We start from the raw sequence: 102,859 nt of genomic DNA, 5'->3' as shown, positions 1-102,859 counted from the left end.
TCAGTTTGGCTAAGGTGTTGATAGGTCATGGCTACTTTGACTTGCAGGTCTAGAAGCTTTGGATACTAAAACATCCTTAGCCTCCTTAACTAGTTGTTCAAAGTTGCACTTCGTAGTTGAATCCACCAATCGTTTCATCTTCATGAACACCCGTTAATTAGTGATACTTAATTAACGTTTGAGGGTGCTTAGGTGTTTACAAAAACAGGGAGATTATTGGGGGTTTTTACACAGCCTCGGCCGAAAGCAGACATTGAAAAATACTATTTCACCCTAGTATCGTTTTATCCGATTTGATTGCTTGCAATACTGTTGTAGCAATTTCCTCAATGGATTTGCTTGTAGTGAGCACCCAAGGAATAGATTGTTTTTTCATCATCGCCGTCGCTTCGTTAATTTCATAACGGCAGTTTTCGAGCTTGGCGTAGTTACTACCAGGTCTGCGCTCATTACGAATCTCCGAGAGTCGTTCTGCATCAATCATTAAGCCAAAGATTTTTTGACGGTAAGGCACCAGATCTTTTGGGAGCTGTCCTCGTTCAAAGTCTTCTGGAATGAGTGGGTAGTTAGCTGCTTTGAGCCCATACTGCATGGCCAGGTAAAGACTGGTTGGCGTCTTGCCAACCCGGGAGATGCCAATCAGAATGACATCGGCTTCAGCCAGGTTTTGATTGGATTGACCATCATCATGGGCCAAGGAATAGTTAATGGCCTCAATCCGGTTCTTATAGGCCTCGGTATCGGCATTATGGTGAAGGCGGTTCATGGCATGGGTGGATTTCATGCCTAAAGCCTCCTCTAGAGGGGCTACGAAGGTCTGAAACATGTCCAAAATAAGGCCATTTGCCTTGGCCACGATTGCATTGAGCTCGGAGTTCACCAAAGTGGTGAAAACGATGGGTTGCACCCCATATTTAGTAGCCGCTTGATTGACGCTGCTAACGGCATCGTAGGCCTTATCGACGCTATCCACAAAAGGCACTCGAATATGCTTAAAAGTAGCCTCAAATTGGGCCAAAATCGACTGGCTGAAGTTCTCGGCAGTAATGCCGGTGCCGTCAGAGACAATAAAAACAATGCGGGTTTCGTTGGACATGGATTTGGCTTAAAAGTCAGGGTCAGCACTACAATAGAGTCATATTAAAGCACGCCCCCTTTAGGGTGGCCGCTACACCAGTTTCCTTATCTTTTGAGAGTATTTTATGTCCAACCAACAGCAACAAAATAGCAGTATGGCTGATGCCTACGTTTTGCCTTTTGAACAACTCCGCATGACTGATGTTGAATCGGTTGGTGGTAAGAATGCGTCATTAGGAGAGATGATTTCTCAGTTGGCGTCTACTGGGGTTCGTGTTCCTACGGGTTTTGCAACGACTTCGTTAGCATTCCGTGACTTTCTAAAGCACAACAATCTGACTGAGCGTATTCAGCAGCGTTTAGAAGGTTTGAATATTGATGATGTGCGTGCATTGGCGCAAGCTGGTGCGGAAATTCGCAGCTGGATCGAAACGGCACCATTTCAGCCAAAGCTGGATGAAGAGATTCGTAAAGCATTTGCAGTATTGGATGATTCTGGTAGAGGCTCATTTGCGGTACGTTCATCAGCCACTGCCGAAGACTTGCCAGATGCTTCTTTTGCTGGTCAGCAAGAAACTTTCTTGAACGTCGAAGGTATTGACGATGTTCTGAAGAAGATTCGTGAAGTATTTGCTTCTTTGTATAACGATCGTGCGATCTCCTACCGTGTTCACAAGGGCTTTGCCCACGCTGAAGTAGCCTTATCTGCTGGTATTCAACGCATGGTTCGTTCTGACTTGGGCGCTGCTGGCGTGATGTTTACTCTGGACACCGAGTCAGGATTTGAGGATGTAGTTTTCATTACCTCAAGCTATGGCTTGGGCGAGACCGTTGTACAGGGCGCAGTAAATCCAGACGAGTTTTATGTTTTTAAAACCACTTTGGCTCAAGATAAGAAGGCAATCATTCGCCGCTCCTTAGGCTCTAAGTTGATTCAGATGCAATTTGCCCCTAAAGGCTCTGCAGAAAAAGTACAAACTGTTGATGTCACTCCAGAAAAGCGTAACCGCTTCTCTTTGGAGGATGTGGATATCACTGAGTTGGCTAAGTACGCAGTGATCATTGAGAAACACTACGGTCGTCCAATGGACATCGAGTGGGGTAAAGATGGTCAAGATGGCCGTATCTATATCTTGCAAGCGCGCCCTGAGACTGTAAAGAGTCAAGCTGCTGGTCAAGTGGAGATGCGCTACAAATTAAAAGGTAGCTCAAAGGTATTGGCAAAAGGTCGTGCGATTGGTCAAAAGATTGGCGCAGGTCCAGTACGCATTATTCGTGACCCAAGCGAGATGGATCGTGTTCAGCCAGGAGATGTCTTGGTTGCCGATATGACTGACCCGAACTGGGAACCAGTCATGAAGCGTGCTTCAGCGATTGTGACTAATCGTGGTGGACGCACATGTCACGCAGCGATCATTGCCCGTGAATTAGGCGTACCTGCGGTTGTTGGTTGCGGTGATGCCACTGAGCACTTGCAAGACGGCATGATGGTGACGGTTTCTTGTGCTGAAGGTGACGAAGGCCATATTTATGATGGCTTGATCGAAACCGAAGTGACTGAAGTATCTCGTGGCGTATTGCCAGAGATTCCAGTGAAGATCACCATGAATATCGGCAATCCTCAGTTGGCATTTGATTTCTGCCAGATCCCGAATGCTGGTGTTGGCTTGGCTCGCCTTGAGTTCATTATTAACAACTACATTGGTGTGCATCCACGTGCTGTATTGGAATATCCAAATATTGACCCTGACCTCAAGCGTGCAGTTGAGAGTGTTGCTCGTGGCTATGCAAGCCCACGTCAGTTTTACGAAGACAAGTTGGTTGAGGGTGTCGCAACTATTGCTGCTGCTTTCTATCCAAAGCCAGTGATTGTTCGTTTGTCAGACTTCAAGTCCAATGAATATAAGAAGTTAATTGGCGGATCGCGTTACGAGCCTGATGAAGAGAATCCAATGTTGGGATTCCGTGGTGCGTCACGTTACGTTTCTGAAGACTTTGGCGAAGCCTTTGCTCTCGAGTGCGCAGCAATGAAGCGTGTTCGTGAAGATATGGGCTTGGATAACGTAGAAATCATGGTTCCGTTTGTACGTACTATCAATCAGGCTAAGCGCGTGATCGACATGATGGAGAAGTTTGGCCTGAAGCGTGGTGTGAATGGTTTGCGTCTCATCATGATGTGTGAGATCCCATCTAATGCGATTTTGGCTGATCAGTTCCTGGAGTACTTTGATGGTTTCTCAATCGGCTCAAACGATATGACTCAATTAACATTGGGTCTAGATCGTGACTCCGGTATGGAATTGTTGGCTATCGACTTTGATGAGCGTGATCCAGCGGTAGAGTTCATGATTGCTCGTTCAATTGATGCTTGCCGTAAGCAAAACAAATATGTTGGTATTTGCGGTCAAGGTCCTTCAGATCACCCAGACTTTGCCCGTTGGTTGGTTGAAAAGGGAATTACCTCAATCTCATTAAATCCAGATAGCGTAGTGGCTACTTGGGAGATGTTGGGTAAGAATTTAAAAGCCTAAACCAAAGCAGATAGCGTTAACGCAAAAGGCCTAGATTTTTTCTAGGCCTTTTTGTTTGTAAATGCATCCAACACTTCATTAATGGAGGATTATTTTCTCTTTGCAGCCACCTTCTTCGGTGCCATCTTCTTTACGGGGGTAGCCTTAGTTGTTCTTGTGGCCTTTTGAGCTCTCGCCTTAGATGGTGGATGATTGATAGGAACAATCCCCATTTTTTTAGCAGGAGTGGAGATATCACTCGATTTATGAGCGCCGCTCCAACTGGGTTCCGCTATGGAGTTAAAAGCCTCGCGTAGTTTCTCGCCCCAGGCTTGATGGATCATTGCGAAATAGGGGTTTGCATCATCTAGAGTCACGAGCTTCGTGGCTTTCAGAGAATTTATTTCGTAAACCAACATATCCAGAGGTAGTCCAACCGAAATATTACTTTTCAAGGTGGAGTCCATGGAGATGAGGGCGCACTTAGTTGCCAGATTAAGCGGTGTATTGAAATTGAGTACTCGGTCTAAGATGGGCTTGCCGTACTTAGATTCACCAATCTGGAAATAGCAAGTCTCGGGTGTAGCCTCAATAAAGTTCCCAGCCGAATAAATATTAAATAGGCGCGGTTTCTCACCTTTTACTTGACCACCAAAAATCATATTGCAGTTAAATTCAAGGCCCGATTTTTCAAGTGCGGCATGATCACGTTCATACACTTGTTTAATAGCATCACCCACAACAACAGCAGCTTCATAGGAGTTTTTGGCTGTCCAGAGGTTCTTGCCCTTAAAAAGCTGTCCTTGCAGCAGGATTTCTTTAACGGATTGGGTAATGGCGAGATTGCCCGCACTCATTAAGGTAAAGAAGCGATCCTTGTTTTGAAACAAGGTCATCTTTCTAAAGGTGCCGATTTGGTCGACGCCAGCATTTGTCCGGGTATCGGATAAGAAAACAAGACCATCTTTTAGGCAAAGCCCAACGCAATACGTCATACACAGACCCTCTTCATTATTTCCTGGGATTATCTCTTAAATATCCCAGAGGGTTGCTATAGCAGCTGTTGAATCGAAATGTTAGCGCTGAGTTCTTCTCCACCGCCGCCAGAGCGGACCCCTTTAACAGGCGCGGCTGAATAATAATCTCGACCAATAGCAAGGCGAATATGACGTGAGTCAACTAAGCAGGCGTGGGTGATATCTACGCCGGTCCAGATGCCTTTATCGATATCGCTACAAAAGTCAATCCAAGCATGGCTAGCAAGATTTGGAGATTCTTCTGCAAAGAAATAACCACTGACATATCGAGCGGGAATTCCAGAGGCGCGACAGAGACTTAACATAATGTGGGCATGATCTTGGCAAACACCAGATTTCATGGCGAAGGATTGAGCTGCAGTAGTGGCAAAGTTCGTTTGGCCAGGAGAATACACAATCAAGCCTTGAACTGCCTCAGCAAGTTTAAGTATTTGATCAACTGAATTTTTCTTTGGAATGCCATAAGAGAAATATTCCAACATTTCGTCTGTAGGCTCAGTCAGATTGGTTTGTTGCAGTAAGTAGTAAGGCGAAACTGCTTTAGCATCATCTAAAAACTCATATGCATCTTGTGTATGCACTTCACCTTCAGCCTCAATCATCATTGAGGTGTAAGGGCTCTCCTGCACGAATACACTGCAAAGATTGCCAAAAGTATCTATAGAGCTAGATGCTTTAATTGGCGTGCTAATTCTCCATTTGTCGACTTGTTGGCCAGCGAGAGTAGGAGGCGTCAAGCGCAACTCTTGTATGGAATAACGCACCGGTGTTTCATAGCGATATTCCGTGCGATGGCGAATTTTAAGATGCATATAGTCTTTGTGATTTCTTAGGCAACAGCCAGTGGAATGAGATAAGCATTGCTAAACTCATCGGCTATGTAGTTAATGCGCTCTAAGAAAGCCTCAATAAATTCTTCCAGGCCTTGCTCAAATACCTCATCAATATCAGAGTAATCCAAACTTGCCTTGAGCTTTCCAAGCAAACGTTCAATTTCTTTGGATTGCTGATTCTTAACTTCGGAAATGAGGGGGATTAACTCATTGACGCAGGATACCAAGGATCGTGGCATTTGTTTATTGAAGATGAGTAGTTGTGCGACTTGTTTTGGTGTGACTTGATCAGAATAAATTTGACGATAGATCTCAAATGCTGAGACGGAGCGCAGTAACGCCGCCCAGTGATAGAAGTCAAAGAATTCACCGTCTGTACCATCTTCCGAGGATTTCTTGGCGCCAAGAACTCTCAGGGCTGCTGGGTCCTCATACTTAGTTTCCAAAATACGTGCGGTGTTGTCGGCGCGTTCTAGCAGGGTTCCCACATTGATAAAGTAAAAGGCCTCATTCTTCAGCATCGTGCCGTATAGAACACCCCTAAAGAGGTGGCAGCGGTGCTTGACCCACTCCAAAAGGCGACTAGGATCAGCTTGATGTCTTGCCTCTAGGATGCGCTGCAGCTCAAGCCACGTAGTGTTTTGGGTTTCCCAAACCTCGGAAGTAATCTTGCCGCGGATAACGCGTGCGTTCTCACGCGCTGCAAAAAGGCAAGAAACGATACTAGAGGGATTACTGGTCTCATAAATCATGAAGTCCAAAACATTCTCACGATTAACGACATCATATTTGCTGAGGAAGGCTTCTTCCAACTTAGAAATAGTGAGTAATTTTTTCCAACTCTGCTCTAAAAACTCTGCAGGCTGTGGAAGTAGTGAGGTTTGATGGTTTACATCGAGCATGCGGGCAGTATTCTCTGCGCGCTCGGTGTAACGGGCCATCCAATAAAGACAATCAGCGGTACGACTCAACATATTTTCTTATTCCCCATACTCTTCATTCACTCTTCCAATACCCAGGTATCTTTAGTTCCGCCACCTTGGGAGGAGTTCACTACTAAAGAGCCTTCTTTGAGTGCAACCCTAGTCAATCCACCAGGAACCATCTTGATAGTTTTGCCTGAGAGAACAAAGGGTCTTAAGTCGATATGTCTTGGAGCAACGCCTGATTCAACAAAGGTAGGGCAGGTGGATAGTGCCAATGTAGGTTGCGCAATATATTTATCTGGATTAGCGATGAGATGAGTTCTAAATTCTTCAATCTCCGCTTTGGTTGATGCCGGACCAACTAACATGCCATATCCACCGGCACCATGGGTCAGCTTCACCACCAACTTATCCAGATTGGCTAATGTATAAGCTAAGTCATCTGCCTTACGGCACTGGAAAGTGGGAACGTTATTAAGAATCGGTTTCTCACCAAGATAAAACTCGATCATCTCGGGTACATATGGATAGATAGATTTGTCATCAGCAATACCAGTGCCAATTGCATTTGCCAGTGTCACGTTACCAGCGCGGTGTGCAGATAAGAGTCCTGCAACACCCAGGGTGGAGTCAGAGCGAAATGCCAACGGATCCAAGAAGTCATCATCAACGCGGCGATAGATTACATCAACGCGCTCAGGCCCTTGAGTAGTTCGCATAAAGACTTGTTCATTTTTCACAAATAAGTCTTTACCCTCTACTAACTCAACACCCATCTGCTGCGCGAGGTAGCTGTGCTCAAAGTAAGCGGAGTTATACATGCCTGGAGTCAACACAACAACGTTTGGTTTTTTAACGTCATCCGGTTTAACTGACTTGAGGCATTCCAATAAAAGATCGGGGTAGTGCTCTACAGGAGCAATGCGATATTTTTGAAAGAGGTCAGGGAAGAGTCGCATCATCATCTTGCGGTCTTCAACCATATAAGACACGCCAGATGGAACTCGCAAGTTATCTTCTAAAACGTAGAACTCACCTTCGCCGGCGCGAACGATATCGATTCCAGCAATTTGTGCGTAGATGTCGCGCGGTATGCTGACGTTGCGCATTTCGGGGCGATATTGCGCATTGTTATAAATCTGTTCAGCTGGAACAATGCCTGCCTTAATAATGTCTTCATCGTGATACACGTCGTAGATAAAGCGATTAAGTGCTTTGACTCGTTGGCGTAATCCAGCTTCTAATTGCTCCCACTCTTTGGCAGTAAAGATGCGCGGTACTTGATCGAAAGGAATGGTTCTTTCTGAACCTAGGTCATCTCCATAGACGGCGAAGGTGATGCCCACTCTTCTAAAGATCAGATCTGCTTCAGCGCGTTTGAGACCCATGAGGGTGTCACTTTGCTGCTTCAGCCAGTTGTGAAAGATTTGGTAGTGGGGACGCGCTTTGCCTGCGGCGTCGAGCATTTCGTCAAAAGGCAATTTCATAGTTACCAAACTAACGCCCTTATAAAAGCTGGAATGAAGGGTTTGAAGCGGCTTGGTGCTGAATTGCACTATAAAGGTGCATAAATGCTCAAATATTCGCCCTAAGGGCAGTCTACCCCAGTTTTTATGGGCTTAGGCGAGAAATTAAGCGTTTAGATCGCCTCTAGCGATACGGCCTTTTTGGACTTCCCACTCACGTTCTTTGGTGGCTGCGCGTTTGTCATGTTGCTTCTTACCTCTGGCCAGACCAATCTCACACTTCACATTGCCTTTGGAGAAGTGCAGGTTTAGGGGTACCAGGGTATAGCCCTTTTGCTCCACTTTGCCGATGAGTTTTTTAATTTCGATGGCATTGAGCAGGAGCTTTCTAGTGCGGGTGCTATCGGGCACGATATGGGTGGAAGCTGAGAGCAGTGGGGTGATATGGCAGCCGATCAAAAATAGCTCCGCCTGGCGAATGACAACATACGCTTCTTTCACGTGCACGCGACCTGCGCGGATGGCTTTCACTTCCCAGCCTTCCAACACAAGCCCTGCCTCAAAGCGCTCCTCGATAAAATAATCAAAGAAGGCTTTTTTGTTATCGACGATACTCATATTTATTTAGCTCTCAAGAACGATTATGGCAGACGTCTACAAGACCGTTTTAATTGGCCAATCAGCCGACCGTATGTACGGCTTAGTGACCGATGTCGCCCGCTATCCTGAGTTCCTGCCTTGGTGTGGCGGGGTAGAAATTTTTGAGCAGACTGAGACCGTGCTCGACGCCAAAATTAATATTCATTTCAAGGGCATTACCCAGTATTTTCATACTCGAAATGTGAATCACCGCCCTGAAACGATTGATATGGTCTTTGTAGACGGTCCGTTTAAGCACTTCTCTGGGCAGTGGAACTTTATCCCTTTGCGGGAAGATGCTTGTAAGGTGGAGTTCAAGCTGCACTGGGAGTTCAAGAGCGTCATTCTGGACAAGATTATTGGCCCAGTATTTGGACATATAGCCGGCACTTTTGTTGACTGCTTTGTAAAGCGTGCCGAAGACCTCTATGGCTGAGCGCTCGCTTGACCTCATTCTCTGTGATGCCAGGCAGGGTAAGCCAGAACTTAAGGCGTTCAAGCTCCTTCTATCAGCCAAAGAGTCACCTACGATTGGTCTAGCCCTCATTAGAGCTGGAATCGCAGTTGGTCCAGACGACCCTGTTTTAGCCAGAAAAGGCTGCTTCGGGGTCTTTGGTAAGCGCAAGGACTGGGATAGTCCCATTTATCCTGGAGATCGTCTAGAGCTCTATTCCCCGCTATTAATCGACCCTAAGACGGTTCGGCGTAAGAAGGCTAATCAGAACCAGGATGCCAAATTCCAGGCTGCCGCAGCTAAAAGAAAGGCTAGGAGGCTATAATCTGTTTTTGCGACTAGGGGTTTTGCATGCGACTCATTCAAAAAGCACTCACTTTTGACGATGTGCTCCTCGTACCGGCTTATTCATCGGTACTCCCTCGAGATGCCAGCTTGGCAAGTAAGTTAACTCGAGATATTTCACTCAACACACCATTGGTGTCCGCAGCTATGGATACCGTCACTGAAGGTCGTTTGGCAATTGCTATGGCTAGTGAGGGTGGCATTGGTATTGTTCATAAAAACTTAAAGCCTGCTGAGCAAGCGCGTGAGGTGGCTAAAGTGAAGCGATATGAATCTGGTGTTCTGCGTGATCCAATCACGATTAGTCCAGATGTCACTTTGCGTCAAGTGATCCAACTTTCTCGTGAACATGGTTTCTCAGGATTCCCAGTGCTCGTTGGTAAAGAGGTTGTTGGCATTATTACGAATCGCGATTTGCGTTTCGAAGAAGACTTAGATGCTCCAGTAAAAACCAAGATGACTCCACGTGAGCGTTTGATTACCGTGAAAGAAGGCTGTTCATTGGATGAAGCAAAACGCTTAATGAGCCATCATCGTTTAGAGCGTGTATTGGTTGTCAATGACAAGTTTGAACTGCGTGGCCTCATTACTGTTAAAGACATCCTCAAGGCAACCGAACATCCGAATGCTTGTAAAGATAGCGAAGGTAAATTACGCGTTGGCGCAGCAGTAGGCGTTGGCCCGGATAACGATGAGCGTATTGAGTTATTGGTACGCGCTGGTGTTGATGTGATCGTAGTTGATACAGCTCACGGCCATAGCCAAGGCGTATTGGATCGCGTGAAGTGGGTTAAGAAAAACTATCCACATGTGCAAGTGATTGGCGGCAATATTGCTACTGGTGATGCTGCTAAGGCATTAGCTGATCATGGCGCTGATGGTGTCAAGGTTGGTATTGGCCCTGGCTCAATTTGTACAACACGTATTGTTGCTGGCGTAGGCGTTCCACAAATCACTGCGATTGTGAATGTGGCAACCGCCCTTAAGGGCACTGGCATTCCATTGATTGCTGATGGTGGCATACGTTACTCAGGTGACGTTGCAAAAGCATTAGCTGCTGGCGCCAGTTCAGTCATGATGGGTGGTATGTTCGCTGGAACCGAAGAAGCCCCAGGCGAAGTATTCTTATACCAAGGACGTTCTTACAAGAGCTATCGCGGTATGGGTTCTTTGGGCGCGATGGCGGATGGTTCTGCTGATCGTTACTTCCAAAGCGATATTGTTGCGAATGCAGAGAAGCTAGTGCCAGAAGGTATTGAAGGTCAGGTGCCATACAAAGGTAGCGTATTGGCAATCTTGCATCAGCTCACTGGCGGCATTCGTTCTTCTATGGGCTATCTCGGTTGCAAGACCATTGATGAGCTCCATGAAAAAGCTAACTTCGTAGAAATCACTTCAGCTGGCGTGCGCGAGTCGCATGTTCATGATGTGAAAATCACTAAAGAAGCGCCAAATTACCATATTGATTAACAACTAAAAAAAGCTGAAATAAAGGCTGATCTTTTCGTGCACGACAAAATACTGATTCTCGACTTTGGTTCACAAGTAACTCAACTTATTGCTCGACGTGTGCGCGATGGACGTGTGTATTCAGAGATCCATCCTTACGATTGCGATCCTGAATTCATTCGTAAGTTTGTTCAGGAGCAAGGTGGCAAAGGCATCATTCTTTCTGGCGGTCCAAGTTCGGTAACCGAAGATGGTAGCCCCCGTGCGCCTCAAATCGTTTTTGAGCTTGGTGTTCCTGTTTTAGGAATTTGCTACGGTATGCAAACCATGGCTACTCAGTTGGGTGGTGCAGTTGCCTCTGCAGAGTCCTTAGGTAAAGCGCGTGAGTTTGGTTACTCCGAAGTGCGCGCTCGTGGGCACACAAATTTGCTTAAAGGCATTCAGGACTTCTCCACCAGCGAAGGTCATGGGATTTTGAAGGTGTGGATGAGTCATGGCGACTCAGTCACCTCAATGCCGCCTGCGTTTAAGTTGATGGCCTCTACTGAGTCTTGTCCAATTGCTGGCATGGCGGATGAAGAGCGTCGCTTCTATGCATTTCAGTTTCATCCAGAGGTCACTCATACCCTTCAAGGCACTGCAATCATTGAGCGCTTTGTACAAGAGATTTGCCAATGCAAACCTGACTGGGTAATGGGTGACTACATTGCAGAAGCAGTTGAGAATATTCGCAAGCAAGTTGGAAATGAAGAAGTCATTCTGGGCTTGTCTGGCGGTGTCGACTCCAGTGTTGCGGCAGCTTTAATTCATCGTGCGATTGGCGATCAATTGACTTGCGTATTTGTAGATCATGGCTTGCTTCGTTTAAATGAAGGCGATATGGTGATGGAAATGTTTGCACGCAATTTGGGTGTGAAGGTTATCCGCGTTGATGCCAAAGAAAAATTCATGGGTGAGTTGGCTGGTGTTGCCGATCCAGAAGCTAAGCGGAAGATCATCGGTAAAGAATTCGTAGAAATTTTCCAGACTGAGTCTGGAAAAATCGAGAATGCTAAGTGGCTTGCCCAAGGAACGATCTACCCTGACGTCATCGAGTCTGCAGGTAAGGGCAAGAAGGGTGCACACACGATCAAGAGTCACCATAACGTTGGTGGCTTACCTGAAGACATGCATCTCAAATTGCTTGAGCCCTTGCGTGAGCTCTTCAAGGATGAGGTCCGTGAACTTGGAGTGGCCTTAGGTCTTCCTCGTGAGATGGTGTATCGCCATCCATTCCCAGGGCCAGGTCTTGGCGTGCGGATTTTGGGTGAGGTCAAAGCAGAGTTTGCGAGCTTGCTGCAACGTGCTGACGCCATTTTCATTGAAGAGTTGCGCAATACGATTGATGAAGCAAGTCAAAAATCTTGGTATGACCTTACTAGCCAAGCGTTCGCTGTTTTCTTGCCGGTGAAGTCAGTTGGTGTGATGGGTGATGGTAGAACTTACGAATATGTTGTTGCTCTCAGAGCAGTCCAAACCCAAGACTTTATGACAGCGCATTGGGCGCACTTGCCACATGAGTTGTTGGGTAAGGTTTCCAATCGTGTCATCAATGAAGTGCGCGGCATTAACCGTGTCGTATACGATATCAGTGGAAAACCACCCGCAACGATCGAGTGGGAATAAGGGGTAGGCGATTTAAGCCTGCCAATATTCATGCTTGAGTTACGCGAAGCTTCACTCGCAATCCTAGTAAGCACTGATGCACAAAACAAAGTAAGTCAGTTATTCAGTTTGTTTGGTAGCTATCACAAACAACAAATTACTCTGGATGTTGCCCATAAGATAGATGCTCAAGGCCTTTCTTTGCCTGGGCGTCCGCTAAAGCCAGAATTAGTGCTTCCTAAGCTTGTTCCTAAAAGAAGAATGGATACCCCTGAAGGAAGGGCGGGCTTATTGCACTCACTCGCCCATATTGAATTTAATGCGATGAACCTTGCGCTAGATGCAATCTGGCGTTTCCCAGATATGCCCAAGGAATACTATGAGGACTGGTTAAAGGTTGCCAAAGAAGAGGCCTATCACTTCAGTTTAGTAAATGAGTATTTGCATGCGCTGGGGTTTTCTTATGGAGATTTCCCCGCCCACAATAGTTTGTGGGAGATGGTCGAACGAACAACGGATTCTGTAATTGCCAGAATGGCCTTGGTACCCAGAACAATGGAAGCAAGAGGCTTAGATGCGGTACCAGCGATTCGGGATCGCTTCAAACAAATTAAAGAAGTTCGTGCGGTGGAGATATTGGAAATTATTCTCAATGATGAAATCGGCCATGTATTGATTGGCAATCGTTGGTTTAATTTCTTATGTACTCAAGATAATATTTCTCCAATCACTGCTTATCGAGAGTTGGCTGCCAAATATCGTGCGCCTGTTTTAAAGCCCCCATTCAATATGGAGGCCCGCAAGCAAGCTGGTTTCACATCCGAAGAGTTAAGCCTTCTCGGGGCATAGCAGATGAACATGAAGGTATTGAGCCTCATTCCACCCATGACCCAACTGAACACGCCGTATCCTTCTACGGCGTATCTCACGGGATTCTTGAGGTCTCGTGGTGTTGATGCCGTTCAAGAGGATCTTGCCTTAGCTTTAGTGCTCAGTTTCTTTACTCCAGAGGGCATGTCTGAGATTCATGCTCAAGCCCTCAATGTTCCTGAGGAGAGTCGCAGTGCCAGCGTCAATTTTTTCCTAGACTACTTTGATTCCTATCAATCTACTATTGCCCCAACGATTAGCTTCTTACAGGGGCGCGATAGCACTTTAAGTCATCGCATCAATACCCGGGATTTTTTACCGGAGGGCCCACGCTTTGCTTCTCTTGATGCATTTGATGATGAAGAGGCGGGCGATCCTTTGTCTTGGGCCTTTGGCGCTTTAGGGTCTCAAGATAGGGCGCGTCATTTAGCCACCCTTTATCTCAATGATTTATCTGATGTATTGCGTGATGCTGTTGATCACCGCTTTGAATTCGTGCGTTATGCAGAATCCTTGGCAAGTAGTCAGCCTACCTTTACACCTTTGGCTGGTGCGCTCCAGGCTAAACCAACGCTCATGGACCTGCATTTACAAGAGTTAGCCAGTAAAGCGATTGAGCGTCACCAGCCGAATGTAGTGCTCCTATCCGTACCCTTCCCCGGGGCAATGTATGCGGCCTTGCGTATAGCTCAGGTAATTAAAAAATCACATCCAGAAATCAAGATTGCTTTGGGTGGTGGTTATGTCAATACTGAGCTTCGAGCGTTATCCGACGCTCGTATCTTTGATTATGTGGATTTCATTACGCTAGATTCTGGGGAGAGGCCATTGCTTGCTTTACTTGAGCATATCAGCGGCAAACGCTCCACCGAAAGATTAGTGCGTACCTTTATTCGCAATTCTAGCAATCAAGTGCAATACCTCAATTGGCAAGAACTTGATGTGCCTTTTGAAGAGGTTGGTACTGCCACTTGGGATGGGTTACCGCTGGATTCTTATTTATCTCTTTTGGATATGCTTAATCCGATGCATCGCCTATGGAGTGACGGCCGCTGGAACAAGCTGACTGTTGCGCATGGCTGTTATTGGAAAAAGTGCAGCTTCTGCGATGTATCTCTTGATTACATCTCTCGTTATGAAACTGCGTCAGCCAGTTTATTGGTAGATCGTATTGAGCAAATTGTTCAGGAAACTGGGCAGACAGGATTTCATTTTGTCGATGAAGCTGCGCCACCTAAAATATTAAAAGCACTGGCTGAGGAGCTCATTCGCCGCAAGGTGCTAATTTCTTGGTGGGGCAATATTCGCTTTGAGAAAACCTTCACACCTGAATTGGCGGAGCTGTTAGCCAAGAGTGGATGCATTGCGATGTCTGGAGGTCTCGAAGTGGCCTCTGATCGCCTACTCAATCTCATGAAAAAGGGCGTATCGGTTGAGCAGGTTGCTCAAGTTACCAAGGGTTTCTCCGATGCCGGCATTTTGGTCCATGCTTACTTAATGTATGGCTTTCCTACACAAACCGCCCAAGAGACGGTGGATGCATTGGAATATGTGAGACAGTTATTTGAGAATGGCTGCATACAAAGCGGATTCTTTCATCGTTTTATCTGTACCGTACATTCTCCTGTAGGTCAAAATCCACAAGAGTATGGAATTGAACTCATTCCTTTGCCAGAAATCACCTTTGCCAAGAATGATGTTGCCTTTATTGATCCTACTGGAGTTGATCATGACATCCTTGGTCAGGGGCTAAAAAAGGCCATTTATAACTATATGCATGGCGTAGGATTTGAGATAAAAACTCAGTCTTGGTTTGATGGTTTGGGCGTTGCGGTACCTAAGACAACAGTTTCTAAGAGTTTTATTGAGAAGGCTTTATATCGCTAACCCACCTCTATAAATCAGACTTACAATTATTTTGTCAAGTTCTCAATTAACGCAGGAGAAATCCATGAATTTATCGCGTCGCACTTTTATTGCGTCAGCAGCATTAGCTCCAGTAGCTTGTGGCCTTCCTCTTTCCTATGAGCGCGGGACGCCAGTTACTCAACCAATCCCCCTGCCAACAGTTCGCGCTCCGCAAGTAGGTCAGGAGTGGTCTTATATCAAGCGTAATGTGTTTGATGGAAAAAACTTAGGAATTATTACTGAGCGCGTTGCTAGCGTTGGCTCTGCCATTGTGATTGAGCGTACGGACGAAACCGGTGGCAAGCTGCCAAATGAAGTGCAGGGCCCATGGGGTGTTGTGCAGACCGATCCACAATGGTCTCGAACGATTAGTTTTAATCCAGCTATCCCGTTATGGCCAACAGAGCTGACTTCCAGTTGGAATAAACAACTCAACACTAAATACAAAATTGCGGGCTATTCCGATACGGCTTATGGCTGGCAGGAATTTATGGGTGCGCATGGCTGGGAGCAGATTACTGTGCCTGCAGGAACATTCTTAACCTTGCGTTATCAAAACCTCATTAACTATGAGAGCAATGATGACAATAAGGTCAATTGCATTCGCAAAGAAACGATTTGGTTTGCGCCGAGTATTGGGCGCTGGGTAGCACGAGAGTCCTCTGGTTCGTACATGATTCAGGGGCAGTTAGGCATGCCAAATTTAGAGGATAGTTTTCAATGGCAGCTGACTTCTTACAAGTAAGCACGTTACGTCGCTTTGTCTTATTGATGCTGCCAGTCTTGCTGGCGGCATGCATCTCATCCCAGCCCTACCCCCGGGGTATTCTTGAGCCTCAGCCCATACTGGCTCCAGTTGTAAGGGCACCCAAGGTTGGTCAAGAATGGGTTTATCAAGTTCGAAATGTATTTAATCAAGAGATTGTAGATACCGTCACCGAAAGAGTAGTTTCCGTTGGTAATGAAGTACGTATTGCTCGTACGAGTCTTAAGGCGGGATCGCTTCCTGATGAAATCCAATCACCCTGGGGTTTTGTTGTGCAAGACCCCCATTGGAAGCCAGCTCAGAAATTCTCAAAGCCTATCCCGATATGGCCCCTACAATTGCAGGCCGGCTGGAATGAATTCTTTACAACCCAATATCAAGTGCCGGGATACCCTGATGGCAGTTATTACTGGGGTCTTGGCATGACTGCATCGCAATGGGAGCGCATTCAGACCCCTGCAGGGCAATTTTTGGTATTTCAGATTCATAATGAAATCCCAAATTTTGTCAGCAACGACCTATTTAGGGTCGGCAATGAGCGGCAAGAGGACTTGTGGTTTGCGCCAGAAATCGGGCGCTGGGTTATTCGGCGTTCTTCGGGCCGTTACATCACTCCCGGGGTCTATTGGGCTAATGCCTACTGGGAGGATTATCTGGAGTGGGAGTTAATCTCCTGGAAATAGGCATTGCGCTTAAAATAGGTGCACTGCTATGTATACCGTTAAAGAACTATTTCCCACACTTCAAGGCGAAGGCACCCACACTGGTAGAGCTGCCGTATTTTGTCGCTTTGCTGGATGCAATCTTTGGAGTGGACGTGAAGAAGATCGCGCCACTGCTATTTGTCAATTTTGCGATACCGATTTTGTAGGTAGCGATGGTGCTGGCGGCGGTAAGTTTGAAACTGCTGCCTCACTTGCTGATGCAATCGAGGCTTCATGGCGTAGCACTTCGGCTGGTCCGCAGCAGCGTTATGTGGTTTTCACAGGTGGAGAGCCGCTCTTGCAATTAGACGAGGAGTTGATTGCAGCACTTCATCAAAAAGGTTTCGAAGTGGCGATTGAAACGAACGGCACCATTAAAGTTCCTAAAGGAGTTGATTGGGTTTGTGTAAGTCCTAAAGCTGGTTCTGATCTGATTGTTCTTCAAGCGGATGAGTTAAAGCTAGTGATCCCGCAAAATGACCATAAGGCATTAGAAAAACTCATGGCCCGCTTTGAGGGTATGGATTATCGCAATCGTTTCTTGCAGCCCATGGATGGGCATAACCTCAAAAGTAATACTGAGTTAGCAGTAAGCTTATGTCAAAAGCGTCCCTTGTGGAGGTTGAGTCTGCAGTCTCATAAGCTGATTGGGATTCGATAGTTGACTAAGCTCAAATAGGATTAATTAAGCACTGAATGACAAATAAACAACCTGCCATCTCCATTACGCGCCGCCTTGAGTTTGACTCCGGGCATCGTATTCCCAATCATGATGGTCAATGTCGACATCTGCATGGACATCGCTATGCAATAGAAGTCACGCTGACTGGTGAAGTGGCTGATCATCCTGGCAAAGCAGATGATGGCATGGTGCTCGACTTTGGCGATATCAAACGCTTAACAAACCAATACGTAGTAGATCTTTGGGATCATGCATTTTTGGTGGCTAAAGAGGATGAAGGGCTGGTTGCATTCTTGTCAACCTTACCTGATCACAAGACGGTCATCATGGAGCATGTCCCAACTGTTGAGAACTTAGCTAACGCGGCCTTTGTAATATTGAAACCCGTTTTCAGTAAAGCTTTTAGTGGCCGCTTAGAGCTCTCTTCTATTCGTCTTTATGAGACGCCCAATTGCTGGGCTGACGTGCATGTTGTGTAAATGACGCAAACAGAGCTTGACCAGCAATATATGCGTATGGCAATTGAGCAAGCTCAGTTGGCAGCGCAATCAGGTGAGGTTCCTGTAGGCGCAGTGCTAGTTCGGGATGGCCAAGTCATATCGAGGGCATTTAACAAGCCGATTGCAAACCATGATCCTAGTGCTCATGCTGAAATGCTGGCCTTGCGAGAAGCAGCGCTAGCCGAAGAGAATTACCGTATCCCTGGCAGCACCTTATATGTCACTCTTGAGCCGTGTGCGATGTGCTCCGGTGCTATGCTCCATGCTAGGATTGATCGAGTGGTTTATGGGGCGCAAGACCCCAAAACAGGCTCTGCTGGTAGCGTGCTAGATATATTTTCTTCAAAACAGATTAATCACCAGACCAGTGTTGAAGGTGGCATCATGAGTGAAGAGTGCGGTCAATTGCTGCGTGATTTTTTTAAGGGGCGACGTTGAAATCCATTCACCTCATTGCTCCTTCTGGAGCAAGCTTAGATAGTAAAAGCCCATTGGCTGGTATTGACTGGTTTGGACATCAAGGTATTACTATCCATAACGTAGATTGCGTACATCGTGGCCATGAACGCTTCGCTGGCAATGATGATGAGCGTCTTACTGAGTTAAATGCCATATCCAAATTAGAACCTCAGACTTTAGTGATGTCTATGCGCGGCGGCTACGGTCTCCATCGCTTGCTACCCGGTATTGAGTGGCAAGCAATTGCAAAGGCTATTCAAAACGGCTTGCAAGTATGTGGTCATAGTGATTTCACTGTCTTTCAGTTGGGATTGCTAGCAAAAACTGGTGCCATTTCTTTGGCTGGTCCGATGCTGAACTATGACTTTGGAAGGTTGGGTGATGATGGTTCACCGGTAGTGCCGGATGAGTTTATGTGGAAGCATTTCCAGGCCGCAGCTCAAGACCGAAGACTAGATTGCCAAGTGTCGACCCCACAATCTTTCTTGGGTAATAAAGACGCGCACTCAATCACAGGTTTATTGTGGGGCGGTAATTTAACGGTTCTGGCTGGTTTAGTTGGCACACCATATCTTCCAAGCGCTCAGCAAACGCAAGGCGGGATCTTATTTTTGGAAGATGTGAATGAGCATCCTTATCGAATTGAAAGAATGTTGATGCAACTTTTAGATGCAGGCATTCTTGCAAATCAATTAGCCATATTGTTGGGTGGATTTTCTGCCTATCGTCTTTACGACAACGATAAGGGGTATTCGCTCGAGCGCGCTATTGAGGCGATACGCAAACGTTTGCCGGAAGCGATTCCAATTTTGACCGGGCTGCCATTCGGACATCAGGCCAATAAATTAACTTTGCCTGTTGGTGCGCAAGCCGATTTACATTTCAATTCAAATGGATTTGAACTTAAAGCACAGTGGTAATGTTTACTGAGACCAGTGTGGGAAACTCTTTTTTTAAAAGTCTTTTAGTTTTCATTGCACTCACCTTTACTGGAGCAGTCATGGCAACCGAAGAGCCAAAATATGCTGTTCTCGAAAAAGAACCACCCTTTGAAATCCGCTCTTATGCACCCATGATTGTTGCTGAGGTACAAGTTGAGGGTGATTTAGATGAGGCCTCGAGCCAAGGATTTCGCTTGATTGCTGCTTATATTTTTGGCCAGAATCAAGTGAGCGAAAAAATTGCAATGACTGCGCCAGTGACAGTCGAAGATCAAGCGGTGAAGAGCGCAAAGATTGCAATGACTGCACCGGTAGGAATTGAGTCTAAAGCCGGCAAATGGACAGTGTCGTTCGTGATGCCTGCTGAATATACGATGGAATCGATACCCAAGCCCATGAGTCCGCAAGTGCAATTGCGCCAAATTCCCGCAGTAAAAAGGGCAGTCATTAGTTTTAGTGGTTTTTATAATAGCCAGAAAGTGGCCGAGAAAACGCTAGAACTAGAGCAGTGGATGAAGTCTCGTAATTTGCAAAGTGCCGGCACTCCTAATTTCGCACGTTATAACCCGCCTTGGACTTTGCCCTTCATGCGTCGCAATGAAGTCATGATCACCTTACGTGACTAGTTCTTAGCTTCGAAGCTCTTCAATAAAAATTGGCCACCGCCATTGACGCCTAAAGCCTTTGTTAACGTAGGTAGTGCCTGCGCTAAATGTTTTTCTAGAGTCCAAGGTGGATTGAGAATAAACATCCCACTGGCTTGCAAACGGCGTTCGCCAGGCGCATTTTCAATTCGTAATTCTGTATGTAACCATGAGCGTTTATGTGCGGTAGCAATTTTTTTCAGACGGTCAGGTAGGGCTGCCGATTCTCTTCTGGAGAGTACTGGATACCAAATCGCATAGCAGCCCGTGGCAAAGCGTTGCAGCGCCTCTTCCATGGCAAGCTCAAGATAGCGATAGTCTTGCTTGTCTTCGTAAGAAGGGTCGATTAATACGAGGCCGCGACGACTGGGAGGGGGCAGTAGTCCTTTGAGTCTAGCAAAGCTATCCTCGGCATAAATATCAATCTGTTTAGACTGTTTTAGTTCGCCAATATTGTGGCGCAGAATATCGATCTCTTTGGGGTGCAGCTCAAAGAGCTTGAGTCGATCTTGTGGACGCAGCAGGCGTGCCAGAATAAAGGGGGAGCCAGGATAGGTATTTAGATGGCCCTCAATGTTCTCAGCATCAATGCACTTCAAGTACTCTTGGATGCTCTCGGGGATTGGGGTGTTTGCGTGATGGCAAGTTTCTACATATTGCTTGAGGCGAAAGATTCCGCCATCAGCTTCTTTACTCACTGTAGAAAAGCCATCTTGCAAACTATAGATGCCAGCACCTGCATGGGTATCAACAAAGGTAATGGCAACAGGCTTCTCTTGAAGGTATTGAACCAAGTGAATTAAGGTAAGGTGCTTCAGGATGTCTGCGTGACTTCCCGCATGAAATGCATGTCGATAGCTAAACATCTTGAATTATTCTGCCTTGCGAGGCGCTTGAGTAAATTGCGCCTTCACATAAAAGAGAAGTGTAGAAGCTAGAATTACGATTGAGACATATTGCAATGGCAGATTTAACTCTAGATCCATGATTTGGGTGAGGTGGGCATAAATTGCCACTACGCCTCCAAGAGCAATCAGATGCGACCAGATTTTTCTTGGTCCCAGTTGATTTTCCGGAAATCGATTAGCCGCAAAGGCCCCGAGCATTCCACACCAAATACCAACACCTGCGCCACCTAAAACGTCAGTAAGCCAATGAGCCCCTACAGCGCTGCGTGATAGACCCACTAAAGTGGCAAGCAAAAATAGCGGCAATAATAGGGTGCGCCTTTCTTTAGCTGCGGAAAAGTACAGGGCGCTTGCAATAGCAAATGCGGTCAGAGTATGTCCAGACGGAAAGGCTTTGTAAAGTAGCGCTTCACCAATACGATGAAAGCTGCCATCAGTCAAGACGCCTGCAGGTCGGGGTAAATTAAACAAACCCTTTAAGGCTGTACTTGCTAATGCAGCTAGTCCGCCAGCAAAAATTCCAGCAGTCAGCATCCTTGGTGCAAGTAACAGCAATGGAAAGGTAAGTGCAAATACTCCCCAACCATTACCTAAAAAAGTAAGCCAGGCCCAAAGGGTATCTGGCAGTAATTGCGTAAAGCGGTTAATGAATAAAAAAGTACTGCTTTGAAACTCGCCAAAGTAAATTACGCAAGCGAGCGCAATGGGAGCTAATGGAATGAACCAAGAAAATGTGGGAATTGCCTTTTTGCTCATCCAGCTTAGCGAGCCTTTGCCTTGTCAGCATCTTGCAATTGCTTGATTACTTTATCCAGGACTTGTGGAACGGTGATGGCCTGCATGCACACGTTGTCTTGACAAGGGGTTTTACGGTGATTGGCAGCACTTACGCAGGGCGAGCAAGCTAGATTGGCAGTGATCGCAATGGAATTGCCAACAGAACCATAAAGGGCTGGAGTCTCCGGTCCAAAGAGAACGACTGTTCTCAATGGCGTCACGGCTGAAAAGTGACCAGGACCAGAGTCGTTGGTAACCATGACATCTGATAGCGTGTACAACGGTGGCAGCTCAGCAAAGCCGACCTGTCCAGCAAAATTTAATGCATTTTTAACATTGGCAACAGCGCGAACTTTTTCTACGTAGACAAACTCAGTAGGTGAGCCGGTAATTAAGATGAGATCGTTGGGATATTGCTGATGGATTGCTTGAATCAATTCAGAAAAACGCTGTTGTGCCCAGCGGCGTTGTGGAAGAAGATCGCTTGCATTCGGATTGATCAGAATGAGACGATCCTTCCCCGAGATGTAATTGATGCGGGCCTCTTTAGCCATTTTTTCAATACGCTCGCGCACCTTTTCGAGGGCGCTTGGATTGATGACGGCTTGCTCGAGGCGTACTTCAGAGTCCGGAATCTCAATCTTGCTAAATGGAACTTCAATTTTTTGGGCAAACGCCGCATGAATTAAAGATAGAAAATTCTTAGTAATGTGAATATGTGGGTTGTAATGTACTTTGCGGGTCAGCATGAAGCCGCGCCACAATCCTTCACCATGAAAAATGTGATAACCGACGCGACGACGAGCACCACACATGCCAGTCAGTAGGGCAGTAAATCGAGAGAACAACTCTAGGTCAATAACGGTATCAATACGGTGCTTGCGAGCAAGTATCAGAAAGCGCAGCGTATCTTTAATTAAGCCACCTAAGCTAGATGAGTCAATTGTGAAGATATTTTCTGGTTTAACGGTATTGAGTAAAGTCAGGCTGGCGCGATTGCTTTTGAAGATCAAGAAAAACAATTCTGCTCCACGAGCTTTTGCATTGCGCATTGCAGGATCTACCAGAATGGCGCTTCCCATTTCCGAGAGTTCAATAAAGAGTAATTTTTTTGGAGTCTCTGGGCCGTGATTGAATATATTTTTTATGCGATCAATCAAAGCGATAAATGGGCTAACGATTGCACAAAGAGGCACACCGACCCAATGATCAATCGCGCGCATAGTGTTGACACTAATAGTCATATTTTGGCTCTAAAAAATTATTTTCGTTTTAATAAAAAATAGGCGCCTGGCAACACCGATAAAACAGTAATTGCTCCGTAGCTAATGGAGGCTAATACTGTTAGCGAGGGGTTAACACCCCATAAGGCCAGGACCGATGAAAGGGTGGCTTCACGCAAGCCCCATCCCGAAATGCTAATTGGCAACATGAGCAACAGGCTGAGCGCGGGTAAGCCAATCATTAAGCCTCCGATGGGTGCATCTACACCGTAAGCCTTAAGACAAAAGAGTAGCGTCAAAATAGTGAGGAAATGAATGCCAATCGCCAGGCATGCTTGAGCAATATTGTTAGGCCACGCAAACGCTAGCTGGATACCAGGCATGGCGTTGTTCATATTGAAGCGTTCTAAGAGCTTTTGCAGGAGTTGCTTGCTCGGCCCCCAGGCAAGGATGAGGGCAATTGCTACGCCAGCAAGCAGCATTACCGCCATGACTGCGTAGCCCAAATCTTGACCCCAGGCTGCGAGTGTAGCGCCGCCCAATATCAAGCCAATCCCGCCTAGTAAATTGTTACCCGCTAAACCAAGAAGGCGATCTACCAACACCATCGAAAAACTTAAACGCAATTTAGGAGTGGCGTGCTCAAGGTCTACTGAGTGATGAAGTTCATCATCCAACTCTTTGGTTTCCGAGAGATTGCCGGTGCTGGTCAAATGCGTTGCAGTAATGGCGCGATAACTATCGCCACCCAAGGTGCTAGGCAGGCCTTGGTTTATGAGACCGCCGGCAAAGTAGAGGCCAATGTAAGAGCGAATACGGCGGGGAAATCCCACTCTTTGCATAAACAAGCCCCAGCGATATCCGCCACAAATAAATGCCAACATCATGCTTACTAGAGCCGCCAAGAACCATAGAGGCTGCATCTGAATATGGGTATCAAATAGTGAGCGCCAATCAATTCCACTCGTTGCTTTCCAAAGCAGAGCAACGGAGAGTAGAACGCGAATAGTAGGCCAAGCCTTCTTGAGAATGGATTTCCACCCCGATTGGGTCTTTGGGGTGGGTTGGGCTGGTGAACTCATAAGCGTAAGGATAATGCCTCGGGCGCCTAAGGTCTTGAATTTGGGGGAATTACTCCGCTTGACCAGGGCCTTGCCAGTGACTGCAAAGGCTAAAGTCAAATTTAGATAGAACTCGGCCAAATCGTACGATTTCTAGGCTATCCAAGGGCTCGCAGGCTTGAAAGGCTGCTTTCTTGCCCACCGGTATAGGGTATGGCATGCCAGACCAGCTAATCAGAAGTACATTTACCCCCTTTGGTACATCCCCAAACCAGAGATCAAACTGATCCTGTCTCTGGTCTAAAACATAAACTGGTATAGGTGAAGCATACCAAGCAGCTCGACTTCCTAAGGTCCAGTTTTGAACAGCAATGCCATCGGCTTTAGTGGCCTTAGCAAGGCCTGCTGCCTTTTGACCCGCCACTTTCCAGCCATACAAATCCGCAATTGGATTGGACTTGACTGAGGCCGAACTAATACCGCCTGACAATACGTATCCAAAGCCGATGCAACATAAAGCAATTTGAACAAAAAATAAAATACGAATCCAGTAACGATGTTGTGTAGCCCAAGCTTTTGCTAAGCCAATTCCGGCAAATGGTGCGAGACAGAACCAAGCAGGCGAAGTCCAGTGAGGAAGTCCACCTCCGCCAGAGAGGCTGACAAAAATTGCAAATGGAATCAAAAAGAATCCGAAGAGCGCAAGCAATGACAGTTTTGTAGCGTGCATGCAGTCTTTTAAAAACACAACAGATCCCAAGATGAAAAGAGGACCAAAGACTAGTATTTGAATGCCGATATAAGCGCCTAGCCTGCGCCAGAGCCATTCTCCACCGCCACCATGGGCAAGTTGATATTTGAATGAAATCCAATCGTTAGCCCAATTCCAATACACGACGGGGGTGATCAGGAGTAGAGCGCTTAGTGTGGCAATCCAAAAACCTACTTTGGTGATCCATGGTTTTCTTGGCGTACTCAAAAATACCAACAGCAACGCAAGCGCAGTAAAAGCGGCCGTGTATTTACTTAAGCCAGCTAGGCCTAACAAAACGCCAGTAATAATCCAATCGCCAATGCTAAATTGGTCTTTACTTAACCACCGTAAAGCCATCCACATCAGACCAAGACTTAATGGCGCAAGTAAAGTATCCGGTAGTAAACCGATCGCCAGAATGTGCAACATGGGTGCAGCGATAACTGTCAAGACTGCCATTAGTCCACATAAGTTTGTTGATGGCAGTGCACTGGTGAGATAGCCAGCGTTGCGCCCACGAATAAAGTGATGCACCTCAACCGTAACTTCATAAACTAAGTAACAAGAGAGAATCCACAACAACTCTGGAATGAGACGAATAATGCCTTCTGAAGAGGTGAGCGTCACTAAGGGCCACTGAATCCAACCCACCAACGGTGGGTGATCAAAATAACTCCAGGCTAAATGTTGGGCATATAGCGCATAGTGGGCCTCATCAACTGAAAACTCTATTGAAAAGCCCAGAGCCAGGTGCACTACCGCGGCAATAAGGACGCAGATTGCAGCCCAGCTGGAAGGTGATTGTTGGCGCATTCGATAATTTTAGTCTCACAAAGACCATTCTTTGGGACAATTAAGACATGCTCAAGCAAGTCCTTTCACTTTTAATCCTTGGTGCAGTCGTATTTTTGACTGGCTGTGCTGGGCTGGGCGGAGAATCTGTGCAAAACGAGGCAGGACAGGCATTTAATGTGGATCAATTGCCGGCGCAAGAAGAGCTACCCAAATTCTCTGCTGAAACTGCGCGGGCTGGTATGCCCAATGGTTGGAATTTTTACCGCATAGCACCCTTTAAAAAGAATACGGTATATCGCTTAGAAAACTATCAAGGCAAAACGGTGCTTAGCGCTAATTCCAAAACATCTGCCTCTGGCTTGGCTGTGAAGTTGCGCCCTCGTCAGGTAAATAATTTGTGGCTGCAATGGGAGTGGAAGGCCATCAACCCAATTATGAATGCTGATAATGCGGATGCCTACGCAGATGATGCTCCGCTACGTATCTTGGTTGCATTCGATGGTAATAAGTCAAAGCTACCTTTAAAAGAAAAAATGACTTTTGAAATGGCTAATCTTATTAGTGGTCAAGAAATGCCGTATGCCACACTGATGTACATCTGGTCTGGAAAGTCCCCTGTTGATACCATTATTCCAAATGCGCATACCTCTCGCATCAAAATGATTGTGGTAGATTCCGGTTGGGATGGTTTGGATCAGTGGCACAAGCATCAGCGCGATTTAGCGGCTGACTATAAGCGTGCCTACGGTGAGAGCCCTGGTCAAGTCATTGGTATCGCCTTACTCACCGATACAGACAATACCAAATCAGAAGCGCGTGCGTATTACGGTGACATTGAACTCATTCGCAAGAATCCAAAATAACTTACTTCCAAATAAGTAACAATCTGCAAGCAAGTAACGCTTTTTATGAATTAATGCGCAGGACGCCAGCGCTTGAGTAGTAGGGCGTTGCTAAGAACACAGAAGCTCGATAAGGCCATGGCGCTGCCAGCTAGCATGGGTGACAGATACCCAAGTGCTGCCAATGGAATCCCGGTGGCATTAAAGATAAAAGCCCAGAATAAATTTTGCTGAATCTTTTTCCAGGTCCGCTTAGAGATATCGATAGCATTCGCAACCAGAGTGGGATCGCCTCGCATTAAGGTAATCCCGGCAGCTTGCATGGCTACATCAGTGCCCGTAGACATTGCCATGCCCACATCTGCAGTTGCCAAAGCAGGCGCATCATTCACGCCATCTCCTATCATTGCAACAAATTGACGTTCACCATCTTTCGATTGGAGTTGGCGAATAATTTCTGCTTTATTACTAGGCATAATTTGTGCAAACACTTCTTGAATGCCAATCGTTTTGGCAACACGATTGGCGGCGGCAATATTGTCACCAGAAAGCATTACTGCGCGAATATGCAACTTATGTAGTGAAGTAACCGCCTCTTGAGCGTTATCTTTGAGTTCATCTCCAAAGGCAATGATCGCAATGGGTGAGGAAGGATTTTCATTGCTCATTAATACGGAGACAGTTTGACCGGCATCAAAACAGGCTTGTGCCTTTGTAAGTATTACGGAGTAGTGGGGATTACCTTCTAACGATGCAATGCTTTGTAGGTTCAGACTAAGGCCCAGGAAAACGCCAGTGCTTGGCCTGCCGCTAATACCAATACCGGGCACGGCTTTGCTGTCTGTTGGTGTGATGGGATTTAAGCCTCTTTGTTTAGCGGCATCTAACAGTGCTTTTGCAAGAGGGTGCTCACTACCAAGCTGTAAACCTGCTGCACTCGCGAGAATGTCATCTAGCACATATGAATCACCAAAAGGAATAATTTCTAGCAGTCTTGGTTTGCCAATAGTAAGGGTGCCTGTTTTATCGAAGGCCACTATGTTTAAGCGATGCGCCAACTCTAATACCTGTGGATCTTTAATGAGGATTCCAAAGCGCGCTGCCACGCCAGTTCCTGCCATGATGGCTGCAGGTGTTGCAAGACCCAGCGCGCATGGACATGCAATAACGAGAACTGAGACTGCACGCAGTATGGCGACAGATGCAGAGTCTAAATAAAACCAGTTCGCTAATCCAGTAATGAATGCAATCACAATCACGCTAGGGACAAAAATGGCACTCACTTGATCGACTAATTTTTGTATAGGTGCTTTTTGGGTTTGCGCATCCTCTACTAAAGAAATAATTTTTGAGAGAACGCTCTCAACGCCTACCGCCTGAGCCTCAATCACCATTAGGCCTTCACCATTAAGGGAGCCGCCAATGACCTTTTCACCAAGATGTTTTTTGACAGGATCGCTTTCTCCAGTGAGGAGGGATTCATCAACATGGCTATTGCCAAGTAAGATGATTCCATCTACCGGTATACGTTCACCTGGCAGCACTAAGATGCGATCTTTAGGGAATACCTGATCTAGAGGAAGATCTCGAAATTGGTCTAATGCAGAGTTCTCGCTGATCACAATATTTCGCTCGATGACTTTGGCATGCTCAGGCCATAGCTTTTGCAAGGAGCGTATTGCTTCACTAGTTTGTTGCTTGGCTCTGGCTTCCAGCCATTTACCAAGCATGACCATGCAGATAATGACAGCTGATCCTTCAAAATAGAGTTCATGACTTGCATGCGGTGATGCAATCATTTGATACACACTTAATCCGTAGGCTGCACTTGTGCCGAGCGCGACTAATAAATCCATATTGCCAACACCCGACATTAGAGATTTGAAGCCTGCTTTATAAAAGCGCCATCCTAAAAAGAATTGCACTGGAGTTGCAAGTAATAGTTGCCATGTCGGTGACAGTGACCAATGAATGCCAAAAGGCATGAGGAACATGGGCAGAATGAGTGGGGCTGAAAGACTGAAACCTAGAATGACACGACCCAGACCATCAGTCCCCCAGAATAATTTAGAGGGGGCTAACTCTGGAATGCCGTGGGGCGCACTGATTTTGGCTGAATAACCTGTTTTTTGTACTAAAGCGATGATGTCATCGATTTTGACCCCGGAATCAGCGTTTACGCGAATTTTGGCTTGTTCGGTTGCCAAATTCACGCTGGCTGCTTCCACTCCTGGAATCTTGTCTAGAGCCTTTTCAACCCTGCCAACACAAGAGGCGCAGGTCATCCCGCTGATATCTAGAGTAAATAGCTCTGAATTAGTGTCTTTTTGGGGATCCATATAGAAGATAATCTACTCTATACAAGCTATATTCACAGCAAAAGGCCCTATATGTTGAGTTTAAAGGTTTCCGGAATGACCTGTGGGGGCTGCATTAATGCCGTCACTCGGGCAGTGCAGACCCAAGATCCTCAGGCTAAAGTTCAGGCGGATTTGGCAAGCCAGACCGTCACTCTCGAAACAACCCTATCTGTCGCGCAGGCGAGCCAGCTCATTACAGATGCCGGCTTTCCAGTTGTTCAATAGCAATTGTTTAGAATGTCGGCAAACATAACAAAACCCGTAGTTTTTGTTCCTAAAGGATCGTGATTTATGTTCTTCAGTAAGTTAATGCCTCACGATGGTAATTTCTTCGAGCTATTTAATGAGCACGCTAGCAATATCGTTTCCGCCTCCGAATCTTTTTTGAAGTTCGTTGAGTATTACAGTGATGAAACCTTGCGCGCTAAGTACACCCAAGAGGTAGATAAAGCTGAGCATGCTTGTGATGATGTTGTGAAAGAGGTGCATCGTCGTTTGCATAAGACCTTCATCACACCTATAGATCGCGACCAAATTTTTTCACTCATCAATACGATGGATGACGTAGCTGATTTATTGCAAAACGGCACTGAAGCAATGCATTTGTATGACGTGAAGCAAATGACGCCAGAGATGTTGCAAATGGCAGAGCTTTGTAATCAGTGCTGCATCAGCATGAAGAATGCTGTTGCTACATTAAAAGATATCTCTGATCCAGAAGTAGCTAAAGCGGCGTTAAAGACTTGCGATGAAATAGATCACTTAGAGTCTGGGGCTGATCGCCTTCTATCTACTGCTATTACTAGGTTGTTCCGTGAAGACATCGAAGTGCGTGAGCTGATTAAGTGCCAGCGCATTTATGAGTTGCTCGAGGAAGTTACCGATAAATGTGAAGACGTTGCCAACTTGGTTGAAGGCATTGTTCTTGAAAACTCTTAAGGCGAATTAAGTTGCCAGCGACAGAAGTAGCCTTTTGGGTTGTAGCGCTATTAGTAGTGCTAGCTCTTGCATTTGATTTCATGAACGGCTTTCATGATGCTGCTAACTCTATTGCGACGGTGGTTTCTACTGGCGTTTTAAAACCGCAACAGGCGGTGGTGTTTGCCGCCTTCTTTAACTTTCTTGCCATCTTCATTTTCCATTTAAGTGTCGCTGCTACTGTGGGCAAGGGAATTGTGCTTCCTGCCGCAGTGGATCTCCACGTGATCTTTGGCGCATTGGTTGGCGCCATCATCTGGAACTTGGTGACTTGGTTCTATGGCATTCCATCAAGCTCTTCTCATGCTTTGATTGGCGGCTTGCTAGGAGCGGCGTTGCCTAAGGCGGGATTTGCCGGTTTAGTTTGGGCAGGTATTATCAAAACCGTTGCTTTTATCTTCATCTCCCCATTAGTTGGATTTCTTTTGGGCTCCTTGATGATGTTGCTGGTGTCATGGGTTTGCCGAAATGTCACGCTCTCTAAAACCGATCGCTGGTTCCGCCGTCTGCAATTGGTTTCTGCTGGCGCATATAGCCTTGGACACGGCGGTAATGACTCACAAAAAACGATTGGCATTATTTGGCTGCTACTCATCATTACTGGCTATACAGATGCCAGCGCAAGTATGCCGCCAATATGGACCATTGTTTGCTGCTATATCGCCATTGCGATGGGCACGATGTTTGGTGGTTGGCGGATTGTAAAAACCATGGGTCAAAAGCTGACAAAACTCAAACCAGTAGGAGGCTTCTGTGCTGAAACTGGTGGCGCCATTACTTTGTTTGCGGCAACGGCCATGGGTGTTCCTGTTTCGACTACCCACACAATTACTGGGGCTATTGTCGGTGTTGGTTCAACTCAGAGAGCCAGCGCGGTGCGCTGGGGCGTCGCCGGAAACATCGTTTGGGCCTGGATCTTCACCATCCCAGCCACAGCTTTGATGTCGATGGCAGTCTATTACCTGAGTTTGCTGATTTTCTAATGTGATAGACGGAAGGTGCTCAAGGGCGCTTTCAGCAAATATTGGCGGCTACGAGTAAGCTAGCGCTAATTAAGAAAATACTAAAAAACTTAGAAGTCCATTCTAAGGTTATCCATATTAGGAGAATGTAGTGTCGGTTACACCAGAGTTGGTACAAGCAGCGCTAAAAAACTTAGTTGATCCCAATACGAAGATTGATTTTGTCACAGCAAAGAATATTAAAAATCTCCGCGTAGAAGGCGGCGATATTTCTTTAGATATTGTGCTGGGGTATCCCGCTAAAAGCCAGTTCGATTCGATTCGTAAATCGGTAATCAATGCCTTGCGTGAATTATCAGGCGTCAAAAATGTGAGCGTCAATATCTCTAGTCAAATCGTTGCGCATGCAGTGCAGCGTGGAGTGAAGTTATTGCCCGGTGTAAAAAATATTATTGCAGTGGCCAGTGGTAAGGGCGGCGTGGGTAAATCAACAACTGCCGTGAATCTCGCTTTAGCTCTTGCTGCTGAGGGTGCACAGGTCGGCATTCTGGATGCAGACATTTATGGTCCAAGCCAGCCAATGATGTTGGGTATTACCGGTAGACCGGACTCTATTGAAGAAAATACGATTGAGCCAATGGAGGCCTATGGTTTACAGGCAAGTTCAATAGGTTTTCTGATTGATGATGATGCTCCTATGGTTTGGCGTGGACCGATGGTGACTTCAGCTCTGGAGCAGTTACTTCGCCAAACTCGTTGGCGTGATCTGGATTACCTGATCGTAGATATGCCGCCTGGCACGGGTGATATTCAGCTGACTTTGGCGCAAAAGGTTCCCGTTACAGGCTCAGTCATTGTTACTACGCCTCAAGACATCGCTTTGCTCGATGCCCGTAAAGGTCTCAAAATGTTTGAGAAGGTGGGTGTACCTATTATCGGCATTATTGAAAACATGAGCACTTATGTTTGCACTCAATGCGGACACGAAGAGCACGTGTTCGGCACTGGCGGTGGTGAAAAAATGTGTAAAGAATACGCAGTAGATTTTTTGGGCTCCTTGCCCTTAAACCTTTCGATTCGTGAGCAGGCTGATGCTGGGCGCCCAACAGTAGTGGCTGACCCAGACGGCGCGATTAGCGCAATCTATAAAGGCATTGCTAGACAGGTCGCTATCCGTGTTGCTACTCTATCTAAGGATATGAGCAGTAAATTTCCGAACATTGTGATTCAAAACACCTGAGGCTCTGAACATTTATGCGCTTTGCAGTACTAATGCGTAAACAGAATATCGATAACCCATGGGTCTCGTTTCGCTGGGTACCTCAGGAAGTGTTGCCTGATTTTGGGCAATTCAATAGTCAGCAAAGTAAATCCATTGTGGGTCAGTTTCTTGGGCGCGATGCCGATGGTGAATCCTGGTTATTTACAGGTTATGAGCTTGATCTCTTTCCGGACGAGGCTGAGGGCTACTATCTCAATGTTTCTGCTACAACTCCTGCATGGTTTGTCATGTGGCGCTTGGAAGAAGATATTGAGCGCTATATCGATGAGCAATCACTCTCCTTGGCAAAGTCTGAGACTTCGTTTGCAGTGCCCCATCGTATTTGTGTTAGTTATAACGAAGCCGCTCGCTTGCTGGATGGCGGTGAGTCGGTTGATACGATTCCGCTGAGTGAGCAGCATGCGTCATGGCTGCAAGAGTATGTCAATGACAACTATCGGCCGGAACCTAAAAAACGCCATAAGCCTGCTTCATTTAAGGGCGCTCAACGCCCTATGGAGGAATAATGGCCGATGGATTTCTGGGGCGTTGGTCTAAGCGTAAAGCTGGTAAAGAAGATGTCTCGCTAGAGAAAAAAGTAGAGATTCTTAAAGAAGCTTCTCAGACTACATCCATTGAGGGCGCTCAAGAGGCCGCACCTTCGCCAGTTACCCTAGAGGATGTAGTCAAGATCGATCGTTTTGATCCAGACTTTTCTGCTTTTATGAAGCCAGATGTAGACCCCGCTGTTCAGCAGGCTGCCCTAAAGAAAATGTTTACCGATCCCCATTTCAACATCATGGATGGATTGGATATTTATATTGATGACTACAGTAAACCGGATCCGCTGCCACCTGGAATGCTTGAGAGAATGGTGCAGAGCGATATGCTCAACCTTTTCCACAAACCAAGCGAAGAGCTTACTCAGGAATCACAACAAAGCGTGAACAAAGCGCCTAGCCCCCAACTTGAGGGCGACACAGTGACAGCCCAACAGCAAACTGATTTAACATCCACACAACAAAAATCTACAGATCAGTTGGAAGAAGTGCCCAATAAGGTCTCAATAGAGTCTGAACAGAAAAAAACCTAAGAAGATAGCGCATGAGTCAAAAATTAGTCTGCAACTGTAATGGCACCATGCCTTTGGATGCAAAAACTATCGGGGTTCCGATTCACCAATCCTTGTGCAGGCAGGAGGTCGGCTCTTTTTTAAAGGCCCTAGATGGCTCTGATTCTCTGGTGATAGCGTGTACGCAAGAGGGCGCACTTTTTAGTGAGCTAGCTGACCAAGCTGAAAAGCCATTGGTTGCGCCACTGCGTTTTGTCAATATTCGTGAAGTAGCTGGTTGGACTCAAGAAGCTAAAACATCCGGCCCTAAAATTGCGGCTCTGTTGGCCTTGGCTGATATGCCAGAGGCTGAACCTGTTCCTGTTGTGAATTACGAAAGCCAGGGTAGGTTGTTAATTATCGGCGCTGGGTCACAAGCCATTCCTTGGGCTGAAAAATTAAGCCCATCTTTGGATGTGTCTGTCTTATGTACACAGCCCGGTGACTTACCGCTGACCCGAAGCTACCCAATCTTTACCGGAGCAGTTACCAAGTTGGATGGTTATTTAGGGAACTTTTCAGTAGATTGGCAGTTGCAAAATCCGATTGACCCAGAGATGTGTACTCGCTGTGGGGCCTGTGTTGAAGTATGTCCTGAGGGAGCCATTAATCTTTCCTTCCAGATTGATTTAGGTAAATGCAAATCCCATCGCGATTGCGTTACTGCATGTGCCGGCATTGGTGCAATATCGTTTGATCGCAAAGAGCGTGAACGTAATTCAGAATTCGATTTAATTTTGGACCTACGTGTAGATCCCAAGATGCGCATGAGCCAAACGCCGCAGGGGTACTTCGCTCCCGGTGTTGATCCCCTTGAGCAGGCGCTGGCAGTTAATCAACTCTCCGAGATGGTGGGGGAGTTTGAAAAGCCCAAATATTTTGCCTATAACGAAAAAATTTGTGCTCATGGCCGCAATGGCAAAGTAGGTTGCAGCGCTTGTATTGATGTTTGTTCAACAGGCGCTATTGGTTCAATCTTTAAAAATGGCCAAGGTTCTGTAGAGGTCAATCCAAATCTTTGTATGGGTTGCGGAGCTTGTGCAACTGCATGCCCTTCCGGTGCAATGCGTTACAACTACCCAAGCGTTGCTCATCAAGGTAAAGAGCTCAAAACGGTAGCGAGCGCCTTTACCGCCGAAGCTAAAAAGATCAATCAGGCGATGGCTCCCAGCTTACTTTTGCATACCCTAAAAGCGGGTACGCAAATGATTGATGACTTGGGCAGGTCTGCGCATGTCATGCCAAAGCAATTCGAAGGTCTCCCAGCATTTGTGATTCCTTATGGCATTGAGCATATCGCCTCCACTGGCTTGGACTTATGGTTGGGTGCGCTGACGTATGGTTTTGCGGAAGTGACTTTGTTGTTAAGTGGAGACGAGGATCCCGCATATCGTGCAGTACTTGAAGAGCAGGTAGTTTTAGCAAACAGTATTCTCAATGCGTATGGGTTTGACGATCGCGTTCATTTGATCTTGGCTAGTTCTGCTGAAGATATAGCGACTGTTTCTAAGGCAATGGGCATATTGCGTCAGCGTGGATCACTCAGTCCAATCTGTACTCCTGCAAGTATTGGTTTATCAAATCAGAAACGCGAAACGCTTGAGGCAGCTTTAGAGCATTTGCAAAAACAAGCGAAGACTCCGTTGCCGGAGATGGGTGTTGTACTTCCAAAGTCCTCCCTATTGGGTGGTCTAGCAATTAACAAAGATGCTTGCACCTTGTGTATGTCTTGCGTCAGCGGTTGCCCTGAAGGCGCGCTTTTAGACAATCCCGATGAACCCATTCTTTCTTTTATTGAGAAGCAGTGTGTTCAGTGTGGCATCTGTGTGCAAACCTGTCCCGAGAAGGCTTTAACTCTTGCACCTCGTTTACAAACCGTTGAGCAGCGCAAGCAACGAACCACCCTCAATGAAACCCAGGCATTCCATTGCATCAGCTGCGGCAAGCCTTTTGGAACACTTAAGATGGTTGATTTGATGCTCAGCAAGCTTGGAGCGCATGGTGCTTTTGCTGGGGCTGCAATGGATCGATTGAAGATGTGTAGTGATTGTCGAGTGGTAGATATGGTGAAAAAAGAAACATGAGTGAAATTGCGAAAGAAGCAGCAAAAGAGAATCTATCCGCCGAAGTAGGCGATGTAGGCTTCCCTGAGGATTTGGCTAGGGCCGATTTATATGGCTTGATTGCCCGCTTTTTTCAGATGCCGCCCGATCAAGAGCTTTTGGATCAAATTGCCGCTACCGCTGATCAACAAGATGTTGCTGATGAGGCGCCTTTAGCTAAGGTTTGGATGGATGTAGTAGAGGTCGCTAAAAATAATCCCGCCAAAGCTTGGCATGATGAGTTTGATTTGAATTTCATCAGCGTTGGCAAGCCGAATGTCGTTTTGAATGGCTCCTTTTACATGGCAGGCCATCTAAATGAAAAGCCCTTGGTGAATATTCGCAAGGCTTTAGAGGGTTTTGGGCTTGAGGCCGCAGAAGATGTGACTGAAACTGAAGACCATATCTCGGCACTCAGTGAGGTCATGCGTTATCTCATTGCGGGGGATGACGTGGAGATCTCAAACCTTACAAATCAAAGGGTTTTTTTCAATGAGCATATTCGTCCCTGGTATGACGAATTTTGCGACGCAATAGAAGGCATTCCAGAAATGCACTTGTATCATCCAATCGCAGCCCTAACCAGAGAATTCCTAGCAATTGAAGGGCAGGGCTTCGACATGATTTGATGTTGCATCGCAATATAAATATTGTCGTAATAACTAATAGTTACACCAATATGTCAAAAATGCGATTTCCTATTACACTTGATGCAAATCAAGAATAATCCCATAGGAGCATGCAATGACCACCAAATCCAAGGTTGCTTTAAGCGAAGAAAACAAGCCATCGCGCCGTAAGTTCTTTATTGGTGCAGGCGCTGCAGTTGGGGCCGTTGCCGTAGCGAGCCAAACTCCAGTTGGCAAAGCAGTCATCCAAGAAATTACTGGCGCTAAAGCAGTGCAAGATGTTGGTCAAACGATGACTGCTCACATGCGCAAGTACTACGAATCCACTCTGATTTAACGACCTTCGCTTCACTATTGCTTTCACTGTTTCTAAATAAATAAAAAAACTTTCTCAGGGACATCATATGAGTCTGACTCGTAAATCCAATACCCCACAAAGCAGTCGTTCCACATCGCGCCTGATCGGTAGTCTGTCACGCGGCTTAAAAGCGGCTGTTCCAACGATGGATCGCCGTGCATTCCTCAAGCGCTCAGGCGTAGGAGTTGGCGCTGGTATCGCTGCTAGTCAATTAAGTTTTGTTCAAAAAGCATCGGCTGAGCAAAGCAAGGCAATGCTAGATGGCAAGGGCAAGATTGAGGTTAAGAGATCTATTTGTACCCACTGTTCTGTAGGCTGCGCAGTAGATGCCACCGTTGAGAATGGCGTATGGGTCCGCCAAAACCCGGTATTTGATTCCCCAATTAATATGGGTGCTCACTGCGCCAAAGGCGCCGCCTTGCGTGAGCACGGACATGGTGACTACCGTTTGCGTTACCCCATGAAGTTGGTTGATGGAAAGTACCAGCGCATTTCTTGGGATCAAGCCTTAACTGAAATTACCGCTCAGATGAAGGATATTCGCCAGAAATATTCTCCAGATGCAATGTTCTTCATTGGCTCCTCTAAGCACAATAATGAACAGTCCTACTTGCTCCGTAAATGGGTCTCTTTCTTTGGCACAAACAATACAGACCATCAAGCTCGTATTTGTCACTCCACAACAGTGGCGGGTGTTGCAAACACCTGGGGCTATGGTGCGATGACCAATAGCTACAACGACATGATGAATTCCAAGGCCGCTTTGTACATTGGTTCAAATGCTGCTGAAGCTCATCCAGTTTCAATGTTGATGTTGTTGCATGCAAAAGAAAATGGTTGCAAGGTCGTTGTAGTAGATCCGCGCTACACGCGTACTGCTGCTAAGTCAGACCAGTACATCCGCATTCGCTCGGGTACTGATATTCCTTTCTTGTTCGGCATGCTGTATCACATCTTCAAAAACGGCTGGGAAGATAAGAAGTACATCAATGACCGTGTTTATGGCATGGAAGAGATTCGTAAAGAAGTGATGGAGAAGTGGACTCCCGCCGCAGTTGAAGAGGCTTGTGGCGTGCCTGAGGCTCAGGTTTACCAAGCCGCTAAAACGATGGCGATGAATCGTCCTAGTACCGTTGTTTGGTGCATGGGTCAAACCCAGCACACGATCGGTAATGCGATTGTGCGCGCCTCTTGTATTTTGCAATTAGCTTTAGGTAACGTAGGTAAGTCTGGTGGTGGTACTAATATTTTCCGCGGTCACGATAACGTTCAGGGTGCAACTGACGTTGGTCCTAACCCAGATTCGTTGCCTGGTTACTATGGTTTGGCTGCTGGCTCATGGAAGCACTTCTCAACAGTTTGGGGTGTTGACTACGAGTGGATTAAGGGTCGTTATGCGCCTGACATGATGGAGAAATCTGGCACTACTGTGTCTCGTTGGGTTGATGCTGTTCTCGAGAAGAATGACATGATCGACCAGCAGACTAACGTAAAGGGCTTGTTCTTCTGGGGTCATGCTCCGAACTCACAAACTCGCGGCCTCGACATGAAGCGTGCGATGGATAAGTTGGATCTCTTGGTAGTAGTTGATCCATATCCAAGTGCTACTGCTGCAATGGCTGCAATGCCTGCTGCAGAGGGTCAAGCAGTTAATAAGAATCGCAATGTTTACTTATTGCCAGCTGCAACGCAGTTTGAAACATGCGGTTCGGCAACGGCTTCAAACCGTTCATTACAATGGCGCGAGAAGGTAATCGATCCATTGTTTGAATCTGTTCCTGACCACGTGATCATGCAGGCTTTTGCTGATCGCCTAGGCTTCGGCGAAGAGTTGTCTAAGAACTACAAAATGCTCAGTTCTAAATTTGCTGGTAAGCAATGGAAAGAGCCGCAAATTGAGGACATCCTGCGCGAGATTAATCGTTCTTGCTGGACTATTGGGTACACCGGTCAGACTCCTGAGCGCCTCAAGGCTCACATGAGAATGGTTGCAACCTTTGATCCAAAGACCTTGAAGTCTCGCGGTGGTGTTGATCCAGTTACTGGCTATGACACTACTGGTGATTACTATGGCTTGCCTTGGCCTTGCTACGGTACAGCAGCTATTAAGCATCCAGGCTCACCAAATTTGTATGACACAAGTAAGAGTGTTATGGAAGGTGGCGGAAACTTCCGCGCCAACTTCGGCGTTGAGCGTGAAGGCGTCAGCTTGCTTGCTGCAGATGGATCTCACTCTAAGGGCGCCGCAATTACTACTGGCTACCCAGAGTTTGACCACGTGTTTGTGAAGAAATTAGGTTGGTGGGATCAGTTAACTGAAGACGAGAAAAAACTCGCCGAAGGTAAGAACTGGAAGACTGACCTATCTGGTGGTATCCAGCGCGTAGTCATGAAGAATGGCTGTCATCCGTTTGGTAACGCCAAAGCGCGTGCAGTGGTTTGGAACTTCCCAGACCCAGTTCCAATTCACCGTGAAGCGCTCTACAGTACAAACGCTCCAATGATGCGTAAGTACCCAACAGCTGCTGATAAGAAAAACTTCTGGCGCTTGCCAACCCTCTATAAGACTGTTCAAGATCAAAACTTGAATCAGAAGTTATATGAGAAGTTCCCAATCATTTTGACTTCAGGTCGTTTGGTTGAGTATGAAGGCGGTGGTGATGAGACTCGTTCTAATCCATGGTTGGCAGAGCTCCAGCAAGAAAACTTTGTGGAGATTAATCCTAAGGCTGCAGCAGATCGTGGCATTAAGAACTGGGATTACGTTTGGGTGAAATCGCCAACGGGTGCCAAGATTAAGGTGCGCGCATTAGTGACTGAGCGTGTTGATCAAGGAACCGCATTTGTACCATTCCACTTTGCTGGCTGGTGGCAGGGCGAAAATATTCGGAAGTATTACCCAGAAGGCGCCGCCCCAGTAGTTCAGGGTGAAGCGGTTAATACTGCAACTACTTATGGTTATGACATGGTGACGATGATGCAAGAAACGAAAACCACAATGTGTCAAATCGAGAAATTTGCCTAAGTCAAAAAAATAAGGTCAGGAGAACACAATGGCAAGAATGAAATTTATTTGTGACACGGAGCGATGCATTGAGTGCAATGGTTGTGTCACAGCCTGTAAGAATGAAAACGAAGTGCCTTGGGGTGTTAACCGTCGTCGCGTTGTAACGGTGAATGACGGCATTATTGGTCAAGAAAAATCAGTTTCAGTTGCTTGTATGCACTGTAGCGATGCCCCATGTATGGCTGTATGCCCAGTAGATTGTTTCTACCGTACGGATGAGGGTGTTGTTCTGCACGATAAAGATATCTGTATCGGTTGCGGTTACTGCTCTTTTGCTTGCCCATTTGGCGCGCCACAGTTCCTCAGCAAGGGTGCTTTCGGCTCCCGCAGCAAAATGGATAAGTGCACATTCTGTAGTGGTGGCCCAGAAGAAAACGGCAGCGTTGCAGAGTTTGAAAAATATGGCCGTAATCGTTTGGCAGAAGGCAAGTTACCGCTTTGCGCTGAAATGTGTTCTACCAAGGCATTGATTGGTGGCGATAGTGATGTCATTAGCGGCATCTTTAATAATCGCGTTGCTACCCGTGAGAAGAATGGCAAGTATCCAGGATCCAAAGCCTTTGGTTGGAATACTGCTTACGGTGGACCAGATGTCCCAGCGCCTACACCAACGCCTGCTGCAAAGATTCCAGGAGCTCAATAATGAAAGTCAATTTCAAAACTCTCGGCTTGTGTTTTGCAGTAGCTGCTTTCTTGGGGGCTTGCTCTGAGCCGCCAGAAATTGCTGCTAAAGCTGCTAAGCGTCCAGATGTAGCTCCTTATATGGGCGCTAATGATGGATTTATGACTAAGAATTGGACGCCAGGCAATCTGGCTAGTTGGACCGAGTCAATTGACAAGCGCAATCAAGGTCAAAACGAATACAGTCGCGTTAAGTGATCAACTAAATAACAATAAATAAAACGAAAACGTTTAAGGACATGTGTATGAAACGATCATTTTCTAAAGTTCTACGCACTTTGGTGGTGGCTGTAGGTTTGTCACTAACTCTAGCGAGTGGTATGAGCTTTGCTGAACGTGCACCGATGGCGCCTTTGCCTTCTCCTAGTGGAGTAGACGTGCCTCCTGCATCTGTGCCGGCAAATCCAAACGCTTTGGCCAATGGCACTCAAGCGCAGGCTCAGCCAGCTAATCCATCCATTTTCACGGCGCCAAACAGTGATCCACAAAACTACGTCAGTATTCCGGATAAACAAGCAGGTGTTTTAATCCAGCGTGCTGGTCAAGAATGGCGCGTAATTCGTAACGGCATCATTACTGTATACGGAGGCTGGTTGTTGGCGATTGCCTTCTTTGGCATTATTGCTATGTTCACCATCAAAGGCTCAATCAAACTACACGAGCCATTGTCAGGCATTAAAGTAAAGCGCTTTAGTGCATTGGACCGCATCACTCACTGGGTTATGGCCTTTAGCTTCCTGGCCTTAGCGTTTACTGGTTTGATGATTTTGTATGGCAAATATTTTGCAATGCCATTGATGGGCGGTGTCGCATATGGATCCTTCTTGTTTGTTTGCAAGAATATTCATAATTTTTCCGGCCCATTATTTACCCTAAGCATTGTGATTTTCTTCTTGCTCTTTGTCGGTAAAAATATTCCAGAAAAAGGCGATCTCAATTGGCTGTTAACTTTCGGTGGAATGTTTAGCGGCAAGCATGTGCCTGCTGGCTTTTTCAATATGGGTGAGAAGTTTTGGTTCTGGTTCGGTATGACTTTCTTAGGCCTGGTAATTTCTGCCTCAGGATTTGTGCTCGATATGATTGTGCCGTTTATGCAGATTGAGTACCTGCGCGGCACTATGCAAATCGCCAACATCATTCACAGTAGCGCTGCAATCTTGATGACTACCATGGCGATGGGCCATATTTATATCGGCACCATTGGTATGCAAGGTTCAATCGATGGCATGAAGACCGGCTATGTAGATGCTACTTGGGCTAAAGAGCACCATGAGCTCTGGTATGACAAACTGAATAAATAAGGATAAGGCCATGAAAAGAATCATTGCTCTTACGTTTTGCGCATTTGCTGCCTCCTCGGTACTTGCGACTTTGCCACCATTGAGCCCAGAGGCACAAGAGGCTGCTAATTTGGCTAAAGCTAAAGCCGCTTATGGGGACAAGGTTGGCGCATATAAATTGTGTTTAGTCCAAAATAAGGTGGCAGATCAATTTAAGGTCTCTGGAACTCCAGCGCCAGCAGCGTGCACTGCACCACCACCATTTACTCCGCCTGTTGCAGCTGTTGCCAAATAATTAGGTGGAAAGTAATTCTTGCCGTAAGTAGCGTTTAGCTGCTGGAGTTTGAGGATTGCTAAAGAAGGGGCCTACGGGTCCCTTTTCCTTTATTTCCCCTTGGTCAATGAAGATAATGTACTCAGCTAGTCTTTGTACTTGGGCAAGTTGATGGGATGAAAAAATCACATCTACCCCCTGACGGTCAAATTGACGAATCAGCTCTTCAACCTGTTCGGTAGTCTTGGGGTCGAGATTGGCAGTAGGCTCATCTAGTAGAACCAAATTGGGTTTTTGAAGAATAGCTCTTCCAAGACAAACCTTTTGTCTTTCGCCTGCGGATAATTTATGTGCTGGGCTGTTGGCTAACTCGCTTAAACCTACTTGCTCAATCACAGAGTCTATATCAGCATTCGTAATGGACGCGTCCGCATCACAAACCATTGCGATATTTGTTTTTGCTGAGGCTTTGATCATCGGGGTGTGATGTAAAACCAAAGCCGTTTTTGTTTTAAACGAGTAACTCACTGTTCCGCCATCTGGCTTAACGAGCCCATCTAGAAGTTTCAGAAGAGTAGTTTTGCCAGCGCCATTGGGGCCAATACAAGCAGTAATTCTGTCTGCTGGAATGAGGGCGTGCTGGATATTCAGAATGGTTCTGCCATTGCTTTTGACGATGATGTCTTTGAGCTCAATGAACTTTTCAAAAGTTTCCATTGCATTAACCATAGCGGTGCTCCGCAATTTGGCGAACTGCAAAGGTAAATAAATTGGCCAGAAGAACAATGGCGAGCAAGACGATGCCAAGGGCAAGGGCTAAAGGTAGGTCGCCTTTGCTGGTCTCTAGCGCTATCGCAGTTGTCATCGTTCTGGTGGAATGATCAATATTGCCACCAACAATCATGACTGCTCCAACCTCGGATATGGCTCTAGCTAGACCGGCAAGCACGGCAATAGTCAGCGAGAAGCGGGAATCCCATATCAGCCATTTAAAGCGGGGGAGGGGTGGCAATTTGAGGCTCAGAAAGGAATCGCGATGTATTTTCCAAGAGTCCTCCAGGATTTGGCGGCTAAGGGCTGCGATTAAAGGGGTTGTGAGCAATGTTTGAGCCACAGTCATACCCTTTACTGTAAATAGCCAGCCCCACATGCCAAGGGGCCCTGTACGTGACAGCATGAGATATACCAATACGCCAACTATGACTGTAGGCACACCCATGAGGGTGTTCAGGATCACAATGATGGTCCTTTTGCCCGCAAAACGTTCGGTGGCCAGAAGGGCGCCAATCGGTAGACCCAAAAGCGTTCCAACCAGAAGGGCGGTAAGGCTGACCTGTAGAGAAACCCAGACGATCCCCATTACACCGCCATCGAGGTGGGCTAACAAGGAAAGGGCATCTTGAAAAGCTTTTAACATGCGCCTGATTCTATCAAGGCAATGGCAAAATGACTGTAATGAAATTGATTTCCCTATTTTTGACCTATGGCTGAAGTGGTGTGCCTCTGCAATGAGGTCCTCGACGTGGATTTGCGCGAATATTTAGATACTCACCCGATAGACTCGATTGACGAGTTGCGGGAGCGGGCATCCATTTGCAATAAATGCATGCAGTGTCAAGATTTAGTCGAGAGCGAAATCTACTTGGCGCGCGTTCGACGTCAACGTGCCGCAGGTCAGTTTTAATGAGCCCTAATAAAACTTCTCGTTTCACGGTGCTGAGTATGAATGTCCATAAGGGGGTATCTCCCTTACATAGACATTCCACGATTTACCAGCTGCGAGAAAAAATGCGTAGTCATCACCCAGATCTACTTTTCTTGCAGGAGCTGCAACAGGAGCATCGGGGTAGAGTGCGTCGCTTTAGCCAATGGCCGTTAATAGAGTTGACTCACTTTCTTTCGGAAGACTTTTGGCGCGATTGGCATTATGGGAAAAATGTCGAGTACCGCGATGGGCATCATGGTAATGCCATCCTCTCTAAGCACCCTCAACAAAAAGGAAATAACTACGATATTTCAGCATATCGTTTTGAGAGTCGTGGCCTGCTACATAGCGTTACTACTTTGGATGGCATGGATCAACCGATTCATTGTTTCTGTGTGCATTTGGCGCTTTTCGAGCGGGGCAGAGAGCGACAGTTGGAGGCTATCATTGGGCATATCCAGGAACTCACTCAAAATGGACCTACGATCGTGGCTGGAGACTTCAATGATTGGCGCAATCGTGTGAGCGCTCCCATGAAGGCTGCCGGCTTTGATGAAGTATTTGAATTGCTGACTGGCTCTCCAGCAAAAACGTTTCCTAGTATGAAGCCATTGCTTTCAATGGATAGGATTTATGTTCGAGGAATAAAAGTACATTCAGCGGAAATTTTGTATGAATGGTTAAAGCTATCAGATCACCTAGGTATTACTGCTGAATTGGAACTTGAATGAATGACTTATTAGGATTTTTTATTAATACACAATCTACATTTAATTTGAGATTGATTTTATTAATCCATTTCTCATTTGTAACGTATTTTATTTTCCTTATTATTTCTGTAAGAAGACCTGTTGGCGTAGCTTTTGCGTGGATATTTATTGTGATGACGTTCCCTCTATTGGGAATAAGTTTGTATATTTTGATTGGTGAGCGCCCGGTTGGAAGAGTCTTGACTCGAAAAATTATTCGGATGAATCGCGAATACCAGGAAACTACTGAGCTGATGAGGAAGCAATTTATTGGCGATAGAGAGAAATTGCCAATGGAAGGTAGGGCCTTGAGCCTGCTTGCAGAATCTAAGAACGGCTCACCCGTGGTTGCTGGCAATAAGATTAAATTGCACACAGAATCATTAAAAATTCTACAAAATTTCATTGATGAAATTAACTCAGCCAAGAAAAGCCTCCATTTAGAGTTCTATATCTGGGCATTGGGCGGTGATGCGGATCGGGTTTGCGAGGCTTTGATAGCCGCAGCCAAGCGTGGTGTTGCATGCCGTGTTTTGTTGGACTCACTCGGAAGTAAAGATTGGTTTAAGTCTGCTTGGCCCAAACGTTTTAAAGCGGCTGGCATTCAGGTCACTGAGGCATTGCCGATTCAGATTGGCCGCTTCCAGTTCCGCCGTGCAGATCTGCGCTTGCATCGAAAAATATTTGTGGTGGACGGATTCGTGGTGTGGACTGGCAGTATGAATATGGTCGACCCTCGTACTTTTAAGCAGGACTCTGGAGTGGGAGAGTGGGTTGATGCCATGGTGCGCATTGAAGGTCCAGTTGCATCTCAGTTTGAACTCACGTTTTCTTTTGACTGGAGTGTTGATAACCCTAAAATTACCCACTTCAATGATCGCGAGCTACCAGTATCGCCACATGAGGGTGGCGTTTTAGCTCAGGAGTTTTCATCTGGCCCGGTATACCGAGACGATATTCTTTATCAAGTGCTCTTGTCAGCCATTATGGATGCTAGAGAAGAGTTAACCATTACTACGCCATACTTTGGCCCAGATGATGGCTTACTTCAGGCATTGATGGCGGCTGCGGCCCGTGGAGTAAAGGTTACTCTGATCGTTCCTAAGTTGAATGATTCCAAATTGGTTGCCTGGAGTAGCAGAAGTTTTTATGGTGACTTAATGAATGCAGGTGTCAAAATCGCAGAGTTCCATGGAGGCCTCTTGCATACCAAGAGCTTGTTGATTGATAGGCGGATTGCAATCTTTGGTTCAGTGAATTTTGATCAACGTAGTTTGCGGCTGAACTTTGAAATTAGCTTGATTGTGTATAACGATGACTTCTGCGCCAATCTTGAGAAGCTGATTGAGTCCTACTTAGAGCAATCAGATTATGTTGATCCTAAAGCCTGGGCAAAGCGCCCGCGCTGGCATCGTTATCTCGAAAATGCGGCGCATCTTACTTCGCCACTGCTTTAAATTGCGCCGCTTGCTCTCATGCCGGCAATGTCAGACTCTCCCAACCCTAATTCTTTAAGAATGGAGTCGGTATGATCTCCAATCGCAGGGATGGGGTCCATACGATAGTCATAGCTGCTATTTAATCCTGGGGGCAGCAAGGCAGCAATCGCACCGTTGGGGGTATCCACCTGGGTCCAACGATTGCGCGCTTTAAACTGCTCATGCTTCCAAAGACCCTCCATATCATTAAGGTGGGCATTTGCAATCTGCGCTTTTTCTAGTCTTGCAATTAATTGCACGGAAGTAAGGCCGCCAAAGCAAGTGTCAATAATATCTAAAAGTTCTGCGCGCTTTTCATTGCGCTTGAAGTTACGATCAAAGCGTTCATCTTGGGCAAGTGCAGGGTTTTCTAAAACGGTTTCGCAAAACTGCACCCACTCACGTTCATTCTGTAAGCCGAGCATGACTGTCTTACCATCGCCTGCCTTAAAGGGGCCGTATGGATAGATAGTGGCGTGAGAGGCGCCATTGCGCGGTGGCGGTTCTGCACCTTTGTAGGCGTAATACAGAGGAAAGCTCATCCATTCGGTAAGAGACTCGAGCATAGAGATATCGATGACCGAGCCTTTACCTGTTTTTCCTCTTTGCAAGAGAGCGGCTAAGATATTGGTATAAGCATACATGCCGGCAGCAATGTCAGCAATGGAATTTCCAGCCTTGCTAGGGTTTTCAGGCGTTCCGGTAATCGACAAGAATCCTGCTTCACTCTGAATAAGTAAGTCGTAGGCTTTCTTATCTCGATAAGGGCCGTCACTACCATAGCCCGAGATATCGCACAAAATCAGTTTTGGATTATCTTTCTGCAAAATCTCAGCTGTGAGTCCCATACGTGCAGCAGCACCTGGCGCCAGGTTTTGCACTAAGACATCGGCGGTCTTCAACAAAGTCTTGAGTGCTGCAATTGCTGATGGCTGCTTAAGATCTAGGGTCAAACTTTCCTTAGAGCGATTGACCCATACAAAGTGAGAGCAGAGTCCATCTACTTGGGTGTCATAACCCCTCGCAAAGTCACCGCCGCCAGGCCTCTCAACTTTAATGACTCGTGCGCCTAAGTCCGCTAATTGGCGCGTACAGAAAGGTGCGGCAATAGCATGCTCTAAAGAAACAACAGTAATACCATCCAGTGGGCGAATGCTCATATCAACGTTTTCCTAGAATGATCTTGGGAGACCAAGAACATGTTCAGCAATATAGGAGTAAATTAAATTCGTTGAAATAGGCGCCACTTGGTAAAGGCGAGTTTCTCTAAATTTACGTTCAACATCGTATTCATTGGCAAAGCCAAAGCCACCATGAGTTTGCAAGCAGACATTTGCTGCTTCCCATGAGGCTTTTGCGGCTAGGTATTTCGCCATATTAGCTTCTGGGCCACAGGGTTGGTGATTGTCAAATAACTCACAAGCTTTAAAGCGCATGAGATTTGCGGCTTCGGTTTCAATATAGCTATCAGCAATCGGAAATTGAATCCCTTGGTTTTTACCTATTGGGCGATCAAAAACGACTCGGTCATTGGCATAGCGACGGGCGCGATCAATAAACCAGTACGCATCACCAATACATTCAGCAGCGATCAAGACTCGCTCGGCATTTAAGCCATCCAAAATGTATTTAAATCCTTGGCCTTCGGTACCAATCAGATTCTCTGCGGGGATTTCTAGGTTATCGAAGAACACTTCGTTAGTTTCGTGGTTCACCATGTTAGCAATGGGTCGCACTTCCATGCCTTTGCCAATGGCGTCAGCGAGATTGACGATAAAGATCGACATGCCTTCTGACTTGCGTTGTACTTCACTAAGTGGAGTAGTGCGCGCCAGCAAAATCATTAAGTCAGAGTGTTGAATTCTGGAGATCCACACCTTTTGACCATTGACTACATACTTATCACCTTTTTTAACTGCCGTCGTTTTCAGTTTAGTGGTGTCGGTACCAGTGGTTGGTTCGGTAACGGCCATGCTTTGAAGGCGAAGTTCTCCCGAAGCAATTTTGGGAAGATACATTTTTTTCTGCGCGTCTGAGCCATGGCGAAGTAGGGTACCCATGTTGTACATCTGCCCGTGACATGAGCCTGAGTTACCCCCAGAAAAATTAATCTCTTCCATAATTACTGAGGCTTCAGCAAGGCCTAAGCCGGAGCCACCATATTCTTCCGGAATTAAGGCGGCCAGCCAGCCAGCCTTAGTCATCGCATCCACAAAAGCCTCTGGATAACCTCGTTCGTGATCAATCTTTTGCCAATAGGCAGAATCAAAAGAGCCACAGAGATCTCGCAATGCTTCACGCATTTCTTGGTATTGGTCTGGCTTAGGAATGGGGTGATTCATAAAAGTCTCAATTTATAGGTTTTATGGTTTATTTGCTGATTTGGGTACTAGTTTAAGCAAGATTTGAAAATCTTGGAGATTGCTTAAAACAAGGCAAAATAGACTTCATGAGATCTAAAAAAATTCACTCGTATGGCAGCTCCCTAGAGGCCATGACTTAATGGACACGGTATTCGAGCATTTTTTTGGGTGGTTTGAAATGCCTTCTGTTGGCTTGCCGGCAGTATTTATCAGCGCGTTTATTTCCGCAACATTAATACCGGCTGGTTCCGAACCTATTCTGTTTGGCTATATCACTCTTAACCCCCACTTATTTTGGGCGGCGATTGCAGTTGCCACGGTTGGCAATACATTAGGGGGGATGCTAGATTGGTGGCTGGGGGTGATAGCACGCAATAGCTTTAAGGTAATGGATGAGCCCCGCAATACCCGCCTAAAGCGTTGGCTTGAAGGGTGGGGGCCTAAGTTGTTGTTGCTGTCTTGGTTGCCTGTATTGGGTGACCCCTTATGTCTAGCGGCGGGATGGTTAAAGCTCCCGTGGCAGCCATGTCTGATTTACATGTTTATCGGTAAGCTCTTGCGCTTTATTACGATTACCTGGTTACTTACTTTAGTCCCTGAAAGTTTTTGGCACCAGCTAGGTCACTGGCTTCATCTCATCTAAACGGCGCAATACTTCTGCTGAACCTCGTCATTGTTTAAGAGGTTCTGAGCAGTGTCATGAAAAACAATCTCGCCTTGATCAAGAATATAGGCGCGATCAGAAATTTTCAAAGCTTGTTGTACGTTTTGCTCCACCAGTAGAATGGTTAGACCTTCTTGCTTTAGTTTGGCAAAGAGCTCAAACATCTCTTCAACCAAGACCGGCATGATGCCTTCTGAGGGTTCGTCGAGCAGAATGACTTTAGGCTTACCAATCATGGCTCTGGCAATAGCCAACATTTGTTGCTCGCCACCAGACATTGATGTGCCGTCTTGATGTAAGCGCTCTTTTAGTCTGGGGAAGGTTTCAGCAATCTCATCAACTAATGCACTCATGTCACCTGAGTTCTTCTTGGCGATCACCCCAAGCTCTAAGTTTTCTTTAACAGTCAGCCCGGGAACGATGCGGCGATCCTCTGGAACATATGCCAGACCTAAATGAAAGCGCTCGTGAGCAGGTAAATCTAAAAATGAAGTGCCATCAATGGATGCTTTACCTTGGCGTTTAGATAACAGGCCCATCAGAGACCGTAGGGTAGTGGTTTTGCCGGCACCATTGCGGCCCATCAAAGTAACGATCTCACCTTTGTTCACCTCAAGTGAGATGCCTTGCAATACGTGACTACGGTCATACCAAGCGTTTAAGTTTTCTACACGCAACATAGTTTGCTTTCTGATTAACCTTGACCTAGGTACACACGACGTACCTCTGCATTATTTTGGATTTCTTCTGGAGTGCCTTCTGCCAAGAACTCGCCATGGTGCAGTACGATGATGCGCTTACAAAGGCCCATGATGAGTTTCATCTTGTGTTCAACCAAAATAACCGTGCGCTCACTAGCAAGTGTGCGAATCAATTCCATCATGACCAAAGTTTCTTCTGGAGACATGCCGGCAGTGGGTTCATCTAGCAATAGAAGGCTGGGGTTGCAGGCCAATGCCATCGCAATTTCTAGGGCGCGCTGTTGGCCATGCGCTAAGTCACCCGTCTTCTTATTGCGTAAGTGCTCTAGATTAACTCGATGCAGTAATTCATCGGCGATCTCAATTGGCTTTGGATAACTTTGCGCATTTCGGAGGAAGTTGTAACGCGCTGTTTCCATCTGTGCGGCCACCCGGACATTCTCATGAACGCTGAGTTGCTTAAACACATTAGTGATCTGAAAGCTTTTAGAGATTCCGATACGAGCAAATTCATGCTGCTGCATGCCCGTGATATCTTTGCCATTAAATAGAATTTGACCGCTCGATGGTGGGAACGCGCCACTCAAGACATTAAAGAAGGTGCTTTTACCTGCACCATTCGGGCCAATAATTGCCGTAAGTGTTCCAGGCATAAAGCTAGTGGATACGTCCTGTAATGCCTTGAACTTACCAAAGCTCTTACTGACATGACGCGCTTCAAGAATAGGGGTTGTAGTTGCACTATTCATTATTTAGAATCCTGATTAATTTGTAGCTTGCTCAGAATGGTTCCCCAGATGCCTTTAGGGAAGAACAGTACAAAGAACATGAACACTAAACCAACGACAGCCATCCAATGCTTAGTGAAGGTGGTGACCACGTCTTCCAAGTAGAGCATGACTGCTGCACCGATGAATGGGCCAAAGAAGGTGCCCATTCCACCGAGAATGCTCATCATGACTGCTTGGCCAGACTGTAGATAGTGCAAAGAATCAATTGGCACGATAGAGAGGTGGAGGGCGCGTAATGAACCTGCTAAGCCACAAATCGCTGCTGATAATACAAAAACCAATAGTTTGGTACGGGCTACGTCAAATCCACAAGCTGCTGCGCGCTTCTCATTCTCACGGATTGCTTCCATCACAGCGCCTAAGGGTGAGCTTAGGATGCGGGAAATAAGCCAAATGGCAATCACCACAAAGAAAAGAATGATGTAGTACTTCACTAATGGATTTAAGAAGTCAACTGGGATGCCTAAGATGTTGAATTCATCTACGCGGACACCTCGTAAACCATTCTCACCACCAGTAAGGCTCTCTGCCTTATAGAAGATGTAGTACACAATTTGACCAAGCGCTAAGGTCACCATGGAGAAGTAGATGCCACGAGTGCGAATGGCCAGGTAGCCCATGATGAGGCCGCCAAGAGCGGCGCCAATGACGCCAACCAGAATGGCGGCGCCCCAAGGTAAACCATAGTGAACAATGGCTATGCCGGTGATATAGCTACCAATGCCTAGGAAGGCTGCATGACCAAAAGATAGTAGGCCCATGTAACCAAACAGCAAGTTAAAGCCCATGGCGAATAAACCAAAGATCAAAATATTGATCGCCAAGGCTTCATACGGCATGATGAATGGAAAGATTGCTAAGAACAGCATGCAAGCTAGTACGCGATGACGTGCAATGAGTTGGAAAAATGAATTCATAAATATTCGGAGCCTTAGCCCATTGCTCCTGCTTTGCCAAATAAACCTTGTGGGCGAATTAACAGCACTACAGCCATCAGTACAAAAATGGAAAGTTCTGCTAAGTCGGGGAAGAAGAGGGAGGTCATGCTGTAGACCACACCCACTAACAAGCCAGCCAGCACTGCGCCGACTGGAGAGCCCATGCCGCCTACAACGGTCACCACAAAAGATTCCGCCAGAATGGGAATACCCATCTCTGGATTGACTGAGCGTGTTGGTGAGGCAAGAATTCCTGAAAGACCGGCAATTGCGCAACCCAACCCAAAAACCAAAAACCAAACCTTAGCAATATCGATGCCTAAGACCTTCACAATTTCTTGGTCGGCAGCGCCGGCTTTAATGATGAGGCCATAACGCGTCTTTTGAATGAAGAACCAAACACCCAAAATGACGACTGCAGTAGCCGCAATGAGGAAGAGGCGATATTTAGGGAAATAACCAATGCCTACATTCACTGTTCCGCCAAGACCCTCTGGGGTAACTGACGGAAGGCCTTCGATGCCAAAGGTTATACGTATAACTTCGATCAAAACATAAGAAAGACCAAAGGTAAGAAGAAGGGGGTAATCGAGACCGCGACCATAGAGCGGCCTAACTAAGAAACGCTCGGTTACAAGACCAATACAGCCTGTTATTAGGGGTGTTAGTGCCAGACTGAACCAAAAGCTTCCGGTGATACCCAGGAAGTAGACGCCTAAAAATGCGCCCACCATAAAGAAGGCGCCATGTGCAAAGTTCACCACGTTCAGCATGCCAAAAATGAGACATAGGCCAAGGGCTAGAAGTGCATAAATACTGCCTAAGGCGATACCTGTAAGCAATTGCATGCAGAGAAGTTCGAATGTAAGACCGGTCATAAATGTACTCAGAAAAAACTCCCCTCCACCAAGTGGTTTTGAGGAGTGAATCAGGGTGAATTAGAAATTCACCCTGAAGTTTTGGATTAGGCCTTGTGACCTAGCTCTGCACAAGAACGCATGTTTTTCTCTGTAGTAGGTTCAATCGTCAAAATCTTGAAGACGTCATACTTATCTTTCATATCTTTTGATTTTGACTCGATGATGATGACAGATTGAACTGCTTGATGATCGCATTTACGATAGTATTCGGGACCCTTGTACCAGTCATACTTGAGATTTTCCATTGCAGCGACCACCTTCATAGTGTCGCTAGATTTTGCAATTTTGACTGATGCAAGTACGCTTTTAACGCCTGCATAACCTAATGCACCGTAATCAGAAGGAACGGAGCCGTTGTATGCTTTTCTGTAGGCATCGTTAAATGCTTTTGCTTGCGGGATACGATCCTCCAGACCCCAATAGTAGGAGGTTCCACCAGCAATGCCTTCAAATGCTTCTGCTCCACCGGCAATGCGTGAGGTGTAGAGCAAAACAGGCGCCACAATTTTCATGCTGGATTTCAAACCAAAATCAGTACACTGCTTTGCTGAATTCACCAGGTCACGTCCAAAGTTGCATAAAACTAAAATATCTGGATTCAAGGCTTTGATACGCGGTAAGAATGCTGAATAATCTGATGTGCCCAATGGATGGCGAATATCAGCCAGGGTTGTAGCACCCATTTCTTTACCAGCACGCTCAAACGCGCGCACCATTTCATGGCCGTAAGCATAGTCAGCTGTTAAGAACACAATCTTCTTTCCAAAACGTGGAATAGAGTAACGTGCTACAGCGCCAGCAGTCATTGTTGGGTTTAGTGCTTCGTGGAATGTATAAACACTCCAGTCTTTCGCTTCGTTAATTGCATCAGATTGACTAATGGAGTTAAAGAGAACTTTACGCTCTTTGCAAACGGCGTTGATAGAAAGTTGTGTTGCCGCTGAAAGTGAGCCAACGACAAAGTTAACTTTGTCTTTTTCAATCAACTCCAAAGTACGAGTTGCGGCTTCTCCAGCGTTGAGCTTGGTGTCTCTCACTAGAAGCTCTGCCTTACGTCCGTTAAGGCCGCCTGCATCGTTAAATTCTTTGATGGCTAATTCAGCCGCCTTCACCTGATCCTGAGCTTCTGCTGAGAAGGGTCCTGTCAACGGCGTTGGAAAGCCGATCTTAATAGTGTCAGTCTGAGCATTTGCCACGTTTAACCAAAGTGGGGTGCTTGCTGCTGCGGCTCCACCAATTAACATCTTGCGTCTTGTTTGATTCGTTACTTTTTGTTTCATGGTTGTCTCCTCCATATAAAACTTTGTTAAATAAGAATACTTTTTATTGTTTTAAATCTTAACTGAATGCACCTTTTAATGCGCAGATTCAGGCACTGCTTTCCCTTGAGCTAATAGATCGCTGATATCAATCGCGGTTTCCGCCATCACAGTATCGGCATTTCTTTTTAACTTCTCGTTATCCCTATTGCCCTTACTTCCTTGGGCTTGCATATAGCGACCCAAATATTGGGCTCTAGCCACTACTTGTTGGCCTAGCTCTAAGCGCTCTTCGCTGTATGCGTTGAGCGCTGCTGGGGTAGCGCCATGTGCGGCAATATGCTTTGCAATCACTATTGCCTCATCAGCGGCCTTGGTAACACCCATACCTACGTGCGGCCTACCAACAAAAGCGGCATCGCCCATGAGTGCGATTCTGCCAAAGACAATTTGTTCGGAGCGCACGTCATAAATGGCTTGTAAAAATGGTGCGGCTGTTTTTTCTAATATTTCTGCGTATTGGGGTGCCAAGATCTCCTGCGCCACTTTTCGCATGCGAGCGATATGCTTCCAAGACACTTTGAGTGGTGGGATGCCGGTAGGGTAGTGATGACCATCATCGTCTGTAAGAAGGCTTACCAACTCCTCATGCTCTGAGGCTGGGCGATACCAAACAAAGTTATAGCGACGCTTGCCTGGACGCGTGTCATTGCCAGAACCAGCAACTGGATAACCCAGCATTTGCTCGCCATTGGGCAAACAAAAGCCAAAGCGATTGAATAGAGTCTCTAGAGTGTTCCTTGATAGGCAGGCTTCGTCACACACGCCACGCCAAGCTATATAGCCTGCATATTCAGGTTGAATCTTTGGTGCGACTTGCGCTCGCACTGCAGAGCGTATGCCATCGGATGCAATGAGTAGCTCTGCGTCATACTGACTGCCATCTTCACAAAGTACCTTTACGGCGTTCGCATCTTGCGTAACCGACTTCACTGTCTTGCCTTGAAGGTAGCGCTCGCTTGGAAAGCTTTCTTTGAGCATGTGATAAAGGCGACTCCAAGAGGTTAATACTTGAGGTAACTCCATTTCACCAAGGCTTTGACCGTCAGCACCCAAAGTGACACGCTTAGTCACGGGTACGCCGAGTGTTTCATCAACAGTCACTCCAGCAGCGCTTAGTGCTTCAGCCAAAGCATCATGGGTGACAATGCCGGCGCCACGACCGTCCAAGGATCCAATAGTCTTTTCTAGCAAAGTAACGTCATGCCCTTGGCGCAGCAAAATATTTGCCACGAATAAACCACCAAGAGAGCCGCCTACAACTAGAATTTTTGCCATCAATAACTCCTAAGCCGCTTTTGCATCCAGGGTTGCTTTTTCTTCAGCTGGGTAGTTGAGTTCAATAACTACACCATTAGGATCATCCAAAAAGATTTGGTGGAGCTTCAGGACAGGTACAGTGCGCTCGCGATAAGAAACATTGAGTTTCTTTAGGAGAGCAATTTTTTCTTCTAGGCCGGTCGCAAAAAAAGCAATGTGATCTACTGCGCCAGATCCATGGAGTGTGCTGGGGTCGCGTTCACCTAAATATTTTTTCAGTCCGTTCAGATCATTTTTGTCGATAGCAATGAGGTGCAAGACTGCATTAGCCCAACTACTCTCATCACCGTTGTATAGCCAGACGCCTGGGAAAGGAAACTCAGGTCTTGGACCAACAGTTAAGCCAAGGAGCTTGCTAAAAAATTCAGTCGTTTTTTCAATCTCTAGACTGCGGATGGAGAAGTGATTTAGGCTTAGATTAGACATAGATACCTTTTGAATTAAGCAAACAGTGATTTAGCAGAGTGAAGGTAAGACTGCACTCGGTCGCGAATGATCTCTTGTTCTGTATTGGGGCTTTCGGCGGCATAGATGGCTTGCCCGTAGATCCAACGTCTCATGCCGATATAGAAAACGCCACCATGCAATCCCATGAGAAATTCAAGTTCACGCTGGGTGGGCTTTGATGCATCAGACCTGCCGCAATACTTGCGAGTTTCGCGAATGAGTCTTGGTAATAAGCGCGTGCGCAAGAGCTCGAAGAAGCGATCGCTAATAGAGTGATCACTTAAGCCAGAAAAAATCAAAATGCGCACAAAGTCATAAGTTAAGACTGTGTTGGAGTAGTCCAAATAGAACGCATTGAATTTTTCTTCGGGAGTAAGGGAATCATCATCCAGCAGTTCTTCCCACTCTGGCTTCCAGCGAGATTCAAAGACCTCTTTATAGACTTCTTGAATCAGCGCATCTTTGGTGGGGAAGTAGTGATAGAGCAGGGTGTGAGTGATACCCAACTCTTTGGATAAATTTCTTAATTGGCCATCGATACCATTTCTGGCAAAGAACTGAATAGCGCTATCCAATATTTGGCGTTTCCGCTCGGCTGTACCCATTCTTTTTCGGATGGGCGCCAAAGAGCCCTCTGAACTTTCAGCAGTATTTGGGCTGGAAACACTATCTTCAGTAAAACGCATGGATTCTCAGGGTTTATCCGAATTTGGACTTATTGACCAAAAGTTAAATAATGGTACATTGTTGAACAATTGGTAGATAAGACTCTATTCGTACAAACCCCAAGGAGATCAAATGGAATTAAATGGCGAGCAACTCATATCCGCTCCAATCCCTGAAGTATGGAAGGGTTTGAACGATATTGACGTGTTAGCCAAGTCCATTCCTGGCTGCGAGGAGATTAGTCGCATCTCCCCAGAAGAGATTCATGCCAAGGTGATGTTCAAAATTGGGCCCGTTAGAGCCCGTTTTGCAGGGAAATTGCTCCTAAGTGACATTATCCCGGACCAGTCTTGCTCTATGGCCTTTGAAGGGTCTGGTGGGGCGGCAGGGTTTGCCAAAGGTAAGTCACGAGTGGAGCTAAAGCAAGCCGAAGGAGGTACTTTGGTCTCTTATACGACGGAAGCCTCGATTGGCGGCAAGTTAGGTCAAATTGGCGGTCGCTTAATTAGCGCATCGGCAAAAAAGATTGCAGATGATTTTTTTCAGAAATTTGCAAAAGAATTAGGCGGGGAGACAGTGGCGTTGGAGTCAGACGCTGGCGGTAAATAAAGAGCGGTAATAAAAAAGTAGCGCAAAAAAATAAAAAGCTAGAAAAGCTTAATACATTGGTGGTGGAGGAGACTTAATGAAATCTGCAGCATTCGATTATGTAAAGCCCAAAAGATTACAAGAGGCATTATCTTTGCTTGAGCAGGGCGGCGATGATGCGCAATTAATTGCGGGTGGGCAAACTTTATTGGCCACGTTGAATATGCGTTTGTCTGAGCCCAAAGTGTTAATCGATATTACTGATATCGCTGAGCTCAAAGGTATTTCGGTTGTTGGCGATAGTTTGCGTATTGGCGCTCTAGTGACCCATACTGAAATTGAAGATTCAGAATTAGTTGCAAAACATGCACCACTTTTAAAAGCTGCCGCTCCACATATTGCCCATCGCGCTATTCGTAATCTTGGCACTTGGGGAGGCTCACTGGCATACGGTGACCCAGCCGCCGAATGGCCCGCTTGTAGCTTGACTCTGCGTGCCACCATGGTGATTCATGGTCCAGCGGGCGAGCGCCGAATTTCTGCAAACGATTTTTTCATTGACTTGTATACGACCTCATTAGAGCCCGATGAAATTCTCGTGGCGACTGAGATTCCAATGGCAAGCAAGCAAGCAGTTTTCTATTTTCATGAGCTGGCTAGACGTCATGGCGACTACGCGGTTGCTGGTTTAGCTGCAGTTGCAGAGAAGCAGGGTGATGTTTTGACTCATTGCGCCTTTACATTCTTTTCTGTTGGCGCTACGCCAGTAATGGCAACTAAAGCGCAGGATTTAATCAATGGCCAAAAACTCAACGTTGAGTTAATTACCAAGGCCGTAGCCGAAGCGCGTAATGAAATCGAAGCCATTGCAGACATTACCAATAGCGCAGAAGCGAAACAACATTTAATTGGTGTATTGCTTGAGCGTGGACTCAAGCACATGATTGCTTAATACTCAAACAGCAAGCATCGGCACAAGAATTCGGAGATCAAAATGAGTTTGAAGAAAAAAATTTCAATGACCGTGAATGGTCGACTCGTCAATGCAGAGATTGAGCCACGCAGACATTTGGTGGATTTCTTACGTGAAGATTTACATTTAAAAGGCCCTCACTTGGGTTGCGAGCAGGGCGCGTGCGGAGCTTGTACCGTCAAGGTAGATGGACAAATCATTCGCGGATGCCTATTTCTGGCAGTACAGGCCGATGGCAGCCTAGTCGAGACCGTGGAAGGTCTAACTAAAAACGGTGTTTTGAATGATCTGCAAGAATCTTTCATGCGCCACAACGCTATGCAGTGTGGCTTCTGCTCCTCTGGCATGTTGTTAGCTGCAGCAGAGTTGATTGAGAAACAACCAAAAGCAACGCGCGAACAAGTGCGCGAATGGATCTCAGGTAATTATTGTCGTTGCACTGGTTACCACTCTATCGTCGATGCAATCGTCGATGTATTGGATGCTCGTGCCAAGGGCCAAAAAATTAAACCTGTCCTTGCTAACGCCTAAGGTATTAAGGAAAACGCATTATGAATAAGCCAAGTGATTTAAAAGGAATGGTGCTCGATCCCGTAACAAATGATCAGCGATATATAGGCCATAGCGAACCAAGACATGGGGCTCGTCGTCTGCTTGAAGGTCAGGGCACTTACATTGACGATATTCAATTGCCTCGTATGGCGCATGTGGTGTTCTGGCGTTCCCCGGTAGCACACATGAAAATCGGCAAAATTCATACAGAGCATGCCAGTAAGATGCCTGGTGTTCTTGCAGTTGTAGATGGCGTGCAAATGGCGAAAATTTGCAAGCCTTGGGTAGCCACTTTGGGCCACCTAGCTGGTATGAAGTCCGCCCCTCAACACGCCTTAGCAATTGATCGTGCTTGTTGGCAGGGTGAGCCGGTGGTGGCGGTAGTTGCAGAAACTAGAGCGCAGGCGGAAGATGCTCTGCAGCATATCGATGTTGAGTGGGAAGAGTTGCCGGCGGTCGTTTCCATGGAAACCGCGCTTGATGCAGATACTCCGGTTATTCATCCCGACCTTGGCGACAATTTATGCTTCACCCGTACTTTAGATGTCGGTAATGTGGAAGAAGTATTTGCAACTGCTGACGTGGTAGCAGAAGCTACTTTTGGATTTGGGCGCCATACCGGCGTAACACTTGAGCCGCGCTGTCAGATTGCAGATTACAACCCAGGCGATCGTCGCCTCACTGTGTACCATTCGCAACAAGCGCCACACATGATGCAAGATCTATATTGTCGTCAGTTTGGGCTTTCGGAATCAGATGTGCATGTCATTTGTAAGGATGTGGGCGGATCATTTGGTATTAAGGTGCATGCCTATCCAGATGACTTTGCTACCGTAGGGCTTGCCATGATGCTTGAGCGCCCGGTGAAGTTTGTTGCAGACCGTCTTGAATCATTTACCAGTGATATTCATGCGCGTGAGCATCGTATTAAAGGACGTATAGCTGCCAATAAGGCAGGCGATATATTGGCTTTTGAGATCGATGATCTGACTGCAATTGGCCCATACTCCATGTTCCCTAGAACTAGCGCTATTGAAGGCAATCAAGTCGTGAACTTGGTCGGTGGTCCTTACAAGCATCAAAACTATCGCGCTAAGCTGAATGTCGTTTTTCAGAATAAAACACCCACTTGTCAGTATCGTGGGGTAGGTCATCCGATTGCTTGTGCTGTGACCGAAGGTTTAGTGGATTTGGCTGCGCAAAAATTACAAATGGATCCGCTCGAGTTTCGTAAACGTAACGTCATTCCGGATGATGCTTATCCTTGCTCTGGAATTTCTGGAATTAAGTTGGAAGTTCTCTCACATGAGCAATGTTTGCGAACAATCGAAAAGATGATGGATTATTCTGCATTGCGTAAAGAGCAGGCTGAGTTGCGCAAAAAAGGGATCTATCGCGGCATTGGGTTTGCAACATTAATTGAGCTAACCAATCCAAGCCCTGCTTTCTATGGCGTAGGAGGTGCTCGCATTGCCTCTCAGGATGGCGCTACCGTTCGCATGGATCCTAGTGGTGTGGTTTCAGTCTTGATTGGTGTTGGTGAACAAGGTCAAGGTACTGAAGGTATCTATACCCAGATTGCGGCTGATGCTGTCGGTGTTTCAATCGACCAAGTGCGCGTTATTACTGGTGATACCGATGTGACTCCTTACGGCGGTGGCACGTGGGCTTCACGTGGAGCAGGTGTTGGCGGTGAAGCGGTTCTCTTGGCTTCTCAAGCCCTACAAGAAAATATTATTAAACTGGCGGGCGCCATTTTGAATCGGCCTGTTGCAGAACTCACTGCGCGTCGTGGATACATCTTAGATAAAGCGACTGGTGAGCAATTGTTGCCGTTTGGTGAAGTGGGTAGAGTGGGTTATTTCCGCACTGATACTTTACCGGCAGGATTTTCTGCAGATCTCATGGTGACACGTCACTACACTCAAAAGGAATACCCATTTATCTTTACGAATGGGGTCCAAGCATCTTATGTTGAGGTTGACCCAGACACAGGCTTTGTAAAGTTATTGAAGCATTGGGCGGTAGAGGATTGTGGACGCGTTATCAATCCAATGTTGGTCAATGAACAAGTGCGCGGTGCAATCGTTCAAGGTATTGGCGGCGTTCTGTTTGAAGAGTGCCTCTATGACGAAAGTGGTTTGTTGCGCAATGGCAGCATGGCAGATTACTTAGTGCCGATGGCTAATGAGATGCCGGATATTGAGGTTGCTCACGTTGAGACGCCTACCCAATCTTCCAAATTGGGTGCTAAAGGGGCGGGTGAGGCTGGTACGGCCGGAGCGCCAGGTGCAGTTCAAAACGCTATTAATGATGCCTTGGCGCCATTAAATGCATCCGTCTTTGATCAGCCCATCACCTGCGAAAAGATCCTGCGGGCTCTCAAGAAAATCTAATATTTATAGGTTCTGACTACCCCTGGTGCATCGCCTCCAGGGGTAGTTCAGCACATCCTGTAACATCAAGTTTTGGGGCCATAAAGCAGTCTGCAGCCCTTTTAATTAACTTGATACGGTAAATGATATGTCCACATTAAAAGGTAAAACAGCACTAGTTACTGGTTCCACTAGCGGTATTGGCTTAGGAATGGCTATTGCACTGGCTAAACAAGGCGTCAACATCATGGTCAATGGTTTTGGCGAGAAAGATGAAGCCATTGCTCAAATTAAAGCTTGCGGAGTAGAGGTTGATTACCATGGCGCAGACATGAGCAAGCCCGCTGAGATCGAAGATCTAATTAGGCAAACAGAGAAGCGTTTTGGTTCGCTGGATATCTTAATCAATAATGCTGGCATTCAATACACTGCAAACATTGAAGAATTTCCAACAGATAAGTGGGATGCCATCATCGCCATTAACTTAAGTTCAGCATTTCACACAACACACCATGCCTTGCCTGGTATGAAAAAACGTAACTGGGGCCGCATTATTAATATCGCCTCAGTACATGGCCTAGTAGCTTCTACTCAGAAGGCTGCCTATGTTGCTGCAAAACATGGCATTGTTGGATTAACCAAAGTGACGGCCTTGGAAAATGCTCGCACTGGTATTACTTGTAATGCAATTTGTCCGGGCTGGGTTCTTACTCCATTGGTTCAGAAACAGGTAGATGCTCGTGCAGAACGCGAAGGCATTTCCAATGAGGCCGCTAAGATTGCCTTGGTATCCGAAAAGCAGCCATCTGGAGAGTTTGTGAGCCCAGAGCAATTGGCAGCCTTGGCGGTTTTCCTATGTGGGCCAGATGCCTCTGAAGTGCGTGGAGTAGCTTGGAATATGGATGGTGGTTGGACTGCTCAATAATCCTTAGTAAACACTATTGAAATTAATGCCAGTAAGCTGCTTTACTGGCCTTTTTCTTGGATCAAACAAAAACCGCAGAATAGTCTATAGTTATCCAAAATTTGTCTATATTTGGCGTAATGTAATTAAAAGGAATACAAATGGAACATACCTTACCTCAGTTGCCATATGCACTCGATGCTTTGGCCCCATATATCTCTAAGGAAACTTTGGAGTATCACTATGGCAAACATCACCAGGCTTATGTCACTAATTTAAATAATTTGACTAAAGGGACTGAGTTTGAAAATTCATCTCTTGAAGACATCATTAAGAAATCTACAGGCGGTGTATTTAATAACGCTGCACAGGTCTGGAACCATACCTTTTATTGGTCAAGCATGAAGCCAAATGGTGGTGGAGCACCTAGCGGCCCATTGGCTGATGCTATCAATGCCAAGTGGGGCTCATTTGATAAATTCAAAGAAGAATTTACAAAGTGTGCTGTAGGAACTTTTGGCTCAGGCTGGGCATGGCTGGTTAAAAAAGCAGATGGTAGTCTTGATCTTGCTTCCACTAGTAATGCTGCAACGCCTCTCACCACAGATGCTCAGCCATTAATGACATGTGATGTTTGGGAGCATGCCTACTATATTGATACACGTAATGCACGTCCAAAATATGTAGAAAATTTTTGGAATGTAGTGAATTGGGATTTTGCTAGCCAAAATTTTGCTTAATTTAATTTATCTCATTTAGGAAAATCTAATGACATCAATCTTGACCTCTTTGGGACGCACTATTTTTGCCGGTTTTGTCCTGCTCGCCCTTATTATTTTGGCTTTAGGCGGCAACTTTAGTTCTGCTGAACTTCCGTTTGTCTTCCGCTGGTTGCACGTGATGTGCGGTGTGATGTGGATTGGTTTGCTCTGGTACTTTAACTTTGTGCAGATTCCATCAATGCCAAAGATTCCCGATGAGCAAAAGCCAGCGATTGGCAAAGTCATTGCTCCAGCAGCATTGTTCTGGTTTCGTTACGCGGCTTTGTTTACTGTGCTAACGGGTTTGATTGTGGCCGCTTTAAATGGTTACCTTCATCAAGCCTTCACATTGCAAGCCCCGTTCCGCGCAATCGGTTTAGGTATGTGGATTGCCTTGGTAATGGCTATTAACGTTTGGTTCATTATTTGGCCAAATCAAAAGCGCGCTCTTGGTATCGTTGCTGTTGAAGCTGACGTTAAGGCAAAATCTACTCGCGTTGCGATGTTGACATCCCGTTTGAATACATTGCTATCCGTACCAATGTTGTTCTTGATGGTTGCTCAATCACACAACACTACATGGTTCGTGATCGTTTCTTAATCACTACCAGCTGCATAAAGAAAAGGCCCGCAATCTGAACTGACCCACAAAAGTTGGACATCAAATCCAACTCAAAAGGGTCAGCCTCATGTCCAAATACAGCAAAGACTTTAAGCTAGAAGTCATTCATCACTATCTGTCAGGTAAAGAAGGATTTACCGCAACGGCAAAACGGTATGGCGTTAAATTTACCTATGTCCGCACATGGGTTCATGCCTTTAAAGCTCATGGTCAAAAAAGTCTAACCAAGACTTACACTCATCACCCCAGTGCCTTTAAGCTTGCCGTACTCAAGGTAATGGCGCAAGATCAGCTCTCCATTAATCAAGCGGCAGCCCACTTTAATATCGCCTCTCCCAGCACTATCTCCGTATGGCAACGCCTCTACAATGAAGGCGGTATTACAGCCCTAGAACCTAAACCCAAGGGACGGCCACCCATGTCAAAACGAAGTGAGATCCAAGCGCTCCTAGCTAAACCTTCAGAGCAGCTTACGCATGAAGAACTCTTACTGAAGTCGCACTATTTAGAGGTGGAGAACGCTTACTTAAAAAAGCTCGAAGCCTTAGCTCAGCAAAAGTACTTGGCAAACAAGAACAGGTCCAAGTCGTCACCGAGTTAAGGCAGCAGTACCCTTTGCAAACTATCCTAGGCATTGCCAATATGGCCAGGAGTGTCTACTACTACCAGCTAAGTGCTAGCGCTAAAGTCGACCCCTATCTGGATGCTAAGACTCAAATTGGCGCAATCTACCATCGCCACAAGGGCTGCTATGGCTATCGGCGAGTCCATTTAGAGCTGAGCAACCAACATCGTTACCTTGATCCCAAGACCGTACAAAAGCTGATGGGGCAACTAGGGCTTAAATCCCTTGTTAGACCTAAACGCTATCAGTCCTATAAAGGCGGTATTGGTAAGGTAGCACCCAACTTATTAGAGCGTAACTTTGCGGCCAGTAAACCCAATCAGAAGTGGGTTACTGATGTGACGGAGTTCAACATCAGGGGTGAGAAGGTATACCTCTCGCCGATCTTAGATCTTTATAACCAAGAGATCGTCTCCTATGAGATTAGCGATCGGCCACAGATTAGCTCGGTCATGCAAATGCTCCAAAGCGCATTTAAACAACTGGGACCAAAAGACAAACCTATGTTGCACTCAGATCAGGGCTGGCAATATCAAATGGGGTTTTATCAACAGGCTATAAAGAAACAAGGCATTACTCAAAGCATGTCTAGAAAAGGTAACTGCTTAGACAACGCAGTGATGGAAAACTGGTTTGGGATTATGAAAACAGAGTTCTTCTATCGGAAGAGGTTTGAAAGTATCGAATCATTTAAAACGGAGCTTAAGGAATACATCCACTACTACAACCATGATCGGATCAAACAAAAACTAAAGGGATTGAGCCCGGTTCATTACCGAACTCAATCCCTTCTGGTAACCTAATTAAACTGTCCAACTTTTGTGGGTCAGTTCACATCGCGGGCCTTTTTGTTTGATCAATCAAATAAATTCCAGAGAATTTAAGCCAGAATAGCCGGCAACTCCTTGGTGAGGGTACCACGTTGTGCGGTGGCAGTTCCCATTAATACAAAACCCAACAACTTGCCATCAGCAGATTCAAAGCGAGACTCCATGCCACCTTCAATAGGTGTTGTGGTCCATTTACCTTCGGCACCTTTAGCGGGTGGAGAAACAATTGTGGCTAGGGAGGGGGTTTTGACCATGACCGGCATCGCTGGATAGGTGAGTGCAGTAGTTTGTCCAATTAAGGTTGGCGCCAACGCTCTTGCTGCTTGCATGATGGGCATCACGTAAGGCAGGACTAAGCCGTCCACCTCTGCGCAATCTCCAATTGCGAATATGTTTTTAATGTTGGTTTCGAGTTCGCGGTTTACCTGAATGCCAGCTCCTGTATTCATGCCACTTTCTTTAGCTAATTCAATTCTGGGCTTTAGACCAACGGCCGATAAAAATACGTCGCAAGAGATTGTGTTGCCATTAGCTAGTGTGACCTGCAAAGAATCTCCGTGACGATCTAGCGCCTGCACGGTTGTGGACAGATGCCAGCACACCCCGGTCGCACTGAGCTTTCCCTGTAGCTCTAAAGCTGCAGCTTCAGGCAAGAGCCGACCAAGAGCCTGCGGGGCTAAATCAATCACATCTACCTTATAACCTCCCAGCACAAGATCATTGGCGAATTCACAGCCAATCAGGCCCGCACCCAGAATGGCAATCTTCTTTTTTCCGGTGATTGCATTACGAAAGCGTGCGTAGTCTTCCAAATCATTTACTGTGATGACTTCGTTCGCAGCGCTCCCTTGAAGTGGGAGACGAATTTGATCGGCACCCAAAGCCATTACCAGTTTTCCATAAGGTACTTCACCTTTACTAGTTTGAATGGTTTGCGCACTAGGATTAATTGAGATGACATCACACTCACCCAAGACAGTCATTTCTAGTTGCGTTGCCATGCCATCAGCTGGCGTAGAGATTAATTGCGCCGCTTCTTTCTTGCTTGCCAGAGCGGTAGAAAGCATGGGTTTGGAATAAAAATATCCAGGCTCACGCGTTACCAGCGTAATTGGAACTGCTTTATCCAATTTTCGGATTTCACGAATGACGGTGTAGCCAGCCAATCCACTGCCAATAATGACAATTGTGGATTGGAATTGAGGGGTGGTTTGATCCAAAGCTAGGCTCTCCAAATAACGAATAGGTAAACAGGGTGAGGGGGTGCTGAAGTGGCCTTAGCTTACCTGAACCATTTCAAAATCTGCTTTTGCTACACCGCAATCAGGGCATTCCCAGTCTTCTGGTACATCAGCCCAGAGTGTGCCAGCTGGAATGCCATCTTCTGGGATTCCTTTGGCTTCGTCATAAATATAGCCGCACACGATACATTGGTAAGTTTTCATTTTGATTCCTTAAATAGTCTGTTGATTTTAAATTTAATTTCTAATTATTTCTGGGCCCGTCTTATTGGGCCGCAAAACCCTTTGCTTTTTCCAAAGCCTGCTTGTAATGGTTTGCATGACGCTCTTCAACGTTTGCCAACGCAGCGAAGCGTTTTGCTGCTTTTGCCAATAACGCCTGAAATTGCTCAGCATGCTCTTTAGATTCCGCAATTTGCTCATCGATTTCTTGTATGGCCGCAGCATTGCCTTCTTCGACTGCCGTTTTCCGAAAGGATGGGTACATCTCGGTGTATTCATAGGTTTCGCCTTCAATAGCAATCTCCAAGGCACGTGCAGGAGTAATGGCGCCAGCGGGGTAGAGTAAATCTAAGTGGCCAAAGGCATGCATCACTTCTTGGTCAGCGGTAGCTTCAAAGATCTTTGCGGTTTCTTCGTCACCAGCAGCGCGAGCTAATTTTGCAAAATAACGATACTTGATATGAGCCATAGATTCGCCGGCGAAGGCGGACTCTAAGTTTTGGATAGTTTTGATTTCTGGGCGTGTCATTTTGATTCCTTTATTAAGACATACGGTTTGTTGAGTATTCTTTGCTGCTTTTTCAACCATGAATGCAGTGTGCGCCTTATTTATTGATCAGTCTAATGAATCATTATGATAGTATTTATCTAATTATTCGATAATGGAGGGAAAATGGCCTATTTACCGTCTTTAAGGCAGCTGGGGTATTTCGTTGCATTGGCAAAAGAACTCAATTTCACGCGCGCAGCACAGGCTTGTTTTGTTGGCCAGTCCACTTTAAGTGCCGGCCTGAAGGAGTTGGAGGATGCGCTGGGAATCCATTTGGTGGAGCGTGATCGACAGAATGTATCCATCACTCCAATAGGTTTGGAGGTTCTTGAGCGTGCCAAGCTCATCTTGGCGGCATCTGAGGATTTGGTGGAGTATGCAGGCGCAACCGGCAAGCCCATGACTGCCACAATTCGTTTGGGCGTCATACCCACTATTGCACCATTTCTATTGCCAACAGTGCTTCCGGAAATTCGTAGCCGTTTTCCAGAACTTAAAATCACACTCAGAGAAGATCTCACTGCCAATCTCCTTTCCAGATTAGCTGAGCATAAATTGGATTTTGCTCTGATAGCACTTCCATATGATGTTGAGGGTCTTCTCGTTCAGGAATTATTTGACGACCATTTTTGGTTGGTTGCGAAAGAAGGTGATCCCGCCTTGAAGGGAAAAGAAGTGACCTTACCTGCCAAGATGGCCGAACGCCTCTTGCTACTTGAAGAAGGGCATTGTCTACGAGAGCATAGTTTGCAAGCGTGCAAGCGCACTGACATTCGTAAGGCTGAGGGGATGGAAGCCACTAGCTTGTTGACCTTGTTGCAAATGGTGGAGTCTGGACTTGGCATTGCTTTACTTCCCGGAATGGCAGTTAAAAGTAGTCTATTAAATAACTCTGAGTTAGTGGCAAAAGAGTTGGCCTCACCAGCGCCCAAGAGAGTGATTGCCTTAGTTGCAAGACCTTCTACCGCGCACACTCAAGAATTTAATGCGCTGGCAGATTGCATACGCGAACAATTTGGAACCGCATAATCACATGCTCAGCAAAATTTGTTAATCCTTGTTACAGTCAATCCTCTTTTTACTCATTTAAAAGGCAGCAAATGTCAGGCAAAGAAATTATGTTCACCCCGGTAAATCTGGGAGCACTTCATTTAAAAAATCGTTTAGTGATGGCACCGCTCACGCGGATGCGTGCTGTTGGTGGTGATGTTCCTAACCCGTTAGCGAAAACCTATTACGCACAACGTGCGAGTGCTGGACTCATTATTACTGAGGCAACACAGATTTCTCCATTGGGTAAAGGTTACCCAGCGACGCCTGGAATTTATTCGCCCGAGCAAACCGCTGCATGGAAAGAGATTGTTGAGGCAGTTCACGCCAAGGGTGGTGCGATTGTTGCGCAGCTATGGCACGTAGGCCGCATCTCCCATTCTTCCTTGCATCCAGAGCAGGGTGCACCTGAGGCGCCTTCCGCAATTGCTGCGGCTGGTCAAACCTATGGCGCAGACTGGAAGTTGCATGATTATGAGATGCCAACCGCGATGAGTTTGGAAGATATCGCTCGCTTGCTCAAAGAGTTTGAGTTAGCGGCACAAAATGCAAAATCTGCAGGCTTTGATGGTATTGAAATTCACTCGGCTAATGGCTACTTGTTAGATCAGTACTTGCAAGACAAAACCAATCAACGTACGGATGAATATGGCGGTTCGATCGACAATCGTCTACGCCTATTGGGTCAAGTCATTGAAGTTGTAAGTAAAGTATTCCCGAGCGATAAGGTAGGAGTTCGCCTTTCACCATACGGCACTTTTAACGATATGGGTGATAGCGATCCAGTAGCGTTATTCACTGCTGCAATTAAGAAGCTCAATGGCTATAACTTAGCTTACGTGCACATGATTGAGCCACGTTCAACTAGCGCTGGTGGTGGCGATCAGGTCTTGGAAGATGCCCCGATTACTTCAGAGATGTTCCGTGCCGCTTATCAAGGACAATTTATTACTGCTGGTGGCTATGACCAGGCAATGGGTGAAAAGGTGCTAGAAGATAGCTTGGCTGATGCGGTAGCTTATGGCCGTCTCTATATTTCTAATCCAGATCTAGCAGAGAGATTTCAGCAGGGTGCCGCACTAAATCCATATAACCGCGCTACTTTTTATGGTGGCGAGGAAGTGGGCTACACAGATTACCCAACTCTGTAATAGAAGTCCCAGATTCTGGGATGGTTGCTAATAAATCCCGCTCTTAATAAAGCGGGATTATTTTTTGTCTTCAGTGTCTTTAAGAAGACCGTATTGGTTTGCTGCGAGTAAAAAGGCAATAGATGCGCAACCCATAGCAAAAAATTGCCATTGATGCAGCAATGCGGTGCCCACCACCGTCATTAGGACTGTCCAGCCTATTGCCATCTTGGCTTTTTTAGAGAGAGGTTTCATTTTAAGCATCAACTTTATTCAACATACGACGAAGTGTATCGTCCTTTACGACGTAATGTTGCCACAAGCCTGCTAAAGCATGAATGCCAATCAAAAAGTAGAGCGAGTTTCCTAGGAATTCATGGATGCCTTCAACTACTTTTTTCATCTCTGGATTAGGGGTGACTAGTTGAGGCCACACCAGGCCAAAAAAGTAGATTTCTTTGCCGCCATACTGAAAATACAGGATGCCAAAAATAGGCGATATCAAGAGCAGGGCATACAGCAGCCAATGCATGACCTTGGCTAATGAGATGAACAAAGTCTTTGGGTTTGTGGGCTCGGGAACACCATAAGTCAAACGGATGATGAGGCGAAGAGCCATAGCTATAAAAATGAGCTGTCCAATAACGCCATGAATTGATTTGCACAGCTCACGAGGCTCGCTGCCTTTGGGAAATTGTCCTTTGAGCTCAATCACTGCAAAAGCAGCGACAACTAGGAAGAAGACAAGCCAATGGAAGAATATGGAGGCTGGGTGGTATTTGGTTTTAGGCATTACATGGGAATGTTAAGTGGACTCATCACAAATGATAATGAATCTCATTAACAGCATTAATGCCAGGGGCTTTACCCCTTAAAAAGGCAATTCAAGCTCAGTTATTAAGTCTGACTTTAGCGCTAAGCTCATTTACTAAGCCGCGTTTATCTATTTGTGAGAGTCTAAGAGCTTCAACTTCGAAATCTAATTGCCCAGGATGAAATTCCTCGTCATTCTGAAGGTGGATGACATAAGTCCACACCAGTTCACGCCCCCGGTTTTTAAAAACATCCACTACTCGTTTCATCTGGACCGCCTTTAAGGTGAAGCTTATTGATTGCCGATAGATGGACTGGCAATTTTCATCTGTTGGCTTAAGTTAATTTTTAGTGCCACTAAGTTTCTAGCTTCAATCCGAATGACTCCACCTCTTGGACTATCAATATCAGCAATCAAAAAGAAAGATACCGCAATAACAAAAGGGAAGATCATGAATAGAGCGATATTCCTCTCAAAATTGCGCGCGCCAAATCCAACTAGGAGGTTGGCGCAAATAGCGATTGCTGACATCAACGCCCAGGCCGTAAGGGGGATGCGATTCCACCAAGCTGCTTGTACATAGCCTTGAGAATTTAAGACATCATTCATGCCAGAAGCTACTAAAGCCATAACTGGCGTAGCTTGGGTTCTAGCGACCGGAAGGATTTCATTCCAGAGGGCGGTTTGCAGTTGATCTGTTTTATTGCGAATCTCTTCAATCTTTTCCGGGGTCTGCTTGGAGTAAAACAAAATACGTTGATCTACATATTGAAGTAAGAGGCCCTTGGTTGCCGCCGCAGCATTTGGGGGCAGCAGATCGGCTCTTAAGAATTCGGTGCCAATGGCATTTGCCTCACCTTCCTCAAAGATCTCTCGCTGATCATGGCGATTGATAGCCATTGAGAAGGTAAAGCCAATAATTAAGGCTAGCAAGGTTAAGGTAGCCGTCTGAATAATGCCAAGATCTGCGGATGTCTCAGTATCTTTTGTGCGGTAACGACTCAGTGCGGCATATCCAAACCAAACAGAAAAGGCAAATACTATAAGTGAGATGCCAAAGACAGCAAGAGGGTGGTTGAGGATAGGGAAAATTTAAAAGGTTCCTGGATACAAAATATCTTTAGTCACATTCTGAATATCGCGATGACCTGTGAATGCCATGGTGATATCTAACTCATTGTGAATTAACTCTAAACACTTAGTGACACCAGCCTCACCCATGGCGCCTAAGCCATATAGGAAAGGGCGGCCAATCATCGTGCCGCGCGCACCCAAGGCCCATGCTTTTAAAACATCTTGACCTGAGCGAATACCACCGTCCATCCACACTTCAATATCTTTGCCAACGGCATTCACAATTCCAGGTAAAGCCTGAATACTAGAAATCGCACCATCTAATTGACGGCCACCATGGTTAGAAACAATTAAAGCATCGGCGCCAGAGTTTGCCGCTAAGCGCGCATCACCTTCATCTAGGATGCCTTTGATAATTAATTTTCCGCCCCAGAGTTTTTTAATCCATTCCACATCACCCCAATTGAGGCCCGGGTCAAATTGTTCTGCAGTCCAAGAGGACAGTGAAGACATATTACCGACACCAGTAGCGTGACCAACAATATTGCGGAAGGTTCTACGTGGTGTCATAGCCATACCCAAGCACCAGCGGGGCTTAGTCGCCATATTGATCATATTGGCAATTGTCAGCTTAGGAGGTGCGGACAGGCCATTCTTTAGGTCCTTATGGCGTTGACCTAAGATTTGCAAATCCAAAGTTAAAACCAGTGCTGAACATTTGGCTGCTTTAGCGCGCTCAATCAAACGCTCAATAAAGCCGCGATCTTTCATGACATAAAGTTGGAACCAAAAGGGTTTTGTAGTGTGCTCCGCTACATCTTCAATTGAGCAAATACTCATAGTAGATAAGCAAAATGGCACACCAAACTTTTCAGCAGCCTTGGCTGCCAAAATTTCACCATCGGCATGTTGCATGCCAGTAAGGCCTGTAGGTGCCAGTGCCACCGGCATGGCAACTTCTTGACCAACCATGGTTGTCTTAGTGGTGCGGTTAGTCATATTGACCGCTACACGCTGACGCAATTTAATCTTTTGAAAATCGGATTCATTGGCGCGGTATGTTGACTCAGTCCACGATCCTGAGTCTGCATAATCGTAGAACATCTTGGGGGTGCGCTTTTGATGGAGGACCCGCAAGTCTTCTATATTGGTAATGATTGCCACAATGTATCCTTCTTTTTGATGCTATTTTGTAGAAGCAAAAGCTTAATTTAAGCTCTATCTTAGCAATACCGGGGATTTGTTTCTACAATGTTAGGTTATCCCTTGCTTGGGGACCTCAAATAACTACTTCCCCATTAAGCCCCTCTGTATGTACCAACTGAATTTCGCCACAATTGCCTACTTGCTCATAGCCACCGCTTTATGGGCGGGTAATGCAATCGCCGGGCGAGTATTGGTTGGAAGTATCTCCCCTATTACCTTAAGTGCGGTCCGCTGGGGATTAGCCGCCTTACTTTTGCTTCCTTTGGGTTGGCGTGTGCTGATGCCGGGAAGTGCCTTATGGCAAAACAAGAAACGTTTCCTTCTCTTGGGTTTATTCGGGGTAGGTAGTTACAACGTACTGTTATATCTCGCTCTTCAAACATCTACCGCTATTAACGTCACCTTGATCGGCGCTAGCATGCCAATCTGGATGCTATTCATTGGTGCAGTGTTTTATCAAGTAAAGCCTAGCATCTTGCAGATGATTGGCGCAGTGGTGAGCTTATTAGGTGTGGGTATTGTGCTTACCCGTGGAGATCTAGCGGCCTTACTGTCTATGCAATTAGTAGTGGGCGATCTTTTAATTATGTTGGCCACAATCTTGTGGGCTTTTTATAGCTGGATGTTGAGTCGTCCGGGTTCTAGTTCAGAGCGTCAATGGCCATGGGCTGAATTTTTAATGGCGCAAGTAACAGTGGGTCTGTTGTGGACGGGATTTTTTGATGGTTTTGAAATTGCAGCTGGGCATGCTTTTCTGGATCTCAATTGGTGGACCGCCTCTTTAATTGTCTTCGTGGCAATTGGCCCGTCCTTAATTGCTTATCGTTGCTGGGGCCTAGGTGTGAATGGGGCGGGGCCTACGGTTGCCGCCTTTTTTGCTAATTTCATACCCTTATTTACTGCGCTGTTATCGGCCGCCATTCTGGGTGAACCCCCCCAACTATTTCATGGGCTCGCCTTTGGTCTGATTGTGGCGGGTATTGTTATTTCCTCGAAAAAGGAAAAGTAAAACTGCCAAAACTGGCAAAAACGCCCTTTTAAGCAGGGTTTTGGACCACAGTCCCCAAGAAAGCCTTAAATCAGTATCATTTAGGGCTAATCACAGAAATCCCTAGGAAATTACTATGCCAGGCTTACTCCCCAATGTTGATCCAGATGGTTTATTAGAGTTCTCGGTTGTTTACACCGACCGCTCCTTAAATCACATGTCTGAAGAGTTCAAGCGCGTGATGGTCGACATTTCGAGTGTCCTTAAGGATGCTTATAACGCTAGCTCTGCAGTCATCGTGCCTGGTAGCGGAACTTTTGGTATGGAGGCGGTAGCTCGCCAATTCGCTAACAATGAAAAATGCTTGGTCTTGCGTAATGGCTGGTTTAGTTACCGCTGGACGCAAATCTTTGATTTGGCCAACATCACTAAAGACGTGACTGTTATCAAAGGACACCAATTAGAAGATTCAACGCAGGGTGTATTTGCACCAGCTCCAATTGAGGAAGTGGTTGCCTATATCAAGAAGGAAAAACCAGCAGTGGTATTCGCGCCGCACGTAGAAACTTCTGCCGGCATTATTCTTCCAGATGATTACCTCAAAGCAGTCGGTGAAGCAGTACGCTCTGTAAATGGTTTGTTTGTATTAGATTGCATTGCCTCTGGCGCAATGTGGGTTGATATGAAGGCTTGTAATGTTGATGTATTAATTACTGCACCTCAAAAAGGTTGGAGCAGCTCCCCTTGCTGCGCATTGATCGCTCTAGGCGACCGAGCACGTGAGCGCATTGATGCAACCCAAAGCAGCAGCTTTTCTATGGATCTCAAAAAGTGGCTTCAGATTATGGAAGCATATGAAAAGGGTGGTCATGTGTATCACACCACCATGCCGACTGATGCCTTAAAGATTCTGCGTAATGTGATGAAAGAGACTCAGTCGCTTGGCTTCGCTGCATTGAAGGATAAGCAAGTAGAGTTGGGTGCAAAAGTGCGCAACCTATTGGTCTCTCAAGGCTATAGCTCTGTAGCCGCCAAGGGCTTTCAGGCCCCTGGCGTGGTCGTAAGCTACACCAAGGACCCTGATATTCAATCTGGTAAGAAGTTTATTGCTCTGGGTATGCAAACAGCTGCAGGCGTTCCCTTGCAGTGTGACGAGCGTGCAGATTTCCGCACCTTCCGTCTTGGATTGTTTGGTTTAGAGAAGTTGGCAAATGTTGATCGCACAGTTGGACATCTTGCTACCGCATTAGAAAAAATTACCGAGACTGAAGCGCAGCCTGCGTAATCAAGCAATATAGTTCAGCATTAAGAAATAAAGGCCATCATCTGATGGCCTTTATTACATTCTAGGGTGATAACTAATTTTATCTAGCTAAGGGATTAGGAGTGGCTTCACCGATCTTATGCAGGGTGTTGTTATCAACGTGATGAAATAACGCTGCTTGATCTTTAATCTTCATCACCGTGTCTTGTTCATAAGACCAAGTGCCATCATCGTGAATTGAAACTTGAATATGAAATTCAACTGTTCTGAAGGCGTAATCTAAAAATGGATTGGATGAGATGCCTGCGCAGCGATCATCTTCCTTTGCATGCAGTTCAAATTGCCTTGCATTTATAGCAGCATTACCAGAGGCCATCGTAATCATGCCCCGAGGAATACTCAGTGTATGAATGATGTTGCCAGTTGCAGGCTCCCATAGCCAATACCCCACTTGATCATGATAGGTCTTTACTTGATCGGGTTTGGTGATGTGGGTGTGGTATCTCAAACCATAAAACAGCTGAGGACCATTAGTTTGGGGGTCAATTGGCTGAAGCTCAATTCTTTCTACATAAGCTTGCTTCTTAGGCCCTTCTGCTTTGGGCTTTACGTCTAACCCACGAATACCTTCCCAAATCCCAGCCATGCCAGTCAAGGGCCCAAGCTGTTCTAGGGTATTGACGGAGTAGCCTTGGGGTTCGGTAAAAATGTCGTTTGGAAAATCACTCATCAGCAACCCTTAAAAAATGAAGCATTTTTCTCAAATTTTTGAGTATTATTAAATTATCCACAAACTATCTTGGAGAATTACATGATTTCTCGTATCGCGCGCTTGAGCCTGGCAACCCTGATTTCTGCTGCTATCGGTATCGCCCCTATCTCCGTGATGGCTGCTGATCCAGCTCCTGCAACTGCACCAGTAGCTGCACCTGCTGCCGCTCCAGTAGCCGCACCTGCCGCCACTCCGGCTGAGAAGTCTGCTGAGAAAAAAGCAAAGAAAAAAGCAAAGAAAGAAAAGAAAGCTGAGAAAAAAGCAAAAAAGAAATCTAAAAAGAAGGCTAAAGCAGCAGCTGACGCCGCAGCTCAGTAATACACTTAAATGAGTCCCTCTTAGTTGAGGGGCTCTGCACCATCGAAGTCATCAGATCTTTTGGGGTCTGGTGACTTTTTTCTTTGCGCATCATTGCGTACTAACAACCACATTGCAGCCATCACCAAAGTCATGCCGCTAATTTGCGTCCAAGTGATTGGTTCCGCAAGAATGAGGTATCCCATGAAGATAGTGGAGACTGGGCCAAGTATTCCAGCTTGAGCTACGAGTGGAGATCCGATGCGATTGATGGCAATCATAATCAGCAGCATTGGAATAACGGTGCATAAGCTGGCATTCAGCAGGCTAAACCAATAAATGGGTAGAGGCTGTTCAAATATAGCCATTGGGTTATGGATGGTTGATTGCGCTATGCTCAAAAATGCCGAGGCTGAACTGGCATAGACAACTAAGCGCACGCTACCAATACGCTTTACCATTTCTCCAGCACCAATCATGTAGGCCGCATAAGAGCAGGCGCTGCCGAACACGAGAGCCATGCCTAACCAGGCATCAATGCCGGTGGAACTCGCATCTTGAATAAAGACGATAAACACTCCAATGTAGCCAACGATGAGTGAGAACCACTGTACTTGAGATACGGGTTTCTTTAAAACAAAATAAGAGATTAATAAAACAATGGTTGGCGTGAGGTAAAGAACAATTCTCTCCAGGCCAACTGAGATGTATTGAAGTCCCAAGAAATCAATATAGCTTGATAAAAAGTAACCTAAAAATCCAAGAAAGAATAATTTTGCGCGATCAAGCCAAGTGATGGGGTCCATTGCCTTACGGCGGGACTCCCACCAGAATATTCCCCAGAACAAGGGAAGTGCCATGAGCATGCGTAAGGCTAGAAGCGTCTCCGCATTTGCACCATAACCAAAAGCGAGCTTGACCAAAATCGCTTTGCCAGAAAACAGCATGGAGCCTACTCCGGCCATCAAAATGCCATAGAGGTAACGTCGGTGATGATGTGCTGCGCTTACTGAATGCATAACGATTTATAACAGCTTATTGAGTAGCGCTCGCATTTCTAAAATGGTCTCGGAGGGGGTTAGGCCTATAGGCCCAATCCCTTTATTCACTAAGCTATCTGCAGCGCTAGCGTGTAATTCAACTGCAATCCCAGTAGCTTGCCATAAATCCAGTTGATGCCGAATTCCTTGGGCAGCAATGGCAGCAATGCTTCCCGTCAGAATATCCCCCATGCCTCCAGTGCCCATTCCGGGATTTCCAGCAAGGCATTGAACCGGAGGATGTTGTGGAGAGGCAATCAAAGTATGTTGTCCTTTGAGGACAACAATCGATTGAGTGAGCTCAACCAATTGTTTAATTGTGCCCACACGATCTGATTGCACAATTTCTGTTGTGGTCTTCAAAAGTTTTGCGGCCTCACCAGGGTGAGGGGTAAGTACAGCGAACTCTGGAAGTGCTTGATTGCGAACTTGTAGTTTCTCGAGTAGCTCGGTGGATTCGCTGATTAAGTTGAGGGCATCAGCATCAATTACCAATGGTATGTTTGGATATAAGAGTGACGCACGCAGACATTCAATCGCTAAAGCGGATTTGCCAAGGCCTGGGCCAATAGCAACAACATCGGGCTGAGCGGTATTCAGTGCTTGGTGAATATCGTCTGTCGCAAGGCGAATCATGAGCTCGGGGTGATCGACATCCGCACGCGCTGAAGCAGGATCTAATATTTCTAAGATAGTCCAGCCTGCGCCAAGATGAAGGCAGGCATTGCCCGCCAAAATTAGGGCGCCCGCCATTCCTGGAGCGCCGCCAATTAAAATGACTTTGCCTGCATTGCCTTTATGCTCTGCAGGCTCTCGTTTTAGGTGTACCACAAGAGGAAGGGTATTCAGTTGAGCAGGAACATTCATGAGTACAGTATCGTACTAAATTGCATGCATACACACTAATCTGCACTAACCCAATAGCTTTATTATTCAGCTACTTTTGCGCCTTGGATATTGTGACGTTTCATAGCGTCTGCCACAAACCCAGACTGCTTGAGTTCTGCGATGACATTGCTTAAATAGGTGTTTGTACTTTCATATCTAGGCCTAGCCTTCGGAATGCCAATCGCTTGATTAATCACCATGAAGCGACCAGGTAGCATGCGCAGTCCCGCATAGCGCTTAGCATCACTTTCTAACTGCTGTTTGACGCCTGCTGCAACATTGCCTGTTCCCGACATGAAGTCATCAATCACTGCCTGTGAGCTAGCAGCTCGTAATAGGGCGGCATTCTTAATCTCACGTGTAAGGTAAAGATCATAGGCGCTGCCTTTGCCTACGACAATTTCATTGCCGGCAGCATCTACTTCATCGTTAGTCTTTAATGGAGAAGAGGCTTTCACCATATAGGCACCTTCAATTTGTATATAGGCTGGGGTATAGCTGATGTCTGCGCCCCGGACTGGATCAATCGCCACAAAGACTAAGTCAATTTCTCCAGTCTTCACTGCATCTACTGTTGCACCTGCCGACTTAAAGGGGATTAATTGCACGGGCAATGAAATGCGTTTTCCAATCTCATTGGCAATATCAATCGTCACTCCGTACAAGTTTTTTGAATTTGGATCTTCATTAGCAAGAACCGGATTTCCCAAATTAATGCCAACACGCAAAACACCAGTTGGGGCGAAAGAAGATAAGGTGGGCTGATCAATGGTTTTCATGGGCTTGGATGATTGACTAATAGCAAGATGCGATATGCACAAAAGCGTCAGAGATAGGAGTGAGGAAAATATCAGCTTCATTAAAAGATGGAGATAAAAAAACCGCGGCGGGCCGCGGTTTTATCAGTAAAAGAAGGAATTACTTCTTAGCGTCAGCCGCTGGAGCAGCGGCAGGTGCTGTTGGAGCAGCGGCAGGAGCATCTTTCTTAGCCTCTTCCATATGAGCCGCTTCTGCACCATGCTTTTCGCCGCCCATATCAACGTTGCCGTCGCCTTTGAGAAGTAAGTAGGCTGTGGCACCAATTAAGACTAGTACCATGATGATGATTGAACGGTTGCTCATTGCTTTTCCTTCGATTTAGTTGAAATTCTGGCAATATTAACTCGCCTTTAGTACCAGGTAAATCCCAACAATCCCTAGAAGCCATATTCTTCGAGAGAACTAGGTATTAACACTAAGTTAATACGCGGGTTAAGATTGATCTATACATGCCCTCAAAGGTTGCAATATGAGTCCGAAGCTCCCTATTAACAACTCACAGACTATTACTGAGTTTTTAAATCTTCACAAGAGCCAAATAGCAGAAGAAGATTCCGAGGATTCTTATAAGTTTGCTTTTGGTGACGAAGCCTTTTTAGCTCGCAGAGAGACTATGGGTATTCGCTTTGAGTTGGAGTTACTCAAGCCCGATGTGCTGCTTAAAGAGCACGGTATCGAGCATACGATTACCGTCTTTGGTTCGACTCGATTCATCAGTCATGCTGAAGCGCTGGCTCAAAAGGAAAAAGCAAAGACTCCAGAGGAGATTACAGAAGCGAACAAAGCACTTTTGCACAGTAAGTACTACGAGTCAGCCCGAGAGTTTGGGTCATTAGTGGCTCATTACAACGCTACTCAAGAGAATAACTTTAATAAACTCCATATTTGCACAGGTGGTGGCCCTGGAATTATGGAGGCCGCTAATCGAGGTGCATTTGAGGCGGGCGATAAAACTATCGGCTTTAATATCAGTCTACCTCGAGAGCAGCAACCCAATCTATATGTCAGCCCGGGCTTAAGTTTTCGCTTTCATTACTTCGCGCTACGCAAGATGCACTTTATGTTGCGCGCTAGAGCAATCGTAGCTTTTCCCGGGGGGTTCGGTTCCATTGATGAGTTATTCGAGGTGTTGACACTGATCCAGACTAAAAAAGTTGTTCCTATTCCAGTAATATTGGTGGGCAAGGACTACTGGAATGAGATGATTCGTTTTAAGCAGATGGTGGAATTTGGCGTCATTGATGAGGAGGATATGCAAACTATTCACTTTTCAGAGACTGCCCAGGAGGCTTGGCAGGTGATTCGGGATTGGTATCAATTGGGTTAACAAGCGCTCGCCTGTAAAATCACTCCTATGAATCCTTCGCAAACTAGCATCGCTACATCACTAGATCTTCCAGGCTATCTTTTGGGTGCCTCCATGCTCCTGTTGATCATGGTTTTTCATGGGGTAGCGTTACTGCAGATTGCCAAGCGCTATGAAGTGAAAACTTTTCTGTATTTGGCAGAGAAAAAATACTCTGCTGTGGCTCTCTGTTTTTACGTGAGCGTCTTCTGTTTGTTCTTAACCCATATCGCTGAAATACTGATTTGGGGTATTGCTTTGTACGCATTCAAGTTACTACCCGCTCTGGGGCAAAGTATTTTATTTAGCGGCAGTACCTATACGGCAATGGGATTTATGGAGGACATTCTTCCCGATGGCTGGAAGATGCTGGCAGTGATCATCGCTTTTTCTGGAATGTTTTCCTTTGCATGGACTGCATCAGTCATGATTTCCATGACCAAGAACTTCCGCCAAGCCTATACCAAGCTCCATATGAGAAAACTTAACATCTCATCTGACATCATTGATCGTTTTGAGTAATCGATGAGTAAAACTTGGGATGCCATCATTATCGGTGGCGGGGCAGCTGGCCTATTTTGCGCAGGAATTGCTGGTCAGTTAGGAAAAAAAGTACTTGTGCTGGATCACGCAGAGGTTTTGGGCGAAAAGATTCGTATTAGCGGTGGTGGACGTTGCAACTTCACCAATCTCCATAGTAGCCCAGCTAACTTCTTATCTCTCAATCAGCATTTTGTAAAAAGTGCACTCGCTAGATACCCCTCAACAGAATTTATCAAGCTGGTGACATCTCATGGCATTAATTATCATGAGAAACACCAAGGCCAATTATTTTGCGATGATTCTGCCAAACAAATCATTGAGCTGTTGTTTGCAGAGTGCGCCAAAGGAAATGTGACCATACGTCATCCAGTCTCCGTGCAATCAATTGAGCAAGAGGATGATCGATGGCTCATCCAAACGAATGCTGGCACCGAAAAAACCAAGTCAGTAGTCATGGCAACGGGTGGTTTACCAGTGCCCGCCATTGGAGCCACTGCTTATTCCTTGGATGTTGCAAAGCAGTTTGGATTAAATGTGGTTGATCCTAGGCCTGCTTTAGTGCCACTCTCATTTACTGCAGATAACTTCGGTGATCTCAGTGAGTTGGCCGGTCTAGCTGTACCAGTCAGAATTGCCTCCGGTTCAAAGGGCCATCGATATGGCGCCTGTAGATTCAATGAGGATTTGCTTCTGACTCACAAAGGATTATCAGGACCTGCCGTTCTTCAGGCTAGCAGTTATTGGGAAGAAGGCGAATCTATTCACATCGATTGGCTTGGTGCAATTGAGCGTCCTGGAGGATTTAATTGTGATGAACTCTTTAATAACGAAGAGAATCGCTTAAAGCTTACTGAAACGATTTTGGCTTCTGTGCTTCCTCAGCGCTTAGCTAAAGCATTTGCAGAGCAGTGCAATCTAATGGGCCGCAAGTGGGCCGAAGTCTCTAAAAAAGATCGTCAAGCTCTTAAGGAGCTGCTAACGAACTGGTCTGTAAAGCCAGCGGGTACCTTAGGTTGGAAAAAAGCTGAGGTGATGTTGGGTGGTGTAGATACCAAAGAGCTCGACGGACAAACAATGATGTCGCGTAAACATCCGGGGCTATTCTTTATAGGTGAGTGCGTTGATGTCACTGGTCATTTGGGTGGGCATAATTTTCAGTGGGCTTGGGCAAGCGGCTATGCTTGTGCGCAATCCCTATAAATTTCTCATCACACCAGGGCTTACTTCAGTTTTTTCTTCTTTTCACGCGAGCGGATATTTAAAAGCTCAACCGATAAAGCAAATGCCATGGCAACATAAACATAACCTTTAGGAATGTGAACGCCCATTCCTTCTGCGATCAGTACCACGCCTACAACGGTCAGAAACGATAATGCCAATACTTTGATAGAAGGATGGCGCTGAACAAAATCCCCAATGGGCTTAGCGGCAATGAGCATGATTAGGACAGAAGCAAGGACTGCTGCGATCATCACGCTAATTTGATCCACCATACCCACTGCTGTTATCACGCTATCTAGGGAAAAAATAATATCTAGTAAGCCAATCTGTAGCACGGAGCCAATAAATAAAGAGAGCATTGACTTGGCGCGGTCTTTCCCCTGAGCGTCAGTTTGTTCATCGCCATGCTCACCCACCTCTACTTCAATATAAATTTCTTTGGAGGCCTTCCAGATTAGGAAGAAGCCACCAAGCAATAAGATTAAATCTCTGCCGCTAATCAGGTGGTCGGAGATGCTGAAGAGGGGGGTTGTGAGACCCATTACCCACGATAGACTTAGCAATAAAAGAATGCGAGTGACAAGCGCAAACAAAAGACCGAGGCGGCGAACCTTCTCCCGAATTTCAGAAGGGAGTCTGTTGGCAATAACGCTAATAAAAATGATGTTATCAATGCCGAGAATAATCTCAAGGGCAGAGAGCGTTAGAAAGGCAATCCAAGCATTGGGATCACTCAGGAGCTGCATTGTGCTTTCGATCATTTTCTACTTTACTAATGTAACTATTGATCAGAGTTTAGCGAATAACGATAAACATCCATCCCAGTTTAATGACCACATCATTAGTTGGGTTGATTCCTCATCCAATCCGCAGTGTTCAGAAAAGACTCTTCAAGTTGTTTCGCGGTATCACCGGTTATTCCGCACTCTTCCATAGCCTTATACATGCAGGCTAACCATTGATCTCGCTCTTTTAAACCAATCTTGAATGGCAGATGTCGAGCCCTTAGCATGGGATGACCATATTTGGGTGAGTAGATATCAGGACCGCCCATCCAGCCGGTGAGGAAAAATTTCAACTTTTCTCTAGATCCTGAAAGATCCTGGGGGTGCATGGACCGTAGATCCTCAAAATGGGGTTCTAGGGCCATTAAATCGTAAAAACGATCTACTAATGCGTCAATTTGGTCTATACCGCCTATAGACTCATAAATGGATATTTTTTCACTCATTTTGTCATTTTAATGCGGTAAATTCGGGGAATTGGCAGTTCGTCTATTTCGGTATAGAGTTAAATGCTAAAGCTTTATTAACCCTTGTTTATAGGAGTGTAAAAATGGATGCAAAAGAACTTCAAAAATGGCAGCGCGAAAAAGCAAAAGAATTATTTGATTACTCACATACTTTGCTTGAGGCAGCAAAAAAATTAAGTGAGCATCATATGGCTGAGATTGAGTGGGGCATGAAAAATGCCCTCGATAGCGCCAAATCAGCTGCTAAGAACGATTTAGCTAAATTAAAAGACTTGCAGGAAGAAGCTGCAAAAGAAGCTGCGAAACGTGCAGCAGCATATCAAAAGAAGGTAAAAGCAGTTTTAAAAGATCTCGGCGAAGGTGCTGCTGATGAAACTGAGAAGCATCTTGAAAAGGTTCGTAGCTCTTTGGTAACTTGGCTTGAGGACGCTGAAAATAAAATCCCAGCGCATGCTGACAAGCTATCTAAGGTAGTTCATGAAATGTCAACGACCGGTCAGAATATGTTTAAAGAAGGGCGCCGCATTGTGAACCAAGTGGCCGAGACTGCCGAAAAGAATATTGATGATCTGGTTAAAAAATCTGGTGGCAAGAAGAAGGCTGATGAATAGCCCTGATTAAACCAAACAAAAACAAAACCGCCTCAGAACTGGGGCGGTTTTTTATTTCCAGCCTTGTAGCCATAGCTCGCTATTGGTGAGATCACGCCATGCAATTTGCGTAGTTTGCTTCGAGTAGACCGCCTCAATTTCGACGAACTCAATTTTTTCGTTTGGTGGTTCTGGCAGGATTACTTTGCTCACCAAGAAATGCTTTTGTTTAGCAATCGGTTGAACTGCCGTCCATTTGGTGAGGAGTAATTTCTTGGGGCTGAGTCGATTCATCAGTAATGCATTCCGATTCTTTTTATAAGGCAGTGCACTGGAATTCTTGACCATTGGTCAAAAGCAATCCTGAGGAGGGAGAAAATACGGTCTTCGATTGACTGGTTTGACCTGAGCATTTTTCATCAAAGTAGCTTTGGGTACCCAAACTACCGCAATAATCCAGTACCGCCCCCTTAAATTCCATTTGGGCCTTTCGGAGTACCATGGAAATTTTAGACTCGGAAGGGGAGCTACAACTCCAGGTGGTGTATGTCTCTCGACCGCAGGCACTGAGCCCGAGAAGGATCGCAAGGTAGAAGGCTAGGCGAATTTGGGGAGGGATTCTCAAGGATTGCACCCCTAGAGGATAGCGATATTTCCAATATTTCGCCTAAGAAACAGGTTTGGTATTAATATTTACGGCAGATTGTTTAATAAACAACAAATAAGTCTTAATAAGACATTTAAAACAAAATATTGAAGGAGATGCTGTGGATACAAATCGGAGAGATGCGCTTAAATTGGGTGCATCTGCTGCTATTAGCGGTATGTTTATTTCTAATGCAATTGCTGCGACTGATGGTCAGCCGCCGATTGTGGTGGAGCCATTGACTGGTAAAGCAGGCCTTAGAATTGCAAACTATCTGCCTAAAATGGGTGCCACCTCAAGATTAGGTTTGGTTACCAATGACGGTATGGTGGTTGATATCCCTGCAGAAGCGGCTCGTCAAAAAGTACAGCTCTCATTTGATCCTACTTCAATGATTTCATTGGCTGCCTCTGGCAACAAAGGCTTGCTGGAGTTGGCTACATTATTTAAAGGTCGCGGAAGTAATTTGGCGAATGTGAATAATGTGATCTTGCTATCACCTATTCCTAAGCCACAAAGCAATATTTATTGTGTGGGCTGGAATTACCTAGACCATTTTGAAGAGGGCCTCAAGCATCGTGCCGATACTGCTGTGAAGGAGTATCCAAAGGTTCCTGTGCTCTTTACTAAAGGCACGCAAACCATGAATGGCCCGTTTGATAACATTCCTTATGATGCTGGCATCTCCACCATGATTGACTGGGAGGCTGAGCTAGCAGTGGTGATTGGTAAAAAGGGTAAGAATATTTCTGAAGAGAATGCAATGGACTATGTCTTTGGCTATTCTGCCTTCAACGATACTACGGCGCGTGATATTCAGCAAAAGCGTCAGTCCGGCCAATGGTTTAAAGGCAAGAGCTTGGATGGTCATGGTCCAATGGGTCCATGGGTTGTTACTGCAGGTGGTGTCAATTTAGATGACACTCGCATTATTTGCCGTGTGAATGGCGTTGAAAAGCAAAACGCTAGTTACAAGCAAATGTATTTCAAGATCCCGGCAATTATTGCTGAGCTATCGCGTGGCTTAACATTATTGCCAGGCGACATTATTGCAACTGGCACTCCTTCTGGGGTAGGCGCAGGCAGAACTCCTCAGGAGTTTATGAAGCCAGGTGATGTTATGGAAACAAACATCACTGGCATTGGCATCATCCGCAACAAGATTGCTTAACCGATTAACTCAGTAAGCTTTCAGAACAACAGCAAGGACCTAGAGAACCCAGAAGTGATGAGTTCCGTCCTTGCCCAGTTGTTCCACTAAACCAAACTCCCAATCAAGATAGGCCTGCATTGCTGCAGGATCTACACTAGTGCCTTCATAAGGGCGCTTATAGCGATCCAGGGGAGGTGAGGCTAAATGACTCGGACCTTTTTCTAGATCTAATCCTGCCCTTACCCAGGCGGCATTACCGCCTGCCAAAACGAGTACCTCAGCTTTAGTCAAGACTTGCACTTCCTGGGCAGCAAAAAGACTTAATTCAGCTGGTGCGCTGGTAATAATATAGCGATCTACCTGAGGAATTTTTTTCATTGCTTCTGCTAGTTGGGATCGAAGGGCATACCAACTTCCAGGGATGTGTCCTTTAACGTAGTTAGCATGGGTGCTGAAATCGATGGCAATGGTATTGCTATCACTCTTGAGCCAGTTGGAAACGGTCGCGGCATCCACACTTTCAATTGTTGGAAGAGTGGGTAGGGGTATCTTCCAAATACCTTTTTCTGTGAGATCGGAGGCATTGACTCCATCAAGGACATAAACATCCCAAGCCATTTGGGCCAACCATGAGGCGGGCATATTGGCACGCACTGCACCACCACTAGGGTCTACCAACACTACCCGTGCGCCACGAACCGGAGCAACCATCTCGGTTTCTTGTACAAGCTGTCCGCCTGGTGCCGATCTAAAGTCAGGAAGATGACCTGCTTCATATTCTTCCGGAGTGCGCGTATCAAAGAAATAAGTTGTTCGATCAGATTGCACTTTCCATGTCTGTACATCGCTGAGGCTAGCGCGCTTAACCCCTGCACGATCAGCAACGCTGCGAGCGCGAATTGCCGCCTCGTTTCTTGTGTCGTCACTCACTTCCTGAAACTTTCTGATTTGCCCTTTATCCAATTCTTGGCCGGCAAGCGTCCAGCCAATCGTGCCATTACGTAGCGCATTAACTTTGTTTGGAATGCCGGCATTAATCAGCGACTGAGTGCCAATAATGCTGCGAGTTCTGCCGGCGCAGTTCACAATGACCTTCGTCTTTGGGTTGGGTGCTAACTCTGGAAGGCGCAGAACCAGCTCTGCACCTGGAACGCTAATACCGGTGGGAATGCTCATCGTGTTGTATTCATCAAAGCGGCGTACATCAACAACAACGACATCTTCTTTGTCATCGATTAATTGTTTTACTTCTTGCGCTGATAAAGAGGGGGTATGGACCTTGGATTCTACAAACTCACCAAATGATTTACTGGGAACATTCACATCTTTAAATACTTCACCGCCAGCTGCTTTCCAGCCTTGAACACCTCCCTCAAAAACCGATACATCGGTGTACCCAAGATTGATTAAGCGTTGCGCAGCTAATTGAGAAAAACCTTCGCCATCATCAAGGGTGACGATAGGTACATTTTTCTTTGGTAGCTTTGCGTAAGCATCAATCTCTACTCTGGAAAGAGGCAGGTTTGCGGCAAAGAGGGGATGCTCTTGCGCATGAGGATCTTCTTCGCGCACATCTAAGAATGCAATTTCTTCTTTGTTGAGGAGTTTATTGCGAACGAATGAGTGATTTTTAGTTTGAATTGCCATACTGTCTTTTGTATTTTTAATTGAATGATTATCTTTTAGTCTAACTTGGCGCCAGATTTTTTGACTACCTCACCCCAGCGTACAACTTCTTGATTGATATAGGCAGCCAGTTCAGGACGCGTCATTTTTGGTACGCTTGCGCCCATAGATGCCCAGCGTTCCTTAATATCAGGAGAGGCAAGTGCTATTTGTGTTTCTGCGCTCATCTTGTCAACGATGTCTTTGGGTGTTCCCTTGATTGCCCACAGAGCATACCAACTTGATACAATGAAATTAGAGATCCCTAGTTCTTGAGCGGTTGGCACATTTGGAAACGCATCCACTCTTTTGGAGGTTGCAACCGCAACCGCAATAAGCTGCCCATTCTTAATGAATGGTGCTGCACCTGCCAAGGTATCAAACATCATGTCCACTTGACCGGCGACAAGGTCTTGAAGGGCTGGCCCAGTTCCACGATAAGGAATGTGGGTGATAAATAATTTGTTCTGTAACTTAAATAGCTCACCTGTTAAATGCTGCGAAGTCCCATTGCCTGTAGAGGCGTAGTTATATTTTCCTGGATGCTTACGAATCTCTTCCATGATAGATTTCAAATCATTTTTTGGAAACTTATTTGGGTTCACAACAATGACATGAGGAACGCTAGCAATCATTGCGACTGGCTCAAAATCCTTGGTAATGTCATATGAGAGGTTTGTATACATGCTTGGGGCAATGGAGTGATGCACTGCACCAAGAAGCCAGGTATAGCCATCCGGTGCCATTTTTGCTGCAACTGCGGCACCCAAGGTTCCACCTGCACCGCCCCGGTTATCAACCACGATCGCGTCATTTAGCTGTGTTGAAAGCTGCTTTGCTAAAGGGCGTCCAAAGGCATCCACAGCCCCGCCTGGTGGGAAGGGGTTAATAAAAGTAATTGGCTTGTTGGGGCTTGGCCAAGAGCTGGTTTGGGCATTTGCTGAGAGTCCAATTAGGCTGCCAATAAGCAATAGAAGGAAATTTCTAATCATTTTTTGTCTCTAGTTTATTTATAGTATTTGTAGGTCTATTTTGGCTGAAGCCGCCAATATAAGAGTTATCCCTGATTTAGGGGGCGATTTTCTATGGTTTTTATAGGGATATACTGATCCGGCTGTCGGTATAAATATTCATTTGTTAATAGGAGACGAGATGTCACAACACGATACATTGTTGGCTGCTTTTGAAACATACAAAGCTGAAAACGAAAAATTCATTGAAAAAGGTATTAAGGCATCTGCTGCTCGCGCACGCAAGGCCTTGCAAGAAATCGCCGGTGCCTGCAAAGAGCGCCGCAAAGAAATCACTGCCGCTAAAGAGGCAATGGAAGCTAAGAAGTAATTCTCACTCCGGACTGATTGATAAGCCTAGCTTTTGCGAGCTAGGCTTTTTTATTAGTGACTTGCACTTACAGTACTTTGCTTAAATAGCAATGCTAAACAAAGTTAGTTTCATTGCTTTGCTACGAATAGGAACGAGCATTTGATATTCGGGGCTATTGGCCCAAGCATGAACGTCTTGCGCGTTGGGAAACTCGAGCTCCACAAAAGATCTGAAGGACGCAATTCCTAATTCATTCCAGAATAATTCTACAACTGAGCCACGGTTCTTGATAGAGCCCTTTTAGAGCTCAACCGTTTGCCCAACTTGAGAACGGTATTGCTCAAAAGCGCTATGATCCATTAACTCCATCAGCCCAATGACCTTCACCATCATGACTCCTCATATAGATTACCTAATGCTAAGAGAGTATATCCACGCTATAGTTAGGTCATGAATACAGAGCAATTTCAACGGTTACTTGAGCAGGAAGGATTTCCTGAGCCGTTAGAGGTTGAGCAAGCCCCCAATAGTCAGCTTAGTAATCACGAGCATCTATTTGAAGTAAGGGCGCTAGTGATTCAAGGCAGTATCGACATCACTATTCATGGAAAGAGTAGGACCTACCAGGCTGGTGATGTGTTTGAGTTGGGATTTAAAGAGGTGCATTCCGAGTCATATGGGCCTGAGGGGGTGAAATACCTAGCCTCTAGAAAACAATAAACAATATTAAGAAATTGAGAGTGATATGAAAATCGGTTTTATTGGACTTGGCAATATGGGCTTACCAATGGCCCTGAACTTATTAAAAGCAGGACACCAAGTTACAGGTTTCGATTTGGTAAAGAATCAGCTTGATGTTTTTGCAGCTGCAGGAGGTAGCGTTGCAGCAAATGCAAACGACACTGCAAAAGATGTCGATGTTTTGATCAGCATGCTGCCCGCCTCTCGTCATGTGGAGGGCTTATATCTTGGTGATGCCGGTTTGTTGGCAAGCGCGAATCCTAAAACATTGCTCATTGATTGCTCAACGATTTCGCCAAAGGTAGCTCAAATAGCTGCCGCTGCCGCCAAAGCAAAAGGCTTTGCCATGATTGATGCGCCAGTCTCGGGCGGAACTGCAGGTGCGCAAGCGGGTACTTTAACGTTTATGGTCGGTGGCGAAACGAGTGCAGTGGAGTGCGCACGTCCTATATTAGAAAAGATGGGCAAGAATATCTTTCATGCTGGCGGCAATGGGGCGGGGCAGACCGTTAAAGTTTGTAACAACATGATGTTGGGCATTCAGATGCTGGGAACAAGTGAGGCGCTGCGATTAGGCATCGCAAATGGCCTAGACCCCAAAGTTCTATCTGACATCATGTCTAAGAGTTCAGGGCGAAACTGGGCTTTGGAGCTTTATAACCCATGTCCAGGCGTCATGGAAAATGTCCCATCCTCAAGAGGTTATGCTGGTGGTTTTGGTGTAGATCTCATGCTCAAAGACATGGGGCTGGCAGTTGAGAATGCGGAAGATCTGGATGCTAGTATTCCCCTTGGGAAATTAGCGCAACAGCTCTATGAGATTCACAGCAAAGCCGGTAATGGCCAACTGGATTTCTCAAGCGTCTTTAATTTAAAAAAATAAATTAAAGACGCTCCGTAGCCCAGACAGATCAACTCTGGAGGGTCTCAAAATCCTAATTGCAGCTTGGTTTAGCGGTTAAAGCTTCTTTTAGGTGGGCTACTACGCTTGGCAGGAGTCTTCTTCGCTGGAGCTCCAACTGTTCCGGCAGGTCTTGGCTTGCGAGATTGCTGGTGTTGCTGACTACGCAGCTGAATCGGTTGCGCCACGGCATTTGGATCTGGTTCAAATCCAGCAATCACTTCTTGAGGCAACTTTTGCTTAATCAGTTTTTCAATATCTCTGAGCATTTGATGCTCATCAACGCACACCAGGGAAACTGCTACGCCATTTGAACCTGCGCGACCAGTACGCCCAATACGATGGACATAATCTTCAGAAACGTTTGGAAGGTCATAGTTCACTACGTGAGGGAGTTGGTCAATATCAATACCGCGTGCAGCAATATCGGTGGCAACCAATGCGGTTAACTTACCTGCCTTGAAATCAGCTAAGGCTTTAGTACGAGCAGATTGGCTTTTATTGCCATGAATGGCCATACTGGTGATGCCATCCTTTTCCAGCTGAGTAACCAACTTATTCGCGCCATGCTTAGTGCGGGTAAAAACTAGTACTTGCTTCCAGTCGTTAGTCTTAATGAGATGGGCTAGCAGGGGATGCTTGTTGGTTCTATCTACTGGATGAATCAATTGGGCAATTGCTTCATTGGCGCTATTGCTACGAGCTACCTCAATCAACTCGGGCGAATTGAGTAAGCCATCTGCTAATTGCTTAATTTCGGTAGAGAATGTTGCTGAGAACAAAAGATTCTGGCGCTTTTTAGGTAAGGCAGCCAAGATCTTTTTAATGTCTCGTAAGAAGCCCATGTCTAACATACGATCGGCTTCATCTAATACGAGAATCTCAATATCGTTGAGTGATACGCAATTTTGTGACATGAGATCAAGCAGTCGACCTGGCGTAGCTACCAATATATCGAGACCGCCAGCAATGGCTTTGATTTGCGGATTAGCGCCAACTCCGCCAAAAATCACAGTGGATTTCAAGCCGGTATATTTTCCATAAGTCACAACAGACTCTTGGACTTGGGCGGCTAACTCGCGAGTGGGAGTCAAAATGAGAACTCGTAATAATCTTTTGCCGCTAGATTTAGGGGTGCTGCTTAAACGTTGCAGAATTGGAAGCGTAAAGCCAGCTGTTTTTCCTGTGCCGGTTTGAGCGGCAGCCAAAAGATCGCCACCTTTTAGGACGGCAGGAATCGATTTTGCTTGAATTGGGGTAGGGCTGGTGTAGCCTTCTTCAGCAATAGCGCGAAGAATGGGTTCTGATAAACCAAGATCTGTAAATAACATAGGGGCCAATAAAGTATTGACCCGTATTCAATTAAACGACTATCCCGGTCAATGGGGTGAGCTGCCACGCTGGAGCGTTTGCAGTAAGAATCTCTATTTTAAGTCATCAACCTCAAAAGCTCGGTAATTAGAGAATTACGCTGGATTCCAGAGATTTGGCACGACAGTATTGGCATAACCGGAGACGAATGACTTTTCTGCACCGGTTTCAGGGTTAAATACCGAGCGATGAATGCGGCCGATATTGCCACCATACACGTGAATGCTGATTGAAGTTTTGTCGTGCAAACTATTCTCGACCACATGAATGTCGTGAGTATCTGGTGATACGGTATCAACGTGCCCGGGCAGGCTGACACATGCATTGCCTGCTTTGAAGCTGGAATCTGCTTGGCGATAGTAGGGTGTGCCGGTTTCTTGACCGCGCAACTGACCAATCATTCCCCAAACGGTGTGATTATGCAAAGGCGTTTTTTGTCCGGGGCCCCACACAAAACTCACTACAGAGAATCGATCCAATGGGTCTGCATAGAGAAGATATTGCTGGTAGTACTGCGGGTGCGGTTTAGTGAACTCTTCTGGCAACCAATCATCCACTGCAATCAGCTTCTCTAATATTTTCTTGCCTTCAGTAAAAACGATCTCTTCACTTGGCTTTTTCTCGAGTAGCAAACTGAGTTCTTGAATAAAGGTCAGTAATTTTCCGTCAGACATTTTTTGCTCCATTACATACATCACTCATCTTGGAATACACAATCAGGCCATGCCTTAGGTTTGAGTGTGTTGGTATCAACGCAAACGATATGCAGCAAGGCGCTCGCAATAATTTGGAATTCTTCGCTGTCATGAAGCTTTCTTTGCGCAGTCTGTTTAACGCTCACCTGGGTGCGGCCGCGATGTTCAATCACTTGGTCTATGTAAAGCAAGTCATCTAGACGCCCTGGTTTATAGAAGTTCATTGTGAGTTCGCGCAACGGCATCACCATATTAAATTCATTCTCGAGTTTGGTAGGGCTTAAGCCTTTTTGAGCAAGCCACTCTGCACGGCTGCGTTCAAAAATCTCTAGATAACGTCCGTGATAGACAAAACCTGCTGCATCTGTATCTGAGTAACAGACTCGATGGGTATAGATAAAGGCGCTGGTATTTAGATTGGTGTTAGAGGTCATCGGTTATTAAATTTATTTTGACAATACGAGAATCATATTACGATGAGCAATACCAGCCTCATCATAGGTGGGCCCCTGTACCTGAAAGCCTAGTTTTTGATAGAAAGGAATGGCGGCTACTTGGGAGTGCAAAACGATAGACTCTGCCCTTTGAGATTTAGCGAGGTCAATCAGCTTTTCCAGGATCTTCCTTCCAATTCCCTGATTTCTAAATTGCGTCAAGACAGCCATACGTCCAATTTGGGATCGCCCGCCACCCAGATCCACCAGTCTTCCAGTGCCAATACAATGTGACTCCAGATAGGCTAGGGCATGAGCGGCAGAAGGGTCGAATTCATCCAATTCAAGCTCGGCTGGGACTCTTTGCTCTAGGATAAAGACCTCTTGGCGCACCCAAAAGGCGTCTACTTCAGCCTCTTTCCACGGTTTTATTAGTATTTCCAAGATGCCCAGTGCCTCCAAGTGCTGTTTCCATCCAATTTACCAAATAAAGGTAAATATGAGCACAGTTCGAAGCTGTACAAAAAGCGCCTCATTCCATGGTTACAATGAATTGTGGCTCTGGATTGAGCCCATTCGTAACCTTTTACTCAATTAGGAGTTATCTTGAAGAAATCTTTATTAGCTGGTTTATTTGCTGCAGTTGGCATTACCTTTGCAAGCTCTGTTTTTGCACAACTTCCTGCAAAGATGTTGCCTTTAGCTGCGGACGTTGTCGTTTCGAGTGCAACTGTTGATTCAGTAGATGCAAAGAAGCGCATTGTTGTATTGAAAGATGCTAACGGTAATTTGGCGCAGATGAACGTCGCTAAGTCAGTAAATGATTTAGATAAAGTTAAAAAGGGCGACGTATTCTTGGTTGAGCATGCTCAAGCGGTTGCGGTTGGCTTGACTGCTGTTGGTAAAGGTCAAAAACCAGGCGTCTCAGGTGTGCGTTCTGTAGTGATCGCCGGCAAAGGTGCTACTAAGCCTTTTGAGGAGACAACAGAAACTGTTTATGCAACTGTAAAGATCTCAACCATTGATCAAAAGACACGTATCGTAAGCTTCACATTACCAAGTGGCGAGAAGCAAAAAGTTAAAGTAGATCCAGCTGTTTTGGGCCTTGAGAAATTCAAAGCTGGTGATGACGTCATGGTTGAGTTTGTTGACGACACAGCAATTGGCTTCGTAACACCAAAGAAATAATCAATACTAAGTAGCCTATAACTGGTCAGTAGGACGGTTGTAAAAAAGCCCGCAAATGCGGGCTTTTTGTTTGATGCGGCTAGATTATTTTTTAGCGTTCGGAAAGAAAAGCTGCTCGCCATCAATCTTGTAGCTAGCAATAACATCTTGACCATTTTTCGAAATGAGCCAATCAATAAATTCTTGACCCTGTGCTTTTTTCACATGAGGGAACTTAGCTGGATTAACCAACATCACACCATATTGATTGAATAGCTTTGGATCGCCCTGCACAAGGATCACGAGGTCACCACGATTCTTAAAGCTGAGCCAAGTAGCGCGATCGGCCAAAATATAGCCATTCATTGCAGAAGCAGTATTCAGAGCAGGCCCCATACCAGAGCCTGTTTCTTTGTACCAAGACTGATTGGAAGAGGGGGTGATGCCTGCACCTTTCCAGTAGCGAAGCTCTGCAGCATTTGTACCGCTTTTATCTGCACGTGATACAAAAGGAGCTTGTGCAGTAGCAATTTTTTGGAGTGCAACTTGAATATCCTTACCACCAGCAATTTTTGCTGGATCTGATTTAGGTCCAATGAGTACGAAATCGTTGTACATCACTTCGTAGCGTTTAGTTGAAAAGCCTTCTTCAACAAACTTCTCTTCAGCAGGTTTGTCATGAACAAACACCACGTCTGCATCACCACGGTGGCCAATATCTAGTGCCTGCCCAGTTCCAACAGCTACAACCTTAACTTCAATACCAGTCTTCATCTTAAAGATGGGGAGCATGTAATTGAAGAGGCCAGATTGCTCTGTGGAGGTAGTGGATGAGACCACAATACTTTTTTCTTGGGCGAAAGCCTGTGAGCCGTTGAGGGCAATGGCCGTTAGGGTCGCTAGAAGTAGGTTGCGGATTGATTTTTTCATAGGCGTGCACTGAGTAATTTATTAAGGTAATATCATCGCATAATTATTACCACTTGAATATGCAATCAATTACATATGCAAATTGAAGTTAGACCAACCTTAGTATTAAATAATCAAGCCAAAGGCGGGGTCCCTATTGATTTGGTTTGGCTGTCTCAGCTGTTAAGGGATATCGGTCGCGGTAACTCGTTAATTTCAGCAAGTAAAAAATCCAGCACCTCTTATCGAAGCGCCTGGGGCAAGATGAATGATGTGGAAGCTGCGCTTGGCATGCCACTCATTACGAGGACTAAAGGACATGGCTCAAAGTTAACAAAACTCGGCGAGTTTTTAATTGAGTTTATTGATGAGATGCAAGCGGGGTATGTTGAGCATGGAAGCGCATATCAAGATACCTTACTTAAAGAAATTAAAAAGATTCAAAAGACTGATAGTAGAAAATGGAAGTTTCTCTCTAGCAGTGATTCCATCATTCAAAGGGCCGCCGCAGAGATTAAAGGCTTCGATTTGAAGATTGCTGGTTCGGGAGAGTCCCTTGAAAAGCTTCTGAGTAACGAAGCTCATATTGCCGGATACCATGTATCAGATGAGCGAAGCTCAAAGGCTATTCATCATCGCTTGTCAAAAAATGATATTCAAATATATCCTGTCATGAAGCGCACACAAGGCTTGCTGGTGAAAAAAGGAAACCCCCTCCGCATCTCTGCTCTCTATGATTTGGTGAATCCAAAAATTCGCTTTATTAATCGTCAGATCGGCTCTGGCACAAGACTACTACTTGATGGTCTGCTGATAGAGGAGGGTATTGATCCTTCTGAAGTGAATGGCTATCTGCATGAAGAGTTCACTCATTTAGCGGTTGCGAATGCTATTTTGGCCGACAAGGCTGATGTAGGTTTGGGCGTGAAAAATATTGCTATTGAAAATGGTTTGGGGTTTATACCGCTTAAAGATGAGTTATTTTTCATCGCCATGCATAGGGAGATGGTTGCTCAATCAGAGGCCTCCAAATTAATCAGGAAGATAAGAAGCTATTCGGGAGATACGCCTGGATATAAGGCTGTAGGCCTTAATCGACAAATTGAAGGTTGGTTGTAACGTAAAGAAGTAGCTACTGTGTAGTAAATATAACTATAAATAGGAGGCAACATGTTTCATCTATTAGATAAAGAAAGAACGATTGCAGGACCAGGCTTTAATCGCTGGCTTGTGCCACCGGCGGCGTTAGCTATTCACCTGTGTATTGGTATGGCGTATGGCTTCTCAGTGTTCTGGTTACCGCTATCTAAGGCATTGGGTGTTTCACTAGGCGGTACTGAGGCAATTAAATGTGCTGCCGATGTTGGCTTCTTTGCGCAACTTTTCACAACTACTTGTGACTGGCAAATTTCGACCTTAGGTTGGATGTATACATTATTTTTCGTGTTCCTTGGTATCTCTGCTGCTATTTGGGGCGGCTGGTTAGAGCGCGCGGGTCCACGCAAAGCGGGTGTTGTAGCGGCTTGTTGTTGGGCTGGTGGCATGCTCTTTTCTGCCTGGGGTATTTATCTCCATCAATTCTGGATGATGATTCTCGGCTCAGGTGTGATTGGAGGTATCGGCTTGGGGCTGGGCTACATCTCACCAGTTTCAACCTTGATTAAGTGGTTCCCAGACCGTCGCGGAATGGCAACTGGCATGGCCATTATGGGCTTTGGCGGTGGCGCAATGATTGGCTCACCATTGGCCGCAATGCTCATGAAGAACTTTGCAACGCCTACTAGTGTCGGTGTGGCACAAACATTCGTGGTGATGGGTGCGATCTATTTCATCTACATGATGATTGGCGCAATGAGCTATCGCGTGCCGGCGAGCGATTGGAAGCCTGCTGGTTGGACACCTCCTGTTGCTGATACATCTAAGGCGATGATCACTACACGCAGCGTTAGTGTTAAGAAAATTTGGGGTATTCCTCAATTTTGGTTGGTTTGGATTGTGCTAACTATGAACGTTTCTGCTGGCATTGGTGTGATTGGCATGGCATCTCCAATGCTCCAAGAAATTTTTGCTGGTAGCTTAATTGGTAATGCATTGAAATTTGGCGAGCTCGATAAGGGTCAGTTAGTAGCGATTGCTGGTATTGCCGCTGGCTTTACTGCGCTGCTGAGCTTGTTTAATATTGTCGGCCGTTTCTTCTGGGCCAGCTTGTCAGATAAGTTGGGTCGTAAATTAACTTACAGCATATTTTTCATATTAGGTGGGGTGTTGTATTTCAGCATTCCCTCTAGTGCTGCTGCAGGTAGTTTGGTTCTCTTCGTTGGTGCCTTCTGCATTATCTTAAGTATGTATGGTGGAGCCTTTGCTACTGTCCCTGCTTATCTTGCTGACTTGTTTGGTACTCAAAACGTAGGCGCAATTCATGGTCGATTGTTAACTGCTTGGTCTACAGCAGGTATCCTGGGTCCAGTGATTGTGAACTACATGCGTGACTATCAACTAAGTCTTGGAATTGCGAAGAGTCAGGTGTACAACCAGACGATGTACATCCTTGTAGGTATGTTAGTTATCGGCTTGATTGCTAATTTGATGATTCGCCCAGTTGCAGATAAGTGGTTTATGACTGATGCTGAATTAGCAGAAGAAAAGCGTCTTGCCCATGAAAAGGCAATGGGATCGATTGTTAAAGGGGAAGCTGGCCATGAGCATACCTCTACTTTGACAGTCATTTTGGCGTGGGCATTTGTAGGCATACCACTTGCTTGGGGTGTCTATAAAACCTTCTTAAGCGCTTTAAAGTTGCTTGGTTGATCAGGTTTCTAAGTATCGATAGCCACCCTTCGGGGTGGTTTTTTATTTCTATCCGCTAGAATTAACTCAATCATGTTTATTCGCCCGACTTCCCTATTCGCATCACTGATTTTATTTACCAATCTTGCCTTTGCGCAGACCTCAACTGTTGCCGTTGCTGCCAATATGAAAGATGCTTTTAACGAGATTATGGTTGCCTTTAAGGCTAGCGGTAAAGCAGAGATGAGAGTGGTCTATGGCTCATCCGGTAACTTCGCGGCGCAAATCATGAACGGCGCTCCATTCAATCTTTTTATTGCGGCAGATGAGCATTTTCCGTTGGAGCTATTTAAGAATGGTAAGACGGTAGATGAGGGCGCTACATATGCGATTGGTAAGCTTGCCTTAATTGCCAAAACCTCATCTGGGATTCGTTTGGCTGACAGCAAGACAGAAATTGCTCGGGCAATTGCACAAACAAACAAAGTGGCAATTGCTAAGCCAGAGCTTGCTCCTTATGGTAAAGCTGCGGTTGATTATCTCAAGGCAGAAGGCCTATGGGATCTGGCTAAAGACAAGCTTGTCTATGGAGACAACATTGGCGTAGCTACAACATATGTGGTGAGCGGTGCGGCAGATATTGGTTTTACTGCCTTATCTTTGGCCAAATCTCCAGAGGTCGCAAAAGAAACTAGCCTCCTTTTGGTCGACGCTAAGTTATACGAGCCCATTAAGCAGCGCATGGTGCTAATAAAAGGTGCGCCCCAAGAATCAGTGGATATGTATCGCTTTATGCAGGGACCCCAAGCCAAATCCATTTTGCAAAGGTATGGATACATCACACCTTAGTTGCTAATTACTTGGGCGCTCTCATGTACTTCAGCATCTCTTGTAAAGCCTCTTGCGGTGACTTCTCTAGCTGCCCTACTACTGCGTCATAGTCTTCGGCCGGCCGGTTCTGGCTTAGCTTAAATTTACCCACCAAACTACCGACCTCAATCTCGATGCCAATGATGGCCTTGAGCATCATCTGCACGTATTCTTCCGGAGCATCATCTAACTTCCAGGTGGATTGATAGGTAGGCTCATGAAGATTGGTCATTTGTGATACATGACTCCTCAACCACTGCGCATCCTCAATCAACTTGATGCTGCCTGCCGCGTGAACCACAGCATAGTTCCAGGTTGGAACTACTTTCCCACTCTCTTGTTTTGATGGATACCAAGATGGGGTTACATACGCATTCGGTCCATTAAAGATTGCTATAACTGATGTGTTGCTGCTGCTCGCCACCCTAACAAGCGGATTCATTTTGGCGACATGTCCATAAAGCTTGGTTTTATCTGGGCTCAACATGAGGGGTAGGTGATTGATTTCAAAATGGCTATCCAGATTCGCAACAATAGTCGCCAATGGATATTCAGAAATCAGCTGGGCTAATACCGCTTGATCTTCAACTAAAAAATGTTTTGGTATGTACATAAGAGGCTAGGCAGAATGGGTAAAAGGTTGTATTTAATAAGAACATAGCAGAGATTGAGCTCTTGTTCTTAAAATTCGTACTCCACCTGCATTCTGATGGTGTTTTTTGGTGATGCGGTGGTGGTTCCCCAGAGGTAGGCTACGTTGTATTTCAAAGCTTCCTTGCGGCCCAGTTTGGTTTTCCCAAAAATGGCTGGCCCCGCACTAGATTGTTGCTGTTCATTGGTGTTCCAGTTATTAACCTGTCCTAGCCATGAGTAGATCTGAGCTCCAAGCTCCAGCTCTGGCTGAAGGCGATACTTCACCTGGCCCTGGTAGCCGAAATAAGTACCCTGATTTTCAGTGCCCGTGTAGTGTCCTTGCATCAAGACGTTGAGATTGGCGACCCACTTTTTCCATTCACTTTGAAATAAGAAACCGTATTTCGCTTCATATCCTTCATTGCGATTTTGAGGGCGCTCTAGCTCAATTAGAAAGCCGACATCAACTGGATATTTTCCAGTTTCAGTCAGTTGAAATTTATTCTCCCATTCCACGGCATCAAATTGGGAGTTAGTACCATCCCAAGTGACTTTTCCATAAAGCTCCGTAAACCACCATGAGTTCACGCCATATCCAAATCCAATGGAAGCACCTGATTGTCTATTGTCTTCACCATTTCTGGGGGTCTGGGTTCCAAACTTCGTGTCTATCTCTCTTTCACCTTCTTCTACTCTTGGTGTGTAGATGTAATCTGCCGGTCCACTTAAGTACTCTCCAGCATGAACCAATGCACTGGCAGAGAGAAGGGCAAGGCAACACACGCCTTGCATTAAATTATTTCTCATCATCATTTAACCCTCACCACACCTTGAGCAGTTTCCGGACTAAATTCACCTTCAAATTTATAGATGCCAGGACTAAAAGGTCCGATGTAGAAAGAGGCCTTGCTTTTGGCCTTGATTAACACCTCTCTGTTGAGGTCATAACTTTCAAATTCCTCTGGAGTGTCATCCAGGTTTTCAATCGTGAGTTTTACTTTGGTATCGGCGGGGATATCAATCTCTGATGGTAAAAATCGCCCATTTTTAATTGAAATCTGGATATCGTTGCTTGCTCCATAGGCAATATTTGTCAAATTTAATAACAAGAAAATGCTGATAAGTAACTGTTTTGTAGCAGTATTTTTCATAAATGAGTGTATATATAAATGAGAACCATTCTCAAGTATAAGGTATATAATGAGAATCGTTCCTATTTATTGATAAAAGTGACAATCCTCCATGCATTTGGACCAGGTTGATTTGGAAGTTCTTTACCGAGTGAGCGCGGTTAACGCGCCTAAGGGTGCCCCTCAAATTAAAGGGCAGCTGGAAGACATTGGGTTTTTACCTGGTGAGCAGGTGGCTGTTTTGCGCAAAGGTTTGCTTGGTAAAGGGCCATATATGGTTCGCGTAGGAGCCTCAACATTCGCATTGCGTCAAGCAGAAGCACGCATGATTACGGTCGACGCTATTCCGCATGTCTGAATCTAAAGTTCACTTTTTCTCGAGTGAGCCACTCGTGGCTTTATTGGGTAATCCCAATTGTGGCAAAACGGCATTATTCAATTTGCTGACTGGCAGTCGTCAAAAGGTAGCGAACTATTCAGGCGTTACTGTAGAGCGCAAAGAAGGGCGCTTATCTCTTGAGTCAGGCAAAAATATCCGCATACTGGATTTGCCTGGCGCCTATAGCTTGTATCCGAGATCCTTGGATGAGCGGGTGACCTGTAATGTACTGCTTGGTCGAGCCGAGGGTGAAAAGCGTCCCGACCTAGTGATTTGCGTATTGAGCGCCATGAACCTGCGTCGCAACTTGCGCTTGGTACTTGCTGCAAAGCGCTTGGGGCTGCCTTGTATCGTGGTGCTCAATATGCTTGATATTGCTAAGCGTCAAGGCTTGCATATAGACACTGCTGCACTTTCAAGTGAATTGGGTTTGCCGGTGCTCACTAGTATTGGCATTCAGTCTGATGGCGCTGATGAAATCAAGCATTTCTTATCGAATCTGGACTGGCGTAATCTCAATGGATTGCGCACAGGTACTAGTGATGCGACCCTAGAGAATGTCGCTTCTCATATTGCCCATACTGAATCTGACAATATTCAAGTTCAAAGAATTTTGCAAAATCTCAAGCTGGATCAAATCATTCCCGATCAATTGAGCGATCGCTTAGATGCCGTATTACTTCATCCAGTTTTTGGCCCCATCATTTTGGTGGCCTTACTCTTTTGTATTTTTCAGGCCGTATTTAGTTGGGCTACGGTACCCATGGACCTGATTAAATCCGCAGTAGACTTTCTGGGTGCTCAGATCATTGAAGTATTGCCCAATGGATGGCTGCGTAGTTTGTTAATCAATGGAATTTTGGCAGGTTTAGGTGGTGTGGTGATTTTCTTGCCGCAAATTCTAATTTTGTTCTTCTTTATTCTTTTGCTAGAAGAGTCGGGTTATCTTCCAAGGGCTGCCTATCTACTAGATAGGGTAATGGGCTCTGTTGGCTTATCAGGTAGATCCTTCATTCCACTCCTTTCCAGCTTTGCTTGTGCCATCCCCGGAATTATGGCCACCCGAAGTATCTCTAATGCGCGCGATCGCATGGTGACGATTCTAATTGCACCCATGATGACTTGTTCTGCACGTCTGCCGGTATATGCCTTATTGATCTCAGCATTCATTCCAGAGCAAAAGCTATGGGCGGGCATTGATTTACAAGGCCTAGTTTTATTCTTGCTTTATCTCGCTGGAATTTTGGGGGCGATGGCAGTGGCCTGGATTCTGAAGCGCTTTACGAGTGAGCAATTTAGGATGAACGCGCTCATGATGGAGTTGCCAAGCTATCACTTGCCTCGCTTAGGAAATCTAGCTATTAGCTTGTGGCAAAGAGCAGAAATCTTTTTGCGCCGTGTTGGCGGAATTATTTTGCTGATGACTATTGGTTTGTGGGTGTTATCTAGCTTTCCGTTCCCGCCTGAGGGTGCAACAGGATCGCCGATTCAATATAGCTTTGCTGGAATGATGGGGCAGGCCTTAGCGCATGTGTTTTCACCAATTGGATTTAACTGGCAAATCAGCATTGCTCTAGTGCCAGGTATGGCAGCTCGTGAGGTTGTGGTGAGCTCATTGGCAACGGTTTATGCGCTATCTAGCTCGAGTGTCGACGCGGCTGATGCGCTGATTCCTTTGATCTCTAGCGGCTGGTCCTTAGCCACGGCTTTATCTCTACTAGCCTGGTTTGTATTTGCCCCCCAGTGCCTATCTACCATTGCTGCAGTGAAGCGCGAGACGGGCGGCTGGAAGATTCCGATCATCATGCTGAGCTACTTATTTGGCTTGGCCTATATCGCCTCCTTTATTACCTATCACTTAGCTATTTATCTGGGTCTGGGTTAAGCCTACTGACATTTATATTTGCTGCGGCACCGCATAAAAGGGTGCGGTAGTATTCCTTTTGTAGTTAAAAAATAGATAACAAAACAAGGAGATATAGATGAGTTCACGTCGCCAATTTATGAAGACTGCTTCAGCTGCTGGGGCCGGTTTAGTAGCTGCCTCTACTATGGGTGTAATGAAAGAGGCTTCAGCACATCCCACCTCAGTATGGGGAGGGGAGGTTTACACCGGTCCACGTGAAATGGTCAAAAACAGCAAAATTCTCTCGATCCAAAATGCGGATGGAACAGAAACCTTGGGTGTAGTTACCCCAAAAGGTGTTATCGATATTCGTGCCGTAGCTAAAAAAATGAAGATTGCAGCACCGACTACCTTGGATCAATTATTGCAAGAGGGTAATGCTGCGGGATTTAATAAGGTAGTAGCAAGCGCTGATAAATCTGGCGTGCCTTATTTAAAAGAATCGGACATTACTTTCGGGCGCCTGTTTAAAAACCCTGGAAAGATTGTTTGCGTTGGCTTAAATTACCGTGCGCATGCGGATGAGGTTGGTATGGCTCGCCCACGAGTACCGCCGCTATTCAATAAGTACAACAATAGTCTTACGGCTCACAACTGTTTATTGCAAATTCCACCGCCATCGGTTTCTTATAAACTAGATTATGAAACTGAGTTGTTGATTGTTGTCGGCAAGCAGATGCGCAATGTTCCTGAATCGGCTGCTTTGGATTATGTGGCAGGTTATTGCACCTCAAATGATTTCTCATCACGTGATTTGCAACTGGAATTGCCAAGTGGGCAATGGATGATTGGTAAGACCTTGGACCAATACGCACCAATTGGACCTTACTTTGTTACTTCTGACTTAGTGGGTGACCCTAATAAGCTTGACGTAAAGACTTGGGTGAATGGTGAGTTGCGTCAGAACTCAAATACTTCCGACTTTATTCACAATACCCAAAAAATGTTGTCTTACATCAGCACTTACTGGACATTAGAGCCGGGAGATATTGTTTTCACTGGTACACCGCAAGGCGTTATTGCTGGTATGCCAAAGGACAAGCAGGTATGGCTGAAGAAGGGTGATAAGATCGTAAGTTCAGTAGAAAAACTTGGAGATTTAAAGTTCACGTTGGCTTGATCACTCTAGAGTTTGTTTATCAAAAGAAAAGCCACCCTAGTGAACTGACCCCCAGTAGTTGGACAGTTTAATTAGGTTAGCACAAGGGATTGAGTTCGGTATTGCACCGGACTCAATCCCTTTAGTTTTTGCTTGATTCGATCATGGTTGTAGTAATGGATATATTCCTTTAACTCGGTTTTAAATGATTGAACACTTTCAAACTTCTTTTGGTAAAAGAACTCCGTCTTCATAATGCCGAACCAGTTTTCCATCACGGCATTATCTAAGCAATTGCCTTTTCTAGACATGCTTTGATCTATGCCTTTTTCCTTTAAGGCTTGTTGATAGAGCCCCATTTGGTATTGCCAGCCTTGGTCTGAGTGCAGCATGGGTTGATCTTTTGGCCCCAGTTGTTTAAATGCGCTTTTGAGCATCTGCATGACGGTGCTAATCTGCGGCCGATCAGCAATCTCATAGGAGATGATCTCTTGGTTATATAGATCCAGGATGGGTGAGAGATAAACTCGCTCGCCCTTGATATTGAACTCAGTCACATCGGTTACCCACTTTTGATTGGGTGCTTTAGCTATAAAGTTGCGCTCTAACAAGTTGGGAGCTGCCTTGCCCACAGGCCCCTTATAAGACTGATAGCGCTTGGGGCGTACGGTGGACTTGAGGCCAAGTTGGCCCATGAGCTTTTGTACGGTCTTGTGGTTTAAGTGTTGATGTTGATTACGTAGCTCTAGTAGCACCCGCCGATAGCCATAGCGACCCTGGTGGCGATGGTAGATTGCGCTAATTTGATTCTTAGCATCCAGATAGGGATCGGGCACATGACTACTACTGGCTTTAAGCCAGTAGTAGTAAACGCTTTTAGCCATCTTGGCGATAGCGAGTAAATCGATTAAACGGTAATGCGGCCTTAGCTCAGTAATTATTTGGGCTTGCTCTCTTTTGTTGCTTTGCTCTGAGCTAAGGCTTCTAACTTTTTTAGGTAGGCAGCCTGTGCTTCGGCATACTCCAAACGTCTTCGCAACTCTGCCGGCGTGAGTTCCGAGATCGGCTTTTTGAGTAATGCTTTGATATTAAATTGGGACATAGGCGGTTGTCCTCTCTGTCGATTGGCAAGGGCTGTAATACCGCCCTCATTGTAGAGTTTTTGCCATTGCAAAA

Annotated in this window: 112 protein-coding genes and 1 pseudogene; 61 read left to right on the top strand and 52 right to left on the bottom strand. The window is 45.9% G+C overall.

The genetic code is table 11. The annotated features are described in order from the left end of the window. Window positions 1-268: 268 nt before the first annotated feature. Window positions 269-1,096 carry a pyruvate, water dikinase regulatory protein gene (locus VC188_RS06950; protein ID WP_215321707.1) on the bottom strand — a complete coding sequence of 276 codons (828 nt, stop codon included), beginning with the start codon at window positions 1,094-1,096 and terminating at the stop codon, window positions 269-271. Between the two features lie 106 nt (window positions 1,097-1,202). On the opposite strand from VC188_RS06950, the gene ppsA reads away from it, so the two are divergent. Next, window positions 1,203-3,608: a phosphoenolpyruvate synthase gene (ppsA, locus tag VC188_RS06945; RefSeq protein ID WP_323483466.1), complete on the top strand. Its 2,406-nt coding sequence runs from the start codon at window positions 1,203-1,205 to the stop codon at window positions 3,606-3,608. An 89-nt stretch (window positions 3,609-3,697) separates the two neighbouring features. On the opposite strand, the gene VC188_RS06940 is transcribed toward ppsA, so the two are convergent. The 5 genes from VC188_RS06940 to smpB all read right to left on the bottom strand — a co-directional run bounded on the left by VC188_RS06940 (window position 3,698) and on the right by smpB (window position 8,467). Then, window positions 3,698-4,582, bottom strand: coding sequence for a peptidase (locus tag VC188_RS06940; RefSeq protein ID WP_216157314.1), 885 nt, complete (start codon window positions 4,580-4,582; stop codon window positions 3,698-3,700). A 56-nt stretch (window positions 4,583-4,638) separates the two neighbouring features. Next, window positions 4,639-5,436, bottom strand: a complete 798-nt coding sequence (locus tag VC188_RS06935) for a transglutaminase family protein (RefSeq protein WP_215321709.1) — start codon at window positions 5,434-5,436, stop codon at window positions 4,639-4,641. A gap of 17 nt (window positions 5,437-5,453) precedes the next feature. Then, window positions 5,454-6,431: an alpha-E domain-containing protein gene (locus VC188_RS06930; protein WP_216157311.1), complete on the bottom strand. Its 978-nt coding sequence runs from the start codon at window positions 6,429-6,431 to the stop codon at window positions 5,454-5,456. A gap of 26 nt (window positions 6,432-6,457) precedes the next feature. Continuing rightward, complete coding sequence (locus tag VC188_RS06925) at window positions 6,458-7,870, bottom strand: circularly permuted type 2 ATP-grasp protein (protein ID WP_215322276.1); 1,413 nt, start codon at window positions 7,868-7,870, stop codon at window positions 6,458-6,460. Between the two features lie 144 nt (window positions 7,871-8,014). Further along, a complete protein-coding gene (gene smpB / locus VC188_RS06920) occupies window positions 8,015-8,467 on the bottom strand; it encodes an SsrA-binding protein SmpB (RefSeq protein ID WP_046330447.1) in 453 nt (150 codons plus the stop codon). Between the two features lie 25 nt (window positions 8,468-8,492). On the opposite strand from smpB, the gene VC188_RS06915 reads away from it, so the two are divergent. The 13 genes from VC188_RS06915 to VC188_RS06855 all read left to right on the top strand — a co-directional run bounded on the left by VC188_RS06915 (window position 8,493) and on the right by VC188_RS06855 (window position 19,836). Continuing rightward, window positions 8,493-8,924 (top strand): type II toxin-antitoxin system RatA family toxin, encoded by a 432-nt coding sequence (locus VC188_RS06915; protein WP_215359568.1) that lies wholly within the window; start codon window positions 8,493-8,495, stop codon window positions 8,922-8,924. Continuing rightward, window positions 8,917-9,267, top strand: coding sequence for an RnfH family protein (locus tag VC188_RS06910; protein WP_216157716.1), 351 nt, complete (start codon window positions 8,917-8,919; stop codon window positions 9,265-9,267). The genes VC188_RS06915 and VC188_RS06910 overlap by 8 nt, the downstream gene beginning before the upstream one ends. 26 nt (window positions 9,268-9,293) lie before the next feature. After that, entirely contained in the window at window positions 9,294-10,757 is a 1,464-nt protein-coding gene (gene guaB / locus VC188_RS06905; RefSeq protein ID WP_215359572.1) for an IMP dehydrogenase, read from the top strand. 36 nt (window positions 10,758-10,793) lie between these two features. After that, on the top strand, window positions 10,794-12,401 hold the full coding sequence (guaA, locus tag VC188_RS06900; RefSeq protein ID WP_323483465.1) for a glutamine-hydrolyzing GMP synthase: 1,608 nt from the start codon (window positions 10,794-10,796) through the stop codon (window positions 12,399-12,401). Between the two features lie 30 nt (window positions 12,402-12,431). Further along, window positions 12,432-13,229 (top strand): ferritin-like domain-containing protein, encoded by a 798-nt coding sequence (locus VC188_RS06895; RefSeq protein ID WP_216157257.1) that lies wholly within the window; start codon window positions 12,432-12,434, stop codon window positions 13,227-13,229. A 9-nt stretch (window positions 13,230-13,238) separates the two neighbouring features. Beyond that, the gene (locus VC188_RS06890) at window positions 13,239-15,137 is read left to right on the top strand and encodes a B12-binding domain-containing radical SAM protein (protein WP_323483464.1); all 1,899 of its coding nucleotides are present in this window, start codon (window positions 13,239-13,241) and stop codon (window positions 15,135-15,137) included. A 64-nt stretch (window positions 15,138-15,201) separates the two neighbouring features. Continuing rightward, window positions 15,202-15,903 carry a hypothetical protein gene (locus VC188_RS06885; RefSeq protein WP_323483463.1) on the top strand — a complete coding sequence of 234 codons (702 nt, stop codon included), beginning with the start codon at window positions 15,202-15,204 and terminating at the stop codon, window positions 15,901-15,903. Continuing rightward, window positions 15,879-16,607, top strand: a complete 729-nt coding sequence (locus tag VC188_RS06880) for a hypothetical protein (protein WP_216157250.1) — start codon at window positions 15,879-15,881, stop codon at window positions 16,605-16,607. The genes VC188_RS06885 and VC188_RS06880 overlap by 25 nt, the downstream gene beginning before the upstream one ends. Before the next feature lie 28 nt (window positions 16,608-16,635). Beyond that, the gene (queE, locus tag VC188_RS06875; RefSeq protein ID WP_216157247.1) at window positions 16,636-17,289 is read left to right on the top strand and encodes a 7-carboxy-7-deazaguanine synthase; all 654 of its coding nucleotides are present in this window, start codon (window positions 16,636-16,638) and stop codon (window positions 17,287-17,289) included. Between the two features lie 35 nt (window positions 17,290-17,324). Next, on the top strand, window positions 17,325-17,789 hold the full coding sequence (gene queD / locus VC188_RS06870; RefSeq protein WP_072583007.1) for a 6-carboxytetrahydropterin synthase QueD: 465 nt from the start codon (window positions 17,325-17,327) through the stop codon (window positions 17,787-17,789). Continuing rightward, window positions 17,790-18,248 carry a tRNA adenosine(34) deaminase TadA gene (tadA, locus tag VC188_RS06865; protein WP_072583006.1) on the top strand — a complete coding sequence of 153 codons (459 nt, stop codon included), beginning with the start codon at window positions 17,790-17,792 and terminating at the stop codon, window positions 18,246-18,248. Beyond that, on the top strand, window positions 18,245-19,189 hold the full coding sequence (locus tag VC188_RS06860) for an LD-carboxypeptidase (protein ID WP_323483462.1): 945 nt from the start codon (window positions 18,245-18,247) through the stop codon (window positions 19,187-19,189). The genes tadA and VC188_RS06860 overlap by 4 nt, the downstream gene beginning before the upstream one ends. An 80-nt stretch (window positions 19,190-19,269) precedes the next feature. Further along, window positions 19,270-19,836 carry an SOUL family heme-binding protein gene (locus tag VC188_RS06855; RefSeq protein WP_072583184.1) on the top strand — a complete coding sequence of 189 codons (567 nt, stop codon included), beginning with the start codon at window positions 19,270-19,272 and terminating at the stop codon, window positions 19,834-19,836. Here the strand turns inward: VC188_RS06855 and VC188_RS06850 are convergent. Genes VC188_RS06850 through VC188_RS06830 form a run of 5 tightly spaced genes read right to left on the bottom strand, consistent with a single transcriptional unit; the run spans window position 19,833 to window position 25,390 of the window. After that, window positions 19,833-20,720 (bottom strand): 23S rRNA (adenine(2030)-N(6))-methyltransferase RlmJ, encoded by an 888-nt coding sequence (locus VC188_RS06850; protein WP_323483461.1) that lies wholly within the window; start codon window positions 20,718-20,720, stop codon window positions 19,833-19,835. The genes VC188_RS06855 and VC188_RS06850 overlap by 4 nt on opposite strands. Window positions 20,721-20,726: 6 nt before the next feature. Further along, entirely contained in the window at window positions 20,727-21,518 is a 792-nt protein-coding gene (locus VC188_RS06845; RefSeq protein ID WP_323483460.1) for a phosphatase PAP2 family protein, read from the bottom strand. 5 nt (window positions 21,519-21,523) lie between these two features. Next, window positions 21,524-22,783, bottom strand: coding sequence for a glycosyltransferase family 9 protein (locus tag VC188_RS06840; protein ID WP_083564240.1), 1,260 nt, complete (start codon window positions 22,781-22,783; stop codon window positions 21,524-21,526). Between the two features lie 17 nt (window positions 22,784-22,800). Next, window positions 22,801-23,844 (bottom strand): lysylphosphatidylglycerol synthase transmembrane domain-containing protein, encoded by a 1,044-nt coding sequence (locus VC188_RS06835; protein WP_323483459.1) that lies wholly within the window; start codon window positions 23,842-23,844, stop codon window positions 22,801-22,803. A 49-nt stretch (window positions 23,845-23,893) separates the two neighbouring features. Then, window positions 23,894-25,390, bottom strand: a complete 1,497-nt coding sequence (locus tag VC188_RS06830) for an ArnT family glycosyltransferase (protein WP_323483458.1) — start codon at window positions 25,388-25,390, stop codon at window positions 23,894-23,896. Window positions 25,391-25,437: 47 nt separating this feature from the next. Between VC188_RS06830 and VC188_RS06825 the strand changes: the two genes are divergently transcribed. Further along, window positions 25,438-26,235 (top strand): DUF3047 domain-containing protein, encoded by a 798-nt coding sequence (locus VC188_RS06825; protein WP_323483457.1) that lies wholly within the window; start codon window positions 25,438-25,440, stop codon window positions 26,233-26,235. A gap of 50 nt (window positions 26,236-26,285) precedes the next feature. Here VC188_RS06825 and VC188_RS06820 read toward each other — a convergent pair whose 3' ends face one another. After that, window positions 26,286-28,553 carry a heavy metal translocating P-type ATPase gene (locus VC188_RS06820; RefSeq protein ID WP_323483456.1) on the bottom strand — a complete coding sequence of 756 codons (2,268 nt, stop codon included), beginning with the start codon at window positions 28,551-28,553 and terminating at the stop codon, window positions 26,286-26,288. 51 nt (window positions 28,554-28,604) lie between these two features. Between VC188_RS06820 and VC188_RS06815 the strand changes: the two genes are divergently transcribed. The 14 genes from VC188_RS06815 (at window position 28,605) to VC188_RS06750 (ending at window position 41,298) form a co-directional block, all read left to right on the top strand. Continuing rightward, the gene (locus VC188_RS06815) at window positions 28,605-28,799 is read left to right on the top strand and encodes a heavy-metal-associated domain-containing protein (protein ID WP_323483455.1); all 195 of its coding nucleotides are present in this window, start codon (window positions 28,605-28,607) and stop codon (window positions 28,797-28,799) included. A gap of 66 nt (window positions 28,800-28,865) precedes the next feature. Next, complete coding sequence (locus VC188_RS06810) at window positions 28,866-29,513, top strand: DUF47 domain-containing protein (RefSeq protein ID WP_072582997.1); 648 nt, start codon at window positions 28,866-28,868, stop codon at window positions 29,511-29,513. Between the two features lie 80 nt (window positions 29,514-29,593). Further along, complete coding sequence (locus VC188_RS06805) at window positions 29,594-30,535, top strand: inorganic phosphate transporter (RefSeq protein WP_416350496.1); 942 nt, start codon at window positions 29,594-29,596, stop codon at window positions 30,533-30,535. A gap of 130 nt (window positions 30,536-30,665) precedes the next feature. Further along, window positions 30,666-31,754 carry an iron-sulfur cluster carrier protein ApbC gene (gene apbC / locus VC188_RS06800; RefSeq protein WP_323483453.1) on the top strand — a complete coding sequence of 363 codons (1,089 nt, stop codon included), beginning with the start codon at window positions 30,666-30,668 and terminating at the stop codon, window positions 31,752-31,754. A gap of 32 nt (window positions 31,755-31,786) precedes the next feature. After that, a complete protein-coding gene (locus tag VC188_RS06795) occupies window positions 31,787-32,302 on the top strand; it encodes a DUF3305 domain-containing protein (protein WP_323483452.1) in 516 nt (171 codons plus the stop codon). Then, window positions 32,302-32,868 (top strand): DUF3306 domain-containing protein, encoded by a 567-nt coding sequence (locus VC188_RS06790; RefSeq protein WP_323483451.1) that lies wholly within the window; start codon window positions 32,302-32,304, stop codon window positions 32,866-32,868. Before VC188_RS06795 ends, VC188_RS06790 begins: the two co-directional genes overlap by 1 nt. Window positions 32,869-32,879: 11 nt before the next feature. After that, complete coding sequence (locus VC188_RS06785; protein WP_323483450.1) at window positions 32,880-34,970, top strand: 4Fe-4S binding protein; 2,091 nt, start codon at window positions 32,880-32,882, stop codon at window positions 34,968-34,970. Beyond that, on the top strand, window positions 34,967-35,617 hold the full coding sequence (locus tag VC188_RS06780; RefSeq protein WP_323483449.1) for a molecular chaperone TorD family protein: 651 nt from the start codon (window positions 34,967-34,969) through the stop codon (window positions 35,615-35,617). The genes VC188_RS06785 and VC188_RS06780 overlap by 4 nt, the downstream gene beginning before the upstream one ends. Window positions 35,618-35,732: 115 nt before the next feature. Next, a complete protein-coding gene (locus tag VC188_RS06775) occupies window positions 35,733-35,954 on the top strand; it encodes a formate dehydrogenase (protein ID WP_215321731.1) in 222 nt (73 codons plus the stop codon). Between the two features lie 67 nt (window positions 35,955-36,021). Next, complete coding sequence (locus VC188_RS06770) at window positions 36,022-39,000, top strand: formate dehydrogenase subunit alpha (protein ID WP_323483448.1); 2,979 nt, start codon at window positions 36,022-36,024, stop codon at window positions 38,998-39,000. A gap of 28 nt (window positions 39,001-39,028) precedes the next feature. Beyond that, complete coding sequence (gene fdh3B / locus VC188_RS06765; protein ID WP_215321733.1) at window positions 39,029-39,685, top strand: formate dehydrogenase FDH3 subunit beta; 657 nt, start codon at window positions 39,029-39,031, stop codon at window positions 39,683-39,685. Continuing rightward, window positions 39,685-39,921 carry a hypothetical protein gene (locus tag VC188_RS06760; RefSeq protein WP_215321734.1) on the top strand — a complete coding sequence of 79 codons (237 nt, stop codon included), beginning with the start codon at window positions 39,685-39,687 and terminating at the stop codon, window positions 39,919-39,921. Before fdh3B ends, VC188_RS06760 begins: the two co-directional genes overlap by 1 nt. Before the next feature lie 47 nt (window positions 39,922-39,968). Continuing rightward, complete coding sequence (locus VC188_RS06755) at window positions 39,969-41,024, top strand: formate dehydrogenase subunit gamma (protein ID WP_215321735.1); 1,056 nt, start codon at window positions 39,969-39,971, stop codon at window positions 41,022-41,024. Between the two features lie 10 nt (window positions 41,025-41,034). Continuing rightward, window positions 41,035-41,298: a hypothetical protein gene (locus VC188_RS06750; protein ID WP_215321736.1), complete on the top strand. Its 264-nt coding sequence runs from the start codon at window positions 41,035-41,037 to the stop codon at window positions 41,296-41,298. Here the strand turns inward: VC188_RS06750 and VC188_RS06745 are convergent, their stop codons facing one another. Together VC188_RS06745 and VC188_RS06740 are read right to left on the bottom strand one after the other, a co-directional pair. Then, window positions 41,299-41,994 (bottom strand): ATP-binding cassette domain-containing protein, encoded by a 696-nt coding sequence (locus VC188_RS06745; protein ID WP_255538512.1) that lies wholly within the window; start codon window positions 41,992-41,994, stop codon window positions 41,299-41,301. A gap of 4 nt (window positions 41,995-41,998) precedes the next feature. Further along, window positions 41,999-42,694 carry an ABC transporter permease gene (locus VC188_RS06740; protein WP_323483447.1) on the bottom strand — a complete coding sequence of 232 codons (696 nt, stop codon included), beginning with the start codon at window positions 42,692-42,694 and terminating at the stop codon, window positions 41,999-42,001. A 66-nt stretch (window positions 42,695-42,760) separates the two neighbouring features. On the opposite strand from VC188_RS06740, the gene VC188_RS06735 reads away from it, so the two are divergent. Genes VC188_RS06735 through cls form a run of 3 tightly spaced genes read left to right on the top strand, consistent with a single transcriptional unit; the run spans window position 42,761 to window position 45,188 of the window. After that, window positions 42,761-42,961: a (2Fe-2S)-binding protein gene (locus VC188_RS06735; protein ID WP_215321739.1), complete on the top strand. Its 201-nt coding sequence runs from the start codon at window positions 42,761-42,763 to the stop codon at window positions 42,959-42,961. Then, window positions 42,961-43,713, top strand: coding sequence for an endonuclease/exonuclease/phosphatase family protein (locus VC188_RS06730; RefSeq protein ID WP_216157191.1), 753 nt, complete (start codon window positions 42,961-42,963; stop codon window positions 43,711-43,713). The genes VC188_RS06735 and VC188_RS06730 overlap by 1 nt, the downstream gene beginning before the upstream one ends. Further along, window positions 43,710-45,188, top strand: coding sequence for a cardiolipin synthase (gene cls / locus VC188_RS06725; protein WP_323483446.1), 1,479 nt, complete (start codon window positions 43,710-43,712; stop codon window positions 45,186-45,188). The genes VC188_RS06730 and cls overlap by 4 nt, the downstream gene beginning before the upstream one ends. On the opposite strand, the gene VC188_RS06720 is transcribed toward cls, so the two are convergent. Together VC188_RS06720 and VC188_RS06715 are read right to left on the bottom strand one after the other, a co-directional pair. Continuing rightward, window positions 45,185-46,369 (bottom strand): CaiB/BaiF CoA-transferase family protein, encoded by a 1,185-nt coding sequence (locus VC188_RS06720; protein ID WP_323483445.1) that lies wholly within the window; start codon window positions 46,367-46,369, stop codon window positions 45,185-45,187. The two genes, cls and VC188_RS06720, sit on opposite strands and share 4 nt — an antisense overlap. 12 nt (window positions 46,370-46,381) lie before the next feature. Further along, entirely contained in the window at window positions 46,382-47,551 is a 1,170-nt protein-coding gene (locus tag VC188_RS06715) for an acyl-CoA dehydrogenase family protein (RefSeq protein ID WP_215321743.1), read from the bottom strand. 160 nt (window positions 47,552-47,711) lie between these two features. On the opposite strand from VC188_RS06715, the gene VC188_RS06710 reads away from it, so the two are divergent. Then, window positions 47,712-48,215 (top strand): YqaA family protein, encoded by a 504-nt coding sequence (locus VC188_RS06710; RefSeq protein ID WP_323483444.1) that lies wholly within the window; start codon window positions 47,712-47,714, stop codon window positions 48,213-48,215. Here the strand turns inward: VC188_RS06710 and VC188_RS06705 are convergent. The 8 genes from VC188_RS06705 to VC188_RS06670 all read right to left on the bottom strand — a co-directional run bounded on the left by VC188_RS06705 (window position 48,212) and on the right by VC188_RS06670 (window position 55,358). Further along, window positions 48,212-48,916, bottom strand: a complete 705-nt coding sequence (locus tag VC188_RS06705) for an ABC transporter ATP-binding protein (RefSeq protein WP_215321745.1) — start codon at window positions 48,914-48,916, stop codon at window positions 48,212-48,214. The two genes, VC188_RS06710 and VC188_RS06705, sit on opposite strands and share 4 nt — an antisense overlap. Window positions 48,917-48,930: 14 nt before the next feature. Beyond that, entirely contained in the window at window positions 48,931-49,686 is a 756-nt protein-coding gene (locus tag VC188_RS06700) for an ABC transporter ATP-binding protein (protein WP_215292728.1), read from the bottom strand. Then, window positions 49,686-50,645 (bottom strand): branched-chain amino acid ABC transporter permease, encoded by a 960-nt coding sequence (locus VC188_RS06695; RefSeq protein ID WP_323483443.1) that lies wholly within the window; start codon window positions 50,643-50,645, stop codon window positions 49,686-49,688. Before VC188_RS06695 ends, VC188_RS06700 begins: the two co-directional genes overlap by 1 nt. 14 nt (window positions 50,646-50,659) lie before the next feature. Continuing rightward, a complete protein-coding gene (locus VC188_RS06690) occupies window positions 50,660-51,544 on the bottom strand; it encodes a branched-chain amino acid ABC transporter permease (RefSeq protein WP_323483442.1) in 885 nt (294 codons plus the stop codon). A gap of 86 nt (window positions 51,545-51,630) precedes the next feature. Continuing rightward, complete coding sequence (locus VC188_RS06685; protein ID WP_251368527.1) at window positions 51,631-52,866, bottom strand: ABC transporter substrate-binding protein; 1,236 nt, start codon at window positions 52,864-52,866, stop codon at window positions 51,631-51,633. Between the two features lie 75 nt (window positions 52,867-52,941). After that, window positions 52,942-54,183 carry an FAD binding domain-containing protein gene (locus VC188_RS06680; protein WP_323483441.1) on the bottom strand — a complete coding sequence of 414 codons (1,242 nt, stop codon included), beginning with the start codon at window positions 54,181-54,183 and terminating at the stop codon, window positions 52,942-52,944. 9 nt (window positions 54,184-54,192) lie between these two features. Further along, window positions 54,193-54,651: a glyoxalase gene (locus VC188_RS06675; RefSeq protein WP_323483440.1), complete on the bottom strand. Its 459-nt coding sequence runs from the start codon at window positions 54,649-54,651 to the stop codon at window positions 54,193-54,195. A gap of 14 nt (window positions 54,652-54,665) precedes the next feature. Then, window positions 54,666-55,358 (bottom strand): TetR/AcrR family transcriptional regulator, encoded by a 693-nt coding sequence (locus VC188_RS06670; RefSeq protein WP_216860970.1) that lies wholly within the window; start codon window positions 55,356-55,358, stop codon window positions 54,666-54,668. Between the two features lie 112 nt (window positions 55,359-55,470). On the opposite strand from VC188_RS06670, the gene VC188_RS06665 reads away from it, so the two are divergent. From VC188_RS06665 to VC188_RS06630, 8 genes are all read left to right on the top strand, one after another. Further along, window positions 55,471-55,947, top strand: a complete 477-nt coding sequence (locus VC188_RS06665) for a CoxG family protein (protein ID WP_072582970.1) — start codon at window positions 55,471-55,473, stop codon at window positions 55,945-55,947. 76 nt (window positions 55,948-56,023) lie between these two features. Further along, window positions 56,024-56,878, top strand: coding sequence for an FAD binding domain-containing protein (locus tag VC188_RS06660; protein ID WP_216157175.1), 855 nt, complete (start codon window positions 56,024-56,026; stop codon window positions 56,876-56,878). Window positions 56,879-56,920: 42 nt separating this feature from the next. Further along, window positions 56,921-57,430: a (2Fe-2S)-binding protein gene (locus tag VC188_RS06655; RefSeq protein ID WP_323483439.1), complete on the top strand. Its 510-nt coding sequence runs from the start codon at window positions 56,921-56,923 to the stop codon at window positions 57,428-57,430. Between the two features lie 20 nt (window positions 57,431-57,450). Beyond that, on the top strand, window positions 57,451-59,847 hold the full coding sequence (locus VC188_RS06650; RefSeq protein WP_215321753.1) for a xanthine dehydrogenase family protein molybdopterin-binding subunit: 2,397 nt from the start codon (window positions 57,451-57,453) through the stop codon (window positions 59,845-59,847). 127 nt (window positions 59,848-59,974) lie between these two features. Then, window positions 59,975-60,751: a 3-hydroxybutyrate dehydrogenase gene (locus tag VC188_RS06645; protein WP_216191156.1), complete on the top strand. Its 777-nt coding sequence runs from the start codon at window positions 59,975-59,977 to the stop codon at window positions 60,749-60,751. Window positions 60,752-60,891: 140 nt separating this feature from the next. Next, window positions 60,892-61,470, top strand: a complete 579-nt coding sequence (locus tag VC188_RS06640) for a superoxide dismutase (RefSeq protein ID WP_323483438.1) — start codon at window positions 60,892-60,894, stop codon at window positions 61,468-61,470. Window positions 61,471-61,498: 28 nt separating this feature from the next. Next, window positions 61,499-62,092, top strand: a complete 594-nt coding sequence (locus VC188_RS06635) for a urate hydroxylase PuuD (RefSeq protein ID WP_323483437.1) — start codon at window positions 61,499-61,501, stop codon at window positions 62,090-62,092. Between the two features lie 88 nt (window positions 62,093-62,180). Next, a protein-coding gene (locus tag VC188_RS06630; protein ID WP_216265204.1) for an IS3 family transposase occupies window positions 62,181-63,541 on the top strand; the annotation gives its coding sequence in 2 pieces (ribosomal slippage) (window positions 62,181-62,640 and window positions 62,640-63,541; 1,362 coding nt in all). A 77-nt stretch (window positions 63,542-63,618) separates the two neighbouring features. Here VC188_RS06630 and VC188_RS06625 read toward each other — a convergent pair. The 3 genes from VC188_RS06625 to VC188_RS06615 form a co-directional block, all read right to left on the bottom strand. Continuing rightward, entirely contained in the window at window positions 63,619-64,788 is a 1,170-nt protein-coding gene (locus VC188_RS06625) for an NAD(P)/FAD-dependent oxidoreductase (RefSeq protein WP_323483436.1), read from the bottom strand. A gap of 57 nt (window positions 64,789-64,845) precedes the next feature. Further along, window positions 64,846-65,013, bottom strand: a complete 168-nt coding sequence (locus tag VC188_RS06620) for a rubredoxin (RefSeq protein ID WP_068321654.1) — start codon at window positions 65,011-65,013, stop codon at window positions 64,846-64,848. A 61-nt stretch (window positions 65,014-65,074) separates the two neighbouring features. Further along, window positions 65,075-65,560, bottom strand: coding sequence for a rubrerythrin family protein (locus VC188_RS06615; RefSeq protein ID WP_216157164.1), 486 nt, complete (start codon window positions 65,558-65,560; stop codon window positions 65,075-65,077). A 144-nt stretch (window positions 65,561-65,704) separates the two neighbouring features. On the opposite strand from VC188_RS06615, the gene VC188_RS06610 reads away from it, so the two are divergent. Then, window positions 65,705-66,610: a hydrogen peroxide-inducible genes activator gene (locus VC188_RS06610; protein WP_215321764.1), complete on the top strand. Its 906-nt coding sequence runs from the start codon at window positions 65,705-65,707 to the stop codon at window positions 66,608-66,610. A gap of 71 nt (window positions 66,611-66,681) precedes the next feature. Then, the gene (locus tag VC188_RS06605) at window positions 66,682-67,782 is read left to right on the top strand and encodes an alkene reductase (RefSeq protein WP_216157159.1); all 1,101 of its coding nucleotides are present in this window, start codon (window positions 66,682-66,684) and stop codon (window positions 67,780-67,782) included. A gap of 57 nt (window positions 67,783-67,839) precedes the next feature. Here VC188_RS06605 and VC188_RS06600 read toward each other — a convergent pair whose 3' ends face one another. From VC188_RS06600 to VC188_RS06580, 5 genes are all read right to left on the bottom strand, one after another. Then, window positions 67,840-68,016, bottom strand: coding sequence for a hypothetical protein (locus tag VC188_RS06600; RefSeq protein ID WP_323483435.1), 177 nt, complete (start codon window positions 68,014-68,016; stop codon window positions 67,840-67,842). Window position 68,017: 1 nt separating this feature from the next. Continuing rightward, entirely contained in the window at window positions 68,018-68,554 is a 537-nt protein-coding gene (locus VC188_RS06595) for a cytochrome b (RefSeq protein WP_215321766.1), read from the bottom strand. Between the two features lie 97 nt (window positions 68,555-68,651). Next, window positions 68,652-68,843 carry a hypothetical protein gene (locus VC188_RS06590; RefSeq protein ID WP_072582957.1) on the bottom strand — a complete coding sequence of 64 codons (192 nt, stop codon included), beginning with the start codon at window positions 68,841-68,843 and terminating at the stop codon, window positions 68,652-68,654. Window positions 68,844-68,866: 23 nt separating this feature from the next. Next, window positions 68,867-69,475 carry a hypothetical protein gene (locus VC188_RS06585; RefSeq protein WP_323483434.1) on the bottom strand — a complete coding sequence of 203 codons (609 nt, stop codon included), beginning with the start codon at window positions 69,473-69,475 and terminating at the stop codon, window positions 68,867-68,869. 192 nt (window positions 69,476-69,667) lie between these two features. Continuing rightward, window positions 69,668-70,813: an alpha-hydroxy acid oxidase gene (locus VC188_RS06580; RefSeq protein ID WP_215321767.1), complete on the bottom strand. Its 1,146-nt coding sequence runs from the start codon at window positions 70,811-70,813 to the stop codon at window positions 69,668-69,670. Between the two features lie 148 nt (window positions 70,814-70,961). On the opposite strand from VC188_RS06580, the gene VC188_RS06575 reads away from it, so the two are divergent. Together VC188_RS06575 and VC188_RS06570 are read left to right on the top strand one after the other, a co-directional pair. Continuing rightward, window positions 70,962-71,864 (top strand): DMT family transporter, encoded by a 903-nt coding sequence (locus VC188_RS06575; protein ID WP_215321768.1) that lies wholly within the window; start codon window positions 70,962-70,964, stop codon window positions 71,862-71,864. 115 nt (window positions 71,865-71,979) lie between these two features. Beyond that, entirely contained in the window at window positions 71,980-73,128 is a 1,149-nt protein-coding gene (locus VC188_RS06570; RefSeq protein WP_323483433.1) for an aminotransferase class V-fold PLP-dependent enzyme, read from the top strand. Window positions 73,129-73,207: 79 nt separating this feature from the next. Here VC188_RS06570 and VC188_RS06565 read toward each other — a convergent pair whose 3' ends face one another. Next, complete coding sequence (locus tag VC188_RS06565) at window positions 73,208-73,837, bottom strand: FABP family protein (protein ID WP_323483432.1); 630 nt, start codon at window positions 73,835-73,837, stop codon at window positions 73,208-73,210. 81 nt (window positions 73,838-73,918) lie between these two features. On the opposite strand from VC188_RS06565, the gene VC188_RS06560 reads away from it, so the two are divergent. After that, window positions 73,919-74,197, top strand: a complete 279-nt coding sequence (locus tag VC188_RS06560) for a protein tyrosine phosphatase (RefSeq protein ID WP_216157147.1) — start codon at window positions 73,919-73,921, stop codon at window positions 74,195-74,197. Window positions 74,198-74,217: 20 nt separating this feature from the next. Here the strand turns inward: VC188_RS06560 and VC188_RS06555 are convergent, their stop codons facing one another. The 4 genes from VC188_RS06555 to VC188_RS06540 all read right to left on the bottom strand — a co-directional run bounded on the left by VC188_RS06555 (window position 74,218) and on the right by VC188_RS06540 (window position 77,226). Then, window positions 74,218-75,195 carry a DMT family transporter gene (locus tag VC188_RS06555; RefSeq protein WP_323483431.1) on the bottom strand — a complete coding sequence of 326 codons (978 nt, stop codon included), beginning with the start codon at window positions 75,193-75,195 and terminating at the stop codon, window positions 74,218-74,220. Window positions 75,196-75,201: 6 nt separating this feature from the next. Beyond that, window positions 75,202-76,083 (bottom strand): NAD(P)H-hydrate dehydratase, encoded by an 882-nt coding sequence (locus VC188_RS06550; protein WP_323483430.1) that lies wholly within the window; start codon window positions 76,081-76,083, stop codon window positions 75,202-75,204. Window positions 76,084-76,145: 62 nt separating this feature from the next. After that, the gene (locus VC188_RS06545) at window positions 76,146-76,883 is read right to left on the bottom strand and encodes an ABC transporter substrate-binding protein (RefSeq protein ID WP_216265995.1); all 738 of its coding nucleotides are present in this window, start codon (window positions 76,881-76,883) and stop codon (window positions 76,146-76,148) included. Window positions 76,884-77,022: 139 nt separating this feature from the next. Beyond that, complete coding sequence (locus tag VC188_RS06540; protein WP_072582947.1) at window positions 77,023-77,226, bottom strand: hypothetical protein; 204 nt, start codon at window positions 77,224-77,226, stop codon at window positions 77,023-77,025. A 166-nt stretch (window positions 77,227-77,392) separates the two neighbouring features. Here VC188_RS06540 and VC188_RS06535 point away from each other — a divergent pair, with 166 nt between their 5' ends. The 3 genes from VC188_RS06535 to VC188_RS06525 are packed head-to-tail and all read left to right on the top strand — an operon-like array spanning window position 77,393 to window position 80,011. After that, on the top strand, window positions 77,393-78,250 hold the full coding sequence (locus VC188_RS06535) for an LOG family protein (RefSeq protein WP_216265996.1): 858 nt from the start codon (window positions 77,393-77,395) through the stop codon (window positions 78,248-78,250). Window positions 78,251-78,277: 27 nt separating this feature from the next. Then, window positions 78,278-78,790, top strand: a complete 513-nt coding sequence (locus tag VC188_RS06530; protein ID WP_323483429.1) for a hypothetical protein — start codon at window positions 78,278-78,280, stop codon at window positions 78,788-78,790. Between the two features lie 3 nt (window positions 78,791-78,793). After that, window positions 78,794-80,011 (top strand): aminoacetone oxidase family FAD-binding enzyme, encoded by a 1,218-nt coding sequence (locus VC188_RS06525; RefSeq protein ID WP_323483428.1) that lies wholly within the window; start codon window positions 78,794-78,796, stop codon window positions 80,009-80,011. Between the two features lie 20 nt (window positions 80,012-80,031). On the opposite strand, the gene VC188_RS06520 is transcribed toward VC188_RS06525, so the two are convergent. Then, window positions 80,032-80,793: a TerC family protein gene (locus VC188_RS06520; protein ID WP_323483427.1), complete on the bottom strand. Its 762-nt coding sequence runs from the start codon at window positions 80,791-80,793 to the stop codon at window positions 80,032-80,034. An 80-nt stretch (window positions 80,794-80,873) separates the two neighbouring features. After that, complete coding sequence (locus tag VC188_RS06515) at window positions 80,874-81,263, bottom strand: group II truncated hemoglobin (RefSeq protein WP_323483426.1); 390 nt, start codon at window positions 81,261-81,263, stop codon at window positions 80,874-80,876. Window positions 81,264-81,367: 104 nt separating this feature from the next. On the opposite strand from VC188_RS06515, the gene VC188_RS06510 reads away from it, so the two are divergent. Next, window positions 81,368-81,895, top strand: a complete 528-nt coding sequence (locus VC188_RS06510) for a hypothetical protein (protein ID WP_323483425.1) — start codon at window positions 81,368-81,370, stop codon at window positions 81,893-81,895. 51 nt (window positions 81,896-81,946) lie between these two features. On the opposite strand, the gene VC188_RS06505 is transcribed toward VC188_RS06510, so the two are convergent. Continuing rightward, complete coding sequence (locus VC188_RS06505; protein WP_215359706.1) at window positions 81,947-82,168, bottom strand: TIGR02450 family Trp-rich protein; 222 nt, start codon at window positions 82,166-82,168, stop codon at window positions 81,947-81,949. Between the two features lie 473 nt (window positions 82,169-82,641). Here VC188_RS06505 and VC188_RS06500 point away from each other — a divergent pair, with 473 nt between their 5' ends. After that, on the top strand, window positions 82,642-83,691 hold the full coding sequence (locus tag VC188_RS06500; protein ID WP_323483424.1) for a fumarylacetoacetate hydrolase family protein: 1,050 nt from the start codon (window positions 82,642-82,644) through the stop codon (window positions 83,689-83,691). Between the two features lie 39 nt (window positions 83,692-83,730). Here VC188_RS06500 and VC188_RS06495 read toward each other — a convergent pair whose 3' ends face one another. Then, window positions 83,731-85,320 (bottom strand): rhodanese homology domain-containing protein, encoded by a 1,590-nt coding sequence (locus VC188_RS06495; RefSeq protein WP_323483423.1) that lies wholly within the window; start codon window positions 85,318-85,320, stop codon window positions 83,731-83,733. Window positions 85,321-85,355: 35 nt separating this feature from the next. Next, the gene (locus VC188_RS06490) at window positions 85,356-86,330 is read right to left on the bottom strand and encodes a tripartite tricarboxylate transporter substrate binding protein (protein ID WP_323483422.1); all 975 of its coding nucleotides are present in this window, start codon (window positions 86,328-86,330) and stop codon (window positions 85,356-85,358) included. 160 nt (window positions 86,331-86,490) lie between these two features. On the opposite strand from VC188_RS06490, the gene VC188_RS06485 reads away from it, so the two are divergent. Beyond that, entirely contained in the window at window positions 86,491-86,679 is a 189-nt protein-coding gene (locus tag VC188_RS06485) for a hypothetical protein (protein WP_028819023.1), read from the top strand. Window positions 86,680-86,760: 81 nt separating this feature from the next. Here VC188_RS06485 and VC188_RS06480 read toward each other — a convergent pair whose 3' ends face one another. Beyond that, entirely contained in the window at window positions 86,761-86,883 is a 123-nt protein-coding gene (locus VC188_RS06480) for a DUF1330 domain-containing protein (RefSeq protein WP_323483421.1), read from the bottom strand. 228 nt (window positions 86,884-87,111) lie between these two features. Here VC188_RS06480 and VC188_RS06475 point away from each other — a divergent pair, with 228 nt between their 5' ends. Together VC188_RS06475 and mmsB are read left to right on the top strand one after the other, a co-directional pair. After that, the gene (locus VC188_RS06475; protein WP_323483420.1) at window positions 87,112-87,381 is read left to right on the top strand and encodes a cupin; all 270 of its coding nucleotides are present in this window, start codon (window positions 87,112-87,114) and stop codon (window positions 87,379-87,381) included. A gap of 25 nt (window positions 87,382-87,406) precedes the next feature. Further along, complete coding sequence (gene mmsB / locus VC188_RS06470) at window positions 87,407-88,285, top strand: 3-hydroxyisobutyrate dehydrogenase (protein ID WP_323483419.1); 879 nt, start codon at window positions 87,407-87,409, stop codon at window positions 88,283-88,285. A gap of 68 nt (window positions 88,286-88,353) precedes the next feature. Here the strand turns inward: mmsB and VC188_RS06465 are convergent, their stop codons facing one another. The 4 genes from VC188_RS06465 to VC188_RS06450 form a co-directional block, all read right to left on the bottom strand. Continuing rightward, window positions 88,354-89,634: a DEAD/DEAH box helicase gene (locus tag VC188_RS06465; RefSeq protein ID WP_216157105.1), complete on the bottom strand. Its 1,281-nt coding sequence runs from the start codon at window positions 89,632-89,634 to the stop codon at window positions 88,354-88,356. A 135-nt stretch (window positions 89,635-89,769) separates the two neighbouring features. After that, window positions 89,770-90,348 (bottom strand): hypothetical protein, encoded by a 579-nt coding sequence (locus tag VC188_RS06460; protein ID WP_215321790.1) that lies wholly within the window; start codon window positions 90,346-90,348, stop codon window positions 89,770-89,772. Window positions 90,349-90,368: 20 nt separating this feature from the next. Next, window positions 90,369-90,803 carry a YbgC/FadM family acyl-CoA thioesterase gene (locus VC188_RS06455; RefSeq protein ID WP_215321791.1) on the bottom strand — a complete coding sequence of 145 codons (435 nt, stop codon included), beginning with the start codon at window positions 90,801-90,803 and terminating at the stop codon, window positions 90,369-90,371. A gap of 12 nt (window positions 90,804-90,815) precedes the next feature. Next, entirely contained in the window at window positions 90,816-91,247 is a 432-nt protein-coding gene (locus VC188_RS06450; protein ID WP_251368530.1) for a GNAT family N-acetyltransferase, read from the bottom strand. A gap of 162 nt (window positions 91,248-91,409) precedes the next feature. Here VC188_RS06450 and VC188_RS06445 point away from each other — a divergent pair, with 162 nt between their 5' ends. Continuing rightward, complete coding sequence (locus tag VC188_RS06445) at window positions 91,410-91,991, top strand: hypothetical protein (protein WP_323483418.1); 582 nt, start codon at window positions 91,410-91,412, stop codon at window positions 91,989-91,991. A gap of 84 nt (window positions 91,992-92,075) precedes the next feature. On the opposite strand, the gene VC188_RS06440 is transcribed toward VC188_RS06445, so the two are convergent. Further along, window positions 92,076-92,900 (bottom strand): substrate-binding domain-containing protein, encoded by an 825-nt coding sequence (locus VC188_RS06440; protein ID WP_323483417.1) that lies wholly within the window; start codon window positions 92,898-92,900, stop codon window positions 92,076-92,078. Between the two features lie 75 nt (window positions 92,901-92,975). Between VC188_RS06440 and VC188_RS06435 the strand changes: the two genes are divergently transcribed. The 3 genes from VC188_RS06435 (at window position 92,976) to modA (ending at window position 96,515) form a co-directional block, all read left to right on the top strand. Continuing rightward, entirely contained in the window at window positions 92,976-93,998 is a 1,023-nt protein-coding gene (locus tag VC188_RS06435) for a substrate-binding domain-containing protein (protein WP_323483416.1), read from the top strand. A 51-nt stretch (window positions 93,999-94,049) separates the two neighbouring features. Then, the gene (locus VC188_RS06430) at window positions 94,050-95,687 is read left to right on the top strand and encodes an OFA family MFS transporter (protein ID WP_323483415.1); all 1,638 of its coding nucleotides are present in this window, start codon (window positions 94,050-94,052) and stop codon (window positions 95,685-95,687) included. Window positions 95,688-95,759: 72 nt separating this feature from the next. Next, entirely contained in the window at window positions 95,760-96,515 is a 756-nt protein-coding gene (modA, locus tag VC188_RS06425) for a molybdate ABC transporter substrate-binding protein (RefSeq protein WP_323483414.1), read from the top strand. Between the two features lie 7 nt (window positions 96,516-96,522). On the opposite strand, the gene VC188_RS06420 is transcribed toward modA, so the two are convergent. From VC188_RS06420 to VC188_RS06410, 3 genes are all read right to left on the bottom strand, one after another. After that, a complete protein-coding gene (locus VC188_RS06420) occupies window positions 96,523-97,149 on the bottom strand; it encodes an FMN-binding negative transcriptional regulator (protein ID WP_323483413.1) in 627 nt (208 codons plus the stop codon). A 68-nt stretch (window positions 97,150-97,217) separates the two neighbouring features. Beyond that, entirely contained in the window at window positions 97,218-97,982 is a 765-nt protein-coding gene (locus VC188_RS06415) for a hypothetical protein (RefSeq protein WP_323483412.1), read from the bottom strand. Beyond that, entirely contained in the window at window positions 97,979-98,320 is a 342-nt protein-coding gene (locus VC188_RS06410) for a cupredoxin domain-containing protein (protein WP_323483411.1), read from the bottom strand. Before VC188_RS06410 ends, VC188_RS06415 begins: the two co-directional genes overlap by 4 nt. 91 nt (window positions 98,321-98,411) lie before the next feature. On the opposite strand from VC188_RS06410, the gene VC188_RS06405 reads away from it, so the two are divergent. From VC188_RS06405 to VC188_RS06395, 3 genes are all read left to right on the top strand, one after another. Next, complete coding sequence (locus tag VC188_RS06405; protein WP_215321799.1) at window positions 98,412-98,657, top strand: FeoA family protein; 246 nt, start codon at window positions 98,412-98,414, stop codon at window positions 98,655-98,657. Beyond that, on the top strand, window positions 98,650-100,563 hold the full coding sequence (feoB, locus tag VC188_RS06400; RefSeq protein WP_323483410.1) for a ferrous iron transporter B: 1,914 nt from the start codon (window positions 98,650-98,652) through the stop codon (window positions 100,561-100,563). Before VC188_RS06405 ends, feoB begins: the two co-directional genes overlap by 8 nt. Window positions 100,564-100,660: 97 nt before the next feature. Further along, on the top strand, window positions 100,661-101,704 hold the full coding sequence (locus VC188_RS06395) for a fumarylacetoacetate hydrolase family protein (RefSeq protein WP_323483409.1): 1,044 nt from the start codon (window positions 100,661-100,663) through the stop codon (window positions 101,702-101,704). A 71-nt stretch (window positions 101,705-101,775) separates the two neighbouring features. On the opposite strand, the pseudogene VC188_RS06390 reads toward VC188_RS06395, so the two are convergent. Next, window positions 101,776-102,859 (bottom strand): annotated as a pseudogene (locus VC188_RS06390) (IS3 family transposase); the annotation flags it as partial.

It is taken from the genome of Polynucleobacter sp. MG-28-Ekke-A2, from assembly GCF_035012985.1.
Classification (GTDB): Bacteria; Pseudomonadota; Gammaproteobacteria; order Burkholderiales; family Burkholderiaceae; genus Polynucleobacter.
The sequence above is the reverse complement of the archived record's forward strand: the minus strand, read 5'-3'. Positions and strand labels throughout refer to the sequence as shown.

Bases quoted from the DNA above. Each gene is read 5' to 3' on its own strand.
- VC188_RS06405 (WP_215321799.1), top strand. From the start codon at position 98,412: ATGCATTTGGACCAGGTTGATTTGGAAGTTCTTTACCGAGTGAGCGCG.
- VC188_RS06440 (WP_323483417.1), bottom strand. From the start codon at position 92,900: ATGAAAAAATCAATCCGCAACCTACTTCTAGCGACCCTAACGGCCATT.
- VC188_RS06395 (WP_323483409.1), top strand. From the start codon at position 100,661: ATGAGTTCACGTCGCCAATTTATGAAGACTGCTTCAGCTGCTGGGGCC.
- VC188_RS06690 (WP_323483442.1), bottom strand. From the start codon at position 51,544: ATGACCGGTCTTACATTCGAACTTCTCTGCATGCAATTGCTTACAGGT.
- VC188_RS06840 (WP_083564240.1), bottom strand. From the start codon at position 22,783: ATGACTATTAGTGTCAACACTATGCGCGCGATTGATCATTGGGTCGGT.
- VC188_RS06415 (WP_323483412.1), bottom strand. From the start codon at position 97,982: ATGATGATGAGAAATAATTTAATGCAAGGCGTGTGTTGCCTTGCCCTT.
- VC188_RS06835 (WP_323483459.1), bottom strand. From the start codon at position 23,844: ATGAGTTCACCAGCCCAACCCACCCCAAAGACCCAATCGGGGTGGAAA.
- modA (WP_323483414.1), top strand. From the start codon at position 95,760: ATGTTTATTCGCCCGACTTCCCTATTCGCATCACTGATTTTATTTACC.
- VC188_RS06585 (WP_323483434.1), bottom strand. From the start codon at position 69,475: ATGGCTATCAATCGCCATGATCAGCGAGAGATCTTTGAGGAAGGTGAG.
- VC188_RS06795 (WP_323483452.1), top strand. From the start codon at position 31,787: ATGCGTAAACAGAATATCGATAACCCATGGGTCTCGTTTCGCTGGGTA.
- VC188_RS06565 (WP_323483432.1), bottom strand. From the start codon at position 73,837: ATGAGTGATTTTCCAAACGACATTTTTACCGAACCCCAAGGCTACTCC.
- VC188_RS06755 (WP_215321735.1), top strand. From the start codon at position 39,969: ATGAAACGATCATTTTCTAAAGTTCTACGCACTTTGGTGGTGGCTGTA.
- VC188_RS06550 (WP_323483430.1), bottom strand. From the start codon at position 76,083: ATGAATGTTCCTGCTCAACTGAATACCCTTCCTCTTGTGGTACACCTA.
- VC188_RS06715 (WP_215321743.1), bottom strand. From the start codon at position 47,551: ATGAATCACCCCATTCCTAAGCCAGACCAATACCAAGAAATGCGTGAA.
- VC188_RS06790 (WP_323483451.1), top strand. From the start codon at position 32,302: ATGGCCGATGGATTTCTGGGGCGTTGGTCTAAGCGTAAAGCTGGTAAA.
- VC188_RS06610 (WP_215321764.1), top strand. From the start codon at position 65,705: ATGGCCTATTTACCGTCTTTAAGGCAGCTGGGGTATTTCGTTGCATTG.
- VC188_RS06780 (WP_323483449.1), top strand. From the start codon at position 34,967: ATGAGTGAAATTGCGAAAGAAGCAGCAAAAGAGAATCTATCCGCCGAA.
- VC188_RS06620 (WP_068321654.1), bottom strand. From the start codon at position 65,013: ATGAAAACTTACCAATGTATCGTGTGCGGCTATATTTATGACGAAGCC.
- VC188_RS06855 (WP_072583184.1), top strand. From the start codon at position 19,270: ATGGCAACCGAAGAGCCAAAATATGCTGTTCTCGAAAAAGAACCACCC.
- VC188_RS06525 (WP_323483428.1), top strand. From the start codon at position 78,794: ATGAGTAAAACTTGGGATGCCATCATTATCGGTGGCGGGGCAGCTGGC.
- VC188_RS06940 (WP_216157314.1), bottom strand. From the start codon at position 4,582: ATGACGTATTGCGTTGGGCTTTGCCTAAAAGATGGTCTTGTTTTCTTA.
- VC188_RS06520 (WP_323483427.1), bottom strand. From the start codon at position 80,793: ATGATCGAAAGCACAATGCAGCTCCTGAGTGATCCCAATGCTTGGATT.
- VC188_RS06845 (WP_323483460.1), bottom strand. From the start codon at position 21,518: ATGAGCAAAAAGGCAATTCCCACATTTTCTTGGTTCATTCCATTAGCT.
- VC188_RS06785 (WP_323483450.1), top strand. From the start codon at position 32,880: ATGAGTCAAAAATTAGTCTGCAACTGTAATGGCACCATGCCTTTGGAT.
- VC188_RS06730 (WP_216157191.1), top strand. From the start codon at position 42,961: ATGAGCCCTAATAAAACTTCTCGTTTCACGGTGCTGAGTATGAATGTC.
- VC188_RS06740 (WP_323483447.1), bottom strand. From the start codon at position 42,694: ATGTTAAAAGCTTTTCAAGATGCCCTTTCCTTGTTAGCCCACCTCGAT.
- VC188_RS06935 (WP_215321709.1), bottom strand. From the start codon at position 5,436: ATGCATCTTAAAATTCGCCATCGCACGGAATATCGCTATGAAACACCG.
- VC188_RS06665 (WP_072582970.1), top strand. From the start codon at position 55,471: ATGGAATTAAATGGCGAGCAACTCATATCCGCTCCAATCCCTGAAGTA.
- VC188_RS06820 (WP_323483456.1), bottom strand. From the start codon at position 28,553: ATGGATCCCCAAAAAGACACTAATTCAGAGCTATTTACTCTAGATATC.
- feoB (WP_323483410.1), top strand. From the start codon at position 98,650: ATGTCTGAATCTAAAGTTCACTTTTTCTCGAGTGAGCCACTCGTGGCT.
- mmsB (WP_323483419.1), top strand. From the start codon at position 87,407: ATGAAAATCGGTTTTATTGGACTTGGCAATATGGGCTTACCAATGGCC.
- VC188_RS06600 (WP_323483435.1), bottom strand. From the start codon at position 68,016: ATGAAACCTCTCTCTAAAAAAGCCAAGATGGCAATAGGCTGGACAGTC.
- tadA (WP_072583006.1), top strand. From the start codon at position 17,790: ATGACGCAAACAGAGCTTGACCAGCAATATATGCGTATGGCAATTGAG.
- VC188_RS06915 (WP_215359568.1), top strand. From the start codon at position 8,493: ATGGCAGACGTCTACAAGACCGTTTTAATTGGCCAATCAGCCGACCGT.
- VC188_RS06775 (WP_215321731.1), top strand. From the start codon at position 35,733: ATGACCACCAAATCCAAGGTTGCTTTAAGCGAAGAAAACAAGCCATCG.
- fdh3B (WP_215321733.1), top strand. From the start codon at position 39,029: ATGGCAAGAATGAAATTTATTTGTGACACGGAGCGATGCATTGAGTGC.
- VC188_RS06760 (WP_215321734.1), top strand. From the start codon at position 39,685: ATGAAAGTCAATTTCAAAACTCTCGGCTTGTGTTTTGCAGTAGCTGCT.
- VC188_RS06805 (WP_416350496.1), top strand. From the start codon at position 29,594: ATGAACGGCTTTCATGATGCTGCTAACTCTATTGCGACGGTGGTTTCT.
- VC188_RS06515 (WP_323483426.1), bottom strand. From the start codon at position 81,263: ATGAGTGAAAAAATATCCATTTATGAGTCTATAGGCGGTATAGACCAA.
- VC188_RS06490 (WP_323483422.1), bottom strand. From the start codon at position 86,330: ATGATTAGAAATTTCCTTCTATTGCTTATTGGCAGCCTAATTGGACTC.
- VC188_RS06540 (WP_072582947.1), bottom strand. From the start codon at position 77,226: ATGAGCAACCGTTCAATCATCATCATGGTACTAGTCTTAATTGGTGCC.
- VC188_RS06880 (WP_216157250.1), top strand. From the start codon at position 15,879: ATGGCAGCTGACTTCTTACAAGTAAGCACGTTACGTCGCTTTGTCTTA.
- VC188_RS06950 (WP_215321707.1), bottom strand. From the start codon at position 1,096: ATGTCCAACGAAACCCGCATTGTTTTTATTGTCTCTGACGGCACCGGC.
- VC188_RS06695 (WP_323483443.1), bottom strand. From the start codon at position 50,645: ATGAATTCATTTTTCCAACTCATTGCACGTCATCGCGTACTAGCTTGC.
- VC188_RS06615 (WP_216157164.1), bottom strand. From the start codon at position 65,560: ATGACACGCCCAGAAATCAAAACTATCCAAAACTTAGAGTCCGCCTTC.
- VC188_RS06700 (WP_215292728.1), bottom strand. From the start codon at position 49,686: ATGAATAGTGCAACTACAACCCCTATTCTTGAAGCGCGTCATGTCAGT.
- VC188_RS06505 (WP_215359706.1), bottom strand. From the start codon at position 82,168: ATGAATCGACTCAGCCCCAAGAAATTACTCCTCACCAAATGGACGGCA.
- VC188_RS06770 (WP_323483448.1), top strand. From the start codon at position 36,022: ATGAGTCTGACTCGTAAATCCAATACCCCACAAAGCAGTCGTTCCACA.
- VC188_RS06655 (WP_323483439.1), top strand. From the start codon at position 56,921: ATGAGTTTGAAGAAAAAAATTTCAATGACCGTGAATGGTCGACTCGTC.
- VC188_RS06495 (WP_323483423.1), bottom strand. From the start codon at position 85,320: ATGGCAATTCAAACTAAAAATCACTCATTCGTTCGCAATAAACTCCTC.
- VC188_RS06750 (WP_215321736.1), top strand. From the start codon at position 41,035: ATGAAAAGAATCATTGCTCTTACGTTTTGCGCATTTGCTGCCTCCTCG.
- VC188_RS06830 (WP_323483458.1), bottom strand. From the start codon at position 25,390: ATGCGCCAACAATCACCTTCCAGCTGGGCTGCAATCTGCGTCCTTATT.
- VC188_RS06850 (WP_323483461.1), bottom strand. From the start codon at position 20,720: ATGTTTAGCTATCGACATGCATTTCATGCGGGAAGTCACGCAGACATC.
- VC188_RS06890 (WP_323483464.1), top strand. From the start codon at position 13,239: ATGAAGGTATTGAGCCTCATTCCACCCATGACCCAACTGAACACGCCG.
- VC188_RS06605 (WP_216157159.1), top strand. From the start codon at position 66,682: ATGTCAGGCAAAGAAATTATGTTCACCCCGGTAAATCTGGGAGCACTT.
- VC188_RS06460 (WP_215321790.1), bottom strand. From the start codon at position 90,348: ATGTCTGACGGAAAATTACTGACCTTTATTCAAGAACTCAGTTTGCTA.
- VC188_RS06530 (WP_323483429.1), top strand. From the start codon at position 78,278: ATGAATCCTTCGCAAACTAGCATCGCTACATCACTAGATCTTCCAGGC.
- VC188_RS06925 (WP_215322276.1), bottom strand. From the start codon at position 7,870: ATGAAATTGCCTTTTGACGAAATGCTCGACGCCGCAGGCAAAGCGCGT.
- smpB (WP_046330447.1), bottom strand. From the start codon at position 8,467: ATGAGTATCGTCGATAACAAAAAAGCCTTCTTTGATTATTTTATCGAG.
- VC188_RS06895 (WP_216157257.1), top strand. From the start codon at position 12,432: ATGCTTGAGTTACGCGAAGCTTCACTCGCAATCCTAGTAAGCACTGAT.
- VC188_RS06885 (WP_323483463.1), top strand. From the start codon at position 15,202: ATGAATTTATCGCGTCGCACTTTTATTGCGTCAGCAGCATTAGCTCCA.
- VC188_RS06825 (WP_323483457.1), top strand. From the start codon at position 25,438: ATGCTCAAGCAAGTCCTTTCACTTTTAATCCTTGGTGCAGTCGTATTT.
- VC188_RS06560 (WP_216157147.1), top strand. From the start codon at position 73,919: ATGATTTCTCGTATCGCGCGCTTGAGCCTGGCAACCCTGATTTCTGCT.
- VC188_RS06675 (WP_323483440.1), bottom strand. From the start codon at position 54,651: ATGTCTAATCTAAGCCTAAATCACTTCTCCATCCGCAGTCTAGAGATT.
- cls (WP_323483446.1), top strand. From the start codon at position 43,710: ATGAATGACTTATTAGGATTTTTTATTAATACACAATCTACATTTAAT.
- VC188_RS06640 (WP_323483438.1), top strand. From the start codon at position 60,892: ATGGAACATACCTTACCTCAGTTGCCATATGCACTCGATGCTTTGGCC.
- VC188_RS06595 (WP_215321766.1), bottom strand. From the start codon at position 68,554: ATGCCTAAAACCAAATACCACCCAGCCTCCATATTCTTCCATTGGCTT.
- VC188_RS06645 (WP_216191156.1), top strand. From the start codon at position 59,975: ATGTCCACATTAAAAGGTAAAACAGCACTAGTTACTGGTTCCACTAGC.
- VC188_RS06815 (WP_323483455.1), top strand. From the start codon at position 28,605: ATGTTGAGTTTAAAGGTTTCCGGAATGACCTGTGGGGGCTGCATTAAT.
- VC188_RS06735 (WP_215321739.1), top strand. From the start codon at position 42,761: ATGGCTGAAGTGGTGTGCCTCTGCAATGAGGTCCTCGACGTGGATTTG.
- VC188_RS06475 (WP_323483420.1), top strand. From the start codon at position 87,112: ATGAATACAGAGCAATTTCAACGGTTACTTGAGCAGGAAGGATTTCCT.
- VC188_RS06660 (WP_216157175.1), top strand. From the start codon at position 56,024: ATGAAATCTGCAGCATTCGATTATGTAAAGCCCAAAAGATTACAAGAG.
- VC188_RS06745 (WP_255538512.1), bottom strand. From the start codon at position 41,994: ATGGAAACTTTTGAAAAGTTCATTGAGCTCAAAGACATCATCGTCAAA.
- VC188_RS06575 (WP_215321768.1), top strand. From the start codon at position 70,962: ATGTACCAACTGAATTTCGCCACAATTGCCTACTTGCTCATAGCCACC.
- VC188_RS06465 (WP_216157105.1), bottom strand. From the start codon at position 89,634: ATGTTATTTACAGATCTTGGTTTATCAGAACCCATTCTTCGCGCTATT.
- queD (WP_072583007.1), top strand. From the start codon at position 17,325: ATGACAAATAAACAACCTGCCATCTCCATTACGCGCCGCCTTGAGTTT.
- VC188_RS06455 (WP_215321791.1), bottom strand. From the start codon at position 90,803: ATGACCTCTAACACCAATCTAAATACCAGCGCCTTTATCTATACCCAT.
- queE (WP_216157247.1), top strand. From the start codon at position 16,636: ATGTATACCGTTAAAGAACTATTTCCCACACTTCAAGGCGAAGGCACC.
- VC188_RS06650 (WP_215321753.1), top strand. From the start codon at position 57,451: ATGAATAAGCCAAGTGATTTAAAAGGAATGGTGCTCGATCCCGTAACA.
- VC188_RS06685 (WP_251368527.1), bottom strand. From the start codon at position 52,866: ATGAAACAAAAAGTAACGAATCAAACAAGACGCAAGATGTTAATTGGT.
- VC188_RS06710 (WP_323483444.1), top strand. From the start codon at position 47,712: ATGGACACGGTATTCGAGCATTTTTTTGGGTGGTTTGAAATGCCTTCT.
- VC188_RS06910 (WP_216157716.1), top strand. From the start codon at position 8,917: ATGGCTGAGCGCTCGCTTGACCTCATTCTCTGTGATGCCAGGCAGGGT.
- VC188_RS06555 (WP_323483431.1), bottom strand. From the start codon at position 75,195: ATGCATTCAGTAAGCGCAGCACATCATCACCGACGTTACCTCTATGGC.
- VC188_RS06670 (WP_216860970.1), bottom strand. From the start codon at position 55,358: ATGCGTTTTACTGAAGATAGTGTTTCCAGCCCAAATACTGCTGAAAGT.
- ppsA (WP_323483466.1), top strand. From the start codon at position 1,203: ATGTCCAACCAACAGCAACAAAATAGCAGTATGGCTGATGCCTACGTT.
- VC188_RS06435 (WP_323483416.1), top strand. From the start codon at position 92,976: ATGCAAATTGAAGTTAGACCAACCTTAGTATTAAATAATCAAGCCAAA.
- VC188_RS06720 (WP_323483445.1), bottom strand. From the start codon at position 46,369: ATGAGCATTCGCCCACTGGATGGTATTACTGTTGTTTCTTTAGAGCAT.
- VC188_RS06535 (WP_216265996.1), top strand. From the start codon at position 77,393: ATGAGTCCGAAGCTCCCTATTAACAACTCACAGACTATTACTGAGTTT.
- VC188_RS06510 (WP_323483425.1), top strand. From the start codon at position 81,368: ATGGATGCAAAAGAACTTCAAAAATGGCAGCGCGAAAAAGCAAAAGAA.
- VC188_RS06930 (WP_216157311.1), bottom strand. From the start codon at position 6,431: ATGTTGAGTCGTACCGCTGATTGTCTTTATTGGATGGCCCGTTACACC.
- VC188_RS06430 (WP_323483415.1), top strand. From the start codon at position 94,050: ATGTTTCATCTATTAGATAAAGAAAGAACGATTGCAGGACCAGGCTTT.
- VC188_RS06545 (WP_216265995.1), bottom strand. From the start codon at position 76,883: ATGAAAACCATTGATCAGCCCACCTTATCTTCTTTCGCCCCAACTGGT.
- VC188_RS06590 (WP_072582957.1), bottom strand. From the start codon at position 68,843: ATGAAACGAGTAGTGGATGTTTTTAAAAACCGGGGGCGTGAACTGGTG.
- VC188_RS06420 (WP_323483413.1), bottom strand. From the start codon at position 97,149: ATGTACATACCAAAACATTTTTTAGTTGAAGATCAAGCGGTATTAGCC.
- VC188_RS06810 (WP_072582997.1), top strand. From the start codon at position 28,866: ATGTTCTTCAGTAAGTTAATGCCTCACGATGGTAATTTCTTCGAGCTA.
- VC188_RS06680 (WP_323483441.1), bottom strand. From the start codon at position 54,183: ATGGCAAAAATTCTAGTTGTAGGCGGCTCTCTTGGTGGTTTATTCGTG.
- guaB (WP_215359572.1), top strand. From the start codon at position 9,294: ATGCGACTCATTCAAAAAGCACTCACTTTTGACGATGTGCTCCTCGTA.
- VC188_RS06410 (WP_323483411.1), bottom strand. From the start codon at position 98,320: ATGAAAAATACTGCTACAAAACAGTTACTTATCAGCATTTTCTTGTTA.
- VC188_RS06485 (WP_028819023.1), top strand. From the start codon at position 86,491: ATGTCACAACACGATACATTGTTGGCTGCTTTTGAAACATACAAAGCT.
- VC188_RS06635 (WP_323483437.1), top strand. From the start codon at position 61,499: ATGACATCAATCTTGACCTCTTTGGGACGCACTATTTTTGCCGGTTTT.
- VC188_RS06705 (WP_215321745.1), bottom strand. From the start codon at position 48,916: ATGTTGCGTGTAGAAAACTTAAACGCTTGGTATGACCGTAGTCACGTA.
- VC188_RS06570 (WP_323483433.1), top strand. From the start codon at position 71,980: ATGCCAGGCTTACTCCCCAATGTTGATCCAGATGGTTTATTAGAGTTC.